120 protein-coding genes and 1 tRNA gene (2 of these 121 cut by a window edge) are annotated in these 108443 nt (G+C 65.5%); 72 read left to right on the top strand and 49 right to left on the bottom strand.

Features of this window, described 5'->3' with window-relative positions; translation table 11 throughout:
• From dusA to AC1KVE_RS16080, 6 genes are all read left to right on the top strand, one after another.
• On the top strand, nucleotides 1–707 hold the 3' portion of the coding sequence (gene dusA / locus AC1KVE_RS16055; protein WP_065033495.1) for a tRNA dihydrouridine(20/20a) synthase DusA. 298 nt of this gene lie to the left of the window's left edge; only the last 707 of its 1005 coding nucleotides appear in the window; the start codon falls outside the window, past its left edge; the stop codon is at nucleotides 705–707.
• A 334-nt stretch (nucleotides 708–1041) separates the two neighbouring features.
• Complete coding sequence (locus AC1KVE_RS16060; protein ID WP_054591227.1) at nucleotides 1042–1344, top strand: hypothetical protein; 303 nt, start codon at nucleotides 1042–1044, stop codon at nucleotides 1342–1344.
• A 71-nt stretch (nucleotides 1345–1415) separates the two neighbouring features.
• Nucleotides 1416–2099 carry a response regulator transcription factor gene (locus AC1KVE_RS16065; protein ID WP_002808458.1) on the top strand — a complete coding sequence of 228 codons (684 nt, stop codon included), beginning with the start codon at nucleotides 1416–1418 and terminating at the stop codon, nucleotides 2097–2099.
• A 74-nt stretch (nucleotides 2100–2173) separates the two neighbouring features.
• Nucleotides 2174–3544, top strand: coding sequence for an ATP-binding protein (locus AC1KVE_RS16070; RefSeq protein WP_024939071.1), 1371 nt, complete (start codon nucleotides 2174–2176; stop codon nucleotides 3542–3544).
• 231 nt (nucleotides 3545–3775) lie between these two features.
• Nucleotides 3776–5257 carry a DUF1800 domain-containing protein gene (locus AC1KVE_RS16075; protein WP_481092597.1) on the top strand — a complete coding sequence of 494 codons (1482 nt, stop codon included), beginning with the start codon at nucleotides 3776–3778 and terminating at the stop codon, nucleotides 5255–5257.
• An 83-nt stretch (nucleotides 5258–5340) separates the two neighbouring features.
• On the top strand, nucleotides 5341–6528 hold the full coding sequence (locus AC1KVE_RS16080) for a DUF1501 domain-containing protein (protein WP_481092598.1): 1188 nt from the start codon (nucleotides 5341–5343) through the stop codon (nucleotides 6526–6528).
• A gap of 156 nt (nucleotides 6529–6684) precedes the next feature.
• Here the strand turns inward: AC1KVE_RS16080 and AC1KVE_RS16085 are convergent, their stop codons facing one another.
• Entirely contained in the window at nucleotides 6685–7440 is a 756-nt protein-coding gene (locus AC1KVE_RS16085) for a M90 family metallopeptidase (RefSeq protein WP_481092599.1), read from the bottom strand.
• An 8-nt stretch (nucleotides 7441–7448) separates the two neighbouring features.
• The gene (locus AC1KVE_RS16090) at nucleotides 7449–7763 is read right to left on the bottom strand and encodes a hypothetical protein (RefSeq protein ID WP_024939067.1); all 315 of its coding nucleotides are present in this window, start codon (nucleotides 7761–7763) and stop codon (nucleotides 7449–7451) included.
• A 40-nt stretch (nucleotides 7764–7803) separates the two neighbouring features.
• Between AC1KVE_RS16090 and birA the strand changes: the two genes are divergently transcribed.
• The 5 genes from birA (at nucleotide 7804) to AC1KVE_RS16115 (ending at nucleotide 11843) form a co-directional block, all read left to right on the top strand.
• Nucleotides 7804–8817: a bifunctional biotin--[acetyl-CoA-carboxylase] ligase/biotin operon repressor BirA gene (gene birA, locus AC1KVE_RS16095; protein ID WP_327195704.1), complete on the top strand. Its 1014-nt coding sequence runs from the start codon at nucleotides 7804–7806 to the stop codon at nucleotides 8815–8817.
• Nucleotides 8814–9542, top strand: a complete 729-nt coding sequence (locus AC1KVE_RS16100; protein WP_039524746.1) for a type III pantothenate kinase — start codon at nucleotides 8814–8816, stop codon at nucleotides 9540–9542. Before birA ends, AC1KVE_RS16100 begins: the two co-directional genes overlap by 4 nt.
• 153 nt (nucleotides 9543–9695) lie before the next feature.
• Complete coding sequence (locus tag AC1KVE_RS16105) at nucleotides 9696–10610, top strand: SPOR domain-containing protein (protein WP_481092600.1); 915 nt, start codon at nucleotides 9696–9698, stop codon at nucleotides 10608–10610.
• Nucleotides 10611–10642: 32 nt separating this feature from the next.
• Nucleotides 10643–10718 (top strand) — tRNA-Thr (locus tag AC1KVE_RS16110).
• A gap of 153 nt (nucleotides 10719–10871) precedes the next feature.
• Complete coding sequence (locus tag AC1KVE_RS16115; RefSeq protein WP_481092601.1) at nucleotides 10872–11843, top strand: tyrosine-type recombinase/integrase; 972 nt, start codon at nucleotides 10872–10874, stop codon at nucleotides 11841–11843.
• 257 nt (nucleotides 11844–12100) lie between these two features.
• Here AC1KVE_RS16115 and AC1KVE_RS16120 read toward each other — a convergent pair whose 3' ends face one another.
• The 7 genes from AC1KVE_RS16120 to AC1KVE_RS16150 all read right to left on the bottom strand — a co-directional run bounded on the left by AC1KVE_RS16120 (nucleotide 12101) and on the right by AC1KVE_RS16150 (nucleotide 14775).
• Nucleotides 12101–12325, bottom strand: a complete 225-nt coding sequence (locus AC1KVE_RS16120; RefSeq protein WP_481092602.1) for a hypothetical protein — start codon at nucleotides 12323–12325, stop codon at nucleotides 12101–12103.
• Entirely contained in the window at nucleotides 12322–12606 is a 285-nt protein-coding gene (locus tag AC1KVE_RS16125) for a hypothetical protein (protein ID WP_166769600.1), read from the bottom strand. The genes AC1KVE_RS16120 and AC1KVE_RS16125 overlap by 4 nt, the downstream gene beginning before the upstream one ends.
• A complete protein-coding gene (locus AC1KVE_RS16130) occupies nucleotides 12603–13004 on the bottom strand; it encodes a hypothetical protein (protein WP_481092603.1) in 402 nt (133 codons plus the stop codon). Before AC1KVE_RS16130 ends, AC1KVE_RS16125 begins: the two co-directional genes overlap by 4 nt.
• Nucleotides 13001–13402: a hypothetical protein gene (locus AC1KVE_RS16135; RefSeq protein WP_481092604.1), complete on the bottom strand. Its 402-nt coding sequence runs from the start codon at nucleotides 13400–13402 to the stop codon at nucleotides 13001–13003. Before AC1KVE_RS16135 ends, AC1KVE_RS16130 begins: the two co-directional genes overlap by 4 nt.
• 10 nt (nucleotides 13403–13412) lie before the next feature.
• The gene (locus AC1KVE_RS16140; protein ID WP_481092605.1) at nucleotides 13413–13673 is read right to left on the bottom strand and encodes a hypothetical protein; all 261 of its coding nucleotides are present in this window, start codon (nucleotides 13671–13673) and stop codon (nucleotides 13413–13415) included.
• A gap of 185 nt (nucleotides 13674–13858) precedes the next feature.
• Complete coding sequence (locus tag AC1KVE_RS16145; RefSeq protein ID WP_481092606.1) at nucleotides 13859–14608, bottom strand: Rha family transcriptional regulator; 750 nt, start codon at nucleotides 14606–14608, stop codon at nucleotides 13859–13861.
• Nucleotides 14605–14775: an Arc family DNA-binding protein gene (locus AC1KVE_RS16150; RefSeq protein ID WP_481092607.1), complete on the bottom strand. Its 171-nt coding sequence runs from the start codon at nucleotides 14773–14775 to the stop codon at nucleotides 14605–14607. The genes AC1KVE_RS16145 and AC1KVE_RS16150 overlap by 4 nt, the downstream gene beginning before the upstream one ends.
• A gap of 95 nt (nucleotides 14776–14870) precedes the next feature.
• On the opposite strand from AC1KVE_RS16150, the gene AC1KVE_RS16155 reads away from it, so the two are divergent.
• Nucleotides 14871–15374 carry an Arc family DNA-binding protein gene (locus tag AC1KVE_RS16155; protein ID WP_481092608.1) on the top strand — a complete coding sequence of 168 codons (504 nt, stop codon included), beginning with the start codon at nucleotides 14871–14873 and terminating at the stop codon, nucleotides 15372–15374.
• Nucleotides 15375–15379: 5 nt separating this feature from the next.
• Here the strand turns inward: AC1KVE_RS16155 and AC1KVE_RS16160 are convergent, their stop codons facing one another.
• On the bottom strand, nucleotides 15380–15613 hold the full coding sequence (locus tag AC1KVE_RS16160; RefSeq protein WP_481092609.1) for a hypothetical protein: 234 nt from the start codon (nucleotides 15611–15613) through the stop codon (nucleotides 15380–15382).
• 3 nt (nucleotides 15614–15616) lie between these two features.
• On the bottom strand, nucleotides 15617–15838 hold the full coding sequence (locus AC1KVE_RS16165; protein WP_481092610.1) for a hypothetical protein: 222 nt from the start codon (nucleotides 15836–15838) through the stop codon (nucleotides 15617–15619).
• Nucleotides 15839–16093: 255 nt separating this feature from the next.
• Here AC1KVE_RS16165 and AC1KVE_RS16170 point away from each other — a divergent pair, with 255 nt between their 5' ends.
• Nucleotides 16094–16591, top strand: a complete 498-nt coding sequence (locus AC1KVE_RS16170) for a hypothetical protein (RefSeq protein WP_481092611.1) — start codon at nucleotides 16094–16096, stop codon at nucleotides 16589–16591.
• 77 nt (nucleotides 16592–16668) lie between these two features.
• Nucleotides 16669–17340: a DUF1828 domain-containing protein gene (locus AC1KVE_RS16175; protein ID WP_481092612.1), complete on the top strand. Its 672-nt coding sequence runs from the start codon at nucleotides 16669–16671 to the stop codon at nucleotides 17338–17340.
• Nucleotides 17341–17372: 32 nt separating this feature from the next.
• Here the strand turns inward: AC1KVE_RS16175 and AC1KVE_RS16180 are convergent, their stop codons facing one another.
• Entirely contained in the window at nucleotides 17373–18065 is a 693-nt protein-coding gene (locus AC1KVE_RS16180) for a S24 family peptidase (protein WP_481092613.1), read from the bottom strand.
• Nucleotides 18066–18163: 98 nt separating this feature from the next.
• On the opposite strand from AC1KVE_RS16180, the gene AC1KVE_RS16185 reads away from it, so the two are divergent.
• From AC1KVE_RS16185 to AC1KVE_RS16335, 31 genes are all read left to right on the top strand, one after another.
• Nucleotides 18164–18442 carry a transcriptional regulator gene (locus AC1KVE_RS16185; protein WP_228600134.1) on the top strand — a complete coding sequence of 93 codons (279 nt, stop codon included), beginning with the start codon at nucleotides 18164–18166 and terminating at the stop codon, nucleotides 18440–18442.
• A 204-nt stretch (nucleotides 18443–18646) separates the two neighbouring features.
• Nucleotides 18647–18910 carry a hypothetical protein gene (locus AC1KVE_RS16190; protein ID WP_481092614.1) on the top strand — a complete coding sequence of 88 codons (264 nt, stop codon included), beginning with the start codon at nucleotides 18647–18649 and terminating at the stop codon, nucleotides 18908–18910.
• Nucleotides 18907–19716 carry a helix-turn-helix domain-containing protein gene (locus tag AC1KVE_RS16195; protein ID WP_481092615.1) on the top strand — a complete coding sequence of 270 codons (810 nt, stop codon included), beginning with the start codon at nucleotides 18907–18909 and terminating at the stop codon, nucleotides 19714–19716. Before AC1KVE_RS16190 ends, AC1KVE_RS16195 begins: the two co-directional genes overlap by 4 nt.
• Nucleotides 19713–21179 (top strand): replicative DNA helicase, encoded by a 1467-nt coding sequence (locus AC1KVE_RS16200; RefSeq protein WP_228600131.1) that lies wholly within the window; start codon nucleotides 19713–19715, stop codon nucleotides 21177–21179. Before AC1KVE_RS16195 ends, AC1KVE_RS16200 begins: the two co-directional genes overlap by 4 nt.
• A gap of 100 nt (nucleotides 21180–21279) precedes the next feature.
• Nucleotides 21280–21978 (top strand): hypothetical protein, encoded by a 699-nt coding sequence (locus AC1KVE_RS16205; protein ID WP_481092616.1) that lies wholly within the window; start codon nucleotides 21280–21282, stop codon nucleotides 21976–21978.
• Nucleotides 21979–22097: 119 nt separating this feature from the next.
• Nucleotides 22098–22589 carry a glycoside hydrolase family 24 protein gene (locus AC1KVE_RS16210; RefSeq protein ID WP_481092617.1) on the top strand — a complete coding sequence of 164 codons (492 nt, stop codon included), beginning with the start codon at nucleotides 22098–22100 and terminating at the stop codon, nucleotides 22587–22589.
• Nucleotides 22589–22915, top strand: a complete 327-nt coding sequence (locus AC1KVE_RS16215; RefSeq protein WP_481093075.1) for a hypothetical protein — start codon at nucleotides 22589–22591, stop codon at nucleotides 22913–22915. The genes AC1KVE_RS16210 and AC1KVE_RS16215 overlap by 1 nt, the downstream gene beginning before the upstream one ends.
• Nucleotides 22912–23127, top strand: a complete 216-nt coding sequence (locus AC1KVE_RS16220; RefSeq protein ID WP_089095871.1) for a hypothetical protein — start codon at nucleotides 22912–22914, stop codon at nucleotides 23125–23127. Before AC1KVE_RS16215 ends, AC1KVE_RS16220 begins: the two co-directional genes overlap by 4 nt.
• Nucleotides 23128–23141: 14 nt before the next feature.
• Complete coding sequence (locus AC1KVE_RS16225) at nucleotides 23142–23501, top strand: Gp49 family protein (RefSeq protein WP_481092619.1); 360 nt, start codon at nucleotides 23142–23144, stop codon at nucleotides 23499–23501.
• Between the two features lie 3 nt (nucleotides 23502–23504).
• Nucleotides 23505–23990 carry a lysis system spanin subunit gene (locus AC1KVE_RS16230; protein ID WP_481092620.1) on the top strand — a complete coding sequence of 162 codons (486 nt, stop codon included), beginning with the start codon at nucleotides 23505–23507 and terminating at the stop codon, nucleotides 23988–23990.
• Complete coding sequence (locus AC1KVE_RS16235) at nucleotides 23987–24235, top strand: hypothetical protein (RefSeq protein WP_481092621.1); 249 nt, start codon at nucleotides 23987–23989, stop codon at nucleotides 24233–24235. The genes AC1KVE_RS16230 and AC1KVE_RS16235 overlap by 4 nt, the downstream gene beginning before the upstream one ends.
• On the top strand, nucleotides 24235–25110 hold the full coding sequence (locus tag AC1KVE_RS16240) for a hypothetical protein (RefSeq protein ID WP_481092622.1): 876 nt from the start codon (nucleotides 24235–24237) through the stop codon (nucleotides 25108–25110). The genes AC1KVE_RS16235 and AC1KVE_RS16240 overlap by 1 nt, the downstream gene beginning before the upstream one ends.
• A 74-nt stretch (nucleotides 25111–25184) precedes the next feature.
• Nucleotides 25185–25766: a putative metallopeptidase gene (locus AC1KVE_RS16245; protein ID WP_481092623.1), complete on the top strand. Its 582-nt coding sequence runs from the start codon at nucleotides 25185–25187 to the stop codon at nucleotides 25764–25766.
• A gap of 31 nt (nucleotides 25767–25797) precedes the next feature.
• Nucleotides 25798–26262: a DUF2280 domain-containing protein gene (locus AC1KVE_RS16250; protein ID WP_481092624.1), complete on the top strand. Its 465-nt coding sequence runs from the start codon at nucleotides 25798–25800 to the stop codon at nucleotides 26260–26262.
• A complete protein-coding gene (locus AC1KVE_RS16255; protein ID WP_481092625.1) occupies nucleotides 26234–27586 on the top strand; it encodes a phage terminase large subunit in 1353 nt (450 codons plus the stop codon). Before AC1KVE_RS16250 ends, AC1KVE_RS16255 begins: the two co-directional genes overlap by 29 nt.
• On the top strand, nucleotides 27586–29649 hold the full coding sequence (locus AC1KVE_RS16260) for a portal protein (RefSeq protein ID WP_481092626.1): 2064 nt from the start codon (nucleotides 27586–27588) through the stop codon (nucleotides 29647–29649). The genes AC1KVE_RS16255 and AC1KVE_RS16260 overlap by 1 nt, the downstream gene beginning before the upstream one ends.
• A gap of 39 nt (nucleotides 29650–29688) precedes the next feature.
• A complete protein-coding gene (locus tag AC1KVE_RS16265; RefSeq protein ID WP_481092627.1) occupies nucleotides 29689–30591 on the top strand; it encodes a hypothetical protein in 903 nt (300 codons plus the stop codon).
• Between the two features lie 21 nt (nucleotides 30592–30612).
• On the top strand, nucleotides 30613–31812 hold the full coding sequence (locus tag AC1KVE_RS16270) for a P22 phage major capsid protein family protein (RefSeq protein ID WP_481092628.1): 1200 nt from the start codon (nucleotides 30613–30615) through the stop codon (nucleotides 31810–31812).
• Between the two features lie 50 nt (nucleotides 31813–31862).
• On the top strand, nucleotides 31863–32285 hold the full coding sequence (locus AC1KVE_RS16275) for a hypothetical protein (protein WP_481092629.1): 423 nt from the start codon (nucleotides 31863–31865) through the stop codon (nucleotides 32283–32285).
• On the top strand, nucleotides 32286–33365 hold the full coding sequence (locus AC1KVE_RS16280; protein ID WP_481092630.1) for a hypothetical protein: 1080 nt from the start codon (nucleotides 32286–32288) through the stop codon (nucleotides 33363–33365).
• Nucleotides 33365–36328, top strand: coding sequence for a packaged DNA stabilization protein (locus tag AC1KVE_RS16285; RefSeq protein WP_481092631.1), 2964 nt, complete (start codon nucleotides 33365–33367; stop codon nucleotides 36326–36328). The genes AC1KVE_RS16280 and AC1KVE_RS16285 overlap by 1 nt, the downstream gene beginning before the upstream one ends.
• Nucleotides 36325–36873: a DUF6445 family protein gene (locus AC1KVE_RS16290; protein WP_481092632.1), complete on the top strand. Its 549-nt coding sequence runs from the start codon at nucleotides 36325–36327 to the stop codon at nucleotides 36871–36873. The genes AC1KVE_RS16285 and AC1KVE_RS16290 overlap by 4 nt, the downstream gene beginning before the upstream one ends.
• A 173-nt stretch (nucleotides 36874–37046) precedes the next feature.
• Nucleotides 37047–37196, top strand: a complete 150-nt coding sequence (locus AC1KVE_RS16295; RefSeq protein WP_481092633.1) for a hypothetical protein — start codon at nucleotides 37047–37049, stop codon at nucleotides 37194–37196.
• A complete protein-coding gene (locus AC1KVE_RS16300; protein ID WP_481092634.1) occupies nucleotides 37196–37636 on the top strand; it encodes a GNAT family N-acetyltransferase in 441 nt (146 codons plus the stop codon). The genes AC1KVE_RS16295 and AC1KVE_RS16300 overlap by 1 nt, the downstream gene beginning before the upstream one ends.
• A 1-nt stretch (nucleotide 37637) precedes the next feature.
• Entirely contained in the window at nucleotides 37638–38321 is a 684-nt protein-coding gene (locus AC1KVE_RS16305) for a hypothetical protein (RefSeq protein WP_481092635.1), read from the top strand.
• On the top strand, nucleotides 38240–39763 hold the full coding sequence (locus tag AC1KVE_RS16310) for a hypothetical protein (RefSeq protein ID WP_481093076.1): 1524 nt from the start codon (nucleotides 38240–38242) through the stop codon (nucleotides 39761–39763). The genes AC1KVE_RS16305 and AC1KVE_RS16310 overlap by 82 nt, the downstream gene beginning before the upstream one ends.
• Before the next feature lie 3 nt (nucleotides 39764–39766).
• Complete coding sequence (locus AC1KVE_RS16315; protein WP_481092637.1) at nucleotides 39767–42142, top strand: hypothetical protein; 2376 nt, start codon at nucleotides 39767–39769, stop codon at nucleotides 42140–42142.
• A 169-nt stretch (nucleotides 42143–42311) separates the two neighbouring features.
• A complete protein-coding gene (locus tag AC1KVE_RS16320; RefSeq protein ID WP_481092638.1) occupies nucleotides 42312–43097 on the top strand; it encodes a gp53-like domain-containing protein in 786 nt (261 codons plus the stop codon).
• Nucleotides 43097–44602 (top strand): hypothetical protein, encoded by a 1506-nt coding sequence (locus AC1KVE_RS16325; protein WP_481092639.1) that lies wholly within the window; start codon nucleotides 43097–43099, stop codon nucleotides 44600–44602. Before AC1KVE_RS16320 ends, AC1KVE_RS16325 begins: the two co-directional genes overlap by 1 nt.
• 3 nt (nucleotides 44603–44605) lie before the next feature.
• Nucleotides 44606–44983 (top strand): hypothetical protein, encoded by a 378-nt coding sequence (locus tag AC1KVE_RS16330; RefSeq protein WP_435013023.1) that lies wholly within the window; start codon nucleotides 44606–44608, stop codon nucleotides 44981–44983.
• A gap of 689 nt (nucleotides 44984–45672) precedes the next feature.
• Nucleotides 45673–46551, top strand: coding sequence for a DUF4760 domain-containing protein (locus AC1KVE_RS16335; protein WP_481092640.1), 879 nt, complete (start codon nucleotides 45673–45675; stop codon nucleotides 46549–46551).
• 114 nt (nucleotides 46552–46665) lie between these two features.
• On the opposite strand, the gene AC1KVE_RS16340 is transcribed toward AC1KVE_RS16335, so the two are convergent.
• A complete protein-coding gene (locus AC1KVE_RS16340) occupies nucleotides 46666–46869 on the bottom strand; it encodes a DUF4224 domain-containing protein (protein WP_481092641.1) in 204 nt (67 codons plus the stop codon).
• Between the two features lie 138 nt (nucleotides 46870–47007).
• Here AC1KVE_RS16340 and AC1KVE_RS16345 point away from each other — a divergent pair, with 138 nt between their 5' ends.
• Nucleotides 47008–47394, top strand: coding sequence for a helix-turn-helix transcriptional regulator (locus AC1KVE_RS16345; protein ID WP_481092642.1), 387 nt, complete (start codon nucleotides 47008–47010; stop codon nucleotides 47392–47394).
• Between the two features lie 312 nt (nucleotides 47395–47706).
• Here AC1KVE_RS16345 and tmk read toward each other — a convergent pair whose 3' ends face one another.
• The 5 genes from tmk to AC1KVE_RS16370 form a co-directional block, all read right to left on the bottom strand.
• Nucleotides 47707–48384 (bottom strand): dTMP kinase, encoded by a 678-nt coding sequence (gene tmk, locus AC1KVE_RS16350; RefSeq protein WP_481092643.1) that lies wholly within the window; start codon nucleotides 48382–48384, stop codon nucleotides 47707–47709.
• A 508-nt stretch (nucleotides 48385–48892) separates the two neighbouring features.
• Nucleotides 48893–49435 (bottom strand): GTP-binding protein, encoded by a 543-nt coding sequence (locus tag AC1KVE_RS16355; protein ID WP_016904520.1) that lies wholly within the window; start codon nucleotides 49433–49435, stop codon nucleotides 48893–48895.
• The gene (locus AC1KVE_RS16360) at nucleotides 49432–50349 is read right to left on the bottom strand and encodes a hypothetical protein (RefSeq protein WP_054591234.1); all 918 of its coding nucleotides are present in this window, start codon (nucleotides 50347–50349) and stop codon (nucleotides 49432–49434) included. Before AC1KVE_RS16360 ends, AC1KVE_RS16355 begins: the two co-directional genes overlap by 4 nt.
• Nucleotides 50350–50443: 94 nt before the next feature.
• Nucleotides 50444–50803, bottom strand: a complete 360-nt coding sequence (locus AC1KVE_RS16365; protein ID WP_016904518.1) for a roadblock/LC7 domain-containing protein — start codon at nucleotides 50801–50803, stop codon at nucleotides 50444–50446.
• Between the two features lie 64 nt (nucleotides 50804–50867).
• Nucleotides 50868–51320, bottom strand: a complete 453-nt coding sequence (locus tag AC1KVE_RS16370) for a roadblock/LC7 domain-containing protein (protein WP_046344911.1) — start codon at nucleotides 51318–51320, stop codon at nucleotides 50868–50870.
• A 478-nt stretch (nucleotides 51321–51798) separates the two neighbouring features.
• On the opposite strand from AC1KVE_RS16370, the gene rocF reads away from it, so the two are divergent.
• The 7 genes from rocF (at nucleotide 51799) to AC1KVE_RS16405 (ending at nucleotide 58630) form a co-directional block, all read left to right on the top strand.
• Nucleotides 51799–52722, top strand: a complete 924-nt coding sequence (rocF, locus tag AC1KVE_RS16375; RefSeq protein ID WP_046346094.1) for an arginase — start codon at nucleotides 51799–51801, stop codon at nucleotides 52720–52722.
• A gap of 109 nt (nucleotides 52723–52831) precedes the next feature.
• Nucleotides 52832–52984 (top strand): entericidin A/B family lipoprotein, encoded by a 153-nt coding sequence (locus AC1KVE_RS16380; RefSeq protein WP_006451340.1) that lies wholly within the window; start codon nucleotides 52832–52834, stop codon nucleotides 52982–52984.
• A 78-nt stretch (nucleotides 52985–53062) separates the two neighbouring features.
• Nucleotides 53063–53197, top strand: a complete 135-nt coding sequence (locus tag AC1KVE_RS16385) for an entericidin A/B family lipoprotein (protein ID WP_016904515.1) — start codon at nucleotides 53063–53065, stop codon at nucleotides 53195–53197.
• 249 nt (nucleotides 53198–53446) lie between these two features.
• On the top strand, nucleotides 53447–53656 hold the full coding sequence (locus AC1KVE_RS16390) for a CsbD family protein (protein WP_016904514.1): 210 nt from the start codon (nucleotides 53447–53449) through the stop codon (nucleotides 53654–53656).
• A 182-nt stretch (nucleotides 53657–53838) separates the two neighbouring features.
• On the top strand, nucleotides 53839–55128 hold the full coding sequence (locus tag AC1KVE_RS16395) for a tryptophan--tRNA ligase (protein WP_481092644.1): 1290 nt from the start codon (nucleotides 53839–53841) through the stop codon (nucleotides 55126–55128).
• 58 nt (nucleotides 55129–55186) lie between these two features.
• Nucleotides 55187–56131 (top strand): MBL fold metallo-hydrolase, encoded by a 945-nt coding sequence (locus tag AC1KVE_RS16400; protein ID WP_184458422.1) that lies wholly within the window; start codon nucleotides 55187–55189, stop codon nucleotides 56129–56131.
• Between the two features lie 846 nt (nucleotides 56132–56977).
• The gene (locus AC1KVE_RS16405) at nucleotides 56978–58630 is read left to right on the top strand and encodes a M28 family metallopeptidase (protein ID WP_456363015.1); all 1653 of its coding nucleotides are present in this window, start codon (nucleotides 56978–56980) and stop codon (nucleotides 58628–58630) included.
• A gap of 124 nt (nucleotides 58631–58754) precedes the next feature.
• On the opposite strand, the gene AC1KVE_RS16410 is transcribed toward AC1KVE_RS16405, so the two are convergent.
• Nucleotides 58755–59171, bottom strand: coding sequence for a Rap1a/Tai family immunity protein (locus tag AC1KVE_RS16410; protein WP_046344903.1), 417 nt, complete (start codon nucleotides 59169–59171; stop codon nucleotides 58755–58757).
• Between the two features lie 86 nt (nucleotides 59172–59257).
• On the opposite strand from AC1KVE_RS16410, the gene yedA reads away from it, so the two are divergent.
• A complete protein-coding gene (yedA, locus tag AC1KVE_RS16415; protein ID WP_102251088.1) occupies nucleotides 59258–60154 on the top strand; it encodes a drug/metabolite exporter YedA in 897 nt (298 codons plus the stop codon).
• The gene (gene rarD, locus AC1KVE_RS16420; RefSeq protein WP_102251087.1) at nucleotides 60151–61062 is read left to right on the top strand and encodes an EamA family transporter RarD; all 912 of its coding nucleotides are present in this window, start codon (nucleotides 60151–60153) and stop codon (nucleotides 61060–61062) included. Before yedA ends, rarD begins: the two co-directional genes overlap by 4 nt.
• A 276-nt stretch (nucleotides 61063–61338) precedes the next feature.
• Here rarD and AC1KVE_RS16425 read toward each other — a convergent pair whose 3' ends face one another.
• From AC1KVE_RS16425 to AC1KVE_RS16445, 5 genes are all read right to left on the bottom strand, one after another.
• A complete protein-coding gene (locus tag AC1KVE_RS16425) occupies nucleotides 61339–62454 on the bottom strand; it encodes an alpha/beta fold hydrolase (protein WP_184458424.1) in 1116 nt (371 codons plus the stop codon).
• Nucleotides 62455–62647: 193 nt separating this feature from the next.
• On the bottom strand, nucleotides 62648–63967 hold the full coding sequence (locus AC1KVE_RS16430) for an ABC transporter permease (protein WP_039512617.1): 1320 nt from the start codon (nucleotides 63965–63967) through the stop codon (nucleotides 62648–62650).
• Between the two features lie 13 nt (nucleotides 63968–63980).
• Nucleotides 63981–65141 (bottom strand): ABC transporter permease, encoded by a 1161-nt coding sequence (locus AC1KVE_RS16435; protein ID WP_481092645.1) that lies wholly within the window; start codon nucleotides 65139–65141, stop codon nucleotides 63981–63983.
• 12 nt (nucleotides 65142–65153) lie between these two features.
• On the bottom strand, nucleotides 65154–65843 hold the full coding sequence (locus AC1KVE_RS16440; protein ID WP_024939051.1) for an ABC transporter ATP-binding protein: 690 nt from the start codon (nucleotides 65841–65843) through the stop codon (nucleotides 65154–65156).
• A 384-nt stretch (nucleotides 65844–66227) separates the two neighbouring features.
• Nucleotides 66228–67472, bottom strand: a complete 1245-nt coding sequence (locus AC1KVE_RS16445; RefSeq protein WP_481093077.1) for an efflux RND transporter periplasmic adaptor subunit — start codon at nucleotides 67470–67472, stop codon at nucleotides 66228–66230.
• 290 nt (nucleotides 67473–67762) lie between these two features.
• Here AC1KVE_RS16445 and AC1KVE_RS16450 point away from each other — a divergent pair, with 290 nt between their 5' ends.
• The 3 genes from AC1KVE_RS16450 to AC1KVE_RS16460 all read left to right on the top strand — a co-directional run bounded on the left by AC1KVE_RS16450 (nucleotide 67763) and on the right by AC1KVE_RS16460 (nucleotide 70602).
• Nucleotides 67763–68950, top strand: a complete 1188-nt coding sequence (locus AC1KVE_RS16450) for a sensor histidine kinase (protein ID WP_065033469.1) — start codon at nucleotides 67763–67765, stop codon at nucleotides 68948–68950.
• 91 nt (nucleotides 68951–69041) lie between these two features.
• Nucleotides 69042–69644 carry a response regulator transcription factor gene (locus tag AC1KVE_RS16455; RefSeq protein WP_184458427.1) on the top strand — a complete coding sequence of 201 codons (603 nt, stop codon included), beginning with the start codon at nucleotides 69042–69044 and terminating at the stop codon, nucleotides 69642–69644.
• 169 nt (nucleotides 69645–69813) lie between these two features.
• Entirely contained in the window at nucleotides 69814–70602 is a 789-nt protein-coding gene (locus AC1KVE_RS16460; protein WP_184381515.1) for a ThuA domain-containing protein, read from the top strand.
• Nucleotides 70603–70749: 147 nt separating this feature from the next.
• On the opposite strand, the gene AC1KVE_RS16465 is transcribed toward AC1KVE_RS16460, so the two are convergent.
• Both AC1KVE_RS16465 and AC1KVE_RS16470 read right to left on the bottom strand, forming a co-directional pair.
• Complete coding sequence (locus AC1KVE_RS16465) at nucleotides 70750–71292, bottom strand: cytochrome b (protein WP_016902642.1); 543 nt, start codon at nucleotides 71290–71292, stop codon at nucleotides 70750–70752.
• The gene (locus tag AC1KVE_RS16470) at nucleotides 71289–72386 is read right to left on the bottom strand and encodes a catalase family peroxidase (RefSeq protein ID WP_184458429.1); all 1098 of its coding nucleotides are present in this window, start codon (nucleotides 72384–72386) and stop codon (nucleotides 71289–71291) included. Before AC1KVE_RS16470 ends, AC1KVE_RS16465 begins: the two co-directional genes overlap by 4 nt.
• Before the next feature lie 162 nt (nucleotides 72387–72548).
• On the opposite strand from AC1KVE_RS16470, the gene AC1KVE_RS16475 reads away from it, so the two are divergent.
• Together AC1KVE_RS16475 and AC1KVE_RS16480 are read left to right on the top strand one after the other, a co-directional pair.
• Nucleotides 72549–73064, top strand: a complete 516-nt coding sequence (locus AC1KVE_RS16475) for an RNA polymerase sigma factor (protein ID WP_184458431.1) — start codon at nucleotides 72549–72551, stop codon at nucleotides 73062–73064.
• A complete protein-coding gene (locus AC1KVE_RS16480) occupies nucleotides 73061–73816 on the top strand; it encodes an anti-sigma factor family protein (protein ID WP_102251080.1) in 756 nt (251 codons plus the stop codon). The genes AC1KVE_RS16475 and AC1KVE_RS16480 overlap by 4 nt, the downstream gene beginning before the upstream one ends.
• A gap of 56 nt (nucleotides 73817–73872) precedes the next feature.
• On the opposite strand, the gene AC1KVE_RS16485 is transcribed toward AC1KVE_RS16480, so the two are convergent.
• The 7 genes from AC1KVE_RS16485 to AC1KVE_RS16515 form a co-directional block, all read right to left on the bottom strand.
• Nucleotides 73873–75243 (bottom strand): leucyl aminopeptidase family protein, encoded by a 1371-nt coding sequence (locus AC1KVE_RS16485; RefSeq protein ID WP_046344885.1) that lies wholly within the window; start codon nucleotides 75241–75243, stop codon nucleotides 73873–73875.
• Nucleotides 75244–75286: 43 nt separating this feature from the next.
• Nucleotides 75287–76024, bottom strand: a complete 738-nt coding sequence (locus tag AC1KVE_RS16490; protein WP_184458433.1) for an HAD family hydrolase — start codon at nucleotides 76022–76024, stop codon at nucleotides 75287–75289.
• A gap of 110 nt (nucleotides 76025–76134) precedes the next feature.
• Nucleotides 76135–77241, bottom strand: coding sequence for an AI-2E family transporter (locus tag AC1KVE_RS16495; RefSeq protein ID WP_024939693.1), 1107 nt, complete (start codon nucleotides 77239–77241; stop codon nucleotides 76135–76137).
• Between the two features lie 184 nt (nucleotides 77242–77425).
• Entirely contained in the window at nucleotides 77426–77809 is a 384-nt protein-coding gene (locus AC1KVE_RS16500) for a hypothetical protein (RefSeq protein WP_054591247.1), read from the bottom strand.
• A complete protein-coding gene (locus AC1KVE_RS16505) occupies nucleotides 77806–78294 on the bottom strand; it encodes a hypothetical protein (protein ID WP_054591248.1) in 489 nt (162 codons plus the stop codon). Before AC1KVE_RS16505 ends, AC1KVE_RS16500 begins: the two co-directional genes overlap by 4 nt.
• Nucleotides 78295–78297: 3 nt before the next feature.
• Nucleotides 78298–78660 (bottom strand): hypothetical protein, encoded by a 363-nt coding sequence (locus AC1KVE_RS16510; RefSeq protein ID WP_102251076.1) that lies wholly within the window; start codon nucleotides 78658–78660, stop codon nucleotides 78298–78300.
• A gap of 115 nt (nucleotides 78661–78775) precedes the next feature.
• A complete protein-coding gene (locus AC1KVE_RS16515) occupies nucleotides 78776–80215 on the bottom strand; it encodes a Do family serine endopeptidase (RefSeq protein ID WP_046344874.1) in 1440 nt (479 codons plus the stop codon).
• Between the two features lie 242 nt (nucleotides 80216–80457).
• Here AC1KVE_RS16515 and AC1KVE_RS16520 point away from each other — a divergent pair, with 242 nt between their 5' ends.
• Nucleotides 80458–81276, top strand: coding sequence for a histidine biosynthesis protein HisIE (locus AC1KVE_RS16520; RefSeq protein ID WP_184458435.1), 819 nt, complete (start codon nucleotides 80458–80460; stop codon nucleotides 81274–81276).
• A 518-nt stretch (nucleotides 81277–81794) separates the two neighbouring features.
• Here AC1KVE_RS16520 and AC1KVE_RS16525 read toward each other — a convergent pair.
• The 8 genes from AC1KVE_RS16525 to AC1KVE_RS16560 all read right to left on the bottom strand — a co-directional run bounded on the left by AC1KVE_RS16525 (nucleotide 81795) and on the right by AC1KVE_RS16560 (nucleotide 87278).
• Complete coding sequence (locus AC1KVE_RS16525) at nucleotides 81795–82457, bottom strand: DUF3313 domain-containing protein (protein ID WP_104577283.1); 663 nt, start codon at nucleotides 82455–82457, stop codon at nucleotides 81795–81797.
• A 59-nt stretch (nucleotides 82458–82516) separates the two neighbouring features.
• Complete coding sequence (locus AC1KVE_RS16530) at nucleotides 82517–82807, bottom strand: hypothetical protein (RefSeq protein ID WP_102257208.1); 291 nt, start codon at nucleotides 82805–82807, stop codon at nucleotides 82517–82519.
• 100 nt (nucleotides 82808–82907) lie between these two features.
• On the bottom strand, nucleotides 82908–84092 hold the full coding sequence (locus AC1KVE_RS16535) for an ATP-binding protein (protein WP_481092647.1): 1185 nt from the start codon (nucleotides 84090–84092) through the stop codon (nucleotides 82908–82910).
• The gene (locus AC1KVE_RS16540; RefSeq protein WP_016902656.1) at nucleotides 84089–84754 is read right to left on the bottom strand and encodes a response regulator transcription factor; all 666 of its coding nucleotides are present in this window, start codon (nucleotides 84752–84754) and stop codon (nucleotides 84089–84091) included. Before AC1KVE_RS16540 ends, AC1KVE_RS16535 begins: the two co-directional genes overlap by 4 nt.
• Before the next feature lie 146 nt (nucleotides 84755–84900).
• Nucleotides 84901–85788, bottom strand: a complete 888-nt coding sequence (locus AC1KVE_RS16545; RefSeq protein ID WP_481092648.1) for a TIGR01777 family oxidoreductase — start codon at nucleotides 85786–85788, stop codon at nucleotides 84901–84903.
• Between the two features lie 211 nt (nucleotides 85789–85999).
• Complete coding sequence (locus AC1KVE_RS16550) at nucleotides 86000–86593, bottom strand: DUF4142 domain-containing protein (protein WP_024939702.1); 594 nt, start codon at nucleotides 86591–86593, stop codon at nucleotides 86000–86002.
• Between the two features lie 94 nt (nucleotides 86594–86687).
• On the bottom strand, nucleotides 86688–86954 hold the full coding sequence (locus tag AC1KVE_RS16555; RefSeq protein ID WP_065033478.1) for a hypothetical protein: 267 nt from the start codon (nucleotides 86952–86954) through the stop codon (nucleotides 86688–86690).
• A gap of 42 nt (nucleotides 86955–86996) precedes the next feature.
• A complete protein-coding gene (locus tag AC1KVE_RS16560) occupies nucleotides 86997–87278 on the bottom strand; it encodes a hypothetical protein (protein ID WP_003486531.1) in 282 nt (93 codons plus the stop codon).
• Between the two features lie 398 nt (nucleotides 87279–87676).
• Here AC1KVE_RS16560 and AC1KVE_RS16565 point away from each other — a divergent pair, with 398 nt between their 5' ends.
• The 3 genes from AC1KVE_RS16565 to AC1KVE_RS16575 all read left to right on the top strand — a co-directional run bounded on the left by AC1KVE_RS16565 (nucleotide 87677) and on the right by AC1KVE_RS16575 (nucleotide 89928).
• Complete coding sequence (locus tag AC1KVE_RS16565) at nucleotides 87677–87853, top strand: hypothetical protein (RefSeq protein WP_158506677.1); 177 nt, start codon at nucleotides 87677–87679, stop codon at nucleotides 87851–87853.
• A 108-nt stretch (nucleotides 87854–87961) separates the two neighbouring features.
• A complete protein-coding gene (locus tag AC1KVE_RS16570) occupies nucleotides 87962–89062 on the top strand; it encodes a DUF3182 family protein (protein WP_481092649.1) in 1101 nt (366 codons plus the stop codon).
• Nucleotides 89062–89928, top strand: coding sequence for an alpha/beta hydrolase family protein (locus AC1KVE_RS16575; protein WP_046344865.1), 867 nt, complete (start codon nucleotides 89062–89064; stop codon nucleotides 89926–89928). Before AC1KVE_RS16570 ends, AC1KVE_RS16575 begins: the two co-directional genes overlap by 1 nt.
• 118 nt (nucleotides 89929–90046) lie before the next feature.
• Here the strand turns inward: AC1KVE_RS16575 and AC1KVE_RS16580 are convergent, their stop codons facing one another.
• Together AC1KVE_RS16580 and fabR are read right to left on the bottom strand one after the other, a co-directional pair.
• Entirely contained in the window at nucleotides 90047–90859 is an 813-nt protein-coding gene (locus tag AC1KVE_RS16580) for a hypothetical protein (RefSeq protein ID WP_102251070.1), read from the bottom strand.
• Between the two features lie 624 nt (nucleotides 90860–91483).
• Nucleotides 91484–92131, bottom strand: a complete 648-nt coding sequence (gene fabR / locus AC1KVE_RS16585) for an HTH-type transcriptional repressor FabR (RefSeq protein ID WP_016902665.1) — start codon at nucleotides 92129–92131, stop codon at nucleotides 91484–91486.
• A gap of 93 nt (nucleotides 92132–92224) precedes the next feature.
• Between fabR and AC1KVE_RS16590 the strand changes: the two genes are divergently transcribed.
• Together AC1KVE_RS16590 and AC1KVE_RS16595 are read left to right on the top strand one after the other, a co-directional pair.
• Nucleotides 92225–93301, top strand: coding sequence for a ferredoxin reductase (locus tag AC1KVE_RS16590; protein WP_054591258.1), 1077 nt, complete (start codon nucleotides 92225–92227; stop codon nucleotides 93299–93301).
• A gap of 9 nt (nucleotides 93302–93310) precedes the next feature.
• A complete protein-coding gene (locus AC1KVE_RS16595; protein WP_215825015.1) occupies nucleotides 93311–94435 on the top strand; it encodes a fatty acid desaturase family protein in 1125 nt (374 codons plus the stop codon).
• A 313-nt stretch (nucleotides 94436–94748) separates the two neighbouring features.
• Here the strand turns inward: AC1KVE_RS16595 and AC1KVE_RS16600 are convergent, their stop codons facing one another.
• Nucleotides 94749–96308, bottom strand: coding sequence for an EAL domain-containing protein (locus tag AC1KVE_RS16600; protein WP_481092650.1), 1560 nt, complete (start codon nucleotides 96306–96308; stop codon nucleotides 94749–94751).
• A gap of 383 nt (nucleotides 96309–96691) precedes the next feature.
• On the opposite strand from AC1KVE_RS16600, the gene AC1KVE_RS16605 reads away from it, so the two are divergent.
• Nucleotides 96692–96868, top strand: coding sequence for a hypothetical protein (locus AC1KVE_RS16605; protein WP_046344854.1), 177 nt, complete (start codon nucleotides 96692–96694; stop codon nucleotides 96866–96868).
• A gap of 623 nt (nucleotides 96869–97491) precedes the next feature.
• Here the strand turns inward: AC1KVE_RS16605 and AC1KVE_RS16610 are convergent.
• The 3 genes from AC1KVE_RS16610 to ubiK all read right to left on the bottom strand — a co-directional run bounded on the left by AC1KVE_RS16610 (nucleotide 97492) and on the right by ubiK (nucleotide 100097).
• The gene (locus AC1KVE_RS16610; protein WP_046344852.1) at nucleotides 97492–98001 is read right to left on the bottom strand and encodes a lipocalin family protein; all 510 of its coding nucleotides are present in this window, start codon (nucleotides 97999–98001) and stop codon (nucleotides 97492–97494) included.
• Nucleotides 98002–98282: 281 nt separating this feature from the next.
• Nucleotides 98283–99803, bottom strand: a complete 1521-nt coding sequence (locus AC1KVE_RS16615; protein WP_481092651.1) for a YifB family Mg chelatase-like AAA ATPase — start codon at nucleotides 99801–99803, stop codon at nucleotides 98283–98285.
• A gap of 15 nt (nucleotides 99804–99818) precedes the next feature.
• Complete coding sequence (gene ubiK / locus AC1KVE_RS16620; RefSeq protein ID WP_481092652.1) at nucleotides 99819–100097, bottom strand: ubiquinone biosynthesis accessory factor UbiK; 279 nt, start codon at nucleotides 100095–100097, stop codon at nucleotides 99819–99821.
• Nucleotides 100098–100288: 191 nt separating this feature from the next.
• Between ubiK and AC1KVE_RS16625 the strand changes: the two genes are divergently transcribed.
• Entirely contained in the window at nucleotides 100289–100627 is a 339-nt protein-coding gene (locus AC1KVE_RS16625; protein WP_016904463.1) for a P-II family nitrogen regulator, read from the top strand.
• A 449-nt stretch (nucleotides 100628–101076) separates the two neighbouring features.
• Nucleotides 101077–103059 (top strand): glycoside hydrolase family 84 protein, encoded by a 1983-nt coding sequence (locus AC1KVE_RS16630; RefSeq protein ID WP_481092653.1) that lies wholly within the window; start codon nucleotides 101077–101079, stop codon nucleotides 103057–103059.
• Between the two features lie 352 nt (nucleotides 103060–103411).
• Here AC1KVE_RS16630 and AC1KVE_RS16635 read toward each other — a convergent pair whose 3' ends face one another.
• Nucleotides 103412–104086 (bottom strand): RIO1 family regulatory kinase/ATPase domain-containing protein, encoded by a 675-nt coding sequence (locus tag AC1KVE_RS16635; protein ID WP_065048527.1) that lies wholly within the window; start codon nucleotides 104084–104086, stop codon nucleotides 103412–103414.
• Nucleotides 104087–104649: 563 nt separating this feature from the next.
• Here AC1KVE_RS16635 and AC1KVE_RS16640 point away from each other — a divergent pair.
• A complete protein-coding gene (locus AC1KVE_RS16640) occupies nucleotides 104650–105459 on the top strand; it encodes an outer membrane beta-barrel protein (RefSeq protein ID WP_481092654.1) in 810 nt (269 codons plus the stop codon).
• A 196-nt stretch (nucleotides 105460–105655) separates the two neighbouring features.
• Nucleotides 105656–106267: a PH domain-containing protein gene (locus AC1KVE_RS16645; protein WP_046344822.1), complete on the top strand. Its 612-nt coding sequence runs from the start codon at nucleotides 105656–105658 to the stop codon at nucleotides 106265–106267.
• 88 nt (nucleotides 106268–106355) lie between these two features.
• Here AC1KVE_RS16645 and speE read toward each other — a convergent pair whose 3' ends face one another.
• Entirely contained in the window at nucleotides 106356–107213 is an 858-nt protein-coding gene (gene speE / locus AC1KVE_RS16650) for a polyamine aminopropyltransferase (protein WP_024939717.1), read from the bottom strand.
• A gap of 234 nt (nucleotides 107214–107447) precedes the next feature.
• Between speE and speA the strand changes: the two genes are divergently transcribed.
• On the top strand, nucleotides 107448–108443 hold the 5' portion of the coding sequence (speA, locus tag AC1KVE_RS16655) for an arginine decarboxylase (RefSeq protein ID WP_046344820.1). Its footprint extends 891 nt past the window's final position; the window shows 996 of its 1887 coding nt (coding positions 1–996); the start codon lies at nucleotides 107448–107450; the stop codon falls past the right edge of the window.

Raw genomic sequence — 108443 nt, forward strand, 5'->3', positions numbered from 1 at the left:
GCTGCCCGTCCGATCGCGTGCAGGCCGGGCGCTTCGGTGCCTGCCTGATGCGCGAGCCGGGCCTGGTGGCCGACTGTGTTGCCGCCATGTGTGCGGCGACCACGCTGCCGATCACGGTCAAGTGCCGCCTCGGCGTGGACGACGATGACGACTACGCCGTGTTCGCCAGCTTCGTCGATCAGGTGGTCGCAGCCGGTGCCGCCATGGTGGTGGTGCATGCCCGCAACGCGTGGCTCAAGGGCCTGTCGCCCAAGGAAAACCGCGAAGTGCCGCCGCTGCGTTACGACTGGGCGTATCGCCTCAAGCAGGAGCGCCCCGCGCTGCCAGTGGTGCTCAATGGCGGCATCGCGGCGGTGGAGACCGCGATGGAGCATCTGCACCAGACCGACGGCGTCATGCTCGGCCGCGCCGCCTACCACGACCCCTACGTACTGCATCGCCTGGATGCAGCCCTGACGCATCGTGCGGAACAGCCGCGCGACCAATTGCTGCGCGCCTTGCGGCCCTACGTCGAGTCCCAACTGGAGCAAGGCCTGGCCTTGAAACACATGACCCGACACGTGTTGGGGTTGTTCCATGGCCAGCCGGGCGGACGCGCGTTCCGGCAGGTCCTGAGCGAGGGCGCACACCGGCCAGGTGCCGGCTGGGAGCTGGTCGAGCAGGCCTTGCAGCGGACCGACACCCAGGGCTGGCGCGTGGTGGCCTGAACTGGCCTGCCGCTTGCATTACCTGAACAGGCATTTCCGCTGTCTGCATCTGACCGGGATGCCAACTGCCGGGCACGGGCAAGAGTTCCAGAAAAGTGCCGTTCCAGGCGTCCAGATATTCATTTCACTGAACAGCGTTAACACAAAGCTAAAAAGTTCAGATGGGATTCACCGCGAAAAATCAAGAATTTGGACCATTCTCGGGCTCGACCATGCTGTCACCGGTGGCCGGTTTCACGAATTTTGAATGTTCCTGAACAACCCGCTAGGATTCATTGTGACCCAGCCCTCCCGCCGCGCTTGCTATGTCGTCCTGGTTGCCCTCGGGCTAGCCATGGCAGCGCCATTGGCGTGGGGGCAGGCATATCCGATGTCGCACGCGGGACGCGATCCATTGCCGCCTTCCGCGCGCGGTAACGGGCGCACGCTCTCGGACACCATCCGACAGGTGCAGCGGTCCACCGGTGGACAGATCCTGAGCGCCGAACGCGTGCCGTTCGACGGGGGCAATCTCAACCGCGTCAAGTACATGAAGGACGGCCGCGTGCATACCGTGTACGAGTCGGAGCAGATGCAGGCCGCGCCGCCGCGCAGCCAGGCGCCGCCGGATGCGCCACCACGCGACGATAACCACTAGACGTAGATAGTTCTGCGTTCAGTCTCATAAATTCCCCGGCCATTGGCCGACAACGTAACTAGGGAGAGTGCATGCGTATCCTTTTGGTCGAAGACGAAGCTCCGCTGCGCGAGACCCTTGCCGCGCGCCTGAAGCGTGAGGGCTTTGCTGTCGACGCTGCACAAGACGGCGAAGAAGGCCTGTACATGGGCCGCGAAGTCCCGTTCGATGTCGGCATCATCGACCTCGGCCTGCCCAAGATGTCGGGCATGGAGCTGATCAAGGCGCTGCGCGACGAAGGCAAGAAATTCCCGGTGCTGATCCTGACCGCGCGTTCGAGCTGGCAGGACAAGGTCGAGGGCCTCAAGCAGGGTGCCGACGATTACCTGGTCAAGCCGTTCCATGTTGAGGAGCTGCTGGCGCGCGTCAATGCGCTGCTGCGGCGCGCGGCGGGCTGGAGCAAGCCGACGCTGGAATGCGGCCCGGTCGCGCTGGATCTGGCCGCGCAGACGGTCAGCGTCAATGGCGCCAACGTGGACCTGACCAGTTACGAGTACAAGGTGCTCGAATACCTGATGATGCATGCCGGCGAACTGGTCTCCAAGGCCGATCTGACCGAGCACATCTACCAGCAGGATTTCGATCGCGATTCGAACGTGCTGGAAGTGTTCATCGGCCGCCTGCGCAAGAAGCTCGATCCCGATGGTGAGCTCAAGCCGATCGAGACCGTACGCGGTCGCGGCTATCGTTTCGCCATTCCGCGTACCGAAGGCTGAGTCCGCGCATCGGCAAGCAGGAAGATCAGGTGCCGGGCCGCTCCAAGTGGTATAGACGCTGGCGGCCGCGCTCGCTGCAGGCCCGCCAGCTGCTGGCCGCCAGCCTCAGTCTGGTGGCCTTCCTGGCGCTGGCGGGTTACGCGCTGGATGTGGCGTTCGCCGACACCGCCGAAAAGAATCTGCGCGAGCGGCTGAAGAACTACGCCTCTGCGTATGCCGCCAATATCGATTTCGTCCGCGACGGCTCGCTGTACATCGGCGGCCAGCCGCCGGATCCACGTTTCGATGTGCCCGGCGGCGGGCTGTACGTAGAAGTCGTGCGCCCGGACGAAAGCTGGACCTCGATGTCGGCCGAAGGCCCGAACATTCCGCACGGGCGCATGCTCGAGCCGCGCCAGGAAGAATTCATCGGCCCGCTGGAGATGACCCAGATCGACGGCAGCGTGGGCCAGTTGTACCGCTACGGCCTGGGCGTGAGTTACGTCGAGCGCGAACACGGCGGCGAGATTCCATACACCATCTACGTGATGGAAGATGCGCGCTCGATGGGCGCGCAGCTGCGCGTGTTCCGTGGCGCGGTGTGGTTCTACCTCGGCAGTGCCGGTGTGGTGCTGCTGGTGCTGCAGGCCTTCATCCTGCAGTGGAGCCTGCGTCCGCTGCGGCGGGTCATCAACGAGTTGACCAAGGTGCAGCGCGGCGAGATCCAGCGCATGAGCGAGCAGCATCCGCGCGAACTGGAGCCGCTGACCGAAAGCATCAACGCTTTCATTGAGAGCGAGCGCGACAATCTGGACCGCCAGCGCAATACGTTGGCCGATCTCGCGCACAGCCTCAAGACGCCGATCGCGGTGTTGCGCACCCAGCTCGATAGCGGCCAGTCCGAGCGCGACCTGCACGAGGAAATGGATGTGCAGTTGCGCCGCATGAACGATCTGGTGTCCTACCAGCTCGCTCGCGCGGCCTCCAGCGGGCATAAGCTGTTCGCCGCACCGCTGCCGATCGAGTCGACCGCCGAGGAGATCGTGCGCGGGCTGGAGAAGGTCTATTCGGTCAAGGGCGTGTTGTGCGAATTCGATATTTCGCCCGACGCGCGCTTTCATGGCGAGCCGGGCGATCTGCAGGAACTGCTGGGCAACCTGCTGGAAAACGGCTTCAAGTGGGCGCGTAGCCGCGTGCTGCTGACCGCACAGCCTGGTCCCACCACTGGTAGCCGTCGCGCCGGATTGATCTTGTCGGTGGAAGACGACGGCCCCGGCATCGCGCCGGAAGACGTGGCCAAGATCCTGCAGCGTGGCGTGCGTGGCGATGAGCGCGTGCAAGGCCATGGTATCGGCATGTCAATCGTGCAGGATCTGATCAAGGCCTACCGCGGCGAGCTGCAGGTGGTGCGCTCGCAGGAACTGGGCGGCGCCCGCTTCGACGTGACCCTGCCGCCGGGACTGTGACCGGTGTGGGGCGCGGAATGAACCCGTGGTCAACGCTGCAGCGCACTCCGACAACCGTTTAACGCCCCGCGCGTTGGCTTGACCATACTGGGCCCGTTTCAGGCCGTTGCGATGGAGAGCTGCATGTTCGAGCGCAATGCACAGACACGCTGGCTGAGCGCACGTCCAGCAGGCGCGCCCCGCCATCACCGATGGCAGCTGGCATGGCTGTTGGCGGGCTGCGCTTTGGCGATGTCGTGCAGTGCTGCCAATTCAGCACTGACGCCGGCGCAGACGCGCTGGCTGCAGCGTGCGACCTACGGCGTGGATGCCGACAGCGCCGCGCAACTGCAGCGGCTCGGCCCCAAGCGCTATGGCAGGTCGCTGTTGCAGGCCAGCGACGATGCGGCGTTGCCAGCGCCGATCCGTGCACAGCTGCAGCACTTCGATGCGCTGCACACGCCTTTGCTGACATTGCTCACGCAGTACGAGGCCGACAAGATCCGCCTGCAAGACATGCCCGATGGTGAGGAAAAGACCGCGTTGCGCAAGGCATGGCAGGCGCGTGGCGGGCAGATGCTGACCCAGGCGCGCCAGGCGCAGCTGTTGCGTGCGGTGTATGCGCCGGAGCAGACGCGCGAGCAGCTGGTGTGGTTCTGGCTCAATCATTTCAGCGTGTACGCCGACAAGGGGCGGGTGAAATGGATGGTGGCCGATTACATGGAAAACGCGATCCGCCCGCATGCCACCGGCAAGTTCGCCGACCTGGTGATGGCGACGCTGGAAAGTCCGGCGATGCTGGAATATCTGGACAACGCCAAGAACGCCAAGGGCAAGGTCAACGAAAATTACGCGCGCGAACTGATGGAACTGCACACGCTGGGCGTGCATGGCGGTTACAGCCAGCAGGATGTGCAGCAACTGGCGCTGATACTGACCGGCGCCGGCCTGGTGCCGGTCAAGGCCGAGGGCGCTCCGCCCTTGCCGACTGCCGTGCCGGGGCAACCGCAGGTGGTGCGCAAGGGGCTGTTCGAATTCAATCCTGCGCGCCATCAACCCGGCGACAAGACCTTGCTGGGCCAGCGCATCGCCGCGGGTGGTCTGGATGAGATCGAGCGGGCGGTGCAGCTGTTGGTGCGGCAGCCGGCATGCGCGCATTTCATTTCGCAGCGCTTGGCCGAGTACTTTGTCAGCGACAAGCCGCCGGCCGCGCTGGTCGAGCGCATGGCGAACACGTTTCAACGCAGCGATGGCGACATCGCCAAGGTGATGCAGGCCATGCTGGACGCACCGGAATTTGCGCAGGCGCAACCACGCAAGTTCAAGGATCCGAATCGGTTCGTGGTTTCGGCCATGCGGCTGACGTACGAAGGCCAGCCGGTGGTCAATGCCGCGCCGATGGCGAGCTGGCTGCAGCAACTCGGCGAGCCGCTGTTCGGGCGCATCACCCCCGATGGCTGGTCGCTGCAATCGCAGGCATGGACCAGCTCCGGGCAACTGGCGCGACGCTTCGAGGTGGCACGTTCGCTGGGTAGCGGACCCAAGCAACTGTTCCGCTTCGATGGCGATAACGACACGCCACTGCCGGCGCTGACGCAGATCGACATGCGCCCATCGTATCGCTGGGTGGCGCCGTCGCTCTCCAGCGGCACGCGCGATGCCTTGGCGCAGGCGCGTTCGCCTGCGGAATGGAACGGATTCCTGCTGTCATCGCCTGACTTCAACTTTCGCTGATTCGAGAGTTGCCGATTCGACGGTTGCCGATTCAAACCCGCTGTTCAATGTTCGACCAGCGATCACTGCCACGGGAGCGCGCCATGCAACGACGTCAATTTCTGCTTGCCTCTGCAGCGGCCGGAAGTCTGCCCTGGAGCGGTCGCCTGTTCGCTGCGCCACGCGACAGTGCGCGCATGCTGGTGGTGTTCCTGCGCGGCGGCTACGACAGCAATAATCTGCTGGTACCGCATGCCAGCGATTTTTATTATCAGGTGCGTCCGACCCTGGCGATCGCGCGGCCGGATGCGGCCAACCCGAACAGTGCCGTTGCGCTGGATACGCAATGGGGTCTCAACCCGGTGATGCGCGATGCGCTGCTGCCGCTGTGGCAACGCCGGCAACTGGCGTTCGTGCCGTTTGCCGGTACCGACGATCTGTCGCGCAGTCACTTCGAAACCCAGGACGATATCGAATCCGGTCAGGCCGGCCGGCAGCGCCGCGATTATCGTTCCGGCTTCATGGCGCGCCTGTCGGGTGTGCTCAGCGGAGTGCCGGCGATTGCCTTCACCGATTCCTTGCCGCTGACCTTCCAGGGCGGCGGGGATTTGCCCAACGTGTCGTTGCGGGGCATCGGCAAGGGCGGTCTGGATGTGCGTCAGGCACAGATCCTGTCGCAGATGTACGACGCAACCCCGCTGGCGGTCGCTGCGCGCGAGGGACTGGCACTGCGTCAGCAGGTCACCGCGCAGCTGCGCGAAGAGATGGAGCAGGCCGGTCGCGGCGCCGCCAGTGCGCGCACCTTCGCCGACGAAACCCGGCGCATGGCAAGCCTGATGCGCGAGCGTTATCGCCTGGGCTTTGTCGATGTCGGCGGTTGGGACACGCACGCCAATCAGGGCAGTGTCGAAGGCGGCCTGGCGAACAATCTGCGCAATCTGGGCGAAGGGCTGGCGGCGTACGCCGACGCCCTCGGGCCGGCATGGAAGGACACCGTGGTGGTGGTGCTGTCCGAGTTTGGCCGCACCTTCCGCGAGAACGGCAGCAGGGGCACCGATCACGGGCACGGCACCACCTATTGGGTGCTGGGTGGCAGCGTGCGTGGCGGCCGGATCGCCGGCGAGCAGGTAGAAGTTGCGCAGGCGCAGCTGCTGCAGAACCGCGATTATCCGGTGCTCACCAATTACCGCAGCCTGTTCGGCGGTGTACTGAACCGGTTGTGGGGATTGTCGCCTGCGCAGCTGGAACGGGTGTTTCCCGGTGCCAGGCCGCGCGATCTTGGGTTGGTGTGAGTGCCTGGCAATGCGCGAGCGATGTCGATCCGTCCGCGTGTAGCCGCGTGCGACATCGCGCATTGGTGTGCTCAGTCGCTTGAAACGCGTGCGATTGATGCGCGCGACAGCATTGCACGACGACAGCCCAACGCATGCAGGCATGCCACCGCACCATCAGCGCTGCGCTGACGCCGCAAACGGCGACGGCCCATAAAAACGCGTCAGCTGTGCAGCGACATCCGGCATGAGGCGCGCCAGCAGCTGTGGCGCGGAGAAGTGGTATTCGCTTACGACCGCGAAGAATTCTTCCGGTGCCTCGGCGGCATACGGGTCGATCTCGGTGTCTTCGCCCGCATCGACGCGTTGGCAAAACGTATCGAAGGCGCGCTGGAAATCGCGTGCCCAGGCACGCTGTGCAGCGCGCGGCAGCGGCGGGGTGCCGTCGAGCGCGCCATCGAGTGCATCGAGCTTGTGCGCCATCTCATGCACGATCACGTTGAAGCCGGCCTGCGGGTCGTCCAGGTCGGCCTGTACGTCGGCCCAGCTGACGATCAGCGGCCCTTGCTCCCAGGCCTCGCCAATCAGGGTGTCGTCCCAGGCATGCATCACTCCGGCCGCATCCACATGCGTGCGTTGCACGCGAAATGCGTCCGGGTAAACGATCAGCTGCGACCAGCCACGCCAGCCGGCCGCGCCGATGTTCAGCAATGGCAGGCAGCAGGTGGCTGCCAGCAGAACGTGATCGTGCGGTTGCAGCTGCAGCCCGTCGAGCGGGGAAATGGTTTTTTGCCGCAGGAACTGCGCGGTCAGTACACGCAGACGGTGCTGGCGGGGCGGATCGAGCGCAGCGACCCAGGCGCAGCGGCGGCTGACCGGCAGCCATAAGGCATCGGGAATATCGGCCGGCGGCCGGCGCAGCCGGCGCAACAACCACTGGATCAGCGGAACATGCCCGGCAGGAAGCTATGCCAGCGCGGCATCGTGCGCATACGGGGGAACAGTCCGTCGCCGTCGCCACCACCACCGCCGGTGGCCGGCGCGGGCTTGTGCGCGGGAGCACGTGCCGGGGTTGCCGGCTCGCCGTTGGGAGTTCTGCCGCGTGCCGCCGAGTTGCTGCTGACGCAGCTCTCATGATCGCCATCGGCCAGCTGGTCCGATGCCAGTGCGGCAAGCGGAGCCAACAACAGGAGCAGGCAAACCGTGATTCGGCGCATCGTCCACATCCAGGGCAAGCGGCGTGAGTCGCCGATCATAACGTGCTTTTCACTCCCTCACGCAAGCCAGGCTGGGCGGGTGCGGACGCTTGGCGCATACTTTCGCGGATCGATTTGGGGACTTGCCGTGGATGACCGCGCCTTGCTGGCCAAACTTGCGAGCGGCCGGCTATCCGGCGATGCGTTGGCGCGCGATGCCGGGTTGACCCGTGCGGCGGTGTGGAAGCGGATTCAGAACCTGCGCGCGGCCGGGGTCGAGATCGAAGGGCGGGCCGGGGACGGCTACCGACTGGCGGCGCCGCTGGACCTGCTGGACGACGCGCGCATTCGTGCGGCGATGGCGGCCGATGCGCTGGCAGGCCTGGCGGCGCTGGAGATCGCCTGGACGCTGGAATCCACCAATACCAGCTTGCTGGCGCGCCCGGCGCCGGCGCAGGGCGTGGCGGTGCTGCTGGCCGAGCGGCAGACCGGCGGGCGCGGCCGGCGTGGGCGTCAATGGACCTCGCCACTGGGTGCGCACATCTATCTGTCGGCCTCGCGCCGTTTCAGCGGCGGATTGGGCCAGCTGGCCGGGCTCAGCCTGGCCGTGGGCGTGGCGGTGGCCGAGGCCCTGCGCGGTTGTGGCTTTGCCGATGTCGGGTTGAAGTGGCCCAACGATCTGCTGGCGCGCGAGCGCAAGCTGGGCGGCCTGCTGATCGAAGGCGGCGGCGAAATGGCCGGCAACGCGCGCGCGGTGATCGGGTTGGGTTTGAACGTGCATATGCCCGCGGCAGCGGCCGCTGCGATCGACCAACCGTGGGTGGATCTGGATACGCTGGCCGGCCACGCGGTGTCGCGCGATACCGTGGTGGCCGCAGTGTTGTCGGCGCTGCTGCCGGCGCTGGAGCTGTTCGAGGCGCAGGGGCTGGCCCCGTTCCTGGGCCGCTATGCGGACCTGGACGTCCTGAGCGGCCGCGCGGTGCAGGTCGAGGAGGCCGGCACCCGGCATCACGGCATTGCGCTTGGCCTGGCAGCCGACGGCGCGTTGCGGGTGCAACTGGGCGAGACGGTACGGCTGTTCCACTCCGGAGAAGTGAGCGTGAGACCTGCATGAGCGAGTGGTTGTTCGACCTGGGAAATTCGCGGTTCAAGTACGCACCGCTGCAGGGCGACCGCGCCGGCGACGTGCAGGCCTGGCCGCACGGTGCCGAGGCGATGGATGCGGCCGCGTTGTCGGCCTTGCCCACCGGACGCATCGCGCATGTGGCCAGCGTGGCTGCGCCGGCGTTGACGCAGCGCATGCTCGGCTGCCTGCGCGAGCGTTTCGAACAGGTGCGCATCGTGCGGACCGCGGCCGAGTGCGCCGGCATCCGCATCGCCTACGCAGACCCGGGCCGCTTCGGGGTCGATCGCTTCCTGGCGCTGCTGGGCGCACGCGGCGACGCACCGGTGCTGGTGGCCGGCGTGGGCACCGCGCTGACCATCGATGTGCTCGGCGCCGACGGGCAGCACCACGGCGGCCGTATCGCCGCCTCGCCGACCACCATGCGCGAGGCGCTGCATGCGCGCGCGGTGCAGTTGCCGGCCAGTGGCGGGACCTATGTCGAGCTGGCCGACGACACCGACGATGCGCTGACCTCCGGCTGCGATGGCGCGGCGGTGGCGCTGATCGAGCGCAGCCTGCAGCACGCGCAACGTAGTCTGGGCGTACCGGTGCGGCTGCTGGTGCACGGGGGCGGCGCGCCGCCACTGCTGCCGTTATTGCCCGATGCCAGCTTCCGCGCCGCGCTGGTGCTGGACGGGCTGGCGACCTGGGCGAGGTCTGCGTCGGCGCCTTGAACGGCGGGCCATGCGATCGTGCGGCCACGCGGCGGGCGCGGCCGGGAGACGGGATCGGTCGGCCGCGCTCGTACACTGCGCCTACCGCCTGGCGTGGGCAGCAAGCCGACCAGCGCTCGCCGGTTGTGACTGCCCGCGCTTAGAATCCATCGCATGTATGTCCGCGCACTCATCGTCGTCCTGATCGTCCTCAATGCCGGTGTGGCCTTGTGGTGGGCATTGCAGCCGGCACCGGCAGCGGTGGCGGCACCGCCGCAGCCGGCCGGTGTGGCGCGCCTGGAAGTGCTGCCGAGCACTGCGGCAGCATCGCTAGCAGCGCCAGGCGAGGCGAGCGAGGCAGGCATGGTCCCGGCAGCTGCGGGCACCGCACCATCGGATGCACCTGCACCTGCACCTGCACCTGCACCTGCATCGACACCGACACCGACACCGACACCGACACCGACGGCAGCAGCGGCAGCGTCTTCTTCGATAGATGCGGCCGCCGCGAAGGTGGCTGCAATGTCGCAGACGTCGGCACAGGTTCCACCACCGACCAAGGTCGCTCCAACACCGAACGAGGTTGCGGCAGCGGCGATCAAACCATCGCCAGCGGTACCTACTCCCGCCGCTGCGCCGGAGCGTTGCGCCAGCCTGGGGCCGTATGCGGCGCGCGCCGATGCCGATGCCGCGCTGGCACGCCTGCGTGGCCAGGCCCTGCGCACCCGCGTGCGCGAGGACAAGGACGCCGGGGTCAGTACGTTCCGGGTGATGCTGCCCAATGTCGGCGATCGTGCAGCGGCGCAAGCCTTGGTCAAGCGCATCGCCGCCGCCGGCATGGGCGACTATTACGTGATTGCCCAGGGCGAGAACAACACCATCGCGCTGGGGCAGTACCAGAGTCGCGAGCGTGCCGAGCGCCGTCAGGCCAGCCTGGTCGGTGCAGGGTTTCCGGCACAGTTGCTGCCCAGCGGCACCGGGCAATCGCGCTGGTGGATCGATGTGCGCAGCACGGCTGCGATCGGCACATTGCAGGGCACCGCAGGTGCAACGCGTCAGCGGTCGCTAGATTGCGCCGCGCTGCGCTAGAATGCGCACCGGCGCGCAATGCGCCTGCCTTTGCCGGCATAGCTCAGTTGGTAGAGCAACCGCCTTGTAAGCGGTAGGTCCCCAGTTCGAATCCGGGTGCCGGCACCACGAAGGTCTCTCCGCAACGTCCCCACAGAGCACGAATCGCCCGGAAACGCCCGGGTAGCAAGGGTTTCAGCGGGTCGGTGTAAAACGTGGGCGCCCGGTATTGCAACGGTTCGGCCCTACCCACTCCCCAGAAATTCCCCATACGATGCGGCCATGGCCAGCATCCAGCGAAACGGAAATAAGTACCGAGTGCAGGTGTACGTCGATGGCGTACGCGACTCGACCACGAAGGCGACGCGTCAGGAAGCCGCTCAGTGGGCGTTGGAGCGCGAGGCCGAGCTGCGCGGCACAAAGCTGCCGGACAAGACTTTTGACGACGCCCTGAAACGCTATGAGGCTGAGGTTGCACCGGCGCGCGCTGGATCGCGTTGGGAGCTGATCAGGGTCAAGTCGCTGCGACGCGAGCCGATCGCCAAGCGCCGACTTGCAGCGCTCGGGCCGGACGACTTTGCGACCTGGCGCGACGAGCGGCTGGCGAAGGTCAAGCCAGGAACTGTCGCCCGCGAAATGAACCTTCTGCGGGCCGTGCTCGAGATTGCGCGCCGCGATTGGCGCTGGATCCGCGACAACCCGATGCGTGATGTGCGCTGGCCCAAAACGCCAAAGGGCAGGGCGCGGCGTATCTCCAGCGGGGAAGTGGAGACGCTGGCGCGTGCGTTCGGGGTGTGGGACAAGCTGCAGGCGGAGACGGCAACGCAGCGCATCGGGCTGGCGTTCTTGCTGGCTCTGGAGACGGCGATGCGGTCTGGGGAAATCCTTGACCTGACTTGGCCGAACATCCACCTCGACGCGCAGTATGTCCACCTCCCCAAGACGAAGAATGGCGACTCCCGGGACGTCCCCCTATCGCGGCGCGCGTGCGAGATCCTGCGCGCGCTGCCGCTGGGATTTGGGCCGGTCTTCCAGCTTGATGACGCGACCCGAGACGTACTGTGGCGCCGTGTGCGCGACACCACGGCGCACAAGGACATCCACTTTCACGACAGCCGGGCTGAGGCGATATGGCGCCTGTCCAAGAAGCTGGACGTGCTCCAGCTGGCCCGGGTGATCGGTCACCGCGACCTCAAGTCGCTGATGATTTACTACAACGAGCCGGCGTCTTCGCTGGCCCGGCAGCTCGGTTGATTCGGCGTTCGTCCTCTGCCCAGCGATCAACCTCCGACCTCTTCCACTTTTTCTCGTTGCCGATCACCAGCGCAGTAGGGAAGCTCTGCCGGCATGCGACCCGCTCGAGGAATCCACGCCGATTCGGCTGGCCGGCGTTCGGCTTTCCGTCTGGCACGATCAGGCCTAGAAAGACCGCACAGGCGTCCGCGTTGAGCCAGCGGTCTCCCTCGATCAGTGCCGCCAGCGCGGCCAGGGTGCTGTCCTTGCTCGCAGCATCAATCGCCATCGATCATCTCCCATTCCGCACGCGTCAGCTTCTGGTGCATTGCTGCGACGGTTTCTGTGCCCAGGCCTGGCGCACAGGCCACCAGCACATCTGTATCGTTGCGACGCACCTGCACGTCGATCAACCGATAGCCAATCTCTGCGCACGAGAACCGATAGGCGCCGGGCACAGACGGCATCCACGCACGCGCGTTGTTGATGAAATGGACACTCATGCGATCGGCTCCGGCCTGGTGTTGAGGATTGCGTCATCGAGGTACGCCCAATGCGCAACCTCGCCCGCCGTTTCTTTTGCCCAGTCAGTCGTCCCGTCTGCTTTGCGCCAAAAGGTGGCAAGCTCCAGCGACTGCCAGCCCTCTGGTTGACCGCAGATCACGGCATACGAAGATCCTGCGGCTTGCACAACCTGAGCGAGTACGCGTTTGCCGGACTGCTCGGGCAGCTTTTCAGCTGGCGTGAACCACTCGCGCCGCTCTTCGGCCAAATGAATGCTCATGACACTCTCCCGACCTGTGCGTGCGCTTCGGTCTCCGGAGCCGACGACGGCACGCGGCCTGTCACAACGCCGAACCACTCGTATTCGCAGAGCTTAAAACCATGAAGATTTTCCTGATCAGCATCTAGTACCGCGATCGTCCATCGGCCACGGGGGAGCGCAGATGCAGCACCGACATGGCACAACCTGCCGAATGGTTTGCGACCCGCTCGGCACATGATGACGACCTGGCCAGGCTGCGGGCAGGCTGTGAGATCGACGATTAGCAGCTCACCTGCAGCGAACGTCGTTTCAGGAGTGCCGTAGCTATATGCCCAATCGTTCGGCACCACCATGCAGTTGTCACTAGTGAGCAAGCTCTTGGGGACGCGGTGGGATACTGCTTGGGTCGAGTTCATGCGACCCTCCTGGCTTGCGCGTGCGCTTCGATCGACGCCAGCACGACCAACTGCTCCCGGCTCACAAAAAACCCCGAGTCCGGCATGCTCATGCAGAACACGTAGTAAGCCATGCGATTGGATGCCTTCGCATCAGGCTTGAAGTGAATCCAACGAACCAGCTGCCTGTCGCCGATCTGGACGACATATATCCCGTCCCACTTCGCACTGGTCACATCCAGGTTGGCGAGCAGCACATCGCCGATCATGAAATTCGGTGCGTTCAGGTTGTCGCGCACCAGCACGTGCGCATAGTTGCCTTTCGGCAACGGGAACAATACGGAAGCGTGGGTAGAGAGTCCGGCCGGTGGCGCGGACTCGCTAGCGTTACTGAGGGGGGCTACACTGTTGGTCGCCATTGCTGTTCTCCTAAATCTTTGTCGATGCTGGGGGCTGACTGGCAGACGGCTCGAGCGCGCCAACGCTCGGGCCGTCGTTGTTTTCGGCTGGGCAAAAATTGCGCTCGCGATCCACATCCATGCTGTTGGGTGCATAGACGTGAAGCAGTGCGCGGCCTCGATATGCCTGGTGGATCTCCACCGACACGTCGTTCCCGATGAAGATCGTCGTGCCTGCTGCTGCATGCATGACGATCGGCCTGCGTGTGTGGGTAGGCTTTTCCCTACTCATAAATCCGGTTTCCTTCGTTTATGTTCGTGGGTGAAAATGCGAGCGTGGGGAAAGATTTATCCGTCAGCGGACGCAGGCAAAAGAGGGCGCCGCGCTGTGCGCAGCTGCGATTTCCCAGGCACGTAGCGGAATGACAATTACGCCGATCGCTCCCAGCACGATCCACGCGGCGCGCATACGGCGGGTCATGCGAGCACCGGCCCGGTGAACATGTCCGGCGTGGCTGCGGGAAAGACCCGCTGCAGCTTGGTCAGGCCCTTGCCGGTCACCATGGTGGTCACCGAGCGCATTTCTCCCTTCTCCGGATGCGTCCACGGCCTGCTGTACTTGAGGTCGAGCAAACCGGCCTCGATCTTGTCCTGGTACGGTTCGCCGCGCCGGTTGATCCATCGGTGCTCCCGCATCCAGCGCGCCAGTCGCGTGCGGCCGGTGCCGATCAGCTTCGCGGCCTCTCCCAGATCGTGGTTGTGGTTGCTCTGCACCACCTGGTCGTGGAATGCGGCCTTGGGTGCCTGCTGCTGGACGGTATGCTGCAGCTCGATGACCTTCTCGGTGTAGGTCAGCAGCAGGCCGCGCATCGCTGCAGGGTCGGCCAGGACGGCCATCGTGTCGCTGACTTTGGTCAACCGCTGCGCCATTTCGAAGAAGGCCCGTACAAGGCGCTTTTTGAAAAAGCGGACGATGTCCGTATTACGCATGTAGGTCAGGAGCAGGGTGGTCTGCTGCTCGTTGAGCTCGGCGTACTCGCGTTGCTGATTTCCACCGGCGGTGGCGAAGGTCTGGATTTCAAATCCGACCCTCCCGAATTCCTCCAAGTCGGCCAGATAGGTGCGCACCAGTTTGATGACGCTGGCGTGGTCGTTGTCGGTGCCCCCGGCAATGGTGAGGGTGTTGGTGACGGCGGTGCCGCCGCTCAGGGTTACGAGGTCTGTCACGGGGAGGATTCCTGTCGTTGAGCAGCAGCCAGCCGCTCCTGGCGCTCACGAAGCGCTCGGACGACTTCGCTGTTCTGGCTGCTGGCATTTCGCTGCGCTTCCGCGGCGACCCAATCCTTGAGGTCTTGCGGGAGACGGAGTGCGATCTGTGGGTCGAAACGTGCCATTACTTTTTTCCTATCAAGTACGGTGCTTTACGCACAGGGAAATAAAAGCACGGTGCTTTGTGGAGTGTCAAGCACCGTGATTGCTAAACTGGGGTATGGCCAGAACCGATCCTCAAGTGAACTTCCGAATTCCTGCAGCTCTCAATGAGCAGCTGAAGGAATCTGCGGCCGCGAACAACCGCACGGTCACGGCCGAGTTGGTTCACCGGCTGGAAGCGTCTTTCGCCGTGGGTCCGGGTCCGGATCCATTGGAAGATGGTTTTGAAAATCAGTTGACCGGAGCCTGGATTGCCTGCAAGGAGCATCTGGACTTTCTCAGGGGTGAGGTCGCCGAGATGGAAGCGCTGGCTGCACAAACCAAAGCCGCCGATTTGAATAAGGATGGTCAAGCGCCTGGCTGGACACCTCCGGATCCACTGCCGGAGTGGGCGTCGCTCAATGAATCCCTTGCGTTTTACCGCTCGTGGCGTGACAGAACGCAAGAGAATCTGCGCGAATTGACCGCCAAGGTTTTTTTTGTACATGGAATCGTGCCGCCTAATAGCAGCCAACCCAAGCATGGAAAGCCCAAAGCGGCCTCGCCAAAGCGCAAGCGCTGACCCGCTCACGCGGCACCACCAGCGCGCCGCAACAGCGCCTGCACAGGAGTGACGGTGTCTACGATTCCGAACCGCAGTGCGAGCAGTCGCTGGCGATCATTGGCGCTCATCCGGTTGCCGTAGTAGCTGCCACGAATGGCAGCCTGGGCACGGACGGCGGTGTCGCGATCAATGCGGCCGTCTGCCAGGTGTTCGGCGATGAGGGCAGCCGCCTGCGCCACAGTCAGAGAATTGGCCATCGCTCAGTCCTCCAGGATCTGGAAGGCCGGCGCGAAGCTCACCGGGCAGGAGGTGCGGATGTTGAAAGCCAGCGACAGCATGCGAGCGCGGTCTGCGTCCGTTACGGCGATGCCGTAATAGTCATCCTGGGCTGCAACAGTGCTGGCTCGCTGCGCGGTGTCTGCGTCGATCAGCCCTGCCTCGAGGTGGCGGGTGATCAGGGCAAGGGCGGTTTCAAGGTCCATCGTTCTCCCCAGCTGCCAGCTAATCCGGCGCGATGGGGGTACGTTAGCCTTCAGCTAATAATTAGTCAAGGGCTAAATTTAGTTAGCCTGCAATGGCTTCCGGATTGTGCAAAGCTGAACGCCGTTGCGGAGTACGCCGCGCCCAGATAACGCGGCAGCTGCGCGTGGAGTCACAGCGCGAGCCGATCAGGGTGATTGGTCGCGCCCATTTGATAGGTGCCTGGACAGATTGAGGGGAAAGCTATGGCACGCAGGATGCCGCCAGATCCGGAGCTCGTGCGCGAATTGCGAGAAATGCAGGCAGCGCCAAAGATATGGGTCGCAGCTGGCGAGATCGCCTGGGTGGATGCTGGCGGCAGGCCGAAGGGATACAAGTTCAGGGCGGCGCTCTCACTAGAAGGCCATACGCCGGACACCCTCTACGTCGAGGCCTACTATAAGGAATCCACCATCGAAGGCGTGCCGGACAAGCTGTCTCTAAGCCTCTTTTACCGAAATCATCGGATCTTGGGCCTCGACGAGAACGGCGCCACACGCCACAGAAACGAAGTTGGCGTGGGGCGTCAACACTATCTAGAACTGGTGGGTCATCCGCACCTGCACACTATTAGCGACGATGCCGTTTGCGGATATGCTGAGCCACTGGAGTCAGCCGAATTTTCGGCGCACTGGGCTACCTTCCTAAGTCACGCCGGTATCGAGAACGCTCCCGTCTTCAGCCTTCCGCCAGGTCAGCGCGAACTTCCACTATGAACCACGACTCACTAGCACATGCCATCTGTGGGCACTACACCGCGATCAGTGCTGTATCGGGGTACATCGAGTCGCCCTTGGCGTTCCCGCTGGACGGGACTTTGATCGGCGCCTACGTCCTAGAATCTGGGCCAGGGCGATTTGTCGTCACCGATGACGGCGATGTGGCGTTTCACGTTGCCGCTGCGGGCGCCGACATCACTGCGGCGCGCATGAAGGCCTACCGGTCGATCGCCGAAGAACATGGTCTTTCGCTGAACGACGATGGCGTAATCAGCGTCACGTGCGACGATGGCGAGCTGACCGGAGTTCTGAGCCAGTATTTGCAAGCTGTGTCTGCCATCGCCGCAAAGGGGCTGAAACATCGCCCTCGTGATGAAGAACGCTTTGCCCGAATCGTAGGCGCGGCGTTGGCGAAAAGGTACGGCGATCGCCTACTGAAACGCGCGGAGGTGACTGGACTCAGCGGCCACCAAATTCGGTTCCCGTATGCACTGGACATCGGGCGCGAGCGACGCGCCTATGTCCAGCCGATCGCCGCCGACTCAGGAGTGATCCAGTGGAAGGCGGTCTATGAGGCTGGCGGCAAGTTCAAAGACCTGCGCGCAGCTCGGCAAGATGCGCCCGTAATTGCAGTGCTGGAGGCGTCGCGCGACGCAGACCGCGCAAGCGGATTCTTCGCTGATACAGCATCGGTTCTGATCTACCAGGGCGGCGCCATCAATCTAGATTTTGCCATCGCCGCCTGACACTCACCCCCGCTCCGGCTGGGTTTTTGCTTTTAATTAAGGCGGTCAATCCTGTTGCGGAGATGGACCTTCCCCCCCACGACTGCGCCGCGTGGGAGCGGGAACGCGGGATAGAGCACTGTATTGGCACTGACCACATAGATCGCGTCGCCGCGATCCTGCAGGCCCTTGATCTGCTGGCCATTGCCGGTGTTGATCAGGTAGATGCCATCGCCATCAAACGTCGAGATGCCGGTGTCCACGATCAGCGACTCGCCTGGCTGGATGATAGGGATCATCGAGTCGCCGCGGCCGGTCACCAGTACCAAGCGTCCAGGCTGCGGCACGAACCCGACGATCGATCGGATGTAGGCCGGCGTGAAGTCGATCGAATGGATCACCTCGGGGTAGTCAGCGTTGACTCGGCCGTCGCCCATGTCGGCCTCCGCATCCAGCTGCTGCACTCGGACATAGGCGGACTTCGCTGTAGCGTCTGACACTTGGTGCTCGATGGATCCAGTCCACTGTGGGCGGTCCATCCAACCGCGTTGGAGGCCAAGCGCCTCGCAGATCTTGCTGGCAACTTCGTCGCCTATGTACTTGCCGGCTAGCAGCTGGGAGACATACGACGCGGACAGAAATCCGCCCAGCTTCTCGCCCTGGTCGCGCCTTTTCGTGATCCCGTCAGCCTCAAGCTGACTGATCAGGTGCCGGAAGTTCCTTTGCCGAATTTCACCAATGTCCATTGCCAATATCACCTATTTGGTTAGCCAAAGACTAACACATTGGTTGATTAGCGGCTTGCGCAATATGTTAGCTGTGGGCTAACATAATCGCCATGGACATGAAAGCGCTCGACCTCGCCATTGAGATTGCCCAGGGGCCCGCAGCATTGGCGCGGGCTCTTGGCATCAAACCTCCTTCTATCTTCGGCTGGTACGCGCGCAAGCGAATCCCTGCTGAGCGCTGCGCGGCGATCGAAGCGGCCACCGGCGTGCCGAGGCATGCGCTCAGGCCAGACATCTTTCCTGTTCCGAGCCTGCGGGGCGGCGTTGCGGGTGGGTCTGCCATTGAGGCCCCGCCGGTTCAGCCAAGCGATCCCGTGACCAGCAAACCGATCTGATCGATATCGAATAACTCGCCCCAAGGACTGGGGTGCGATGGGTGCAAGGACGGCTGCCACCCGGTGCACGGTAGTGGGGTGCATTGGTGTCTGGCGCGAAGAGGCGGGCCGTTTCGACGGCTCGACAAACCATTCGTCCAGATACGACGAAGCCCCCGCTGTCGGGCAGACATGTGCGGAGGCTTCGTTGAGACCGAGGCCACTATGCCATCCAACGAAACCCCGAGCAAGAATTCAACCGACTGCACGCCGTCGCTGGTGCGCATTGAGCGCATCGATGACGTGGTGTTTGCGATTTTCACCGATCCGGCGCGCCCCGGCTTCGAGTACGACCCGAGCATCCGGAGCGTGCAGCAGGCGCTGGAAATTGCGCGCCACGTTGCAGAGAAGCGGTGGATCACCGCGGCGCATCTGCAGCAGTACAGGGCGTTGATGCTCGCCGAGTTCGGCGAGGCGGTGACGGCGTGAGCTTTCAGGCTATGACGTGGGCCGTAAGCCAGCAATGCAACTCGCCGGGCGAGAAACTGGTGCTGCTGATGCTCGCCAACTGCTGCAACGCACACAGTGGCCGCTGCAACCCATCGCACAAGAGGCTTTCCGCCGAGTGCTCGATGGGTGTGTCCACGCTGAAACGCCACCTTGCCGCGCTCGCCGAGCGAGGACTGCTGAGGATCATCGCGAGCAGTCTGGATGGGGTGTCACTGCCCAACCAATACGACCTCAATTTAGAGGGGGGGGGCCCAAATCGGGCTGGGGGGTCAGCCCAGATTGGACCGGGGGTGGGCCCAAATCGGGCTACAAACCAGGAATCTAACCAGGAAGATAAACCTAAGAACAAATCCGCTGACGCGGATTCGTCCACAGCGCTCGGCGCTGCCGCTGCTGAGGACCATGCCGGCGACGGAGAAGACCAGCACGATCGTGCTAGCAGCGACCTGCTGGGCGGCCAGCAGCAGGTGAAGCCGACGCGTAGGGCTACGCCTCCTTGCCCACACGGCGAAATCATCGCGCTTTACCACGAGTTGTTGCCAACGCTGCGCGGCGTGCGGATCTGGCAGGGCCGGCGCGAGAAAAACCTGCAGGCTAGGTGGCGAGAAGATCCCGATCGGCAAAGCCTAGATTGGTGGTGGCGGTTCTTCAACTACGTCGCGCAGAGCGATTTCCTGATGGGCAAGAAGACTGATTTTGTTGCTGATCTGGCGTGGCTGATCTGCCCGGAGAACTTCGCTAAGACGATCGAGGGCACCTACGAAAATCGCCGGAGGGTCGCATGATCTACGACCGCGACATGGAGCTCTACGACGACGCGGCGCGCTGTCAGCTGCTTGAACCTCCTCACAGCCGCGAGGCTGAGGAGAGCGCCCTGGCTGCACTAATGCTGGACAACAGCCGCTTGGTGGACGTGCAGGACTGGCTGCGCGCCGAGCATTTCTTCCTGCCAGTGCATCGTGCGGCCTATGCGGCGATTCTTGCGCTTGCCGAGAAGGACAGGCCGTTTGATGGCGTCACCGTGTGCGAGTGGCTGGACGCTCAGGGCAACCCGCAGTCCGCCCAGGCCGGCGTCGTGGCACTCAACATTGCGTCGAATGCCTACACCACGGCCAACGTCATCGCCCATGCCGAGATCATCGTGCAGCGCGCCAACCTGCGTCAGCTGGTGGAGATTGGGCAGCAGCTCATGGAGGCCGGGATGAACCCCAAGGGCCAAAGTGCGGAGGCAATCGCATCGAAGGTGGGCGCCGACCTTTCGCTGATCGCGCCGCTTCGCGCGGTGGGCCTCAAGCCCTACAAGGTCGCGCTCAAAAAGCTGGCCACCGACTTCGAAATGCGCAAGTCAGGAGAGCGGCAGATCGGCCTGCCTACGCCGTGGAAAGGCGTCAACAAGGCGATCGGCGCGCTGCTGCCGGGGCAGGTCTACGTACTGGCCGCCAGGTCCAACCAAGGCAAGTCTACGCTCGGTTTCCAACTGGCGCGGTTCAGTGGCCTACGCGGCACACGCACCGGCCTGTTCTCGATGGAGATGAACGACTCCGACGTGGCGGCGCGCGACGTGTCTGCCATCGGCAATGTGCCCTTCGACTGGGTGATGGGCTTGGCCGACAAGAGCGACGACGAGGATATCCACTGGGGCAACTTCACCGCCGGCATCAAGACGCTGATCGGCGCGAACATCGTCATTGACGATGACCCGCAGCTGTCGGCCGCGGCGATCGTGGCGCGGTCGAAGCGCGCGCATCGGCAAGATCCGCTTGGGCTGCTGGTGATCGATCACTTGCACGAAATGGCGTTGCCCGGAAAGCAGGGAGAGGTGATCGAGCGCGGGCAGGCGCTGCGCGACCTCAAGGCGCTGGCCAAGAATCTCGGTATCCCGGTGGTGGTCCTGGCCCAATTGAACCGCGGTGCTGCCGAGGGCCGGCGCCCCACCGTGGCGGACATCCGCGGATCGGGCGGCATCGAGGAGGTCGCGGACGTGATCCTCTTCATCCACCGGCCAGACGTCTACAACCCCACGGATCGGCCCGGCCTGGTCGAGGTGATCGTAGGCAAGGGCCGCAACGTCAAGACCGGCACCGTGGTCAGCCTGCGCAACCGATTCGAATACCAGCGCGCCGAAGACTGGGAGGGCGCGGACCCGGTGGCCGAATTGGACGAGCCGCCTGTCCAGCAGGGATTCGGAGGCGCGCCCTCGAAATGGAGGCCATCGAATTCAGGGCATCGCGTACCAGAGCGTGGTTAAGCGCTATGCATGGGACCCGATGTGCCACGAGCAAGCGGGATCAATAGTTGAATTAGGCCTCGCGATTTTGCAGGGCTGCCAGAGCTGAAGGATTGCGATAATGACAGACGTACGTGAATTACTGGCACGACTCAACCCGGCGAACGTGAAGTTCGACACTGGCCGGGGTGGGCTGCCGGAGCTTACCAACCAGGACATTGCCGGCGCGCTGGCCTTCATTCCCGCAGGGCTGGGCCGCGAGGTGTTCATCGCGTGCCACTGGCCGGACGGCGCCAAGCTGAGCCGCCGGCGGATTACCGGCATGTTCCAGCAGCTGGCCTTGACCGAGTGGCGCAAGCGCATCAACCGCATGACCGACGCGAAGGTCGATCACGGCATCGCGGTATCGATACGGCGCTGGCAGGGGGCAGAGACGGCCGAGCAGCGCGCCGAAGTGCGGCGGACGCAGGTGCGCATCGACAGCGCCCGGGCCGAGCTGTGGCCGGACAGCGTGCCGGAAATGCTGCCGGCGCTGCTGCATGCCATCGTGGATGAGCTGGCATGCCCGAAGAATTGCGCAACCTGCCAGGGTCGCGGTGCGGTCATCGCCAGTGAGCTGCTGGTCGCCTGCACGGACTGCGAGGGAACCGGACACAGCAAGAATTCCGACCTGTGGCGGGCCAAGCGCATCGGCAAGGACTCAGCCAACTTCCGGCGCGACTGGCGGGCCTGCTATCAGTGGCTGTTCGATCGGATGCGAGACGCAGAGGCCGAGGCAGCGGCGCGGATGGCGGCGGCCGTGCGCAAGGAGGCGGCATGAGGTCGTGACATGACCTCGTTTTCCTCGTCACTATACGCGCGTCGGTAGAAGCCACTCGCCGAAACACAAATCCCAAGCCCCGCCATCTGGCGGGGCTTTTTCATTTCCGAGGTTGAACAATGGCGACCATCACGCCAGAGCAAGCCGGTGGTCGCAATGTCGTGGCGTTCCTCGACATGCTGGCCTGGTCAGAAGGCACCGATAACGGCCGGCAGGCCACGAAAGACCGCGGCTATGACGTGCTGGTCGGTGGCGGGCTGTTCCAGGGCTACGCCGACCACCCGCGCAAGCTGGTGCCACTGCCGAAGCTGCGCATCTCGTCCACAGCGGCGGGCCGCTACCAGCTGCTGCAGCGCTACTACGACGCGTATCGGAAAACGCTGGGGCTGTCGGACTTCTCGCCGCTGAGCCAGGACAAGATCGCGCTGCAGCAGATCCGCGAGCGTCGTGCGCTGCCGCTGATCCAGGCCGGCAAGATCCGCGAGGCCATCGCCAAGGTGTCCAACATCTGGGCGAGCCTGCCAGGCGCCGGCTACGGCCAGCACGAGCACAAGCTGGACAACCTTCTGGCGGCATACGAGCGCGCCGGCGGACAATTGGCGCAAAGCTGATGCCCGCCAAGAAGTCGCGAGACAGTGCTGTAGCCAAGCTGCAGATGGCGCTAAGCACCATGAGCACGCCAGGCATGACGCCATCGAGCGCACTGAATCTGGTGCGCGGCATGGTGCAGGACGCGCTGGACCTGATCCAGGAATCCGACCCGCTCAAGAAGCGCGTGGCCTTCATCGTGCTGGCGCTGCAGGAGTCCACCGAGGTTGGCGTGGTCGCCCTGCGCGGCAAGGAACACGAACGCATCCTGATCCGGGACCGGCCGCTGTACGAGTGGGCCATGAAGCAGGTGCACAAACTGGCTCAACCTGAGCGAGAGGCCGCATGACGTTCGCGACCCGCAATGCTGGCGCCGGCCGGATCGGCATCGCCATCCTGATCCTGTTCCTCTACGGCATGGCTATGGCCGCGCTGGTGGGTGTCTCGATCCCGCAGACCAACCGCGACGCGTTCGCCCTGCTGCTGGGCGGACTGAACACCGCTCTCGGTGGGGTGGTGGGCTACTTCTTCAACATTTCCCGCCGCCAGGCTGGCGGCTGACTTAGGAGCACGACATGACCGACCAGACCATCGAACAGGAAATCCAGGCCAAGGGCCTGACCGCGCCGCGCGTGACGCCGAGCGATATCGAGGCGGAGATCAGCGGCGAGTACTTCTTCACCGCCGAGGAGGGCGTGCAGGTCGCCGCGCACTGCAATCCGGACGCTGTCGTAGCCGGAGTGCATGGTGAGCTGCGGCTGCTTACCTTCTGCGTCCTGCGGCTGCGCAACGGCTTCACCGTCACCGGTGAGTCGGCCTGCGCCAGCCCGGAGAACTTCGACTCCGAGCTTGGCCGCAAGATCGCGCGACAGAATGCAGTCGCCAAAATCTGGCCGCTGCTGGGCTTCCGCCTGCGCGACAAGCTGGTCGGTTGAGCCATGAACCGCATCCTGATCGCGATTGCTGCTGTGCTGCTGTGGTCGGCCGCCATGATCGGCGCCGGCTGGGCCTGGCGCGGTGATCGGGCCGAGGCGGCAGTGGCCACCGGCGAGGCCGCAACTGGTAAGCAGGCCTTACAGGTTGAGCAGGCCGCGCGCGCCACCGAACACAAACAGGCCGAGGTGCTGGCCGACATTGGAGCCAAGCATGAAGAAGACCGGCAGGCGGCCCAGGCTGTCCCTGATGCTGTTGTGGCTGACCTGCGCGCTGGTTCTCTCAAGCTGCGCGACGGGTGGGCCAGCTGTGAAACCCAGCGTCTCACCGAAGCCGCAGCCGGCACCCGCGAACGTGATGCGGCCACCCAGCGCCGAGAAGAGTTTGCGGGCCGAATTGTTCGAATCGGGCGTGACGCCGACGACCAGCTCCGCGCCTGCCAAGCCGTGGTGAGTGCTGACCGCGCCGAGTCCGGGCAGGTTCTGCCGTGAGCACCAACCTGCACGTCCTGCCGAGCAGCCAGCTGCAGGACATCCCGGAGATGCTGCGCCGGCTGGCGGACGCGATGGAGGGCGGCAAGTACGGCGGCGTGCCCGAGGCCGTGGTGGTGCTGGGGACCGAGCAGGCCGACCGCATCGAGGTGTTCGGCTTCGGTCGAGCCGATAGCACGGTGACGCATTACCTGCTGGGCTGCGGTATGGCCAAGCTGCAGCGGCCACGGCTGGGAGAGCGCTGATGGGCTGGGTTCCGCTTCACCTCTCAGGGCGGGCTTACGAGTTCAGCAGTGCCAGCGAGACGCCGGCGGTCATTGTCGATTCCGTGGTTTACCCGGATGGCTCAGCCGCACGCAGTGCGCCCTGGGAAATCTTCGTGTATGGCCCGGCTACCAAGCTCGGAATAACGGTTTTCGCTTCGGATCCATCTCCACTCGAAGTGCCAAGTAGCTTTTTTGCTGGCGGCTGGTATGCGTACCAAACTCCGATCCAAGGCTATCGCCCAGAGCGCGACGCGTCTGAAGCTGGGAATTGGCAGTCGGTAACGGACCTGCAAGAAAACGATGCCGCCTCCGTCATAACAGACGGTTCAACGGTTTGGACTGAGCCCATGTATTTGCAGTACGTGGCGCCGCGAAGTGGTGAGGATCCTAGCTTTCAACCAAACCACTACAACGTGCAGCTGTGGGTCTGGGACGGCGACGGCCCCACGCCCACCGATGGCGCATGCGACGAGATTGGCCGGGTGTCCCGCGCATTCGTCTCGGCGCACAACCGCACCCGCGTGCACGGTGTGCATGTTGGCGCGGGTGAGCGTCGCTGCGTGGTCGCCGACTACAACGGCGCGCTGCCGGTGGGTCGCTCGATCGCCCGGGCGGAGTGGCGGCTGGCCGGCGACGGCGTGGCGCGCATGTCTGAGGCGGCAATCCCCACCCCCAGGCAGACGCAGGTGCAGCTGCACGCCCAGCACGCCGGCCGGGTGATGCTCCGCTGCCTGGCCACGCTGGATAACGGCGAGGTGTACGTGCAGAGCTTCATGGTGCTGGTGTCTCCGGACCCGTTCGCCGACCAGGCGGGCGCTGGTGGCTCGCTGGTGCTCACCGCGGTGGCTGGCTGATGGAGTTCACTGGCGGAGGGGATCAGCACGGCAACCGCCCACTGCCACCGAGCCACCTGCAGGACATCGCCGGCATGATCGAGGACGCAGCGATGCAGTTCGCACCGGCGCCGGAGGTGTGGTCCTGGGTGGAGGGCGTATTCCTGTCCGAGGACGGCCACCTGCACAACCCCGACCATCTGCACCTGCAGGATGCCGACGTGGGCGTGCTCTGGGCAGGCAGCGGGTTCACCAAGCAGGGGCGCGGAGTCGTGGGCCAGGCCGAGCTGGTCGCGTTCCGCGCCGGCGGCTGGCAGCGGGCACGTCTGGAGCGGCAGATGGTGGATTGGTTCGGCCATGTGCCCGAGGTGTTGATCACCCTGGCGGCCGACTACTGCGCCGAGTGCAGCGATGCCGACTTCTGCGCCCTGGTGGAGCACGAGCTTTATCACCTGGCCCAGGAGAAGGACGCATACGGAGCCCCGAGGTTCCGGAAAGACGGTAAGGCGGTCCTGACCATGCGCGGCCATGACGTGGAGGAGTTCGTCGGAGTGGTGCGCCGCTACGGTCCGAGCGCTGAGGTGCAGGAGCTGATCGCCGCCGCCGCAACCGACCCGCAGGTCAGCCGGCTGGACGTGGCCCGCGCCTGTGGAACATGCCTACTGAGGGCCGCGTGAAACTGACACCACTTGACGAGACGAACGCGCAATGGCCGCACTGAGTACTGACGTAAAAGCGTTCATCGTCCAGCAGCTGGCCTGCTTCGATACCCCATCGCAGGTGGTGGCAGCGGTCAAGACGGAATTCGGCATCGGCGTCAGCCGCCAAGCAGTGGAGGCGCACGACCCGACAAAGAAGGCCGGGGCCCGGTTGGCGCCACGTTGGGCCGAGCTGTTCACGCAGACGCGCGAGCGGTTCCGCAACGACACCGCAGAGATTCCGATCGCCAACAAGGCGTTCCGGCTGCGTGCGCTCAACCGCATGGCCATGAAGGCCGAGGACACCCGAAACATCGTCTTGGCCGCGCAGTTGATCGAGCAGGCGGCCAAGGAAGCCGGCGGTGCGTACACCAACCGCCACCAGCACGAAGTGAGCGGGCCGAATGGCGGCCCGGTCGAAACCATCACCCGAATCGAGCGCCGCATTGTCCGCCCTGGATCTTCCGACAGCTGAGGTGTTCGTTCCGCTGCTGGAGCCGTCCCGTTACAAGGGCGCCCACGGCGGGCGAGGCTCGGGCAAATCGCACTTCTTCGCGGAGATGCTGATCGAGGACTCGCTGCGAGAGCCTGGTGAGTCTGGTGGCGCCGGCCTGCTGTCGGTCTGCATCCGCCAGGTGCAGAAGTCGCTCAAGCAGTCGAGCAAGCGCCTGATCGAGGCGAAGCTGCGTCAGATGGCCCTGGGTGAGCGGCACGGGTTCAAGGTCTTCAACGAGGTTATCCAGACGCCGAAAAGCGGGGTCATCACGTTCCAGGGCATGCAGGACCACACGGCCGACTCGATCAAGTCGCTGGAAGGTTTCAAGCGAGCATGGTGGGAGGAAGCACAGGGCGCCACGGCGTTCTCGCTGGGCCTGCTGCGGCCGACCATCCGCACGCCAGGCTCAGAGCTGTGGTTCTCGTGGAACCCGCGCCGCAAGCTGGACCCGGTGGACGTGATGCTGCGCGGCCCTCAATTGCCGACCGGCGCCACGGTGGTCCGGGCGAACTGGCAAGACAACCCGTGGTTCACGTCGGAGCTGGAGCAGGAACGGCTGGACTGTCTGCGCATGGAGCCGGACCAGTACGACCACATCTGGGGCGGTGGCTACGTGACTGCCGTCGCTGGCGCCTACTACGCCAAGTCGCTGGCACAGGCGCAGGAGCAGGGGCGGATTGGCCGCATGGCCGCCGACCCGCTGATGACGCTGCGGGCCTACTGGGACATCGGCGGCACCGGCGCGAAGGCTGATGCGTGCGCCATCTGGATCGTGCAGTTCATCGGCCGCGAGGTTCGGGTGCTGCGGTACTACGAGGCGGTTGGCCAGCCGCTGGCCTCGCACGTGGATTGGCTGCGTCGCAACGGCTTCGCCAGCGCGTACTGCGTGCTGCCGCACGACGGTGCCGCGCACGACAAGGTTTACGCCGTCAGCTACGAGGGCGAGCTACGCAAGGCCGGATTCGAGGTGAAGGTGGTGCCGAACATGGGCGCAGGCGCTGCGATGACGCGCGTCGAGGCTGGCCGCCGGCTGTTCCCCAGCGTCTGGTTCAACAGCGCCCTGGTGCGCGATGCACGCGAAGGCCCGGAAGGCATCGAAGCCGACGCCACCGAGGCCGGCCGCGATGCGCTGGGCTGGTATCACGAGAAGCGGGACGACAGCCGCAACATCGGCTTCGGTCCCGCGCATGACTGGGCGTCGCACGGCGCCGACGCATTCGGCCTCATGGCCGTGGATTACCTGAGCACCGACCACAGCGAACCGGATACATCGGCGCTGGACGACTACACGACGGGATACTGATGGCAGACCGCACCGACACCACGCTGGACGAGATGCGCCGGCGCTACACGACCGCGTCGGACGCCTGCGCCACGCTGTACGACATGGCCGCCGAGGATGAGCGCTTCGTGACCGTGCCGGGCGAGCAGTGGGATAGCCGGCTCAAGGCGCGCCGCGCTGGCCGGCCCATGTTCGAGTTCCCGAAGCTCGCAGCCCACGTGCGCCAGGTCGAGAACGAGATGCGACAGGGGCGGCCACAGGGCAAGGTTCGCGGCACCAAGGATTCCGACCGCGGCCTGGCCGAGCTGATGCAGGGCATCTGCCGCAACATCGAGGCGGTAAGCAACGCCGAGCAGGCCTACGACATCGCCTACCAGAAGGCGGTCAAGGGCGGCATGGGCGTGTGGCGCATCGTCACCGACTACGCCAGCGACGACGACTTCGAGCTGGATATCTTCATCAAGCCGGTGCGCAATCCGCGCTCGGTGAAGTTCGATCCGGCTGCGCGTGAGATTGATCGGCGCGATGGTCACTTCACGTTCGTGGAAGAGCTGATCCCGCGCGACCAGTACCAGCGCGAGCACCCCGACGCAGACCTGACGGACTTCGATGCCGATGGAAGTCAGGACATGTCCCGCTGGCGCGAAGCCGGCCTGATTCGTCGCGCCGAGTACTGGTACAAAGACCCGGTGAAGGAGCGTCTGCTGGCGCTGAGCGACGGCCGCGTGCTGCGCGCCAACGAGCTGGCCAAGCAGCTACGCATCAAGCTGGAAGAAATCGACCCGTTCCTGCAGCAGCAAGGCATTGTCATCGTTCGGGAGCGTCCGATCGACACGCACGTGGTGCGCATGCGGCTGACCAACGGCCACCAGTGGTTGTCCGAGCCCTACGACTTCCCCAGCAAGTTCATTCCGGTGGTGCCCGTGTTCGGCAACATCGAGGACATCGACGGCGAGGACTATTGGCAGGGCATGGTGCGGTCAAACAAGGACCAGCAGCGCCTGCACAATGTCCACCGCACGGCGATCGTGGAGGCAGTGGCCAAGGCCCCCAAGGCGCCCTTTATCCTGAAAAGGAGCTGGATCAAGGGCAACGAAAATCAGTGGAAGCACGCCAACAGCGAGGACTACCCGTACCTCGTGGTGTCCGACGAAGCGACCGAGATGCCGAAGCGTGCCGCCCAGGCCGATCTGCCGGTTGCGCTGCTGCAGCTGGCTGGGCTGGACAACGAGGACATCAAGGCCAACACCGGGCTGCATAACGCCAGCCTGGGCGCGCAGTCGAATGAAACCAGCGGCCGCGGCATCCTGGCGCGTCAGCAGCAGGGCGCGACGGCGACCTACAACTACAGCGACAACCTGTCCTACGCGATCCGCTACAGCTACGAGATTCTCGTGGACATGATCCCGCGTGTGATGGACACGCCGCGCGTGGTGCGCATCCTGGGACCGGATGGCGGCGAGAAGTTCAAGCAGCTGTATCAGGAGGTCACCGACCCGGCGACCGGGCAGACCGTTGTGTTGAACGACGTGCGCAAGGGTAAGTACAGCATCGAGACGACCATCGGGCCCAGCTTTGCCACCCAGCGCATGGAAGCCGTCGAAGCCTTTACCCAGATGCTCGGCCAGATGGGCAGCGGCTTGCCGCCGCAGATCGGCGCGCTGATGGCGTACATGGCGGTCAAGAACATGGATCTGCCGGGCGTCGAGGAGCTGGACGCGGCATTCCGCAAGATCCTGGTCGCGCAGGGCGTCGTGCAACCCAAGGATGGCGAGGAGCCGCCGGCGCCCGCGCAGCCCGACCCGAAGCTGATGGCCGACGCGCAGAAGATCATCGCGCAGGCGCAGCTGTACGGCGCGCAGGCCGAGGGCCAGCAGCTGGAGAACATGACGGTGGCGCAGCAGCTCCAGCTGCAGCAGCTTCTGCCGCAGATCCTGGCCCAGCTGCAGGGCGGAATGCCGCCGGATGCTGCGCAACCACCACCAATGGATGCGACGGGCATGCAGTTGCCCGCCCCAGACCCGACACAGCCGCCGCAAGGCGGTTTTTCTTTGCCCGTTCCCACTGGCGGCATTCCCGCCTGACCGCATCGGCCCGGACTGGCCGAAACCCGAGAGGATGAGATGACCGATAGCACCCAAGCCCAGACCCAGGGCGGCCAGACCGCGGCCGAAGGGAACACCGCCACCACCACCCAGCAGCAGCCGGCCCCGCGCAGCGACGCGGAAGCGGATCTGCAGCAGGGCGCCAACCAGCCGCAGGCCGATGCCGATAAGGCTGCAGCGGACAAGGCTGCGGCCGAGAAGGCGCAGCAGGAATCGGAGCGGAAGAAGAACCGCACCAAGGCCTACATCGACCGCATCAACGCAGAAAACGCGGAACTGCGGCGCAAGGCGGCCGAGTACGAAGCGCGCCAGCCCAAGCCGGTTGCTCCGAAGGAACCGACTCTGCAGGACCACGGCTACGACCAGGAAGCCTACGAGAAGGCCTCCCGCGAATATGCCCTGCAGCAGGCGCGCACCCAGTGGGAGAACGAACAGAAGACCCAGGCAGAAGCACAGAAACAGCAGCAGGCCGTCAACGCCTACCAGGAGCGCGCAAGCGCATTCGCCGCCGTCCACGATGATTATCTTGAGGTCGTCGGCTCGATCGATCCGGTATTGCTGCCGCCCGAGCTTCAAGCCGCGATCATGGGGCACGAGAAAGGCCCCGAGATTGCCTATCAGCTCGCCCAGAACGAAGACGAGCTGTTCAACCTGGCGCAGACGCGCCCCGAGCTGATGGAGCGGGCGCTGGCCCGCTTTGCCTCGCGCATGAGCGATGCGCAGTCGGACGCCGGCGCAACTGCCCAACAGGCAAACGCGCTGGCAGCCCCGGCAATCGCCGCCCAATCAACCAAACCCATTTCCCAAGCGCCCGCGCCTGCACCGCGCGTCGGCGGCCGCTCTCCTACGGAAACCCCGCCGGAGAAGCTGACCGACGACGAGTGGTACGAGCGCGAAGTCGAACGCCGACGCAAGCGCTAATCCCATAAGGACACCTGCAACATGGCAAACACCATCCTCACCCACCAGATGATCGCCCGCGAGGCGGCGAAGATGCTGGTGGAAGAAGATACCGTCGTAAAGAACGTGAACACCGGCCGCAAGGGCGAGTTCACCGAGACGGTTAACGGCTACAAGAAGGGCGACACGGTGCAGATCGGCATCCCGCCGGTGCCGGTCACCTTTGACGGCCCCGTCTTCGCCGGCGGCGGCAACGCGCCCGACCTGGTGGAGAAGAAGGTCAATCTGACCCTGGACACGCAGAAGCACGTCCCGCTCACCTTCACCGCCAAGGAAAAGCTGCTGAGCCTGAGCGACTTCAAGGAGCGCTTTCTGGCTCCGGCGATGCAGTCCCTGCGCTCGGTGATGAACGCCGATCTGCTGGTGCGCATGGCGCGCTCCACACCCAACGTGGTTGGCACGCCGGGCACCGTGCCGAACACCCGCCGCACCTACGGTCAGGCACGCGCCTCGCTGGAGCGCTTCCTGGCCCCGGACGGCAACCGCAGCGTGCTTTTCAGCTCCGACGCCAATCTGGAGCTGAGCGAAGCGAACAGCACGCTGTTCAACGCGCAGCGCGACATCTCCGACATCTACCGCATGGGCGCGGTCGGCGACTTCTCGGGGTTCACTTTCTTCGAGAACCAGTCGATGCCGGTGCTGACGCTGGGCGCGGGTAGCGGCTACGTCGTCAACGGCGCGAACCAGACCGGCACCGGCCTGGTGGTGGGCACTGGCACCGGCGCGCTGACCCGCGGCACGGTCTTCACCCTGGCCGGCGTCTTCGCAGTGCACCCGATCACCGGGCAGAGCACCGGCAAGCTGCGCCAGTTCCTGGTGGCGGCGGACTACGCGGGCGGCGCCGGCACGGTATCGATCTATCCGGAAATCGCACCGACCACCAGCATCTTGATCGGCACCGTGACCGCCTCGCCGGCCAACGGCGCTGCACTGACGCTGGTCGGCGCGCCGTCCACCGGTTACCGCCAGAACCTGGCGTTCCACAAGGACGCGTTCGCGGTGGCCTATGCGCCGCTGCCGGTGCTGGCTGGCCTGGAGGGCTACACCGCCACCGCCAAGAACGTCTCGGTGCGCGTGATGCAGTTCGCCGACGGCAAGAACGACATCGAAAGCACCCGTATCGACGTGCTGTACGGCATGGCGACGGTGCGTCCGGACCACTCCGTCCGCGTCACCGAGTAACCCACCCAACGGGGCCGGCATTCGTCGGCCCCTTCTCCTATGGAGCTTCCATGAACAACCAGAACGAATTTCCCAAGGCCCTGTACCTCAAGGGTGACCCGAGCGCGCCGGCAGTGTTTGTCGAAGATGCGGCCACCGAGAAGGATGTGCTGGAACGCGGCTACAAGATGATCAAGGACGCATCGTTGCCCGAGGCCGCCAGCGGCAACGGCATCACGCCCGATCCCAACGCCACCCCGATCAAGAAAGAGGACATCGAGGGCCAGAACGGCGTCGAAAGCCTGCATACCGCGTCCGAGCAGGGCGAAATCTTCCTGGGCCGGGCGATCGATGAAATCCGCAAGGATCTGCCGCTGCTGACCGACGAAGAGCTGCAGCAGTACCGCTCGCAGGAAGTGACCGGCAAGAACCGCAGCACGCTGCTGGCTGCGTTCGATGCCGAGGCCGCCGACCGCGCTTCCAAGGTCGCATAAATGACCACGGCCGCCGTCATCGTCTCGCGGGCGCTTCGCCTGATCCAGGTTGTGGATGCGAACGAAGCACCCGAAGCAGAGGACTTCCGGGATGCCTGCATTGCCCTCAACGCCTTGGGCGTGCGCTGGGCGACGAGTGGGCTCATCTCGGCGTGGCAGACAGTCGAGGGTCCGGAAACCCTCATCTCCACGCCTGCCGCTGCTGACGAGGCGCTGACCTACTCGCTTGCCGTGCGTATGGCCAGCGAGTACGGCCGCCCCATTTCGCCCGAGGTTGCAGCTTTGGCGGAATCGGCGGCGGCGGTCCTCTGGCGCGACCGACTCACCGCACCCGGCGCCGGCACAGTCGCCGCCATCATCTACCGCGCACTGCGTGCCTTGAGCGGGCAGGGCGTGGCGAAGTACCCGGACGGGTTCAACCTGTCCGGAGCGCTGTATGCGCTGGACAGCCTGGGCAGTCGCTGGCGGCGGTCCGGCCTGATTACGGCGTGGACGACGCCGGCCGCGATCGATGCGCCATATTCCAACGGTGCAGAGGCTATCGATGCCTTCGTGCACAACCTCGCGCTGCGTCTGGCTGCCGAGTACGGCGTGCCGATCCGTCAGGAGCTGCCGGTCCTCGCACAGGAGGGCGTCGCAGCGCTCTGGCGCGACCGTCTGGAGGCGACCGGCAGCGGCACCGTGGGGAGCGTCATCCGGCGCGCTTTGCGCCTTGTGCGCACCCCTGGCGGCCTGCCCGACACCGCCACCATGTCCGGCGCCATCGAGGCGCTGAACGCGATGGTGCGGCTTTGGGAGGTGGACGGGCTCTCGATCGGCTGGAGCGATGTCAGCACGATCACCGAGCAGCTGCCGGCACCGCCGGAAGCGGAGGACGTGCTGGCGCACAACCTTGCGCTGGCGCTGGCGCCCGAGTACGGCGCAGATGTGCGGCCCGATGTGGTCGCGCGCGCCGCGTCCGGCTTGTCCACGCTGTCGGCGCAGGTGCAGGCCAACAGCTACGACCGCCTGAGTTACGGCGACCTGCCTTGCGGCGTTGGCCGGCGCGGCGGGTCTTATATCGATGGGATCAACGGCTGATGGCAACGCAAGAAATCGACCTGCTCGGTGGCTTCTATCAGGAGGACGGGCGCGAGTGGGCCGGGCAGGACACCGTGAACTTCCTGCTGGAATTTGCGGAAGTGGCCGGCACGCGCACGCGCATGAAGCTCAGCTCGGCGCCGGGCCTGCGCCGGTATCTGGACATCGATCCGGCGGCGGTGCGCGGGCTGAAAACGGTGGGCGGCTCGCTGTTCGCCGTTGCAGGCACGCGGCTGTATCAGATCAACACCAAGGGCGTGGCCACGGCGCGCGGCACGATTCCCGGTGTGGGCCGGGTCAAGATGGCATACAACCAGGTGACAGGCGGCAATCAGCTGCTGATCACCACCGGGCAGAGCAACGCCTATGTGTTCAACACCGCCGACAACACATTCACCCGGATCAATGACGAGGCGTATCCCGGTGCGCGCTCGGCGGCATACAAGGATGGGTACATCCTGCAGGTCGAGCCGTTCGGCCGGTTCTTCTTCCACTCGGAGCTCGCTGACGCTCTCGATTACAGTTCGCTTGATCGCTACGAATCGGAGGCATCGCCCGACAAGCTGGTGACGGTGGAGGTGCTGGACGACGTGGTGGCCTTCAACGAGACCACCATCGAGTTCTTCTACAACGCCGGCACCACCACCGGCACGTTCCAGAACAAGGGCGCGGTAGTGGCGCGCGGCTGCGCCAGTGGTGCGTCCGTGGTGACGCTGGACAACAGCGTGATGTGGCTGGGCGACGACGGGGTGGTGTATCGGCTGGACGGCTACGCCGCAGTGCCCATCTCCACCGGGCCGGTGCAGGAGGCGATCCGCAGCAACAACTGGGCGCAGTCCTTCGCGTTCAAGTGGGAGGGCGATCGGCACAAGGTCTACTACCTAACCTTCCCGGACGGCAAAACGTGGGGCTACGACGTGGTGACGCGGATGTGGCACCGCCGGCAGTCGTACGGCATGGACCGCTGGCGCTTGAACGACCTGGTGTACTGGAATGGCATGTGGATCGGGGGCGACTTCCAGACCGGCACGTTGTGGGTGCTGGACCCGGAATACATGCTGGAGGGTGATGACCCGATCGTGCGCGAGCGCATCACCCAGCCGATGGCCGCCTCGCAGAATGAGTTCTTCGTGAGCAGTCTGGAGCTGCTGGTGCGTACCGGCGCCGGCAGCCTGACCGCGGCGCAGCCCTCCCTGGATATCAGCGGGGTGACGCTTATCCCCAGCACCGGCAATTTCGCGTACTCGACCGTGCCGCATCTACGCGTGGTCGACGGCGAGCAGCCGGTGCTGGAGAACCGCCACGCCGGCACCAGCAGCACCGACGTCATGGTGGCGCTCGACCAGCTGTTCGCCACCTTCCCGACGTGCGAGACGGTGAGCCTGGTGGTGTCGTGGTTCGGCGACGACCTGCGTGCAGGGCAGTGCCAGATCCGGCCGCGCCTTGCGGTGGCGCCCAGCATCGCCGATCGCGTGTCCTGGACGCCAAGCAATTGGGCGGTGGAGCAGGTGACGCCGACCACGGCCACGCTGGTGACCTACGTCAACAACAGTGCCGGCGGCTACAGCGTGTACGGCTCCACGCCGTCCGATGATTCGATTGTGCAGGTGATTCAGTACCTCAAGAGCAAGGGCAAGCGGGTGGTCTTCTACCCGTTCCTGCTGATGGACGTTCCCACCGGCAACACGCTGCCCAATCCCTGGGGCGGCGCCAGTCAGCCGGTGAACCCGTGGCGCGGGCGCGTGACCTGCTACCCGGCGCCCGGTGTGTCCGGCTCGCCGGATGCCACTGCGGCTGCCGGCACGCAGATCGATACGTTCTTCACTCGGGAATGGGGCTTTCTGCGTTTCGTGCGGCACTACATCGCCCTGTGCGCGCCGCTGTTCCATGCAGGCGATGTGTTCATCGTCGGAACGGAAATGGTCGGCATCACGCAGGTGCGATCGAGCCGCACCGCATACCCGGCGGTCGCGCACCTGCGCCAGCTCGCGGCCAATGCGAAGGCGGCAATGCCGCAGGTGCTGGTGTCCTACGCGGCCGACTGGACGGAGTACCACAGCCGCCAGTACAGCAACGGCGATCTGAACTTCCATCTCGATCCACTGTGGGCTGATGCCAATGTGGACTTCGTGGGCATCGACAACTATTTCCCCATCGCCGACGTGCGCACCGACGACAACCCCGAGCTGGTGCACAGCGTGCCGTATCTCAAGTCCAACATCGAAGGCGGCGAGCTGTACGACTGGTACTACGTGGATCGCGCGGCCGGCACGCGCGCGCCGATCAGTGACGGCGGCTACAACAAGCCGTGGGTGTATCGGCAGAAAGACATGCGCGGGTGGTGGAGCAATGCGCACGTGACGCGCCAGGCCTACGTCGAGACAACGCAAACGGCATGGGTGCCTGGATCAAAGCCGATCTGGTTCACCGAATACGGATGCGCGGCGATCAACCGCGGGCCGAATCAGCCCAACGTCTTCTTCGACCCCAATTCGTCGGAATCGACCCTGCCGTATTTCTCCAACGGCGTGCGGGACGACGCGGCGCAGCGCGCCTACTACGAGGCGACCATCTCCTACTGGCGCGAGCACGGCGGGTCGATGATCAGCACCGCCAACATGATCGCCTGGACGTGGGACGCGCGCCCCTATCCGCAGTTCCCATCGCTCACGGAGGAGTGGGGCGACTACGGCAACTACCCGCGCGGCCACTGGCTGCAGGGCCGGTTCCGCGCACAGGCAGAAATGCCCGATCGCGCCATCGAGGTCTGCTATTCCGACGACGGCGGGAACAACTGGACGAACTGGCGCCGCAAGGAGCTGGGCGGGGTGGGCGAGTACTCCAAGCGCATCCGCATGACGCGCCTGGGGTCCAGCTACAGCCGAGTCTGGCGCATCCGCTGCAGCTCGCCGCTGCCGGTGGAGCTGCACGGCGCCGTCGCGCAGATCGAGGTCAAAGCATGATCGTGATAGACGACTTCCTGGCCGATCCGCAGGCGGTGCGCCAGGCAGCGTTGTCTGCTCGCTACGAGGATTGGCCGGGCCACGATGGCGAGGTGTATCGGCGCATTGCGCTGGTCGATGTGCCGGGCTTGCGCGAGGGCATTGAGCGGGCGATGGGGCCGGTGAACATGCTGGGCATGGCTTACCGCCTCAACTACGGCGGCGAGCTGCCGAACGCGGCGATTCATTCCGATCTTGGGTGGGGCACGCACGCGGCGGTGCTGTACCTGAGCGACGGCCCGGGCGGCACTGCCTTCTGGCGGCACCGCGCCACCGGTGCGCACCGGATCGATGCCGGCGACGTGCAGCTGTTCGAGCTGGTCCGCGGCGACTGGGACGACGCCAGCCGCTGGGAGCAAGTCGGCATCGCCGAGATGAAGCTGGGCCGCTGCGTCATCTACGAATCTGCGCTGTTCCACAGCCGTTGGCCGTTCGCGGCATTCGGCACCGATGCACACACCGGGCGACTCACAGCAGTCGCCTTTTTTACGCCCGAAGGAAAGTAATCATGCACAGCATCTGGACAGCACTTTGCACCGCTGCAGCAGGAATGTCGGCCGCCCGGCATCGCAGCAAGGCGCGCGAAGCGCGCGGCGTGCCGCATGTGGCACCCAAGCCCGCTGCGAACACGCACGCCGCGCCCGTGTATCGGCCAGCGCGGGACAGCGGTCCCGACGTAATGTCCACCGCCTCGATGGCGTTGGCCTGCCCCAGCTACGACAGCACCAGCAGCGCGGACGCGATTGCCAGCTACGACCCTTCGCCGGTGTCGGACTGGGGTGGTGGTGGCGGGGCGAGTGACGGCGCTGGCGCATCGGGGGACTGGTGATGATCCGCAGAGCAACCGAAGACGACCTGCCCGCCATCCTGGAGATGTCGCGCAAGTTCTATGCGACGACCAGCTATGCCGCGCTGACGCCGATGGATGACCACACCGTCGCAAACCTGGTCTTCCAGCTGATGGACAGCGTGATGCTGGTCGCCGAGCTGGAGGGGCGCGTGGTCGGCATGGTCGGCCTGATCGTGGCGCCCTTTATGTTCGATCGCAGCATCAACGTGGCCTACGAGGTCGTGTGGTGGGTCGAGCCGGAAGCGCAGGGCGCAGGAGTCGGCAAGGCCCTGCTGGCCGCCGTGGAGCCTGCGTGCGCTGAGTGCGGCGCATCGGCCGTGGTGATGGTCCACCTGGCCACCAGCCCGCCGCAGGCCGCCGCCCTGTACGAACGCGCCGGGTTCCGGCACTCCGAAAGCAGTTTCACCAAGAGGATCTAACATGGCCGCAATCACAGGCGCTGCGCTGGTCGCTGGCGCGACCGTCTATTCCGCGAACCAGGCAAAAAAGGGGGCGCAGGGCGCCGCCAATGCCACCGCCGCCGCGCAGGGCGAAGCCCGCTATGCCAACCAGCAGAATTTCCAGCCCTATCTCAACCAGGGCGAGGCAGCGATCAACAAGCTGACGCAGCTCAACAACGGCGACTACAGCAGCTTCATGGAGGCGCCCGACTACCAATTCACGCTTGACCAGAGCATCAAGGGACTCGATCGGAGCGCAGCGGCGCGCGGCGCCCTGTACTCGGGCGGCCAGCAGGCCGATTTGACCCGCCTTGCCTCTGGCCTGGCCTCACAGCAGCTGGGCAATTACCGCAACAACCTGGTGCAGCTGGCCGGCATGGGCCAGAGCGCGGCAGGAGCGATTGCCGGCGTCAACACCGGGTACGCCAACGCCGTCGGCGCGGCAAATTCCGATGCGGCCAACACCAACGCCGCGGCGAACGCGCAGATGCTCACCGGCTTGGCCGGCCTGGGCAACAACGCGCTGCAGAGCTACGCCGCCGGTCGCACCAGCGCTTATCAACCGCAGGCCAGTGCCAGCCTGTGGCAAGGCCAGGCGACGACCGGGCAGGGCAGCGCGTACAACTTCGGCAACAACCTGGTCAACTTCGCGGGGCGCGTCTGATGGCAAATCTCCTGGCCCAAATCAGCCCATTGGAGGCCGCAAGCTACGTCCAGCAGCAGGGCGACGCCGGTCGTGCGCGCGGCCAGCAGAACATGCTGACGCAGCTGGCCAGCCAGGCCTACACCGCGGCACCGGAGCAGCAGAGCGGCATCCTTGGCCAGATGGCGGCGATCGACCCGAAGGTAGCGCAGGCGCAGCAGACCCAGTTCGAGAGCGCGGAAGATCGCCGCAACAAGACGTTGGCCAACATGGCCGGCCTGCTGGTGAAAGCGCCGGAGCAGGCGCGCGCGGGCATCTACCAGCGCATGCTGCCGGACCTGCAGCGTTTCGGCGTGGAGGCGCCGGCAGCGTACGACAGCACGACGGCGCCGATGATCAATCAGACCGCGACGGCCCTCTACCAGGCATACAGCAGCGCCGGGCAGACGCCCACCGATGTGCGCAGCTTCCAGATGATGACGGCGGGGCTGTCTGCGGAGGACCGCGAGAAGGCGCGACGGGTGCAGCTTGGCCTGGATGGACGCGCGTCAACGTCTGGCTTCACCCAGGTGAAATTCACCGGTCCGGATGGTCGCGAGCGTATCGGTGTGATGAACGGCCGTACTGGTCAGATCGATCTGCCGGACGGCACCAGCTTCAACCCACAGACCGGCGCAATGGCTGCAACGCAAGGGGGTGGCGGGATGGTGCTGCCGCAGGGTGGCGGGCAGCAGGTCGTGGAGCAGGATGCGGCTCTGGCCAACCAGATGATCGCCGCCGGCATCCCCTCGGATCAGGTCGATCGCTTCCTGCAGTCGCGTGCCGCTCAATTCAGCGGCGGTGTGCAATCGGGTGGCGGTGCGCAGAACACCTTCGTCGGTCGTGCGCCCGAAGAGCAGGCCGCGGCAACTGCAGCTGCGCAGCGAGCAGTGGAGTTGGGCACGCTGGCCCCGGAGCTGCAGATGCGCACCCAGGATGCCGTGCAGCGCGCCGGCGCGACGACGGCGATCGAGGCCAACGCCAAGCGTCAGGCCGAGCAGCAAGGGCAGCGGGAAGAGCGCACGCGGGACGCCAACGACACGCTGTCGCTTCTCGATCAGGCCGAGAAGCTTCTGCCCAACGCCACCGGCGGACGGGCCGGGCAGCTTGGTGATGCTGCGGCCGCTGCGTTCGGCGTGTCCACTGCGGGCGCGCAGGCCACCGCGCAGTTGCAGACGATCGCGGGGCAGCTCACTTCCAAGATGCCGCGCATGCAGGGCCCGCAGTCCGATCGGGACGTGCAGCTCTATCAGCAGATGGCCGGCGACCTCGCGAACCCGAATGTCCCAGTGGCCACGCGGCAGGCCGCATTGCAGACGATCCGCGCTCTGCAGAAGAAGTACACGGGCGATCAGCGCGGCACGGGCGGCGGCGGACAGAAGCCGGCCCCGACCGGCGGCACCTACAGCAATCTCTGGAACTGACGCATGGCGAAGAAATGGGTGGAAGTGGCCGCATCGCCGGCCTACCAAGCGCTAGCACCTGAGCAGCAGGAAGAGGCGCGCAACCAGTACTGGAGCGAGGTAGTTGCTCCGAACGTTCCGCAGCAGGAGCAGGCCACGGTGCGCCAGGCGTTCGATGCGGACACTCAGCGGACTGTTAACTGGCCGGACGCTGGCACGATGGAAATCCCGATCACTGGCGGCACGCCGGGGCCGGCAAGCGTGGGCCAGAGCGGCGTCACGCGCGAACAGCGCCAGCAGCGCATCGCCGCCGCAGACGAAGCGCTGGATTTGGATGCACGGCGGTCGTCGCTGGACACGCAGGAAAGCATCGGCCGCAATCTGGCGCTCGGTGGCCGCGCGATGCTGCGCGGCGTGGTCGGCCTGCCGGATATGGTGGTGGCGCCGCTGGTGGCCGGCGTGAACCGCCTGCTGCCTGAGCGCTACCAGCAGACCGGCCTGACGGGCATGGTGGACTCGCTGGCCGACAAGGTTGGCGCGCCGCGTCCAGCCAACGCCGCCGAGCGAGTGAGCAGCGACGTCACCAGTGCGATCACCGGCGGCGCCACTGGCATCGGTGTCGGCAACATGCTGGCCAACCTGGGGGCGCGCGGTGTGCAGTCTGGCGGCGGCAACATGCTCACCAGCATCGGTAACACGCTGCAGGCAAACCCCGCGCTGCAGCTGGTAAGCGCCGGCACCGGCGCGGCTGCCGCAGGCACGACCCGCGAATCGGGCGGTGGCACCGGCGCGCAGTTGCTCGCCGGCCTCGCAGGCGGCTTGGCGCCTGGCGCTGCAGGCGGTGCTGCCGCACTGGCTGGTCGCACGCTACTGCCCAACCGGCTGGCCCAACTTGTCCCGGAGCCTGTCGGTGCTGTCCCGACCGCATTGGCTGGAGCGGTGCGGCGCAGTGTTCGCGGCGAGGACACGCAGAGCATGCGCGACGCGATTGCGGCGTTCGATGCCGCTGGAACTACGCCGAGCGTGGGACAAGCGTCAGGCAGTCGGACGGCGAGCGCACTGGAGACGTTCGCCGGCAATTTCCCAGGTGGTGCCGGCCGCATCGAGCGACTTGGCAGCCAGCAGCAGGAGCAGGTGCGCGGGCAGATCGACGACCTTTCAAATTCCATCGCGCCAAATGGTGCAAGCCTTACCCCGCAGCAGGTGGGCGCAACGGTACAGGAGGGAATCAACGGTCCGAGCGGCTTCGTCAACACGTTCCGAGGCACGGCCAGCAAGCTGTACAACGCCGTCGACAAGTATCTGCCGGGCAACACCAAAGTCGCCGCGCAAAACACCGACAACTTCCTCACCGATCTGACGACGCCGACACCAGGCGCAACCAACACGTCGCAGGTGCTGGCCAATCCCTTCATGGAGCGGCTGGCGGAAGGTGTTGCCGCGGACCTGAAGGCGAACAACGGGACCATTCCATACAGTGCACTCAAGAGCATTCGATCGCAGGTAGGCGAAAAGATCGCAGATGCCGGGCTAAACCCTGATATCAACGTGAAACAGCTGCGTGCGCTCTACGCAAACCTAACCGAGGACATGACTGCGGCAGTGCAGGCGACCGGCAACCCTCGCGCAGTACAGCTGATGGATCGAGCCAACAACTATTACAAGCTGGGTGCGACGCGCATTGATCAGATCGAAAAGGCCATTGGCAAGGTGAGCCAGGCGTCTCCCGAGCAGGCCTATATGTCGCTGTTCAACGGGGTGAAGAACGGGGCGACCCCATTGAAGAGGGTGATGGGTGCTCTACCGCCAGAAGCGCGCTCGGAGGTCACTGCATCTTTCCTGCAACGCATGGGACGGGCAGCGAAAGGGCAGCAGGACGTCAGCGGCGATGCCTTCTCTATGCGCACGTTCCTTACCAACTGGGCAGACCTGAGCCCGGAGGCAAAGAAAGAGCTGTTCCAGACCGCTCGCTATGGCAAGTCATTCCGCGACAACATCGACAAGATCGCGCGAGTCACGGATGCGATCACCAAGGGCAACAAGGTTTTCTACAACTCGTCCGGCACCACGCGCCAGACCGCTCTAGGCGGCGTCATTACGGCCGTACCTTCTGCGGCCGGATTGGCGTTCACCGGCCACGTTGCGCAAGCTGCAGCGGTGTTGGCCTCTACGGCTTCAACGGTGGGAGCGGCGAATCTAAGCGCGCGGATGATGACGAACCCGCGTGTGGTTTCCTGGCTCGCCAGCAACACGAGACGTGATGCTGGCGACCTAGTAGCGCAGATACAACTCTTGCGCCAGGCAGGCGAGAAGGCTGGCGACGACGATGCGGTTGAGGTAGCTGACGCTCTCAGTCAACGTGCCAGCCAGGCACCTAGCGCCGCTCCAGCAGCTCAATGATCCGTTGAAGCAATGAGCCAATCCGGATAACTCCGGCTGCAATGCCACCAAGCAAGATCGCGCAAAGCACAAGCAGATATTCCATGGCCAACCCCCGATAAGTTCGGCCGAATCCTACCATCCACCCCAGCCCCGCCATGTGCGGGGCTTTTTTTTGCCCGGAGCATCCATGTCTCAACGCTTCTACAACCCCGCGCCGGTGTTCGCCGATCTGCTCGGCCTTAAGCCACTGGCTGACGGCAGCCTGCAGTTTTACGACCAGGGCACGACCACCCCCAAGGGCACCTGGTCGGACTCGGATCTGACCGTCGCCAACCAGAACCCGGTGCCGCTGGATTCGTCCGGCCGGGCGAACACGAACATCTGGCTGGATGGCGCCTATACGGTGGTGCTGCGAGCGGCTGACGGCACGTCGGTGTGGACGCGGGATGTGGACGACGGTGCCGGCGGCGGCGCGACCATCCCCACGCTGCAGAACGGCCAATTCCTGACCAACGACGGCAGCAACCTGCTGTGGGGTCCGGTGCTGCAGGTGCCTGACCCCTCGGGCTCGTCCGGCAAGGTGCTCGGCACCGATGGCGCCAACCTGATCTGGCAAGCGAAGCCGGAAGCGCCGGTGCTGCCGGTGGAGAACTTCAACGGCGGGGTGAAGATCGGCACGATGATGATTCAGTTTGGCACGTCCAGCTTGGCGGCAAGCGGACAAACCGTGGCTGCAGGGAGCGTCAACTTCGGGCGCGCATTCTCGGCCCCGCCAGTGGTGAACGCTAACTCCAACACCAGCGCCGCTACCGCCGAAGGTCAGATCCCAGTTTTTGAAACTGAGGCAACGACCACAGGGTTTACCGTGAAGGTCCACACTAATGACTTCGGCCGTAACGGCGCACGCATCACCAGCGCCGTGCCCTTCTCCTGGATTGCGGTGGGTCCGGTTGCAGCGGCTGCAGCCGGCTGATGGCCACCATCCCACGCCCGCAAGCGCCTGTCGTCAACGATGCAGGATTGATAACACGCGAGTGGCACAACTTCCTGTTGGACTTGGCGAACAACGCCGGCTTGACGCCAGCCCAGCGCAAGCAGCTAGAAGACCTGCTCGGGCGCGTGGAGGCGCTGGAGAGCGGCGGCGGTGCCGGCGGCAACGTGTCCGTGCAAGGACTCGGGTCGATCGTCACAAGCGGCATCGACATCGTGCTGGTGATGCTGGACGGTGACAACGACGCGCCCGGCGCCAGCTGGTACTACGGCACCGGCCCGGACGGGACGAAGGGCTGGTATGCGATTGCAAATGCGCTGGCAGCGACCACCGACCTGACCAAGGCAGTGGACGGCACCACGGGTGTTACCACCTACGGCCTGGCCGACCTACCGAACAGCGGCACCGGCACCGCGATCTACAAGACCGCGCGTGACTCAAAAGGGCGAATCTCCGGCCAGGTCGCAGCGAATACTGATGATCTGCCAGAGAGCAGCACACCTACCAATCAGTGGTTCACCGCGACGCGTGCACGCGCCGTCGTGTTGACTGGCCTGTCCACCGCGACCAACGCCGCCATCGCCGCTACCGATTCGTTCTTGGCTGCTATGGGAAAGCTGCAAGCGCAAATCACCGGGCTGGGCACGTCCAAAGCGGACAAGACGACGACTATTTCCACGACTGCACCGCTTGGAGGTGGTGGCGACCTGTCCGCAAATCGGACGTTGACCATTTCTGCGGCGACGACTGCCGCGGCAGGCAGTATGTCAGCAGCGGACAAGGTCCTGCTGGACGGCATTGTGGCGTGGTCACCATCTGCCCTCGCCGGTCTTGTGCTGGTTTACGTGAGCGGGACGAGTCTCACCGTAAGCACGGGCGCCTGCTACATCCAAAGCCTGGGACGGGTGTTGGTTTTTCCTGGCGCTATCACCCTTTCCGGCCTTTCGTTGAGCGCCAGCACGTTCTACCACGTCTACGCATACCTCAACTCATCTACCGCTGCCGTGGAGCTTGTGACGACAGTGCCTGCCGCCGCATATTTCGGCGATGCCCGTAGCAAGACTGGGGACGCGAGCCGTCGCTATATCGGCAGCATTTTGACCGACGCGTCTGGCGCGATCATCCGGTTTGTGATGACCTCCCAGGGACTGGTCAGTTATACAAATCCGGGAACCGGCGCAACTCCGTTCCGCGTCCTCGCGAACAAGCAGTCTGCGGCTGAGGTCAGTGTAAGCCTATCTTCTGTCGTGCCGGTGACGGCAAATTCTGTCACTGTCCGCCAGTTCTTCAACCGCACCGTGGCCGACAATGCAGCGAGCCTGGGACCTGCATCCGGCCAATACTGGAACAACGTGTCGTCGCCCGGCGTTGGGTTTCTGACTTTCCCGCTACTGAGCCAATCCATTTACGCAAAACTTAACAATGACGTTACCGATGGCAATGGCGGGCTCTACGTCGATGTTGAGGGATACACGATCGCGAGGTGATGCATGTATGCAGTTAAGGGTCGAGGTTGGCGCGCCGTCGCTCCCGGCGACGCGCTGGAGGATGGTGAGCAGCTGTGCGCTGAGATTCCGGCCGAAGCGTTTGAGCCGGATCCGGTGACAGAGACCAAGATGCAAATCAGCCTTTGGCTTGATCGTGTAGCGCAGTCCCGCGGCTACGACAGCATCGTCTCGTGCGCCTCCTACGCATCCAGCACCAACGACCAGTTCCGCGCTGAGGCTCAGGCCGCCATTGCCTGGCGCGACGCGGTGTACGCCAAAGGGTACGACATCCTGGCCAGCACTCCCGAAGGTGTCGAAACGCCCGACGACGTGATGGCCCTTCTTCCGCAGCCGGGCGCGTTCGGCTGGCCGTCGGCCTAGGAATCCCCCGACACACCGCTGCGGGACGCCCCGATGCCGCTGGCCCCGCGGCGGTGGCATCGTGAGGTTGCCGGACGCGGGGCCGTAGACAGCTCAACCCGCGAGGCGCCTGAGCAGCGCCAAGCCGGCACCCAATCGCAACCCTGGAGGCCTGAGCAGTGCTCTCCGGATACAGCGTGAGCCGCTCCAATTTTGCGCATCTATGCTGCACTGCCATGACGCCGTGCTCAGGATGTAAGACCAGATTGTCTAACATCTCATCCGTTAATGATACTGAACATCTTTTCAAAACAGCAACTTGCATGCTGCTGTAGGAGTCGGGACTGCCGCAAACGTTCACGTTGCCTACTGCAGTTTTTTTTTTGAACCTTGAACCGTTGCAACCGTTGCACCACAACCCCTAAGATCCGCAGCAACGGGGCACATCTCGTTACTGACCCGGTCGGCTAAGGCTAAAGAAAGCTCGATGTAGGCCGATAGCGATAGTGATGGAGAACTTTTTTCGGGCAGTCTGGTCTTATATGTAGGCCATCCAGGCCTTCTAAGCGAGGAGATGAGTATGAACATGGTCGGCGTAGAAGAGTAAGGGATAACTTTTTTCGATCAAACAAAGGGGGCTCAGGCCCCCTTTGCTATTGAGCCAAGCAGGCTCTTCATAGAACAGATTTGGGCTGGGGGGAATGGAGGGGATGGATAGGATTTTCCTGGACTTGGTGACCAAGTGTTGGTGGTCATGGGTTGCACTTTTATTTTCTGTAGTGATCGCTGCAATCGCTTTGTCAAACCCAGCTCTCAGCCGTCCGGAAACGGGGATGCTGTGGATTGCTTCATACGCCTCATTGTGTGTATTTTTTTCAAGACAACTTATTGCTGCAGCTTGTAATGGGCATAAGCATTTACTGACCGTGTGCTTTTGGTCATTTGTGCTGGTGCTATTACTGGTTATTCTTTCCTACTATTCGTTTTATGCGTTTATTCCGACAGACGATGCTGGACATTACGAGAAGTTTCTGAACATCGTTCCCGTTTTTGTAGCAATTTGGGCCGCCGCTTTGGGTTGGTTTGTTCATTTTCGACTGTCCACGAAGGCTCATAGAACTAATAATGCTTTCCAAATTTGCATGGAGATTCGGAAGAGCGGGGAATATTTAAAACGCTCTGAGCTAGTGTCTCTCCACTTCCCTTCTGGCACAGTGGATATTCCTAAGGAATATCACGAGCATTTTCCGATAAGCTCACTCAGCAAGGCGAAGGCGTTGCAGCCCCCTGATGCGGGCCAAGTCGAAATGGCTGAAGCGCTACAGGCACTGCGTTATCAGTTGAATTATTTTGAATTTATGGCTGTGGGCATCAAGGCAGGTGATCTTGATGAGGATCTTCTTTATAACAGTATCTCCGTGCAAGTTGTAAAGTTGTTTGAACGTTCCCACCAATTAATTGCATATCTTAATAGTGATGCGCCTGCTGGCGCAGGACAGACGCTTGCTTTCTGTGAGTTGCGGGCACTTGTAGGTCGTTGGAATCCAAGACTCAAGGCAGACATTGCCGCCTATACCGCGGCGCCTTAATTAGGTCTGAGGGTTGAGTGGTTAAAGCTGGTTCGAATAGCAGGTTCTACAACGCTTTAGCGCCTGCTACGCCGCTCGCTCAAGCTTTAGAGAGGTTAGGAAATGTTTGCAGCCCTAGCCCTTACTTGGCTTCCAAACCGGCATCGCCGGCGGGTGAGTCTCAGATGGCTCAACCGCTGAGCGCAGCACCACTGGCCATCCATAGGCGTCGAGATAATGCCGAATTCCGTTTTGGCGCAAAAAGAGCGCCTGCCGCGCCCGCTGAGGACTCCGGCAAAGCTCCTTTATCTCATCGCGAGATAGACACAGCTCCGACACAAGTTGCCGCTTCTGTTCAGTTGAGGCTGATTACAGCACAGAACATACTCTGTATCTGCTCCGCCGCCAAGTGAGGTGAAATCGCGGGATCGTCTCGTAATCGCATCCCATGCGACAGCGTTCTTTAGTCTCGGGGGCATGAGCGACCAGCACCGAAAGAGTGCCCCCCCACCCGATCTGCCGTATGAGCAATTCGCCGAGTTGATCGGTCTGTTTGCTGAAGCCGTGGCTGAAAGAGTTGCAGCCAAGCTTGAGGTGAAGGCGTCGCGCGCGCTCCCACCCACTGAGCGCCCTGGACATGTGCAAGCGCCATCTGACGGCCGGCCTCGCCTGCTGCGCATTGCGCGGGTCAAGGACCGGGTAGGCATGTCCCAGACCACCATCTACGACCGAATCAAGAAGGGCACATTCCCCAAGCCGGTGCCGTTGGGCACGTTGGTCGCCTGGTTGGAGTCTGAGATTGACGAGTGGATTGCCGCGCGCGTAGCCGATCGCTCTGACGCGCAGCCAGGCTGGGATCGCTGACGGCGACAGCCAGGGGCGGCTGACTTATGGATGGCCGTATCGCCCGGGTCACAGGCGGCGACTTAGCAGGAATTCCCCAGGCTGCCCGGAAACCCTTGCAGGACAAGAGGGCTTGAATCCGGGTGCCGGCACCACGAAGGTTCTCTCGTCCTATCCCGAAATGTCCATGTAGCTCGGGGCTGACTGCGCTGTTGGGTCAGCGTCTCCGGGCCGCGCCTTGTCCGGTGTGATCGGCCGAAACAGCTATCTGCCCGCGGCCCGCCAATCACAACGCGCCAGTTGCTGTTGCCTGCGCGCAGGACGCGCAGCGACTCAGGCCGGGCGACCGGCCGACAGCAGTTCCAACGTGGCCTGGTCGGCATCGGTGGCGTCGACGCGCAGGCGTTCGGCCAGTGCGGCAACAACGATGGCGTGGGCCTGGCGGAGCACGCTGTCCGCGTCGGCGCTGGCATCCACGACGTGCTTTCCCGGCAACTGCAGCTGGGCAAAGATGCTGCGGCAGCGCTCCAGGTTGTCCTGGGTTTCGAAGTGATTGGGTGCATCGCCGCGGGCGCGGATACGCGCCAGGCCGGTGGGTGGAGGCAAGTCGAGCAGCAGCAACACGTCCGGGCGCGGCGCGAAGGCGTTGCGGTCCAGCAGGTCGTCCAGCGGCAGGCCGGCGGCGCCTTGGTAGGCGACCATCGAGGGGAAATAGCGGTCCAGGATCACGATGTCGCCCCGCTCCAGCGCCGGTGCGATCAGGGTGTCCACGTGTTCGTGGCGGTCGCGGATCAGCAGCTCGGCTTCTTCGTCGGCGCTGAGGCGGCCGGTGGCGGCGGACTGGCGCAGCTGGGTGCCCCAGGGGCCATTGGTCGGTTCCTTGCTGAGCACCACGCGCGCGCCGGCCGCTTCCAGCGTGGTGGCCAGGCTGCGGGCGAGGGTGGTCTTGCCGGCGCCGTCGATGCCTTCGATCGCGATCAGCAGACCGCCGGGCTTCAGTTCGATTGTCATCGCGCTACTTTATCCGATCATGGTGCTGGATCAGCACCTGGCATTGGTGGACGTCGCCCTGCAGCGGCCGATCCCGGCGCATCGGGTCTGCGCTGCGCGTCACCGATGGCACCGCCGCTGCCGCGCGTCGATGCCTGTGCGAGATGGCTTGACGACCGTCATGTCCAACGCAGCGCCGGGCGCGCACAACAACCGCATCACGACCGCCGCTTGCAGGCGCTGCCGGCTGCTGGCGCTATTGCATATGCCGTATGACCGGTATGTCCTGCGCGATGTCGGGAACGTCCCGATGCCCTGATTTCTGGCTGCGCGGCATACTGAACAAGTCAGGCAAAGCACCCGAATGTATGACGTCCGCGTTGCGTGCCTGGCAACAAGGAAGATGGACGCGTCGCCGTCACCCTAGAGGCGGCATCCCCCGCGTGACGCCCTGTCAGGCACCGTCGTGACCGGATTCCTTGTTTTTCTCGCGCGCCGACCACGTCGGCAATGCCACGTACGCGCCCGCTCAGCTGGTCGCCGAGGTGTAACGATAGGACAGCAGCGACTTCACCAGGAACGTGATCTGGGTGGCCGAGCGTGCGTCCACGCGCATGACCGGGATGCGGAAGCCTTCGGCCACCAGCGCATCGCGGAACGGCGGCAGCAAAAAGTCCTGCATTTCGTCGGTCATGGTGATGCCCACCGCCAGGCTTGCCGCAGGTGCGATCTGCGAAAACTCGCGCAGCAAGGCCACGGTGGCATCGCGCATCTGCGGATCGCGCGCGCTGACCAGCACGATCACGCCCAACGCGCCGTCGCACACCAGCGGCCACATGAAATCCAGGTACTTCTGCCCGGGCACGCCGTAGACGTGCAGCAACTCGCCGTCTTCCAGTTCGATCGAGCTGTAGTCCAGTGCGACCGTGGTGTAGGTCTTGTCGCCGTAGGCATCCTGGCTGAGCGGCATCTCGGTGCTGACCGGCTCCACGTCGGAGATGGCGCGCACGGCGGTGGTCTTGCCGGCGCCCATGCCGCCAACGAACACCAGTTTGTTGGCCGGAAGACTCATGACTGCGCCTGAAAGAGAGAGAGGCCAAAGCGACGTGCGACCCAGGAGAAGAACCGGGAGTTGCTGCTGTCCGGACGGGGCTGCGTTGCAGGCACGGGAATCTCCGCAGTCTGGGCAAGGCCGCTGGCGAGTGCAGCGGCGAACAGGCATTCCACCGTTTGCAGCGGCAGCTTGCAAGCATTGGCCAGCGCCTGCGGGCGCCACGGGCGCGCATGCAGGTGGGCAATGGCAAGCAGCTGCGCCGGCGAACTGGTCTCGGCACTCAGCTCCGGCCATTGCCGCAACCGCAGCGCATGGCTGGGTTCGACCGCCGGCAGCGCGGGGCGCAGGTGCTCGGGCAGGGCGAAGTACAGCGCTTCGAAGGAAATACGTTGGCTCAGTGCGCTGTCGGCGGTGTCCGGCGCAACCTGCCAGCCGGGGCGATCCAGGGCCGCCAGCAGCTCGGTCAAGGCGATGCCGGCGGGGAGCTGCACGCAGCTGTCGGCCGGGTCCACGCGCACCTGCAAATGTCCGTTGCGCAGCAGCACCGCAGCGGTGCCGAATTCGCCGCGGCAATGGCGGACCAGCAAGGCCGGCTCGGCGACCTGCGCATGATCGGAGGACGACAGCAACAGGCGCATCTGCTCGTTGAGTTCGCGCACGGTGGCGCCGTGCTTGAGCCATGCGCCGCCGACCGGTGTCCGCGACACCACCAGCACACGCACGGGTTGCCCTTGCAAGGCCTGCCAGGCGGCCAGGCCGTCGGGGCTTTCCAGCCCCAGCACCACCACCTCGGCGGCGTGTTGCGGCCATTGCCCCAACTGCACGTCGATGCGCTCGGCCAGCAGCAACGAGCACGCCAGTTTCAGGCGCGTGGTGTGCAGCAGGTCCAGGCCGGCCGTGGCGACCCGCATGGTGTGAATGGGTGAGGTCATGACAGGGCGCCGCGTCGGCGCGTAGCAAGTACGGTGGCTGCCGGTACGGACCGGCAGGCCGGGCAGGCGACGCGTGCGCGCCGCCTGGTTGGCATCAACCGAAGTCCAGGGTCTTCTCGAAGGCCTTGAGCTCATGACGGGCCATGGCCAGATTGGCCTTGGCGCGATCCAGCACGACGTACAGGAACAAGGTGCCGTTGCTCTCCAGCGGGCGCAGCAGGTGGTATTGACGCGCCAGGGTGATCAGGATGTCTTCGATGGTGTCGTTGAGGCCGAGCTGCTCGGCGATACGGCGCTTGGCACGCACCACCTCGGTGTTGCCGGCTGCGGCAAGTTCCAGGTTGAGATCGGTGCCGCCGGTCATGCCCAGCGCCATGCCGCTGTCGCTATCGACCAGGGCAGCGCCGACGAAGCCGGCGATCGAATGCAGGTGTTCCAGATTGAGTTTTGACACGGGTCGTCCTTACGAGCGGTGAGAAATTCAGTGCACTGGCACAAGCACGAACAGTGCCAAACGCTCAGTTGGCCGGCTGCGCCAGCGCTGTCGCCAGGCGGCCGGCGCAGTCGCGTGCGTTGAACAGCAGCGCTGCGGCATTGAGATCGCTGCTGCCCACCGCGGTGAGCGTCAGCGGTTTGTCGGCGCGAATGCGGATCAGCACCAGCTGCCCGCCGCGCGTACTGATGGTGGCGTAGTCGGCTTCGCTCAGACTGGATTCGCGTGCCAGGGTCTCGCCCAGGGTCAGGAACGAATTGGCCATCGCTGCCAGCCGGCGACCGTCCACATCCAGGCTGGATTGTTCGGCGATGGCACGCCCGTCGGCAGTGGACAGCATCAGCAGACGGATGCCCGGCTCACGCTCGATGGTCTGCGCGAACTCGCGCCCGATGCGCTGCAGATCGTATTGGTGCGACGCCCGCGCGACCTCGCCCACGGCAGCCTTGACGACCTGGTTGACGGCGTTATGCGGCATGAAATCCTCCCCTGTACAAAACCCGCTGCGCGATGAAAGACCTTGTCGATGACACCGGGTCCCGCGCTGGCGGGCGAACAGTAGCATCGGCACCTTCCGTCATCGTCATAGCACCCTCAATCTCTTAACTGTGCGGTCAGACAAGCACAATCCGCAAAGCGCAGATACGCCACAAACTGCCCAACCACGTCACTTCAGGCGGCCAGCACGCGTTGGTCGCCGCCGCCAAGCGGGCGCGGCCGATGCACTGCCAGTGCTCCGGCCTAACTGCAGCGCGCCTGTACCGCGGTGTTGCGCCTGCCATCCGTACCGGTCCGACCATTGCCCGCTACGCACTATCGGCCGCACTTTCGATTGCTGCAGGGGCAAATGCGATTGCGTGATCGGTGACGCAGGCCGGACGCCGTGCTGCGCTGCCGCGCGTCAGCGCACGAGCCGGCGACTAGACTGCAGCGCTTTCTCGATGCTGGAGCAATGCATGGCGACGCAGTACCTGCCGGTTTCCCTGATTGGCGTTCCCACCGACATCGGTGCCGGCCACCGTGGTGCGCGGATGGGGCCGGAGGCGTTGCGCATCGCCGGGCTGCAGGAGGCTTTGATCGGCCGCGGCGTGGAGGTGCACGACCTGGGCAACCTGGATGGCCCGCGCAATCCCTGGCAGGCCCCGCAGGCCGGCTACCGGCATCTGGACGAGGTGGTGGCCTGGAACCAGGCGCTGATGGAGGCCAGCTATGCGCAGCTGCGCGCCGGCCGCATGCCGGTCATGCTCGGTGGCGACCACTGCCTGGGCATCGGTTCGATCACCGCGGTGGCCAAGTACTGCCGCGAGCAGCAACGCCCGCTGCGGGTGCTGTGGCTGGATGCGCACTCGGACTTCAATACCAGTGAGGTGACACCGTCGGGCAACGTGCACGGTATGCCGGTAGCCTGCCTGTGCGGGCTGGGCCCGCAGGCGTTGACGCATCTGGGCGGCAGCGCACCGGCGTTGCTGCCCGAGCAGGTGCGGCAGATCGGCATCCGCTCGGTGGACCCGGAGGAAAAGCGCCTGATCAAACAGCACCGCATCGATGTCTACGACATGCGCTACATCGACGAGGCCGGCATGAAGCGCACCATGGAGACCGCCCTTCAGGGGATGAGTGATGACACCCATCTGCATGTGAGCTTCGACGTGGATTTCCTGGACCCGAGCATCGCACCGGGCGTGGGCACCACCGTGCCGGGTGGGCCCAACTACCGCGAGGCGCAGCTGGTGATGGAGATGATCGCCGACACCGGGCGCATGGGGTCGCTGGACATCGTCGAGCTCAATCCGGTCCTGGACAACCGCAACGCCACCGCCGAGCTGGCGGTGGATCTGGTCGAGAGCCTGTTCGGCAAGTCAACACTGATGCGAGATTGATCAATCGCTGAACGCAGCACGCCGCGTTCACATCAAATCCACGGCCGCGCAGTCAGATTTGTCGCCAGACACGGTGCGTCTGCACCGAACGCAGAACTGAGGAAGACCGATGAAGCGACTGCTGACACTGATGGTACTGGGCCTGTTTTCGGCCGGCGTGATGACTGGCTGCAACACCATGGCCGGCGCGGGCAAGGACATGCAGGGTGCAGGTGAGAAGGTCGAAAAGAAGGCCGACAATTGCAGCGACGGTAAGTGCTGATCCTTGCGTTTTGAATCCTAGTTGTTTGATTTGATTGATCTGCGGCAAGCCGCCGCTTTACCCACGAAGGAGTCTGTTATGAAGCGTGCAATTGTGCTGCTGGTGCTGTCGGTGTTGTCGGTCGGTATGCTGTCGGGTTGCAACACCGTCGCAGGTGCCGGCAAGGACGTGCAGGGCGCTGGCGAGAAGGTGGAAGACGCTGCGCGCAAGTAATCTAGCGCTGCATGCAGAAAAAACGGGCCGCAAGGCCCGTTTTTTTTGCCTGATGCCTTGCGCAGGCAGGGCAGCGCGGCGACGCATCTGGGCATGCGACGGCGCGGCCATACATAGAACTGCGCCGCAAGCGTCGGCAACCGTTCAGTGCGGTGAGTGCGGGTTTGACGGCTTTTGATCTGCGGCGAACGGTGCGGTGGTCAACCTGCGCAGACGGTCAATCGCGGCCGCATCAGCGGAGTCGACGCAATGAACACTGACATCATTTCCGGCAAGTGGACCCAGCTCAAGGGCAAGGCGCAGGCCAAGTGGGGCGACCTCACCGACGACGATTTCAAGGTTGCCGAGGGCAACGCCGAATATCTGCAGGGCAAGCTCCAGGAGCGCTACGGCTGGGACCGCGACCGCGCCCAGACCGAGGTGCGCGCCTTCGAAAAGTCGTTGCGCGACGACACCTGACGGTGCCGCGCAACCGCGCCCACCCGCCGTGGTGAGCGCCAACTGCACAGGACGGGCCGCTCGATGCGGCTCGTTTTGCGTCTGCCGCCGAAGCCGGTAGCGGCAGGCACAAGGCACGGTTGCGGTCATGCCAGGGGCACGGAACCGCTAAACTTGCGTGCTGACTCCCTGGCCTTACGCAGATGACCACTCGCGTCCTTACCGGCATCACCACTTCCGGCACCCCGCATCTGGGCAATTACGTCGGCGCGATCCGCCCGGCCATCCAGGCCAGTACGGCTGCCGATGCGGAAAGCTTCTACTTCCTGGCCGACCTGCACAGCCTGATCAAGGCGCAGGACCCGGCGCGGACGCAGCGCTCCACATTGGAGATCGCCGCCAGCTGGCTGGCCTGCGGCCTGGACCCGGAAACGGTGTGGTTCTATCGCCAGTCCGATGTGCCGGAGACCACCGAGTTGCTGTGGCTGCTGACCTGCGTGGCAGGCAAGGGCATCCTCAACCGCGCGCATGCCTACAAGGCGGCGGTGGACAAGAATCGCGCCGACGGCGAAGACGATGATGCGGGCGTGACCGCCGGCTTGTTCATGTATCCGGTGCTGATGGCTGCAGACATCCTGATTTTCAACGCGCACAAGGTGCCAGTGGGGCGCGACCAGATCCAGCATATCGAGATGGCGCGCGATTTCGCCCAGCGCTTCAACCACGTGTATGGCCGCGAGTTTTTCACCCTGCCCGAGGTGGTGATCGACGAGCAGGTCTCGACCTTGCCGGGTCTGGACGGCCGCAAGATGAGCAAGAGTTACGGCAACACGATTCCGCTGTTCTCACCGCGCGAGGAACTGCGCAAGCTGGTGTTCTCCATCCTCACCGATTCGCGCGCGCCGGGCGAAGCCAAGGACACCCAGGGGTCGGCACTGTTCCAGCTGTACCAGGCCTTCGCCACGCCGCAGGAAACGGCGGCCTTTGCGCAGGCTTTTGCCAATGGCATCGGCTGGGGCGACGCCAAGCAGCAGCTGTTCGAGCGTATCGACCAGGAGATCGCACCGCTGCGCACGCGCTACGAGGCGCTGATGGCCGAGCCGGCCAAGATCGAGGCGATCCTGCGCGCCGGTGGCGCACGTCTGCGCGCACGCTACGCCACGCCGTTTTTGGCCGAGCTGCGTGCTGCGGTGGGGCTGCGCGATCTGTCCAGCCAGGGCGATGCGGCTGCGACGCCGGTGGGCGAGAAGAGCGCGCCGCCGGTGTTCAAGCAATACCGCGAGAGCGACGGGCAGTTCTATTTCAAGTTGACCGATGGCGCCGGTGCGTTGTTGCTGCAGAGCGATGGCTTCGCCTCGCCACGCGATGCGGGCCAACTGATTGCGCGGCTGAAGCAGGCCGGGCAAGGCAGCGACCTGCAATTGCCGGGCGTGCATGCGCAGGTGGAGGCGGAGGTGATCCTGGCGGCGCTGCGCGTGTTGCGCGAGGCGTAACGACACTCGTGGAGCCGGTGGCTAGACTGTGGCCTCTCGCATAGCCGTGGGGGGAGCAATGACAGCGACTGCCGATTCCAGCATCCACACCATCGACACCGGCTTTGGCGGTGTGCAGTTCGATGCGGCGTACCTGATCGTCGAGGCGCAACGTGGCGCCTTCGTCGATTGCGGCACTTCGCTGTCGGTGCCGCAGATGCTGGCCGCATTGCAGTCGGCCGGGCTGACGCCGGCGCAGGTGGACTGGCTGATCCTGACCCACGTGCATCTGGATCACGCCGGAGGAGCGGGTGCCTTGCTGCAGCATCTGCCCAATGCGCGGGTGCTGGTGCATCCGCGCGGCGCACCGCACATGATCGATCCCACCCGGCTGATTGCCGGGGCCACGGCGGTGTACGGCGCGGCGGAAATGGCGCGCAGTTACGGCGCGATCGTGCCGGTGCCGGCCGAGCGCGTGGTGGAAGCGGCCGACGGACAGACCGTGATGCTGGGCGAGCGCGCGCTGCGCACCATCGAGACGCCGGGCCACGCACGGCATCATCTGTGCGTGTGGGATGCGCGCAGCCGCAGCTGGTTCACTGGCGACACCTTCGGCCTGTCGTATCGCCAGCTCGATAGCGCGCAAGGCGCCTTCATCCTGCCGACCTCCTCGCCGGTGCAATTCGAAGCCGAGGCGATGCTGCACTCGATCGCGCGGCTGATGGAGGCCGCGCCGCAGGCGATGTATCTCACCCACTACGGCCGGGTCGAATCGCCGGCACCGCTGGCGCAGGCACTGGTCGAGCAGATCCATGCGATGACCGCCATCGCGCTGGACTGCGCGCAGCATGCTGACCGCCATCGCTGCATGGTGGCGGCGCTGACCGACCTGTATCTGCAACGCGCCCGCCTGCACGGCTGCCGGCTGGATGATGCACGCGTGGCGCAGCTACTGGGCACCGATATCGAACTCAACGCGCAGGGCCTGGCGTGCTGGCTGGATCGCGCGACGCGTACCAATTAGCACCACTGGAGTGGGTAACACCCCACTAGAACGCTGCAGCGAGTCGTCGCGTCGTTCGGCAACAGTCAAAAGCCGCGTCGGTCGAGCGCGCGGTGCCCTCACCGCTTGCGGGACACGCCTTGAATCCGTGCGTGGAGGCGCGGTGGCGGCATCCACGCCGCCACACGGTCCCCGCAATCGGCGAGGACACCGCACCAGAGAGTTGGTCGGCTGCTTTTGAAAGCTTGTTGCTCGGCTAGTGGTAGTAGCTGAGACGTTTTAAGTTGCGTGTTGACGCCTGTCCGCCGCTCGGCTTGTGATCGAAAGATGGTGAGGCCTGGTCGAACGCACAAGTGACCGGCCAGTGCGCTTCATGCTCTGCTTGCAACCATGCACACCGACCATCCCGACGGGTCCTTGTCCGCTCACCGTCGCGGGACCTTACGCGGCATGGATGCCGCGTAAGAGCCTACATGGACGTACTTGCGGCGTGTCCCGCGATGGTGGGCGGGCAAGGGCCTTGCAGCCAAGCTGCAAATCATCAGCTCTGCAGCTGATCTATCCGCACTGTCCAGGCTCTCGAAGCACAACGCCAAAGCAATCGAGACTTCGAACCCTAGTCATGTTTAGGCGCGATCAGAGGCGTGAACCAAGAGCTCTGTGAGCGGAGCGCGCGGTGTCTTTGCCGCTTGCAGGACACACGGTAAATCCGCCATCGAGCTCCGTGACAGCATCCATGCAGCCCAAGGGGCCTGCTAGAGAAAGAAGACATCGCGCCTGCCAACGCGGCCCAAAGCGCTCCCGTGGCGGCCGCGCGCTTGTAAACTGTGTGTCATCTATCTGTTGCAAGGCCATGCCGTGAATCCGATGCGCATCCTGTTGTTGTCCGCCTGCCTGTTCGTGGGGGGCGTGGCGCAGGCCGCCAACGATCTGCCCGGTGGCGGCATCGATGCCGAAGCGTTGTCGCGGCATGTGCGCCTGCTGGCCTCGGACGAGTTCGAGGGCCGTGCGCCGGCCAGTGCCGGCGAGCAGCGCACGGTCGATTACCTGGTCGAGCAGTTCAAGGCTGGCGGCCTGCAGCCGGGTGGCGAGCAGGGCGGTTGGACCCAGGCGGTGCCGTTGGTGCGCGCCCAGGTCGATGGCCCGGTGCGCGCCAGCCTGCGTGTCGGCGGCAAGAGCCAGACACTGGTCAATGGCACCGATGTGACCCTGCAGAGCCTGCGTCCGCAGGACGCGGTGCGCTTGAAGCATGCACCGCTGGTGTTCGTGGGCTACGGCATCAGTGCGCCGGAGCGGCAGTGGGACGACTACAAGGGCGTGGACCTGCGCGGCAAGATCGCGGTGATGCTGATCAACGATGCCGACTTCGAATCCAGCCAGCCTGGCGCCTTCGATGGCAAGGCGGTGACCTACTACGGCCGCTGGACCTACAAGTACGAAGAGGCCGCGCGTCGTGGTGCCGCCGGTGTGTTGATCGTGCACGAGACCGCGCCGGCCGCGTACGGCTGGGCGACGGTGCAGAGTTCGGGCCTGTCGCCGTTGTTCGATATCGAACGCAGCGATGCCGATGCGAAGGCGCAGCATGTGCCGGTGCGTGGCTGGATGCAGCAGACGTTGGCGGTGTCGCTGTTTCAGCGCGCCGGGCTGGATTTTGCGCAGGCCAAGCTGCGCGCGCAGCAGCGCGACTTCGCCCCGGTGGCGTTGGGCGATGCGACGCTGTCGGTGGACTTCAAGCTCAAGCGCGAGCGCGTGGTCACGCACAACGTGGTGGCCAAGCTCACCGGCAGCCAGCATCCGGACGAGACGGTGATCTTCTCCGCGCACTGGGATGCCTTCGGCGTGGGCAAGGCCGATGCCGGCGGCGACACGGTGCGGCGTGGCGCGGTGGACAACGCCACCGGCGTGGCCAGCGTGCTGGAACTGGCGCGCGTGTTCGCGGCCGGCCCCAAGCCGCAGCGCACGCTGTATTTCATCGCGTTGACGGCAGAAGAGAAGGGCCTGCTCGGCGCCAACTATTACGCCGCGCATCCGCTGGCGCCGCTGGACAAGACCGTGGCGGTGCTCAACATGGAGATGTTCAGCCCCGATGGCCCCACCCGCGATATCGCCTCGTGGGGACGTGGACGGGTGTCGCTGGAAGGCGATCTGGAAACCGCGGCCAAGGCGCGCGGCCGCAGCTATTCGCCGGACCCGAATCTGGAAGCGGGCTTCTTCTACCGCGCCGACCATTTCGCCTTTGCGCGCATGGGCGTGCCGGCGATCACCGCCGGTCCCGGGCTGGACATGCTCGACGGCGGCGTGGCGGCCGGCAAGGCGCTGCGCGACAAGTATTTTGCCGAGTGCTATCACCAGCCCTGCGATCGCTGGACCCCGCAATGGGATGCCAGCGGCCACGCGGCCGACACCACCCTGGTCTACGATGTCGGCGTGGCGCTGGCCAACGGCCGGCAGTGGCCGAGCTGGCAGGACGGTTCGGAGTTCAAGGCGATCCGCGCCAGCAGCGACGCCGCGCGCAAGTAGGGCCGGTGGTATGCAAACGCCTGCTGCTTTCGAGCCCGGGCGTCGGGCGATCGGCGAGGCGAACGTCAGTGCATCCGGCCCTTGCGTGGCGGTTGGTCGAGCCGGCTTGCGGCGACCGCGCCGCCTATTTGCGGCACGGGTAGCGCTTGGCCAGCGCCTGTACGATCAATGCGGGTGCGGCCTCGTCCAGGCGTGCATCGGGTAGCGCGCCGATATCGCTGATGATCGCCTGCATGTCCGGCGGGCCGCTCTTGCCGGCCGGCATGCACCATTGCGTGCGGTAACTGCTGCTGGCGACGCCGAGCAGGTAAGCGCCGGCGCGGTTCGCCGAGAGCATGACCTTGAGCTCGGTTTGTTCGGGCGCGATCTCCGGCGCCAACGAACCGTCCAGCCCGGCCTCGAGGAGCTTGCGCCCGCTGGGCTCCCAGGGTTCGGGTACGCGTGCCAATGCGCTGGCCGATAGCACGGTCAGGGCGGCCAACATCAACCAGGGGACGCGACGCTGCATATGCACTCCGGGCCGGGGATCAATGCGCACCATACCGCGGCAGGCGCCCGAGAGGCGTACGACGTTGGCGTGGGCAGGTGATCTAGAATTGAAGCTTCCGCTGTATTTGGCAATCTTCGATGTCCTCTTCACACGATGCTGTGGCGCCTGCGCGCAGCGGCCTGGTCGTTGTCGCGTTGTTGCTGGTCTATGTGGTCTGGGGCTCGACCTATCTGGCGATCCGCTTTGCGTTGGAAGGCGGCGCGTTGCCGCTGACCATGGTGTCCGGGGCGCGCTTCGTCGTGGCCGGCACGGTGCTGTATGCGGTACTGCGCTGGCGCGGGGTGGCTGCGCCGACGCGCGCGCAATGGAAGAACGTGGCGATGATGGGCGCGGCCCTGTTGCTGCTGGGCAACGGCATGGTGGTGCTGGCCGAGCGCAGCGTGTCGTCGGGCCTGGCCGCCACCTCGGTGGCATCGGTGCCCCTGTGGATGGCCTTGTTCGGCGCCTTGCGCGGGCAGCACGCCAGCCGTGGCGAATGGCTGGGTATCGTGATCGGCTTTCTGGGCGTGGTCTGGCTCAACGCCGGCAGCAGCCTGACCGCCACGCCGGGCGGGCTGGTGTTGTTGCTGATCGCGCCGATCGGCTGGGCCTTCGGCTCGGTGTGGTCGCGCGGACGCGACCTGCCGTCGCCGTTCATGACTGCCGCCGGGCAGATGCTGTGCGGCGGCGTGTTGCTGGTCAGCACCGGCCTGCTGATCGGCGAGCGCCCACAGAGCCTGCCGACCTCGCAGGGGCTGCTGGCCGTGGCCTATCTGTGCGTGTTCGGCTCGATCGTGGCATTTACCGCCTACGTGTGGCTGCTGCATCACGTGCGCCCGGCGTTGGCCGGCAGCTACGCCTACGTCAACCCGGTGATTGCGGTGGCGTTGGGTGCGTGGCTGGGGCATGAGCGTTTCAGCGCGCACGACATCGGCGCGATGGCGGTGATCCTGTCCGGCGTGCTGGTGGTGACCCTGGCCAAGGCGCGGCGATGACGGCGGTCTCGCCGACCGAGGCGCGTCGCGGGCTGTTGATCACCGCATCGACCTTCGTGATCTGGGGCCTGGTGCCGCTGTACTGGCACCTGCTCAAGGCGGTGCCGTCGCTGCAGATCATCGCGCACCGCATCGTCTGGAGCGCGCTGCTGGTGGTGGCGTGGTTGCTGGCCAGCTCGGGCCTGCGCTGGTGGCGCGCCATCGCCGCGCAGCCGCGCGCGCTATGGATGCTGGCCGGCAGCAGCGTGGCGATTGCGTTCAACTGGGGCCTGTATATCTGGGCGATCAACGCCGGGCACGTGATCGAGGCCAGCCTGGGGTATTTCATCAATCCGCTGCTGAGCGTGTTGCTGGGCGTGCTGGTGCTGAAGGAACGCCTGCAGCGCATCCAGTGGGTGGCGGTGGTGTGTGCGGCGGTGGGCGTGCTGTGGCTGACCCTGGATGCCGGTGCGCCGCCGTGGATCGCGCTGGGGCTGGCGTTCTCGTTCGGTGCCTATGGCCTGCTGCGCAAGCTGGTGGCGGTGGATCCGGTGGCCGGGCTGGGCGTGGAAAGCGTGTACCTGTTCGTGCCGGCGCTGCTGCTGGCGGGCTGGGGCGAGCAGGGCCATGGCGGCGCCTTCCTGAGCGGCTGGGATCTGCGTACCGATCTGCTGCTGATCTTGGGCGGCGTGCTGACCGCGGTGCCGCTGATCGGGTTTGCGTATGGCGTGCGGCGGATTCCGCTGTCGCTGGTGGGCATCCTGCAATACATCGCGCCGAGCCTGCAGTTGCTGCTGGGCGTGTGGTTCTTCCACGAGCCGTTCGATCAGGGGCGCGCGATCGGATTTGCCGCGATCTGGGTGGGGCTGCTGCTGTTCGTCGGCGATAGCCTGTGGCGGCAGCGGCGGCCGGTGGTGGTGACGCCTTAAGCATCGGCCGCTGCGCGATCCGGGCAATCGCGCAGCGGCTGCGTTGCGCGGTGGGCAGCAGCGCGGTGCGCGCTTCGACAGCCTGCCGTTGCGCAGCTCCTGCCTGGATTCAGGGCGAGCAACATGCGCAGCTCCTGCCTGGATTCAGAGCGAGCAACAGACGACTGCGTTCACCGCGGTGCGGGTGCAGTCATCGGCATGTCATTCAGACCCAGCGTTTCGGAACGCGCGGTCCGCTCCCGCCTGACGACCGTTGGCGACGTCTGACAGCCGCTCTCAGCCGCGCGGCGCCAACGCCGGTGTCGCCACCGCCAGCGTGGAGGTCGGCAGTGCCTGCGGCGCGGGGCAGTGGCCTGGATCCTGTTGCGTCTGCGCCAGCCATTGGTCGATCGGTCCACCCAGCAGATCCAGCCGCAGCGGCAGGCTCAGATGGGTTTCCCCAGGCAGCTCGACGTAGTGCGCGCGCGGGCTGGCCAGCGCCAGCGCACGCCCATGCGCGACCGGGATGTGCTGATCGGCATCGCCGTGCACCAGCAGCACGCAGCTGCGCGTGTCGGCCAAGGCCTGCGTGACATCGACGTGGTCCAGGTCCAGCTGCAGCTGGCGGTCGGCGGCGGCGATCACCGCATCGATATCCTGGTCGGCATAGCGCCAGCGCGCATACGCGGCCACCGCCTGCCCACGCCAGCCATTCGGTTGGCTGGCGAGCAGGTGCGGGACCATGTCGCGAATGCCGCGCCCGGCGTTGGCGAAGGATTCCATCGCTACCACGCCGGTCACACGCGGCCCGAGCTTGTCGGCGGTGAACAGCGCGGTGGCGGCGCCGTAGGAAATGCCGAACAGGTACAGCGGGCCACGGATCTCGCCACGCGGTTGCAGCGCATTGAGCACGTCGATGACATCGTCGGATTCGCGCGTGCCGTAACCGGACGGGCCACCGCCGGAATGGCCGTGGTTGCGCAGGTCGATGGTGATCACCCGGTAGCCGGCCTGTGCCAGCTCCAGCGACCATGGCAGCAGCGAATCGCCATCCATCATCCAGCCATGCAGCAGCACCACGGTGCCGCGCGGCGTCGGTGGGGCCGCGGTGGGCACCTTGAAACTGAAATCGACATCCAGCGCATGCGCCGGATCGTGGCGCTGGCCGAGATAGCGGTAGTGCATGGCGTACTGGCCGGGGTCGATCGCGCGCCAGAAGATCGGCACCTGATCGCGCGTGACCACATGCCCGCTGCGGTTGGGCACCGTGGCGATGGTGGCGGCAATGCGCTCCTCATCCAGCAATGGCGAGGTGCCGCCGGGTGCAACCAGGCGCTCGCTGAGCGAGGTGGAGGACGAGGAACAGCCGGCCAGCCACAGGCAGGCGCAGGCCAGCAGAATCAGGCGCGTCATGGGCGAAGATCGATGGATGCAACGGCCGGGCAGCCTACGGCCTGCCCGACCCGCGCATCTACCGCAGTGCAGTGACAGAACGATGACAGCCCGCACTGCGTTCAGCCGCAGCAGCGCACTTGCTCCGCTTTGGCTGTCACCAATCCCCACTCCCGATTCCCGATTCCCGATTCCCGGCGGGCCAAGGCCCGCGCTACACCTCACGCAAGGCAGTGGTGATCGGCAACCGCGCCGCCCGCAAGGCCGGGAACAGCCCGCCGACCAGGCCAATGCCCAGCGCCCATTTGAGCCCGCTCCACAACAGCTCCGGCGAGACCTTGAACTGGAACACGATCTGGCTGAAGTTGCTGCCCAGCGTGGACACGCTGTAACCATTGAAGATGGCCCAGGCGATCAGGCCACCGAGCAAGCCGCCCAGCAGCGCCAGCAGCATGGTCTCCAGCATCAGCGCCATGATCACCGGCGTGCCGCGGAAACCGATCGCGCGCATCGTGGCGATCTCGCGCGCGCGCGTGGCCACCGCCGCATACATGGTGTTGAGCGCGCCGAACACCGCGCCCACCGCCATGATCGCGCCGATTACCGTGCCCAGGATGCTGATCAACCTGTTCAAGCCACCGCCCTGTTTGCCGTAGTAGGCACGGGTGGTTTCCACATCCAGTTTGAGCCGCGGATCGGCGGCCATGGCGGTCTTGAACTGGCTGAAACCGGCCTTGCCGGCGGTGCGCACGCTGATCGACTGGTAGGCGCTGCGGTTGTAGGTGGTGGCCAGCGTCTGCGCATCGGTCCACAGCTCCGAATCGTGCGCATCGCCGGAGGCGAACACGCCGACCACGGTCCATTGCTGGCTGCCGAGGGTGAGCGTCTTGCCCAGCTGCAGGCCGCGGAACTGAGTCAACGCGCCCTTGCCGACCACGATCTCGCGCAGGCCGGGGGTGAAGCGCCGTCCCTGCACCAGCCTGACCTTGTCGTGCACCGCCCAGGCCTGTTCGCCCACGCCACGCAGTTGTGCGTTGACGTCGGTGCCATCGGATCTGGAGGCGATGTTGACCACCTGCGAGAGCTCCGGCGACAGCAGCGGGCGGCCCCTGGCATCGGCGGCGATGCCGGGCAGGCTGCCGATCAGCGGCACCAGGTCGCGGGTGATCACCGAGTTGGTCTCGGCCTGCGAGCCGCCGCGCAGAACAATCGCGGTGGTGTCGTCGCCGGTGCTGTTGAGCGTGGCCTGAAACCCCTGGCCCATCGCCAGCATCGCCACCAGCACGCCGACCACACCGGCGATGCCGACCACGATCACCGAGCTGGCACCCCAGCGTTGCGGCAGCGTGGCGATGCCGATACGTGCAGCGGCCAACGACAGCCGGCCGCTGCGGGTGACAACCAGCCACACCGCCAGCAAGGCGGCGAGGACCAGCACGCCGATCCACGGCAGCGCGATCCACACGGCCAACCCGACGGCCAGTGACACGACCGACAGCAGATTGACCAGACGGTTCTTCCATTGGGTTTGCATTTGCCTGCTCCTGTCAGCGGCCGGCGAGGGCATCGACGATCTTCAAGCGCTGCGCGCGTCGCGCCGGCAGCACACCCACCACGATGCCGATGCCGGCCATCAGGCCCAGCCCGACCAACCAGGTCTGCATTGGCACGCCCTGCACCGGCATCACCCCGCCGCTGCGTGCGGCCACCAGCGGGATCACCAGCGATGCCAGACCCATGCCGATCAACCCGCCCAGGCCGATCAACAGCACCGACTCCACCATCACCAGACTCAACACGGTGCGGTCCTGAAAGCCCAGCGTCTTGAGCGTGGCCAGCTCCGGTATGCGCTCGCGCACCGCCTGCGCCATGGTGTTGCCGGTCAGCAGCAGCAAGGTGAAGAACACCGCGGCCATGATCGAGGTGACGATCAGGCCGATATCGGCGAACTGTTTGATGAAGGCCTGCTGGAACGCCGATTCGGTCTGCGACTTGGTTTCATGATCGGAGTTGGCCGACAACGCGTCTATCGCCTGCGCCACACGCGAGGCCTGGTCGGCGTTGCGCAACGTCACCGTGTACCAGCTGACCCTGCTCTTGATGTAGTCGTTGGACTCGTCGAAGTATTTCCAGTTCATCATCAACTGGCGTTCCTGGTTGGCTGCCACCGCGCGGTCCTTCATGCGGAAGATGCCCACCAGTTGCAGCGGCCAGTCGTTGCTGCCGCCACGCGGGAAGATGGTGGCCTGCAGCGGAATGGTGTCGCCGATCTTCCAGCCATTGGCCTTGGCCAGGGTCTCGCCGACGATGGCGCCGGTGCGCGTGGTCTGGAACGCCTTGAGCTGTTCCTTGGGCAGCTCGTACTCGCTGTAGACGTCGAAAAAATTGGGCGCTACCGAAAAGTTCGGGAAGAAATTCTTCGGGTCGCGGTAGATGCCGCCGAACCACATCGCCGAGGTCACATCGCGCACGCCCGGCACGCTGCGGATCTGCGGCTCCAGGCTGATCGGCAGCGATTGGGTGATCGACAGGCGCGAGGCCACCACCAGGCGGTTCACGCCGCTGACGCTGCCGCCGGAAGTGAAGGCCACGCGCACCGAATCGAGCATGCCGAACAGCAGGAACGCCGCCACCACCGACAGCAAGGTCAACAAGGTGCGGGTCTTGCTGCGGAACAACTGCGCCCACACCAGCCAGAGATACTTCATGGCAGCACTCCCTTAGAGCACGAGCGGCGCATCGGCCAGCTCGCCCTTGTCCAGATGGATGGTATGGGTAGCGTACTCGGCGGCCTTGGGGTCGTGGGTCACCATCACGATGGTCTTGCCGTGTTCGCGATTGAGTTCCTGCAGCAGGCGCAGGATCTCCTCGGCGTTATGGCGGTCCAGATCGCCGGTGGGTTCGTCGCAGATCAGGAAGGTGGGGTCGGACACGATCGCGCGTGCAATCGCCACGCGCTGCTGCTGGCCGCCGGACAGTTCGCTGGGCTTGTGGTTGCGGCGTTCCTGCAGGCCGACCAGGGTCAGGGCGATTTCCGCATTGCGCTTGCGTTGCGCGGCGTTGAGCGCGGTGAGCAGCAACGGCAGCTCCACGTTCTTTTGCGCGGTGAGCATCGGCATCAGGTTGTAGAACTGGAACACGAAGCCGACGTGGTGACTGCGCCAGGTCGCGAGCTGGCCGCCGCTCATGCGGTCGATGCGCTCGCCCTGGATCTCGATCTCGCCACCGCTGGGGTTGTCCAGCCCGCCGATCAGATTGAGCAAGGTGGTCTTGCCCGAGCCGGACGGACCCATCAACGCGACGAAGTCGCCACTGGCGATTTCCAGGTCGATGCCGTGCAGCACCTGCACCTGCTCGGGGCCGCGTTGGTAGGTCTTGGTGATGTTGCGCAAGCTGACGAGAGCGGTCATGGCGACTCCTGGCGGTGCAATGGAAAGAGGCAAGCGCGATGCGGCATGGCGACCGCGATTGCATGAGGCGGCAACACGGCGATGCGGTGACGGTGAGGCGGCAAGACGGTGCGAGGCTGGATGACGACAGACGCAACTGCTGGGTGACGTGCGCGACGACGCATGGCGGCGACAAGCCAGGCGGCTAGGTCTGCACTGACCGATGACAGCCGCTGGCTGTGGATCACCAACGCCGCTGTGATCGTTGCTATGTGGTTGCATCGCCTTGCGCGATCGCAGCGCCATCCAGGTGCCACGACCGCATCAGCCATTGCCGCCACCGTGGGCGCCGCGCTCCCCGGAGCGGCGTCGCTGCCCAGCTGGTGACTGCAGTGACCGGCGCAGTTACTCGGCAGCGGCCGCGTCGGCTTCGGCCACCGTGTCGCCGTCTTTCAGGCCTTGCGGCGGATCCAGCACCACAGTGTCGCCCGCACTCAAACCCGACACCACCTGGCGGTCCTCGCCCATCACCATCCCGGGAGTGACCGTCTTCATGCTGACGGTGTTGCGCTCGCCGACCACGAACGCGACCGTGCGCGTGTCGCGTTCGACCAGTGCCGCAGCCGGCACGCGCACGCCTTGCGGCTTGCTGGCCTCCTGCGTATTGGCCCGCTCCAGAAAGCTCACCCGCACGCCCATCTCCGGCACGATGCGCGGGTCCTTGAGCTTGAGCGCCACGCGCACCTTCACCGTGGCCTTGCCGCGGTCGGCCGTGGGAATGATGGCGATCACCTCGCCGGGAATCTTCCATTCCGGATACGCGTTGAGCACCGCTTCCACCGGCATCTTCGGCTGCACGCGGCCGATGTAGGACTCGCCCACTTCCACTTCGATCTCCAGCGATTCCATGTCCACGATGGTGCCGATACCGGTGCGGGTGAAGCCGCCGCCGGCCGACAGCGGCGAGACGATTTCGCCGGGCTGCGCGGCCTTGGCGGTGACCACGCCGGCAAACGGCGCACGCACCACGTTGAAGTCCGAGCGGATTGCCGAGATCGCCAGCTGGTCCGATGCCACGCGCACATTGCGTTGCGCATTCTGCAGCTGTGCGCGCAAGGCATCGCGCTGTGCGGTGGCCTGCTCGTACTGCGAGCGCGACACCAGTTGCGCACCGACCAACGATTGCAGCCGCGCCGCATCGGCATTGGCCACTGCCAGTTGCGCCTGCATGTTGTCGACCTGGCTGCGTGCGGCCGACAGCTGCGATGCCGACAGCGTGCGCTGCGCATCGGCATCCAGCGGGTCCAGCGTGGCCATCACCTGGCCTTGTTCGACGCTCATGCCTTCTTCGATCATCACCTCGCGCACCTTGCCGGTGACCTGCGCCGACACCGTGGCCATGCGCCGCGCCACCACGTAGCCCGATGCGTCCAGCACCGAGGCACTGCTGCTGCCGGCGCTGATCGCCACCACCGCTGCGGTCTGTACCTTCGCCACCGGGCGGCGGGTGAACCACCACGCCGCGGCCGCCAGCAGCACGATGACGATCATGGCGGCGATGACCCAGCCGCCGCGCCGTGCAGGTTCGGGGGCGGCAGGACGCTGGCGGTCGATGCGGAGTTGCTTGAGCAGATCGGCGGAAGTATTCATCGATGACCAGGACGGGATGCTGCGCGAAATGTGACCGGCCGCAGGCGGCGCCGCAAGCTGCCGGAAGTCACCAATGCGATCGCGGCGACGAACGGTAGCGCGACCAACGCTGCTGCCAGGTGCTGCGCAGCATGCGACCGCGATGGCGGCATCCACCAGTGACAGCTGTCACCTGCCGTGCATGACAGTGGCAACTGGCCGCGCCCCTCAGGATGGGCGAGGCTGCAGCATCGGGCGCCCGGTCGGGCCCGGCAGTGGCAGAATCCGATCACCCACATGGACCCACCCCGATGCGCGTGTCGTTACCCGCCTGGCTTCGCCCCGCCGCCAATTCGCAGGTTGCCGCGCGGCTGGCGCAGGGCCAGTCGCCGTGGATGGATGGTGTGCATCTGCTGTGGTCGAGCTGGGTGTTCGTGGTGCCGGTGTTTTCCTCGCGGGGGTACGACAGCACCTGGCTGCTGTGCACCTTGCTGTCGTATCCGGTCTTCCTGCTGCTGTATGCGCGCATGTTGCTGGCGCCGCGCGGCACCCTGTATCGCTATGCCTGGGCGATGGGTGTGCTCAGCGCCGCGTTGCTGCCGGTGTATCCCTCGGGGATCAGCTATTTCGTCTTCGCCTGCCTGAGCCTGCCCCCGTCCACACGGCAGGCCCTGTGGCGGCACTTCGCGATGCTGGTGGTGATGAACGTGCTCTACCTGGGCTGGGCGCACTGGCTGGGAATGCGCCTGCAATCGCTGGTGTGGCTGCCGGTGTCGGTGCTGGGCATGGCCGGTGTCGGTGCGGTGTACAGCATCAACGAACGCAAGGACGCGTTGCTGCGCCTGTCGCAGGACGAAGTGCGCCGGCTGGCCGCCACCGCCGAGCGCGAACGCATCGGCCGCGACCTGCACGATCTGCTCGGCCACACCTTGTCGCTGGTGGCACTCAAGTCCGATCTGGCCGCGCGCCTGATCGCGCGCGATCCGCAGGCCGCGCGCGGCGAGATCGATGCGGTGGCGCAGATTTCGCGCGATGCCCTGGCGCAGGTGCGGCGTGCGGTTACCGGCATTCGCGCCGCCGGGCTGGTGGCCGAGCTGGCGTCGGCGCGGGTACTGCTGGAGATGGACGGCATCGTGCTGGAACACGCACTGGAAACGCTGGCCTTGCCGCCCGAACACGAAACCGCACTGGCACTGGTGGTGCGCGAAGCGGCCACCAATGTGCAACGGCATGCGCAGGCCAGGCGGATGCGCGTGAGCCTGCGCGCGCAGGGCGAGCAGGCGGTGCTGGACATCAGCGACGATGGGCGTGGCGGGGTGATCGTGCCCGGCAATGGCCTGGACGGCATGCGCACACGCCTGCACGGCCTGGGCGGCGCGCTGGAAGTGGAAGCGCTGCCGCGCGGCATGCGCCTGCGCGCCAGCGTGCCGTTGCCGCAGCCCACGCTGGCGACGGCGCAGCCGCCCTTGCCGGTGCCGCTGCTGCCACCGTCGCGCTGATCGCGCACACGTCCACCGCATTGCACGCAATGCACGGCGGGCCCAAGCGCTGCTATCGTGCGCCACCGTTGTCTGCATATGAGCGCGCGCGATGATCCGGGTGTTGTTGGCCGAAGACCAGGCGCTGCTGCGTGGCGCGTTGGTCGCCTTGCTTGGGCTGGAAGACGATATCGAGGTGGTCGGCAGCGCAGGCGATGGCGAAACTGCCTGGCGCGAGCTGCAACGACTGCAGCCGGACGTGCTGATCACCGATATCGAAATGCCTGGCCTGACCGGCCTGGAGCTGGCCCAGCGCATCCAGCGCCAGGCGCTGCCGCTGCGGGTGATGATCGTCACCACCTTCGCCCGCCCGGGATTTCTACGCCGCGCGCTGGATGCCGGTGTGGCGGCGTATCTGCTCAAGGACGCGCCGGCCGAACAACTGGTCGGCGCCCTGCGTCAGGTGCAGCGTGGCGGGCGGGTGATCGACCCACAACTGGCGCTGGACGCCTGGGTCGAAGCCGATCCCTTGAGCGAACGCGAGCGCACGGTGTTGCGGCTGGCCGGCGAAGGCCGCACGGCCAGCGAGATCGCGCAGCAATTGCAGTTGTCGCATGGCACGGTGCGCAATTACCTGTCCGAATGCATCGGCAAGCTGGGCGTGGCCAATCGCATCGAAGCGTATCGGCTGGCGCGGCAGAAAGGCTGGCTGTGACGCGGTGACGCAGACGCGTTGCGCTATCAGCGAGCGCAGCAATGGATGGCATGCTGCGCCGCGTATCCGTTGTGCATTGCTGCCTGCCGCTATTCCAAATAACGCGAAAAGCATGCCGCGCAGGCGCGGGTACACTGCCGGGCCAGAACGATCCCTGCGAGCGAACGGCATGAAATCCCTGTGGCTGTTGGGCCTGCTGATGGTGTGCGCATTCAACGCGTCTGCCGAGCAGTTCAAGATCCTGGTGGCGGCGATTCCCAACCAGTATCACCACGACTATATCCCGGTCGCCAAGCCGCAATTCGAAGCGATGGCGCGCAAGCATTATGTCGAGTTGGTGTGGGCGTGGAATGCCAAGGCCTTCGATGGCGATCTATCGCAATACGCGGCAATCGTGCTGCTCAATACGCCGGCCACCGATCTGGATCCCACGCAGCGTGCGAACTTTCAGGCCTACGTGCGCAACGGCGGCGGCGTGGTGGCGGTGCACAAGGCGTTTGCGATCAAGCGCGGCGAGTGGGAGTGGTACGACCATCTGATCGGCCGCTCGTTCCGCACCCATCCGTACATGCAGACCGCGATGGTCGACGTGGTGGACGCCAACTTCCCGGCCACTGCCGGCCTGCCCGCGCGCTGGGTGTGGACCGACGAATGGTACGAATACGATCCGCCGTACAGCGACGACCTGGTCACGCTGATGACGGTGGACGAAACCAGCTACGACCCCACGCTGATCTGGCCGGGCCAGGTCGCCAAGGGCATGGGCAAGCAGCACCCGGTGGCCTGGTACCACCATTTCGAAGGCGGCCGCGTGTTCGCCACCGCGCTCGGCCACCTGGCCGAGGCCTACAACGACCCACGTTATCTTGAGCATCTGTACGGCGGGATTTACTGGGCCGCCACCGGCAAGGGCATCCAAGCATCCGCGCCAGCGGCCAAGACAAAACGCCAGCGTTAAATCCTAGCCCCTCTCCCGCCGGGAGAGGGGTGAGGGTGCGCGGCAACGCCACTCCAGATGGCGGTCAACCCGATGCTTCGCCCGCACCCGCATCCGTCCTTGCGGGGCACCTTCTCCCGGCGGGAGAAGGGAGCCAGCAGCCATCCATCAACGCGCAGACCGCTCGCCACGCGCCATGCTGGAAAACACGCCATCGCGGCGCACCCAGGCATGGAACAGCGCCGCGCTCAGATGCCCCAGCACGGTGGCGAACAACAGGTACGCCAACCAGCCGTGCGCGCTCCGCAACCAGGCGTACAGCGCAGGATCGTGCGGCGCGATCGCCGGCAGGTTCGCGCCCGGCCATAGCACGATCGGATAAGCGCCGGCCGACAGCATCGCCCAGCCGATCAACGGCATGCCCAGCATCAGCGCATACAACAACCAGTGCGAAGCGGTCGCCGCGGCCTTCTGCCAGGCCGGCAGGTCGGCCGGCAGCGGTGGCGGGCGGTTGCGCAGGCGATTGATCAGGCGCAGCACCGCAAGGATCAGGATCGCAATGCCCAAGGGGCGATGCAGATCGATCAACCACGGCCGCTGCGTCACCGAAGCCACCATGCCCACGCCGACGAACAGCATGGTCAGGATCATCGCGGCCATCAACCAGTGCAGCACGCGTGCGGGCAGATTGAAGTGGGTATGGCTGCTCATTGGCGTGCTCCCTGGCCGGTGGCGGCGCTGCCTGTGCCATTGGCGATCTCATGCTCGCGCCGGTTGAACGATTGCGAATACACCGACGAGCGCGCCGCCAGGATCGGGTCGTTGGATCCGGCAATGCCCTTGGGCAGGATCAGCGGGTCGTAATTCAGGTCGCGGCACGGGCCGGTGGCCTGCGGCTCGGCATGATCGATCGATACCGTGCCGGCGACGATCTGCTTGCGGCTTTCCGGCCATGGCTGCGAGGGATCGTCCACCGCATCGCCCGGCTCGGCCATGGTCAGCACCAGGTCCCAACGCAGCGGCCCCTGCGCCAGGCGCGTGTCCAGATCGGTGGCGAGAAAATCGCCATCGGCCTGCGCGCGCTGTTCGGCGCTGAGCTCCTGGAACGGGGTATGCGGACGCATCGACCAGCGGATGTAGCGCTCGCGTCCATCGGCGGCAATCGCGCGGAACGCATTGACCCCGTTGTATTGCGTATTGGCCCAGCTGTTGGACCACGGTGCGGTCTTGGCCCACTGCTGGAACTTGGCCGCTTCCGGATACTGCTTGCCGAACGCGGCCAGCTTGGCCGGATCTGGCTTGCCGGTAGCCGGGTCCGGCCGCGATGCCACGTTCAATGCCTGGAAACCGGCCGGCGTGGCCACCACGAAGAACGGAAAACTGTTCATCGCGGTGCGCCATTCCTGCCCGTCGTCGCTGCGCAACAGCAATGCCATGCTGCGTACGCGTGCCGCACCATCGGCGCCATGCGGGTCGCCGCCGCCGATCGACAGGCGCCCGAGTACCGGCGTACTGGCCTGGCTGAAGATGCGTGCCGACGACAGCCAGGTGGCCTTGCCGCTGGACTTGAAGTCCCCGCTCACACACACGCCCTTGGTATGTGCGCGGCGAAAGCCCGGATGCGGCGGCCCGCTGGCCTCGATGGTGTCGGTCATGCGCGCGGCGGTCAGCCGGTCGCCACCGATCCAGCCGGCGGTCCAGGCGAACGCAACCGCCAGGCCGCCGGCAATCGCGGCGATCCCCAGCAAGGGCGCCACGCGAACGCGTCCATGCTGTGGCGGTGGGGAAGGAGGTGGCAAGGTCATGGCTGGCTCCAGGGGTCGGTGCGGTGAGTGGTCGATGCAGTGAGACGACGTGCAGGCCGACTTATTCCCGTGATCGCCCAGGCGTTGTGGCACGCGCATCGAACTTGGGAATAGTCCACGCTCCAGCGCGTCTACTTTGTGATGCCACCACCAAACCTGCCGATGGATGCTCTGGACGATGACCAACTGCGTGCTGTGCTGCCGGCGCTGCGTCGCTTCGCGCGCTCGCTGAGCGGCGAGCCCGCCAGCGCCGACGACCTGGTGCAGGCCACGCTGGAACGTGCGCTGCGGCGTTGGCGCACCCGCCATACCGCCGAGGCCCTGCAGCCGTGGCTGTTCGCCATCCTGTACCGGCAGTTTCTGGACGGGCAGCGCCGCGCCGCGCGCTGGCAGCGCGTGGTGGGCTTGTTCGCACCGCAGCAGCCCAGCCAGTCCGCATCGGCCGAGCAGGTGCACGACGGCCGCGCCATGCTGGCCAGCCTGGCGTTGCTGCCGCCGGAACAGCGCGCCTTGCTGCTCCTGGTCAGCGTGGAGGGTTTCAGTTACCGCGAGGTGGCCGACACTCTCGGCATCCCGATCGGCACGGTGATGTCGCGGCTGTCGCGTGCGCGCGAACGCCTGCGTGCATTGAACGAGGGGCATGTGAACCACGCACCTGCATTGAGGATCCTGAAATGACCAGCACGCCGCCGCCTGACGAACACGCACTGCACGCCTATGTCGATGGCCGGCTGGAGCCGGCGCAACGGGCAGCGGTGGCCGCCTGGTTGCAGGCGCACCCGGCGCAGGCCGCGCGCGTGGCCGGCTGGAAACGCGATGCCGAAGCGCTGCGCGCCGCGCACGCCGGCCTGGAGCCGGAGATGGCCACGCTGGCGCTGACGCCTGCAGCGATTCGCCGTGGCCTGCAGCAACGCCGCCGGACCCTGGTGGCCATGGCCGCCAGTTGCGTGCTGGCGCTGGGCCTGGGCACCGGGCTGGGCTGGCAGTTGCGCGAGAGCCGGCTCGCCATTCAGCGCGTGCCGATGGCTGATGCAGTGGCCGCCTACCGCCTGTTTGCCGATGTCGACGCGCATCCGGGCGTTGCGTTGGAGGTGCAGCGCCGTACGGAATTGGAGCCGTGGTTGCGCACGCATTTCGGCAATGCCGGTGTGGTGCCGGATCTGCGTGCGCAGGGCTATGTGCTGCGCGGCGGGCAGTTGCTTTCCACACCCGAAGGCGCGGCAGCGATGCTGGTCTACAGCGATGCCGACGGCGCGCGTATCGGCCTGTATCTGCGTCCACGCAGCGGGCCGATGCCCACCGGCGAACGGCGCGATGGCCGTCTACTGGCGCAGTACTGGGCCGAAGGCGAGACCGCGTTTGCGCTGGTCGGCCCGGCGACGCAGACACGCATGCGCACGATCGCGCCGTTGCTGCGCAGCCAGGGATGACCGGCGCGACTTGAGGCGCATGCTGATGGCCCGCATGCGTTGCGTGCGCGGCGAGCTCAGCCGCCGTAGCGTTGCTGGAGCATCGCAAAGGCCGAGCGCAGCGCCAGCGCCTCGCCGCCTGCCGGGCGGCCGGGGCGGTCGCTGTCGTTCCAGGCATACACGTCCAGATGCGCCCACAGCTGGCCCGGCGCGACAAAGCGCTCCAGGTACAGCGCGGCGGTGACCGCACCGGCCATGCGCGAGCCGGCGTTGGCCATGTCGGCGACGTGGCTGTTGAGGTAACGCAGATACGGGCGCCACAGCGGCATGCGCCAGACCGGGTCGCGGGTCTGCTCGCCGGCACGCAGCCAGGCCTGCGCCAGCGCATCGTCGTTGGCGAACAGCGCGGGCAGGTCCGGCCCCAAGGCGATGCGTGCGGCACCGGTCAGCGTTGCGAAATCCAGGATCAGATCGGGGCGCTGCTCGGTGGCGTAGCTCAGTGCATCGCACAGCACCAGGCGGCCTTCGGCATCGGTGTTGTCCACTTCCACCGTGACGCCGGCGCGGGTGGTGATGACTTCGCCCGGGCGGAACGCATCCGGGCCGACAGCGTTTTCCACCGCGGCAATCAACAGGGTCAGTCGTACCGGCAGCTGCTGCGCCATCACCAGGCCGGCCAGCGCCAAGGCATGTGCCGCGCCGCCCATATCCTTTTTCATGTTGCGCATGCCATCGGCCGGCTTCAGATCCAGCCCGCCGGTGTCAAAGCACACGCCCTTACCAACCAGCACCAGATGCGGATGCGCCGCATCGCCCCATTGCAACTGGATCAGCCGCGGCGCCCGGTGCGAGGCGCGCCCGACCGCGTGGATGGTGGGGAAGTTCTGCGCCAGCAATTGCTCGCCAACGATGGCGTCGACCTGGGCGCCGTGCGTTTGCGCCAGTGCGCGCGTGGCCTCTTCCAGATGCTGCGGGCCCATGTCCTCGGTCGGCGTATTGACCCAGTCGCGCACGCGGATGCAGGCCTCGATCAAGGCGCGTGTCTGCGGTGTCGGCGTGGCGGCCAGTTCGGCCGGTGCGCGCGGTACCTTGCGGTAGCGCGAGAAGCGGTACGCACCCAGGCCCCAGCCCAGGTGCAGCAGCGCCTGCTCGCTCTCGCTCAGCGTGTTGGCCAGCATCCAGCGGCTGGCCGGCGGCAGCGCCATCGGTGCATGCGCGTAGGCGTAGGCATCGGCGCGGTCGCCGATGCCCAGCACCGCGCCGGCCAGCCCCTGTTCGCCCGGCAGCAACAGCACGCTGCCCGGCGCGGCATCGAACCGTTGCGCCTGTGCCCACGACAGCACGTGCGTGGGCTGCTCGGCGCACCAACGTGCAAAGCCTTCGCGGTCGAGCACATGCAGCGGCAAGGCTGCGGCGTTGGGATCGATGAAACCGGTGAGCTGCGACATGGAAATCCTCGGAGGCGGCGCCATGCGCCGAGCAAAAAGTGGCTCAGGCGGGAAGGCGGATGCCGGCGTGTGCGGGGTCAGGGTGCGGCTGCTGCGCGTCCAGCCAGTCGGCCAGCCCGGTCATGGAGTCGAACTCCAGATCCGGTTGCTGGGTCGGGTGCGACCACTGCACTCCATCACGGTTGATCCAGCAGGCGCGCAGCCCGGCATCCAGCGCGCCCAGCACGTCCATGCGCACGTGGTCGCCCACATGCAGCACCTGCGCCGGCGGCACCTCCAGCCGCGCGCATGCGGCCAGGAAGATGCTCGGATCCGGCTTGGCGCTGCCGTGCTCGCGCGAGCCCAGCTGAAACGCGAAGTGATGCATCAGCCCGATGCGTTGCAGATCGGCATTGCCATTGCTGAGCGCCGCCACCGGCACATGCGCGGCGATACGCGCCAGCGCGTCCAGCGCATCCGGGTAGCACTCCACCTGGTTGCGCGCGGCGTAGAAGACGTCGTACGCAGGCTCCAGCAAGGCCAGGTCGCCGCCGCTCTCGCGCAGCGCCATTTCCAGCGTCAACCGCCGCAGCGCGCTGAGGTCATGATGCAGGTGCGGGTTGTCGGCAAAGCTGCGCTCGCGCAGTTCGCGCATTGCCTCTACCGGAAACCGCTCGGCGGTGACCGGGCTGTGCTCGCGCATCCAGTCGTACAACACCTGGTCGATCCGCGCCCCGATCGGCGCAAAGGGCCACAACGTATCGTCGAGGTCGAGGGTGATGGCGCTGATTTGGAAGCTCATCGCCAGATTTTACGGTCTTGCGTTGGGATTGGGGAATCGGGATTGGGGATTGGCAACGGCAACTGCGCGGTTGCGTTTACCAATCCCCAATGCCGAATCCCCAATCCCGGCTACTCCAACAGCCTGGCCCAACGCTGCATTCCCTCCACCCGGCTCAGCACCATCTTGATGCAGACCAGCAGCGGTACCGCCAGCAGCAAACCGACCATGCCCCATAGCCAGCCGAACAGCATCAGCGCCAGGATCAGCATCAGCGGGGAGATCGCCATACGGCGGCCGAGCACGATCGGGGTGACCACCTGGCCTTCGATGGTGTGCAGTGCCAGGTACAGGATCGCCGGCAGCATCGCCGACAAGGTAGTGCGGAATTCCACAAAGCCCATCAGCAGCATCAGCATCACACCGATCAACGGGCCCACATACGGCGCGAAGTTGAGCAGCGCCACCACCGTGCCCCACAGCAGCGCTTCGGGAAGCGGAATCTTGAGCACATACAGAATGCCGGCGAAGACCAGCCCGACCAGCGTATTGATCACGCTGATGGTGAGCACGTAGCGCGAGACCTCGCGCTCGATGTCCAGCATGATTTCGGTGGTGAAGCGTTGCTGCTGTCGGTTGGGCAGCAAGGCGATCGCATGCCGTTGCAGGCTTTCGCCGTAGACCATGAAGAAGAACGTCAGCAGCACCACCGCAAGCACCGAGGCGGCCAGCTTCGGCGTGCGCACCAGCGCCTTGTAGGGGTCGTCCATCTGCGTGCGCACGATCTGCACGCTGCGCTGGCCATCGCCGCCGGCCGCGCGTGCAAAGTTTTCTGCGGCCTGGTTGGCCTGCATCACCGGCTTGGTGAAATCGCGCACGTCGCGCGCGATTTGGCGCATCTGCCGGGGCGCCTGCTGCACCCACTCGGCGGCCGGCCCGGCCAGCTGCGCGGCCAGTGTCACGGTACCGGCCAGGCCCAGGCACAACACCATCAAGGCGCCGAGAAAGCGCGGGATGTACAGCTTGCGCAGACCGCGCAGGATGGGGTTGCCGATCAAGGCAAAGAAGGCGGCCAGCATCACCGGCAGGATGATGGTCTGTGCAGCCCACAGCGTATAACCCACTGCAAGCGTGGCCAGCACCACCAACGAGACCGGTGCGCGTGGGCGTGGTGCCGGTGGCGGCGGGAGTGAATCTGCCGCAGCGGCAGCATCCATAGAATCGACGGGAAGAGTCATGCGCGCCCTGGCAGCAGACTGGCGTGCTGCCAGCGGTGGGCCATTATCAGCCGAACACGTCAACGCAGCGCACAGAGGGTGTGCGCGTAACGTCAGTCCTTAACAGCACCGGTAGCGGGCTCTGCCGCGCATCGGGCGGCAGACATCCGCAGCGTGATCCCGAGCGACGCTCGGGAAAGCTTCATTACGCGGCGCGGTCGATCGGGGCCTGCACCACGGTCACCGGCGGATCGGCGGCGACTTCTTCGGCACTGTCTGCGGCACGTTCGGCCTGCTCGGAGGCTTCCTGCGCACGGTGTGCGGTGAACAGTGCAGAGATCGTGCTGATCATCTGCAGAATCTTCGGGATACCGCCGAGCTTGCTGGCGATGCTGCCCAGTGCCGCCTGCGGTTCGTTGCGGCCGGTGACAAAGCCCAGGCCGAAACCAACCACCATGATTCGCAGCGGAGACCACCCAGCACGCCAGGTGTCACGCAATTGTCCCCAATGCAGGCGCGTTTCCTGAGCGCGCCCCTCCACCAGGAATTCGGCGCGTTCGACGCGCTGACGCAAGGTGCCAAACTTCATGTGCGTGCTCCATTGGCAGCCGATGCGTGGGCATCGTCGTCGTCGTTGCTGTCATCGAAGATGCCCAGCTTGACCAGCTGACGACGTGTTGCATTCAGGCCGGTATGGTCGAAGTAGAAGAACACCCGCCACGCCGCAATACCGGTGACCAACAAGCTGGCCAATGCGGTGAAAAACATCGCCTGGAACCACGACAGGCCGGCGCGTTGCAGCAGCGCGATGATTGCACCTGCCAGCAACAGCCACGACGACGCGCCGAAGACCACGGCAACGCATGCCCAGGCCAGTCCACGCCCGAAGGCACTGCGTGCAAGTTGCAAGTCGGCCGACACCAGTCGGCGCAACGCGCGGCTGGTGTCCTTGGCCGAGCCCAGCGTGGCGCGGCCGGCTGCGCCGACCGCACGTACGCTTTCGTCCAGTCCTGGCGTTTCCGGCCGCGCGTTGGGCGCGTCGGAGGCGGCAGCTGTAGAGGCCTGGTCGCTCACGGCTTAGTTGTCGTTGCTGCGTGCCAGCTTGGCAATGATCCAGCCGGTCGCAAACGCAACACCGAACGCAGCCAGCGGGCGCTCACGAATCAGATCGGTTGCGCTTTCCAACAGGTCGTTGCCCTTGCTGACCAGCACGTCGAGTTGCTCCTTGGCAGCGGCGCCGCCGAACTCGGCAGCAGCCATGCCGGCCAGTGCAGTGTCGGAAAGCTCAGCCTTGACGTTGGCGCGACCGAGCTTGAGCTCATCGCCTGCAGCGCTGGTGGCGCCCTTGACGGCTTCGCCTGCGGCGCTGGCGGCAGACTTCAGGTGGGTGCCGGCTTCGCTCAGGTTTTCTTTCAGCTGGTCGGTATTGGTGGGGCTCATGTGATATCTCCTTCGGTCATTGATGGCAGCCGCGACAGCATGCGGGCGTGGTGCAGCAATAGCATCGCTGCGGTGTAGGAGGTGTTAGTGCACGCCGATGGCAGTGCACGCCACGTCAACGCATCAACGCGTCGTATTGCGCGTTGCCACGCAGGATGCGCACGACCAGTTGCTGCGGCTTGCGCTGGAAATTGGCGCGCCAGCTGGCCAGATCGGCAAACTCGCCCACGCTGCTGGCCACGATCACATCGCCGCTGACCAGACCATTGGCTGCGGCACGACCGCCGCGTTTGACCTCGCTGACCATGACGCCGGTAATGCCGGACTGCCGCAGCGATTCGGGCAGGTCAACGAAGGTGGCGCCGCCCAGGCGTGGGTCGAGCATGTCGCCGGTGACTGCGCGGTCCTGCTCTTTCAGTTTGGCGGTGAGGGTGAGCGGTTTGCCATCGCGGCGAATCTCCAGCCTGACCGGGCTACCAACCGCCTGCAGGCCTTCATAGTTGTGCAGCGCTTCTGCACTGTCCACGCGCTGGTCGTTTGCCGCCACCACCACATCGCCCGGCTGCACACCTGCGGCGGCCGCAGCGGACCCTGGCAACACACGCGTCACCAGCGCACCCCGCAACGAATCCACACCCAGGCCCTGCAGCATCTGCTGGGTGAGGTTCTGGGTTTCCAGCCCGAGCGTGCCACGCACCACCACGCCCTTGGTCACCAATTGCTCCACCACATTGCGCGCCAGGTTGGAGGGGATCGCCAGACCCAGGCCGATATTGCCGGCCATGCTGCCCTGGGGATTGAAGCTGGCGGTATTGATGCCTACCAACTGGCCCTGCAGGTTGACCAGCGCACCGCCGGAGTTACCCGGATTGATCGAGGCATCGGTCTGGATGAAATTCTGGTAGCCCAGCCCGCGAATACCGCTGCGGCCCACTGCCGAGACGATGCCGGAGGTCACCGTCTGGGTGAAGCCGAACGGGTTGCCGATCGCCACCACGAAGTCACCCACGCGCAGCGCATTGCTGTCGGCCAGCTTGATGTCGGTAAGGTTGTCGGCCTTGATGCGGATCAGCGCGATATCGGTATCGGCATCGGAGCCGATGAAATCGGCCTTGACCGTGCGCCCGTCGCCAAGCGTCACCTGCACATCGTCAGCATTTTCGATGACGTGGTGATTGGTCAGCACATAGCCTTTTTGCGCATCGATGATCACGCCAGAACCCAGCGACTCGTTGATGCGGTCCTGCGGCACCTGCGGAAACAGCCGGCGCAGGATCGGGTCGTTGAAGAACGGGTTGCGCACGCGCACCACTTGCTTGGTATTGACGCTCACCACCGCCGGCATCGCCTGTTGCAGCATCGGCGCCAGCGACGGCACCGGTTGCCCGGCGACGGCGGCCGGCAACGCGGCGGCCGCGGGCAAGCTAAAGGTAGTGGAGGCACCGGCCGGTGCGGCCTCGGCGCGGTTGTCCATCCAGGCGTTGATGCCGGTGGCGGCAAATCCGCCGAAGGCAGCGGCCAGGGAAAGGGTCAGCAAGGTGGGCAGCGGGCGCATGCAACGAGTCCGGGTTACGCGGTGGAAGAGGAATAGGGCGTCTGACTGCGTAAATCAAGCTGAACGAGAGTGCCAGCGGGCAATTTAACGCCTGGTGAAAGCGCCGCCGAGCCCTTGCCGGCGCTGCGTTGACAGTCGCTTGAGCCCGGCGTAGCGTCCGCTTGATCCGATGCCTGTTCAGCATACGCATGCCGCTGCGCATCGCCCGCGTTTTCAGCACTGATGCCCTTAAGGAGGGTCCTATGAGCAACGGCAATGGTGTGACGGCAACCCTGTCCGAGGCTGTCGATAGCGTCAAGAGCACTGCCACCGAACTGGGCGAGACCATCGCCAGCACCACCAGCGACGCGGTGGCCAGCGTGCAGGACGCGGCCGGCACGGCGGTGGCAGAGGCCAAGACCCGCGTCGCCAAGGCCCGCAAGGCCGTGGTCAAGGTCGAACAGCGCGTCGTCGAAAGGGCTGGCGATGCAGCCACCGCGGTCAAGCGCAGCGTGGCCAAGACCAAGCGCTCGCTGGTGTCGGGCAAGGAGGCCGCCAAGGACAAGTTGACCGCCACCAAGGACGCTGCCAAGCAGAAGCTTGCATCTACCAAGGATGCCGCCAAGCAGAAGCTGAGCAGCACCACCGATGCTGCCAAGAAGAAACTGGCCAACACCAAGGCCAGCGCCAAGCAGAAGCTGGAAACCGCCAAGGCCAATGCCAAGGCCGAAGCCGCAGCACTGAGTGCCAAGACCGCGGCCAAGAGCGCAGCGCGCAAGAGCGCAGTGGCCACGGTGGGCGCGCGTGCGGCAGCGAAGAAGGCTGCGGCCAAGGCGGCCCCGGTCAAGAAGCCGGTCGCCAAGACCATCGTCAAGCCCGCCGCCAAGAAGGCACCGGTGGCCAAGCAGACCGCCACCAAACAGGCAGCAGTGAAAAAGGCCCCGCTCAAGAAGGCGGTGACCAAGACCACCCTGAAGAAGGCTGCCAAGGTCACCAAGACCCCGGCTACGCGCGCCGTGGCCAAGACCACCGCCGCCCGCAAGGCGGTTGGCAAGAAAGTGGCCAAGCGCGTGACGCGTTGATGCTGCAACGCCGAGATGGCATTGCACGCTGACGACGCGTTGGCCGTGCAGACTGACAAAGGCCGGCGCTGTCTGTACAGCGCCGGCCTTTTCTGTGGTGTGACCGTTAACGAGGCGGTCCCTTGCTTGCTGCGCTCATGTGATCGGGCAAGTGACTGGATCTGACATTTGAACCGGATGGGCATCTGTCCGCACCGCTCGCCAGATGCGGGACATCAAGCCACGCTCCTCACGGAGCGAGAAGGTACGGCTTGCACGCCATGGGCGCGCGTCCTTGAGCGCCTGCGCTGCAAGAATGGGTTGGGTGTGCAGCGGCGGTAGCGTGAAACCGACGAAGCCGCATGTCGTCGCGAGGCTTCGCCCGTACCCTCATCCGCCCCTGCGGAGCACCTCCTCCCGATGGGAGAAGGAAACTGGAAGCCATCGCTTCCGCTAATCCGATTCCCGATTCCCGATTCCCGAATCCCGAATCCCGAATCCCGAATCCCGAATCCCGAATCCCGAATCCCGAATCCCAGCTACTCCATTCCCTTGACCAACTGCTCGGCGCCCTTGCGAATACCTGCCTTGGCGGCGTCGTAGGCGCCCAGGCTGGCCTTGATGTTCATTGCGCTCGGATACTGTTTTTCGACATAGGCGGCGAGCAGGCGGTTGCTCTGCGCGTCGAAGATTTCCACCGCGTAGCTGACCGAGCCGGAAAACGCGCCTTCCTTGCCGCGTGCGGCCTGCACCGCGTTATAGGAACCGCCACCCAGATCCACCTTCATGAAGGTGCCCAGCACCCGCTTGCTGGGCTTGGCACCGGTCAGGCTGATGCGCACGCGCAAGGTGTCGCGACCGGCCACCGTCGCGCGCTGCCAACGCTGCCCGATCGCATTGCCGAACTCCTGTTGCATGTAATCGGCGAGCATGCGTTTGTCCTGCTCGGGCACGTCTTCGAATTGCGCGTCAGGACCGCGATAGATGCTGACCGGCTCGATCAGTGCGGCGCGGTAGCGCGTCCAATCCACCTCGCCCTGGTAGGCGTATGGCATGCGGTCACCACGGCTGCCATCGTGCGGACGCAGATAGCTTGAAGACGGCAGCTGGCTGTACGGCATCGGGCGCGTACTGGCACAACCGATCAGCGTCACGCCGACAACCAGCAGCGCGCAGCAACGGACAAGGGAATGCAACGACATGGGCAAATACCTGGAGAGGAAGCAGATAGGGGCAAGCACGCGCGAACGGGGCCGCGCGCTCAATGCATCAGATAGCTGGCCACCGCCAGCGCAAACACCACGGCGGCGGCAGTGAACAACACCCCGCTCTTGGCCCACTGCTGCAGCCGGCGCGCCTGACGCGCGCTGCGGATATCCGGCAGTTCGCTCCAGATGTCGCGATTGCGCGTGCCGGTGCGGCCACAGCGAAAGTCCAGCAGTAGGACATCGGCGACCGGGGCAGGGGCAACGCTGTCGTTGGCAGCCGTATGCGGTGCCAGCAGCGCGATGGCGGCGGGAGAGAGCGGGGTGGAACGGATCGAGTGAAACATCACCATGCATCCTGGATGCGTGCGGTGAGTGCACTGTAGGCAGCGGGTGTTGGAAACTTATTGGGTTGGGCGCTGGGCGATCGCCACGCGCCACCTGCGTTCAGCCGGTGCGGCGCACGCCCTCGCTGGCGAACACCACGCGCACGCACAGGCCGCGGCCCTCGTGGCCTTCGCAGGTTTCGATGCTGGCTTCGTGCAGGCGCGCGATGCCGGCCACCAGCGACAGCCCGATCCCGCTGCCCTGCACCTGGCTGCCGGCAACCCGGTAGAAGCGTTCGAAGATGGACGCGTGGGCACTCTCCGGCACGCCCGGGCCGTCATCGCTGACCTGCACGAACGGATGCAGCGCATCGGCGCGCAGGCAGTAGCCGCAACTCACTTCCACCATGCCATGAGGCCGGCCATAGCGGATGGCGTTGTCGACCAGGTTGCGGATCAGGATGCCCACCGCATCCACGTCGCAACGCAGCAGGCACGGCGATGCTTCCACCTGCAGATTGACGTGGCGGGCCTCGGCCTGCACGCTGAATTCGTCCAGCACATGCGAGATCAGCTCGCCCATGTCCACCTGCTGGTACGCCGCCGAACTGATGCCTGCATCCAGCCGTGCCAGATCCAGCAATTGCTCGGCCAGCCGATTGCTGCGGCGCGCGGTTTCCAGCAGCTGCTGCAGCGCCGCGTCCTTGGCCTCCAGCGTGGGTGCGCGCAGCGCGACCTCGGCGTAGGCATGCAGCGCAGACAGCGGGGTGCGCAGTTCGTGCGCGGCGTCTGCCACGAAATCGCGCTCGGCCTGCACGGTCTTTTCCACGCGGGCCAGCAGCGAATTGAAGGAGCCGATCAGCGGGCGAATCTCGTCCGGCACCTGCGCCAGCGGCACCGGTTCGGTTTCCAGCCCGGTGCGTTGCGCGATGGCGCCGGAGATGGCGCGCAGCGGTGCGAGCGAGGTGCGGACCGCCCACCACACCAGCACGCCCAATACCCCCAGTTGCAAGGTGTTGAGCACCATCGCAATCAAGGTCTGCTTGAAGCTCATGCGCGAGGACACATTGCCGATCGGGGTGTGCGTATCGACCGCGGCCGGCGGCTCCGCTTGCGTATCGAAGCGGTGCTCCAGCGCATCGGGCAGGGCGCTGATCAACTGGTCGCCGAACATGTTGAGCTCCTGCTCGAACACGCTGTGATGGCCCTGGGTGACCAGGGCGACCAGGATCCACAACGAGGTGGACCAGCTCAACAACACGATTGCGGCCAGCGCCGCCAGCATGCGTGCCTGCAGCGATTTCATTCCGGTGCCTTGCCGACCATGTAGCCCTGGCCATACACCGTGGAGATCAGCTCGTCGCCGAGCTTGCGGCGCAGCTGGTGCACGTATACCGCAATCATGTTGCTGCCGCCTTCGGACGGACCGCCGTAGACGCCTTCTTCCAGTTGATCCTTGGTGACCACGCGCCCGGCGCGTTCCATCAGCGCCAGCAGCAGGCGGTATTCGTGCGCGCTCAGCGCCACCCACTTGCCGTCGCGGGTGACCTTGCGGCTGCTCGGGTCCACGCAGACATCGCCCTGCGTGAGCAGCGGCACCACGCGTCCCTGGCTGCGCCGGGTGATCGCACGCAGCCGAGCCATCAGCTCGTCGAACTGGAACGGTTTGACCAGATAGTCGTCGGCACCGGCATCCAGGCCGCGGATGCGGTCGGTGAGCTGGCCGCGCGCGGTCAGTGCGATCACCGGCGTGGCGTCGTAATGGCCGCGCATGAAGCGGATCACCGTCAGCCCGGACTCGCCCGGCAGGCCGATATCCAGCAGCACCGCGGTGTAGCGGTGGTCCACCAGCACGGTCTTGGCGGCATTGGCGCTGCCGACGTGGTCGATGGTCCAGGACTGCTGGCGGACGCCATCGCAGATCGCGTTGGCCAGCATGGTGTCGTCTTCGACAAGCAGCAGGTGCATAGGTGTTCCGCCGGGCCCAGGGCCAGTCCGAGATCGGCAGCACTGTCGGAGATGGTCGTTAGGCAAATATTAGTGCATGGCCCTCCGTGCCGTTACAGGCGGCCGGCAGCCCTGCCATTGCGCAGGGCCCCAGGGCCACGCAGGCGCTAGCGCTGCAGGATGGCGCGCAACGCCGCTTCCAGATGGACATACTGGAAGCGGAAGCCGGCATCCAGCGCGCGTTGCGGCAGCACGCGCTGGCTGATCAGCAGCAGCTCGGCCATCTCGCCGAAGCCCAGCCGCAGCAGGCCGGCCGGCAGCGCCAGCAGTGCCGGGCGATGCAGCACGTGGGCCAGGGTGCGCGCGAACTCGGCATTGGTGACCGGGGTCGGTGCGGTGGCGTTGTAGGCGCCGGGCTGGCCGTGTTCCAGCAACCACAGCAGCAAGGCCACCATGTCGGCGCGGTGGATCCAGCTCATCCAGTGGCGGCCATCGCCGAACGGGCCGCCGCCGCCGAAGCGGAACGCCGGCAGCATGCGGGCCAGGGCGCCGCCGTCGCGGTCGAGCACGATGCCGGTGCGGACCCAGCTCACGCGCGGGCCGAGTGCGCCGATCTTTGCCGCTTCGGCTTCCCAGTCGCGGCACAGCTGCGCAGAGAAATCGTTGCCGGCGTGGTCCGCCTCGGTCAGGACGCTGTCGCCCCGCTCGCCGTAATAGCCTACCGCCGAGCCGGAAATCAGCACCGCCGGGCGCCGTTCGGCCGGCTGCTGCGCGATCCAGGCATGCAGCTGGCCGGTGATGCCCAGGCGCGATGCGCGGAAGCGCTGCTTGCGCGCATCGGTCCAGCGGCCGGCCGCCAGCGGCTCGCCCGCCAGATTGATGACCGCATCGGCCTGCACCCCGTCCAGCGTGTCCACCACGGTCATGCCGGGCAGGCGACGCGCTGCGCGCCGCAGGTCGCGGGTCAACACGCTGACCTGGTGCCCGGCCTGCACCAGTGCCGGACACAAGGCCTGGCCGATGAACCCGGTGCCGCCGGTGATGAGCAACTGCATGGGACATTCCTGCGCCGAATCGATGCGGCACGATAGGCCAGCGCTGCCTGCTGCAAAGTGAAGTCGCTGCTGCACCCGCTGCGATGGCCGTGTGCGACACCAGGACGGCGGCCGGGCGCAGCGCGCGTCCACCAGTAAAGACCAGCAAGGCCCAAACGCCAACGCGCCGGACAGGCCGGCGCGTTGGGTGCTTGCAGACGCTGCAACAGGCTCAGCGCGAGGATGACACCGCGTGGGCACGCTCGAAGTGCGCCGACACCACGCGCCGGCTTTCTTCCAGATGCTGCTTGACCGGCGCGCTTTCGGCGGCGGGCAGCAGTTCGGCGTCGATGATCTTGATGGTGTCGCCGTGGTCGCTGACCATCGTGCGCAGGAAGGCATTGCGGTAGGCGTCCTTGCCATCGGGCAGGGTCGCTGTCTTTGCCAGTGCGTCCACCGCTGCCTTGCCCTTGGCGCGCATTGCATCGGCGCGCGGGCTGTCGGTGGCACCCAGTGCCTTGCTCTTTTCCAGGTTGGCTTCGTGGTCGTGCAGCAACTGCTTGGCGAAGGTGTCGGTCGCACCGCCCAGATCCTGGGAGATGGCCTGCTTGGCCAGCGCGATCTCGTTTTCATCCAGCGCCGCCAGCACGCCGAGCACGGCGGGATCGCCCTTGGCCAGTTCGGCAGCGCCGGTGCCGCTGACCGGTGCGGCAGTCGGTTCGGGCGATACTGCCGGCGCAGTCCGCGAGGCATCGCCGCCGGGGCGATCGCAGGCGGTCAGGGAGAGCACGGCAAGGAGTGATGTCGCGACAAGAAGGGATTTCATGGAGGTCCTAAAAGAATGCGGCCAATACTGCCGACGGTGAAATGCAAAGGAGCCGCTACGCGGCTCCGGTGATGCGTGGATCGGCGCCTGCCGGTCAGGCCAGCTGCGCCTGGGCGGCTGCGCCAAGGCCCAACGGTCTGGCTGGCGGACGCACGCTGTCCTGTGCGGTGCGGCACACGCGCGCCATGCGTGCGGTGCGCTCGCGAATCAAAGCGTGTTCGCTAGCCGGGGCACTGCCCAACAAGCTGGCGACATGGAAGCCTAGGATGTCCTCCGCGCGGTCGCCCTGGTCGCTGACGATGTGCGGAACCAACCGCTCCAATCGTTCCAGCTCCTGCTGCACTTGATACGGGGTTTTCATGATGCTCTCCAATGAGTAACGGTCTTGCTCAATACATACTGCTCAACTATTGCGTGCACCCAGCCGCTGCCAGCAGTCGGTGGCCAATTGCTCGTAATTGGACTGGGTGCTGGATGAAATGAAGTGATGTTCCAGGCGGTCGCGAAACAGGCGCAGACGTTCCTGATCGCTCGAACGCGGTGCCTGCAGGTAGATATCGCAGGCCATTTTCACCACCGGGGACAATTCGCTGAACTTGCCTGCACCCAGGTTGCCCTGCGCGTGCCGCGCCTGCCAATGCGCGATTTCGGCTTGTACATCGATGACGGATGGGTCTCTGCTCATGACTTCGCGTGGTCCGGGTTAAACAAACTTGACATGCAGGGTAACTGCGGCTGTGTCAACGAATGATCATCGAACCCGACTATTCAACGCACTGCAGTGGTGCGTGCTTAACTGGTCAGCTTGCATTTGCGCCTCTACACGCTACGTATGCAGGCAATGTCTCGCGAGAACTGCAGTTGTGATCGAAGCCGTAGCGTCGTGCTGAGCAATAGCCAGCAATCGATTGCATTGGCTGCAATGTCGGCAATCGAGGTGTGAGACTTGCCATCGCGTATCGGCTGGTGGCTGCATTGATGAGCGAGAAAACGCCTGCGCAATGCCGCAATTTACGGAAGATTCTGAATCGTTCCACACTTGTGTAACGTCTGATGCTTAGGATGTGGGATGACTTTAGGGAGATGAGAGTACTCAGGATGCAGGACAGCGAAAGCAGCCGTAAGCCGCAAGCCGCCAGCGGTACCTCCGAAGCACGCGTGTGGTGGCATGCCTTGGTGGAGCTACGAGGGGGACGTGTCGCCATCAGCTTGATCGTCGTCCTTGCGATCGTGTTTGCGTTCTATCTGACGCTGAAATAAGCCGGTTCTCCCGGGCATCGCATAGCGCTGCATCAATGCCCGCGTGCGTCTCAACTGTTTGAACAAGCCAGCAACGGCACGCGGCTCGACGCTGCGAGGGGAGACGTGATGGCGCACAGGCAGTACTGCCGGGTCGTGGGGCATGTCACGCGTCCGGTGCCCGAGGACGGTCATGAGCGTGCCACGCACGCCTGGGTCTGCGGCGAAATCGCACGCTTGCTGGGCGTGCGCGGCGCAGGGCACGCCGGTGACTTCAAGCATGCTGTCCCTGAGACCGTGTTTCATGTGCCCGATGAGACCTTGACCTCGGAACAGGCGCATGGACTCGGTATCGATGACGCGGCGGATTTGCTGGGCGGCATCGTGCCGCATGCCTTCCTGGCGACCAAGGTGATCGGCCACCCGCTCATTGCCGACCATGCAGCCAGCATCGCCGGATGGAACCAGACGCTGGCCACTGCACTGATTCCGGCCACATTGGCGGGCTATACGGTATTTTCGCGCATCGATGCCCTGCGTACATTGGAGCTCCTGCTTCCGGATGGCGGTGTGCGACTGAAGCTGCCGACTGGCGTGGGTGGCAACGGCCAATGGCGTATCGCCGGTGCAGCGCACCTCGCGCAGGTGCTGGACAGCCTGCCGGAGCATTATTTGCGCACGCATGGCGCGGTGCTGGAGCGCAACATCCTGCAGCCCGTGACGCATAGCGTGGGCGAGCTCTGCCTTGCGGGTGTCCAGATTGCCTATTACGGCACGCAATGCAGCGTGCGCAACATGCAGGATGAAGAGGTCTACGGCGGCTCGTCGCTGCATGTGTATCGCGGATCGCTCGAGGCACTGGCCGCGACCGCGCTTCCGTCGCTGCAACAGCGCGTGGTCGAGCAGGCCTGCAGATACGATCGATTCATCACCGCCGCCTATCCTGGGTTGCACATCTCGCGGCGCAACTACGACGTGGTCAGTGGCGACGACGGGCAGGCCGGTCCGGTCTGCGGTGTGCTGGAGCAATCCTGGCGGGTCGGCGGCGCGACACCGGCCGAGCTTGCCGCGATCTCCAGCTTCCAGGATGACGCCAGCTTGCAGTGGGTGCACGCATCCACGCATGAGATCTATCAGGGCGAACCGCCCGCGGATGCGCAGATCTACTACCGCGCAGAGCGCGCCGGGCCGGGTCCGCGCTTCAAATACAGGAGGGTATCCACCCCATAATGGAAGCCAAACTTTCCAGCATCCAGATCCCGGTCGACCAGGACGAACTCAGCGGCACCTTGCTGACGCCCACCGGCATTCCCGCGGTGTTGTTCGTCCATGGTTGGGGCGGCAGCCAGCATCACAGCCTGGTGCGTGCGCGCGAAGCGGTCGGCCTTGGCTGCATCTGCATGACCTTCGACCTGCGCGGTCACGAAGGCTATGCATCGATGCGCCAGAGCGTGACACGCGCGCAGAACCTGGACGATATCAAGGCCGCCTACGATCAGCTCGCTGGCCTGCCGTACGTCGATCCGCAGTCGATTGCGGTGGTCGGGCTCAGTTACGGCGGCTACCTGTCGGCATTGCTGACGCGCGAACGCCCGGTGGAATGGCTGGCGTTACGCTCGCCCGCGCTCTACAAGGACGAGCACTGGGATCACCCCAAGGTGAGCCTCAACGCCGATCCGGAGTTGATGGACTACCGGCAACGCGTGCTGACCCCCGACGACAATATCGCCCTGGCCGCCTGTGCCGATTACAAAGGCGATGTGCTGTTGGTGGAGGCGCAACACGATGTGATCGTGCCGCATCCGGTATTGCGCAACTACGCCAATGCCTTCGTCAATGCGCGCTCGCTGAGCGCGCGCGTGATTGCCGGTGCCGATCACGCATTGAGCGTCAAGGAACACCAGCAGGAATATACGCGCACGCTGATCGACTGGCTGACCGAGATGGTGGTCGGCCGGCGCATCGCCCTGGCCAAGGAAGTGGTGGCCGCGCGCAAGCACAGGCTCAAGCAGCAGAGCGATGCGCTCTCCTCGCCGGGGCAGGGCACGAATGAATTCCGTGGCGATATCCGTGCGGTGGAGAACAGTTCCAGCTGATTCGCGCGTTGGCTAGAACGCCTCGTGCATGGCAGTGCTTTCCACAAAGAAGAACGGGCCCGTGGAGCCCGTTCTTCTTCCAAGACTTCAACCTGGCTCGGCGCCAGGCCGTATGAGCTTAGACGCGCGGGTCGGTCGGGTTGCGACGTGCCGCATCACCGTGATGCTCGGAATCGAAGGCTTCGCGCACTGCGTGCTTGGCCTTTTCCCAGCTCAGGCGCGAGTTGGACTTGAACCGGTCCCAGCCGTCGCCCAGGTCGCGTTCCAGATGGTCGTCCCACTGGCGGCCGGCGTGTTGCTGACGCGCCTGCATGCCATAACGATAGGCCGGACGATAATCGTCATAGGAATACTCGGCATCGCGATAGCTCGCGCTGTCGAAGCGGCCTTCGTAATGCGTGTCGCCCTCGCGATAGACGCTATGGGTGCGATCGGCGCGCTCCCAGGCATCGCGCGCAGCAAGGCGCGCTTCTTCCCATTCCAGCCGCGATTCGCCGCGATTGCGCGGCCACTCGCCGGCCAGGGTCGCTTCGGTTTCTTCCCAGGTGCTGGTTGGGCGCGTTTCGCGCGCCTGCAGGCCGAAGCCGTACACGGTGGCGTAATCGCGGTCGTAATCGGTGCCTTCCTTGTAGTAAGGACGGTTCTGATATTCCTGGCGCCAGTATTCGGTTTCCACTGTCGGGTCCAGGCGCTCGGCCACGCCCTTGCCGGCTGCAGCGCCGGCCACCACGCCCACCGCAGCGCCGATCAGGGTGCCCAGCGGGCCGAACACCGTACCGGCCAGCGCGCCTGCGGCAGCGCCGCCTGCAACGCCGCCCACACCCACGCCTACCGGATGCGAACCGGGTGCGCCGGAGATCGGATCACGATTCAAATCCTGTGCTTCGGCCTTGCGTTCCTGCTTGTCGAGAGGGGTATCGTGGTTGCTCATGTCGTCTCCGGGGTGGCTGTAGGTGCGTCTGTCGAGCAGATCGCGAACGTGGCGCCACCTTGGCCAGCGAGGAGTGAAACGCGTGTGCTTGGACGTGAGTGCCGTCGCGACAAGACTGAACTGTGCATCTGTCGGTATGGATGAGGTCGCTGGCGCCAGCCTGCAATATCGCGCTCAAGCAAGCTTGCACTGCAGGTGTATTGATTTATCGAATGGCCTTACGTGGTTGGTGTGTACGGATAATCTGTACCAAGAGGTCAGCCGATAACGCCAAGCGTATTTCTACAAAGCGGTGGCCTTCAGAAGATGCGGCCGTATTGCCCCGCAGGTCATCGAAATGCCTTCGAAAGCAGGCACTACAGATGTTTCAGCGATCGCTATTTCTGGCTGGCTGTGCGAAACGCAGTACCTGCGGCCATGTCGATGCACGGGCGCTTGAACGATGCTCGACGCGGCAACGCAGGTGGACGATGCCAGCATGACCACAAGGTCATTGACGCGATGACAGTGCAGACGTGCGATGCAATCCATCCGCAGCCAGCCGGGCTGCAGCCCTCAACACTCAACGCTCGAGCATCATCGATGAAAGCGAGGCAGGCACGCCGCTTCCAACGTCAACCACGCTCACCCGCCGTGTGTGCCCAAGGTACGTGCGCCGGTCAAGATCATGCGCAGCATCTGCGAGATCTGTTCGATCAGCTCGGGATCTTTTTCCGGCGGCGAGTCCATCGCCACCGCGCCCATCGCAAATACCAGCCGGGTGATCGCCTTGGACACCAGCGCCGGTGCATGCAGCTTGGCATTGTCGGCGGCGGCCAGGCGAATCAGGTCCACCCGCAGCTCGTCTTCGAAATAGCTGAGCTCGCGCTCCACGGCCTGCTTGAATGCATCCGAGCCCACCGCGCCTTCGCGCAGCAGCACATGCAGCAACTTGTCGTCGGCGCGCAGCTGCTCCATGAAGGCTTCGACCGACACGCGGATGACGCTGCGGTCGGTGGAGGTGGCGCGCTGGCGGGCCTGGCCGATGATGGTGCGCAACGAACGCCCGGCCAGATCGATCAAGGCCACCGCCAGCTCGTCCATGTCGCGGAACTGGCGGTAGAAGCTGTTCGGCGCGATGCCGGCTTCGCGTGCCACCTCGCGCAGGCTCAGCGTGGACAGGCTGCGATGCGGTCCGATCAGCGACAGCGCCGCGGCGATCAGGTCCTCGCGTGAAATCGCCGGCTTGCGTGACGGCGGCGCGTCTTGGGAAGGCAGGGCGATGGAGGTCATGAGGCAGCAGCTAGGCGTGGGCCTGAATCATAGCTCCTCTGATCGATATACAACTGTATACACGGCTGTGCATGCATGCGTATAGTGCAATCCATGAACCTGGCATCTCCTCCCAAGTCCAAGTCCCCATTGCCGACGCGTCTGGCGCGCCGGCTGGTGTCGCCGCAGCTGTTCGACTTCTGGGCGACCCGGCTCAACCCGCTGTGGACGCTGGAACGGCCGATGGCCCGCCTGGTCGCGCGCACGGCCGCCAGCCGCGACGCGGTGACCCTGGTGCTGCGGCCCAATGGCCACTGGCAGGGCCTGCAGGCCGGCCAGCACGTGAGCCTGGGCGTGGAGATCGACGGCCGCCGCCTGCTGCGCAGCTATAGCCCGACCGTGCTGGCCGATGGCCGCCTGGCGATCACCGTCAAGGCGATCGAGGGCGGTCTGGTCAGCCGCTACCTGGCCGGCGCTGCGCCGATCGGGACGGTGGTGTCGCTGGATCCGGCCTTCGGCGACATGCTGCTGCCGACCACCCCGACGCCGCTGTTGCTGCTTGCTGCCGGCTCGGGCATCACCCCGATGCGCGCGCTGCTGCAGGCCGCCGCGCAGGCCGGCATGCCGATGGACGTGGACCTGCTGTACTGGGTGCGCCAGCGCGACGAAGCCTGCTTCGTCGACGAATTCGAGGCGATGGCCGCCGCCCATCCGCGCTTGCGCGTACGGCTGCTGACCACCCGCGAAGGCGCCACGCCGGCGGCGCGCATCGATACCTATCCGTTGCAGCAGATCGCCGATCTCTCCAGCCGTCACGTCATGGTCTGCGGGCCGGGCGGTTTCGTGCAGGCGGCGCGTGCACGCCTGCAGGGCCGCGTGGCCGCGTTCCAGGCCGAAGCCTTCAGCGTGCCGACGCTGGAAGACGGCGAAACCGGTGACGTGCAGGTCCAGCTGTCACGCAGTGGCCGTACGCTCAGCCTGCCGCGCGGCCAGTCGCTGCTGGAAGGGCTGGAAGCGCAAGGCCTGCGCCCGAAGTACGGCTGCCGCATGGGCATCTGCAACAGCTGCGCCTGCGCGCGCCAGTCCGGCACCACGCGCCACCTGTTGACCGGTGAGCGCAGCAACGAACCCACCGCACAGGTCCGCCTGTGCATCAGTGCCCCGAGCACTGACCTGATCCTGGATCTGTAAGGAATCTTCATGAGCCGAGTCCATAACCGCGCCCTGTCCGCTGCCGAACTGCAGTCCTTCGGCGACGAGCTCGATGCCATCCGCGCCCGCGTGCAGAGCCAGGTCGGCGCCGCCGATGCGCGTTACATCCGCCGCATCGTGGCGGCGGTGCGCTGGACCGGCGTGGCCGGTCGCGCGCTGCTGTTCCTGGGCGCGTTCGTGCACAGCGTGCTGATCCCGGCCTGGATCGCCGGCGTGGTGCTGCTGACCCTGTCCAAGATCCTGGAGAACATGGAGCTGGGCCACAACGTCATGCACGGCCAGTACGACTGGATGGGCGACCCGCAGCTCAACGGCAACACCTACGAGTGGGACATCGTTGCCACCGGCGACAACTGGCGCAAGACGCACAACTTCAAGCACCACACCTATACCAACGTGCGCGGCATGGACGACGACATCGGCTACGGCCTGCTGCGCATCTTCCCCGAACAGCGCTGGCGCCCGTTCTACCTGCTGCAGCCGTTCGTGGCGGTGTTCTTTGCGCTGCTGTTCGAATGGGGCGTGGCCATCCAGGACCTGCGCCTGGGCCGCTGGTTCGCCGGCAAGATGAAGGCGGCCGAATTGCGCGCCTCGTTCCTGCCGGTCGGCCGCAAGATGGGCCGCCAGATGCTCAAGGACTACATCGTGTTCCCGCTGCTGGCCGGCCCGTTCTTCCTGACCGTGCTGCTGGGCAACCTGGCCGCCAACGTGCTGCGCAGCATCTGGACCTTCGTGATCATCTTCTGCGGCCACTTCACCGCCGATGCGGAAGTGTTCCCGAAGGAGTCGATCCGCAACGAGTCGCGCGGCCATTGGTATCTGCGTCAGCTGCGGGGTTCCTCGAACCTCACCGGTGGCAAGCTGATGAACGTGCTGTCGGGCAATCTGAGCCACCAGATCGAGCATCACTTCTATCCGGACCTGCCGGCCAATCGCTACGCGCAGATTGCGGTCGAGGTGAAGCAGGTCTGTGCGCGCTACGGCCAGCACTACAACACCGGCTCGCTGCCGCGTCAGTTCGGCCAGGTGATGTGGCGGATCGTGCGGCATGCGTTCCCGAGCCGGCCCAAGCCGGTACGCCGCCAACGCGAAGGCGCCTTGCAAGGCGCCTGATCGAAAGGGCCGCCATTGGCGGCCTTTTTTTTGGGTGCAGTCAGTCCCTGCAGGATCGCCACACGAGATTGCACCTTGCCGGGTGCTCGGCATCGGTGCTTGCGGCAGGGGTGAACGCAAAGCGGTAGCGCCAGCTCGGGCAACACGCGTTCGGGCAATTTGAGCTTGCGTGCGGGCGAGATCAGTACCTGCGCTGCGATTCGAGCATGCCGTGCGCGCACAACGTTTATCGCGGTGCCTGGATCGCCGTGGCCGTTGGTCGACTACGCGTCCTGACGGTCCAGGTCAGTGCAGGGCGCCGTCCCGGCGCCGGTCAGTGCGCAGCGCCGCGCATCAGTGCGTGGTAGGCGATGAAGCCGGTAGCCGGCAGCGCGCGCGAGAACAGCCAGCCCTGCGCCAGATCCACGCCGTGCGCGCGCAGGTAGTCCAACTGCTCCTGCCGTTCCACGCCTTCGGCAATGGTGCGTAACTGCAGCGTCTTGGCCATGTCGATGATGTGCGAGGTCACCGCGCTGGTGGCCGAATGGGTGCCGATGGTATCCACGAACGACTTGTCGATCTTCAGCGCATCCAGCGGCAATCCCTGCAGGTACTGCAGGCTCGAGTACCCGGTGCCGAAGTCGTCGATCGACACCGTGTGGCCGGCACCGCGCAAATGGGTGATGGTGGTGCGTGCCGCTTCGATGTCCATCAGGCTGCGTTCGGTCGCCTCCACCCACAACTGCCCGCTGTCCACACTAGTGCCGTGCAGCGCCTGCGCAAGCACGGTCTGCACACGGCCGCTCTTGATGTCCTCGGCAGAGACATTGATGGCCACGTGCAGGGAGGGGTCAGCCGCCAGGGTGGGGCCGAGGTCGCGGATGACTTCGGCCACCACCAGGTCGGTGATCGGCAGGATCAAGCCGCTTTCTTCGGCCAGCGGGATGAAGGCATCGGGCGGGATCAGCACGCCATCGGGTTGCTGCCAGCGCACCAGCGCCTCGGCACCGACGCAGGCACCGGTGTCCAGCGCGATGATCGGCTGGTAATGCACGACGAACTCGTTGCGCTGGACGGCGATTTCCAGCCGTGCCAGCGGCGACAACCGCCGCCGCGACACCCAGATCACCAGGCTGACCAACAGCAGCGCCAGCGCAATGCCGACCGGCACCACCTGCAGCCGTGCGGCTGCCAGCGGCCCCCGTAGATAGGCCGCCGGCTCGGTGACGACCGCGGCCCAGTCGCCGCGGCGGTCGCGGCCGGACAACACCTGGGCATCTGCGCGGGTGCCGGAGGCGTCGGTCGGCGCTGCGATCAACAGCCGCTCGGCGGCAGTGCCGGTACTGCTCAGTATCTGTCCGTCCGGCGTGCCGATCGCCAACTGCAGGCCGGGCGGCAGATTGATGTCGGTCAGCGTGGTCGGATTGATCAGGACGTTGTAGTCGCGCAGTTGCAGGGCCATCAGCGGGTGTTGCGGATTGGCCAGCGGACGCAGCCGCGTGGTGACCGCAATGCCACGCTTGACCACGAAGTCGGCAGCGGTGTGCGCAACCGCCTGCGGCGATGGCCCCCATGAGGTACAGCGCAACCGGCCCTGCTGCATGTAGCCGAGTTCGACGATGTAGTGACTGGCCAGTACCAGTGCGCGCATCTGCGCCAGATGCGACTGCGAGCAGGGCGGCAGCTGCGATGCGCCCATACTCAGGAGCGCGCCATGGGCCTCGTCGAAGGCAGTGTCGGTGCGCCGGATCGACAGCGCCGCGAGTTGCGCGAGTTTGCTCTCCTCGCGGTCCAGCGCCAGCCGCCATGCCAGATAGTAGGACAGGCTGATCGGAAGCATTGCGCCCAGCAATACCAGCAGCACGGTCAGACTGATGATGCGTTGACGCTTCACCTCACCACCCACATCTGCGTGGAGGGGTGCTCACGCACGACAGCCCGTGCAGAGCGACGCTGACGCGTATCGCCCCGCCACTGGCGCAGCCTGCCGGTGCCGCACGCGGACGTGCCGCGCGAGGACGCTGGAGACAGTGACGGTGGACTGATGAGGCTGCACGTCGCGAATGTACGACAGACGCGCGGGTTGCGCGCGTCCGCGGAGCGAAGCAGACGTGATTTTCTGCAAACGACGATGCCGGCAGGTGTGGCAATCGGCCTCGTCGACGGATTCACGCGCCTGCACCAGGCGGCGCGCTAGGGTCGAAGTGTCTGTGCTCCCAAGCGGGAGCCACGGCGCCACCCGGCCCCGTGCAAGGCACTCTCCCTGGAGGAATCACCATGACAACGCAGAAAGAACGCGTCGGCGGCACCGATGCAGTGCCGATCTTCAAGATGCAGGAAACCACCCGCGATGGCGAGCTGACCAAGTACGTGGTCGGCGACACCGGCGTCGCCTTCGACAGCCTGGAAGGCGCGCAGGCTGCGGCCAAGGATCTGGGTGCGCTCGACGGTTGAGTCGGGCTGCAGTCCGGCCGCCAGTCGTCCAATATCAGATAGGCGAGGGGGGTAGGTCGAGGGTGCGGCGCCCTCACCGCTTGCGGGACACGCCGTGAATCCGTCCGTATAGGCTCCCTGGCGGCATTGATGCCGCCAAGGGTCCCGCAACCGGCGGGGGTCCCGCACTAGCGAGTTGGTCGGCCGCTTTCTCCAAAGCGTGTTCCTGAGCTTGTGGCGGGCAGACGAGACGTTTGTCGATTGCGCGTTGAACACCTGTGTGCTGCGCGGCTTGGGATGGGAAGCCGGGGGCACATGCAGTGATCCGACCAACCATGTCTTGCCCTGCTTGCCCCATGCACACCGACCATCTCGACTGGTCCTTGCCTGCCTAACGTCGCGGGACCTTACGCGGCACGGATGCCGCGTAAGAGCCTACAGGCATGTACTTGCAGCGTGTCCCGCGATGGTGGGCGGGCAAGGGCCCTGCAGCCAGGCCACAGATCAGCCGCTCTAGAGTTGGTCTGGCTCTACGGTCGAGCTATCCGCAACCCCGATCCCCAAAGACACAAGCCATTCGCTGGCCGAGGAAGCGTGCCCAAGCGAGAAACGTTGAAAGCTGCTTTGTCGGCTTGGCGTCGCTGTCAGGGAAGTGGCTGCTCGGTCAGTCGCCCGGTGTGCGGGGTGTGGATCAGCGGGGCCAGATCGAAGCCCTGCTCGCGCGCATGCGCCAGATAGGCCTGGGTGGTGTTTTCGTCCAGTTGCGGCAGCCTTGCCAGCAGCCACAGGTACTTGCGGTCGGGTCCGCCGACCAGCGCGGCGGTGTAGTCCGCATCGATGCGCATCACCCAGTAATCGCCTTTGGTGAACGGAATCCAGCGCAGGCCTTCGGGCAGGAAGGTGACCTCCAGTCGTGCATTGCTGTCGTCGATGGCGCGCGCTTCGCCGATCGCTTCTTCCAGCTCGCCCTCGGCGGTCAGGCAGCGGTTCTGCACCCGCACCGTGCCATCGTCCTGCAACGAATAGTGCGCCGACACATCGGTGCAATCGGCATCCTCGAAGCGAATCGGCAGCCGTGCGATTTCGTACCAGGTGCCCAGATAACGATTCAGATCCAGGGACGGGACGGTGACTAGGTCGGGAAGTCGGCTCATGACGGCCTCTGCGCAATGGGAAGGCGGACGTTGTACGTGCATCGCCATGAAATGGATGTTGCGACGCTGGAGAGAGCGTGTGGATGTATCGGCGAATGCTGTGCCGCCGGATGGAAGCACGCGTACGCGCCCTGCCGACGAACCGGCAGCAGATAACCCTTCGATGGAGACAGCGATCGATCGCATTGCCGTCTGGAATTCCTTAGCGTCCTAACGAAACTGCGCGGCATCGTCGTACGGTGGACCACTGCCACCACGTTGAGGCGTTTGGATCGGCGCTGCTACGCCGCGCTCGCCGTGCCGATGGCGCGATCCAGTTTGCGGTAACCAATGGCCTCGGTCAGATGCCGGGTGGCAATGGCCGCACTGCCGTCGAGATCGGCAATGGTGCGGGCCACGCGCAGGATGCGATGCATCGAGCGTGCGGAGAGCTGCAGGTGTTCGATGGCGCGTTCCAGCAGCACCTGATCGTCGCCTTCCAGGCGGCAGTGGTCATCGGTCTGTGCCTGATCCAGGTGAGCGTTGGGTGCGCCGGCACGCGCGAGTTGCCGTTGGCGTGCGGCGACCACGCGGGCACGCATGCTGGCGCTGTCTTCGCCGGGATCGCCGCTACGCAAGGCCTGCGGAGGCAGTCGCGGCACTTCGACATGCAGGTCGATCCGGTCCAGCAACGGGCCGGAGATGCGGCTGCGATAGCGGCGAATGCTGTCGCTGCTGCAGCGGCAACGCCCGCTACCATCGCCGGCCCATCCGCACGGGCATGGGTTCATGGCAGCAACCAGCTGGAAGCGTGCGGGGAAATCCACGCTGCGCGCGGCGCGCGAGATCGTCACCAGGCCGGATTCCAGGGGCTCGCGCAACACTTCCAGCGTCTGCCGTTGCCATTCGGGCAATTCGTCCAGAAACAGCACGCCGTTGTGGGCCAGCGAGATCTCGCCCGGGCGCGGATGCGTGCCGCCCCCGACCAATGCGACCGCGCTGGCAGTATGGTGCGGAGCCCGGTAGGGCCGCTGCCGCCAGCGCGCAAGATCCAGCCCGCGGCCGCTGACCGAGGTAATGGCTGCGGTTTCCAGTGCCTCGGCCTCGCTGGATTCCGGCAACAGGCCGGGCAGGCGCGAGGCGAGCAGGGTCTTGCCGCAGCCAGGGCTGCCGACCAGCAATAAATGGTGACCACCGGCAGCGGCGATCTCCAGCGCGCGACGCGCGTGCGGCTGGCCGCGCACATCGGCCATGTCGGGCAGCGCGCGCGCGCCGAGCGCCGGAACCGCCACTTCGGCAGCTGGCGCCGGTTGGCTGCCGTTGAGCGCGGCGCAGACTTCCAGCAGCGTACGCGCGGTGAAGGCCTCGACGTGCCCGGCGACAGCCGCTTCGGCACCATTGACTAGCGGCACGATCAGCCGTCGCCCGGCCTGCGCGGCAGCCAGGGCGGCCGGCAGCACGCCATCGACGCCGCGCAATTCGCCGGTCAGCGCCAGCTCGCCGAGAAACTCGTAGTCGGCAAGGGTTTGACGATCGATCTGCCCGCTGGCGGCCAGGATGCCGAGGGCGATCGGCAGGTCGAAGCGGCCGCCTTCCTTCGGTAAGTCGGCCGGGGCCAGGTTGATGGTGATGCGCCGGGCGGGAAATTCGAATTGTGCGCACAGCAGCGCCGCACGCACGCGTTCGCGCGATTCGCGTACCGCAGCCTCGGGCAGGCCCACGATCTGGGTGGAGGGAAGCCCGCCGGAGAGATGCACCTCCACCCGGACCTCAGGTGCATGCACCCCCACGCGGGCACGGCTGTGCACCAGCGCCAGACTCATGGTGGAGGGCCCTGGTCAGGGAGCGGCAGGTGGCGCTGCGGGCGGCGTCGCGGGCGCGCGGGCTTCCAGCGCGGCCAGGGCCTGCTCCAGCGCGTCGAGTTTCTCGCGCGTGCGCAGCAGCACCGCGCGCTGCACGTCGAACTCTTCGCGGGTGACCAGGTCCAGCTTGCCCAGGCCGGCCTGCAGCGCGCCCTTGAAGGTGCTCTGCAGTTCTTCGCGCGATTGGCGCAGGCCCGGCGGCACCAGGTCGCTGAGGCGGCGGGCGAGGTCGTCGAGCTGGTTGAAATCGATCATGGGTGTTCTCCGCAGGTCCGTAGGAAGCCTAGTGCAGGCCGGGACACGCGGGACATCGGCAAGGCAGTCGGCAGGCGGTAAGGATAGTCCCATTCGACTGTCGGCCGTGGTGACGGCCGCGCGCCACGGGGTGAGTGTTACGGCCGTCCACGGTATGCTGCGCGCCCTGTCATGCCGCTGGATCTGCACCGATGAAAATGATCATGGCCATCGTCAAACCGTTCAAGCTCGACGATGTGCGCGAAGCGCTCGCCGGCTGCGGGGTGGCAGGCATCACGGTCACCGAGGTCAAGGGCTTCGGGCGCCAGAAGGGGCACACCGAGCTGTATCGCGGTGCCGAATACGTGGTCGATTTCCTGCCCAAGGTGAAGATCGAAGTGGCGGTGACCGACGACCAGGCCGAGCGCGTGGTCGAAGCCATCGTGACCGCGGCCGGGACCGGCAAGATCGGCGACGGCAAGGTGTTCGTCTACGACCTGGGCAGCGTGGTGCGCATCCGCACCGGCGAGCTGGACAGCGACGCGCTGTAAGGCGTCAGCGGGCAGCGCCTTTGGCCGCTGCTGCGCCGTTGGTACTCAGGCGATTGGCCGATTGCTGAGATACCGCACCCGTCATCGCCCGATTGCCGCGACACAGCGCCACGGTGTCCACCACTGCGTCGTGGGTCACCGTTCGCCGTGGGTAGGCGGCATCTGGCATCGACGGCCGACGCGTCTGCGAGACGGTGCCCCGTGCGCAACCTCATCCGGGGCAGTTGGCCCGCGACATGACCCGAGCGGTACCACGCCCACGCGTGTGCTCATACCATTTCAATACCGCAGATCAAATCCGGCGCCTGAGGCCAGCAGCGGCCTCAGCGTTGTGCCGTCACGCAGCCTGCCGTTCTGCTCTGAAATGTCGTGAGGCCGGGCCCGCTTGTCGCCACGCGACGACTTGCCTACTCTAGGGCCTAATACCATTTCAATACCGGAGTTCGGGGATGAAGCGACGCGATAGGAAGTCGGGCTTGCGCCCGCTCTCGCTCTGGCTGGCAGCGGGCCTGGCAGCGGCAACCGTCCCCGCGCTGGCACTGCCAGTCACCCAGCCGGCGATCTTCCCCACGCCGGTTTCGATCACGCTGCAGGGCGGCACCGTCACGCTGGGTCAGTCAGTGGTGCTGGTGGCGGCGCCGGGTGCGGATCCGGAATCGGTCGCGCTGGTACGCCGCATCCTCGCTACGGCCGGCGTCACCAAGATCGCCACCGCGGCGCGTCTGCCAGCCACGCTCGACCGCCCGCACATCGTGCTCGGCACCGGTGAGGCGGCAGTGGTGCGCGATGCGCTGACACGCAGCAAGGCGATGCAGGACACCCACAAGGAGGGCTATACGCTCGCCAGCGTGGCGCTCGGCACCGGCAGCCTGATCACGCTGGCCGGCCATGACAACGACGGGCTGTTCCATGCGGCGCAGACGCTGCGCCAGCTGGTCGAGCGCCCGGCCATTCCGACCCTGGCGATCCAGGATCATCCGGCGATGCCGATCCGCGGCACCATCGAAGGCTTCTACGGCGCGCCATGGTCGATGGCCGACCGTAGCAAGCACATCGAGTTTCTCGCCCGCAGCAAGGCCAATACCTTCATCTATAGCCCCAAGGACGACCCGTACGCGCGCGACCGCTGGCGCGAGGCATATCCGGCCGCCACGCTGAAGGCGCTGGGCAAACTGGCGGCCACCGCCAGGCGCAACCATGTCGACTTCGTCTATGCGATCTCGCCGGGGCCGACGGTGTGCTTCTCCGATCCGGCCGATGCCAAGGCGCTGCTGCGCAAGTTCGATGCCTTCCGTGCGCTGGGCGTCCGCAGCTTCTACGTGGCGCTGGACGATATCGAATACACCAAATGGAACTGCGAGCGCGACAAGGCCACCTTCGGCGCGTCCGGCGCGCAGGCGGCCGGTATCGCGCAGTCGCATCTGCTCAACCTGGTGCAGGCCGATCTGGTCGCCCGCCACGATGCAGCGTCGGAACTAATCATGGTGCCGACCGAGTATTACGACGCCAAGGAAAGCCCGTACAAGGAAGCGCTGCGCAAGCATCTGGACCCGAAGATCGTAGTGCAGTGGACCGGCACCGACGTGGTGCCGCCGGCCATTTCCATTCCCGATGCACGCGCGGCGACCAAGGCGTTCGGCCGCAAGACGCTGCTGTGGGACAACTACCCGGTCAACGATTTCGAAACCTCGGCCGGGCGCCTGCTGATGGCGCCGTATGCGCGCCGCGAGGCCGGCCTGTCGGCGGAGTTGTCCGGCATCGTCTCCAACCCGATGAATCAGGAAGTGCCCAGCCGGGTGGCGGTGATGGGGCTGACCGCCTTCGCCTGGAACGACACCGGCTACGACGCCCAGCGCACCTGGCATGCGGCCGCACGCGACCTGGCCGCTGGCGACGCGCAGGTGACCGCCGCGCTGCTGACCTTCTTCGATACCCAGCATCTGGCGCCGACCTTCGGCAGCCAGCCGTGGCAGGAACAGGCGCCGCGGCTGAAGGCGGTGCTCGACCAGGTGCGCGAGACGATTGCCTTGGGCGATGCGGCAGCGCGCAGCCAGGCCATCGCCGAGCTGGCGCGTACGGCCGACGCGTTCGCGGCTGCGCCGCAGACCATTCGTGCAGGCGTGGCCGACAAGGGCTTTGCGGAACAATCGCGCCCCTGGCTGGAGGCGATGGAAGGCTGGGGCCGCGCGCTGCAGCAGACCGCAGCCGGGCTGGATGCCGCCAATCGCGGTGACGCGCAGGCAGCAGTTGCGTTTGCCGATGCCAAGCGGATCGCCGCCGACGCCGCGGCGATCCCCTCGATCCCCGACGCCACGCGCTTCGGTGGTCCGGTCAAGATCGCCGATGGCGTGCTGGACCGCTTCGTCGCCGACGCGCCGCAATTGATCGCCTACCGCGCGCCGTCGACAGCCAAAGCGGCCGGCGCGCAGTGAGGAGCCGGGGCGGCGACCGGACGACCGGCTAGTCGCCTGGAGGGCGCCGCCGGTGCACGGCATCGGCGCGTGACCCTGTCCACTGTGGTTTCCCCGCGCCGTTGCGCACCGCCTGGCGATTGCTCGCCAGGAAGATCGGCGCACGGTGGCATCGGGATGGCCAGGCTTGCAGCCCGGTGGGAGTGGCCCGCGTCGCCGGATCAGCACGCGGGACGCAGATCGATATGCGTTGTTGCGCAGGTGCCAACGCCGGTGCTGAATGCAGGGCGCTGTTGCACGTCACCGGCCAGGCATCGCGCCCGGCGCGCGCTGCATTGGCGGCGGGTGGCCGTGGCCTGCCGGTCAGCGGGTTTCAGTCGGCACTGGTTGGCTGCGCATCGCGCTTCAGGTGCCGATACAGCCGCTTCCAGCTGCTGCGGATGGTGCGTACCCAGCGCGGCTCGGCGCTGCGTGCGGCCTCGTCGGCGGTCGGCGCGATCCCGGCCAGGCGCTGGCGCATCTTCTGGAAATTGGCCAGGTCGCTGCGCTGCAGTTGCCGCGCCAGCGTGCCGCGCCGCAACCAGCGCGGGAAGCGCCAGGCCGAGGTGAAATCGATCAGCACCGGCACGCCGGCACTGATCACCACATTGGTGCCGTGCAGATCATTGTGGGTGATGCCGACGGCGTGCAGGCGGCGCAGCGCCTGCTGCAATTGTTGGAACACTTCCTGGCCGACCACCGCACTGGCGCTGAGGGTGTCGCCGGGGATGAACTCCATGCCCAACGCCAGCCCGCCCAGCGTGCCGAGCAGGGCCGGCGCGTGCCGCCAGCCGTGCAGGCGGGCCAGCATCTTGGCCTCGTGCCGCACCATCAGCCGCGCGATCGGCGCCAGCAGCGTACGGCGGTAGCGGCTGTAGTCCTTGACCACCGCCAGCTGCCCATCCAGATGCGTGCGATAGACGTTGGGCTCGAGCAGCCGGGTGCCCTGCTTGAGCAGCACGGGCGTGACGATTTGCAGGCTGGAGGTGTCCAGCGGCTGGTAATGCATGGCAAGTCTCCGGACCTTGGCGGCGCGGAGGAATCACGCGTCTGGCAGGTTCACGATGATCGCGGGGGATCGGTGCGGTGAATTTTAGAACTTGCGAGTACTGAAATTACATTTGTTTAACAAATGTAATGTTCCGGGAGTGGAACGGTTCGAAGAATCAATAGGTTGCCGCGTCAGCTGCGGTCAATCTTGTCGATACGTCCTTACGACGCGCTGCCTTCAGCAGGCGTGCGTGGAGCGCAGCGCACGCCGCACCCGTCGGCAGGAGCGCTTGTCGGGGCGGCTGGCCGCGCACTGTGCGCACCGATGGTCAGCGATCACAGCCCTTCTTGACAGCTTCTGAGACTCGATTCACTGTGCCGGCTGCGGTCAGGGGGCTGCATCACACGTCAGTACCGGCACGTCCACGCGGACGATGCCTGAAGCCGAGTACGCGCACGATCCGGTGATGCTGGGAAAGCCCCCGAATGGGACAGCAACTGCGCCACTTCCGGACGCCGCCAGGTCATGCCTGCGTGCGCATGGATGCGGGGACGATGGAGGACGACTCATTGGGGAATGCAATGAAAAGGACCGCAACATGGCTGTTGGCCTGCACGGCGCTGGGCTGCGTTTCCGACGCGGCCGCACAGTCGTTGTCGCGTGGCTGGGACACCTATCGGCAACAGCAAAAGCAGCAGGCTGGCACCCAAGGGGCCACCGCACCGGCAGCGCCACCGTCCGGCCCGTCGCAGGACGGTACCGCCGCAGGACAGACGGCAGTGCAAGCCAGTGCAGCCGGCGAAACCGGCGGATTCACCACGGTGACGGCACAGACGCCTGCAGTGGCGGCACCGCCCGCACCGGCGCCTGCCTACGTTGCGCCTGCACCACGCCAACAAGAGCCGCGCCTCAAGAGCGGCATGTTCTTGGGCGCGCAGGCCGGCGACGCCAAGGTGTTCGAGGGCAACAAGCAGGACATGGCAGGTTTCAACGTCGGTTACCGCTGGCGTGCTGGTCCGGTCACGCTGGTGGGCATTGAAGTGGCCACCGGAAAGGTCGACGGTTCGAAGGATGCGGATGGCTTTGTCGTCATTCCGACAGTGGACTTCGGCAGCATCGGCGCAACGGCGCGCTTCAACTTCGGCAATACCCCCGTGTTCGCCTTGGTACGCGCGGGCTATTGGGGCGGCGAGGCAAAAGGCGAGGATTACACCGAGCGTGTCTACGGCGCATATCTGGGTGCGGGCCTCGGTGTGGATATCGGCAAGCATTTCAGTCTGAGCGCCCTCTATACCAACTACCTGTACGCCGACGAGTACTACGACGACTACGAAGACATCACCATCAATCGTGCCGAAGTGCTGAGCGTCGGCGCCGAAGTCCGCTTCTGAGTCGGCGATAAAAACAGCGTTGTGCACGCAGCAAGGCGGATGGCGACATCCGCCTTGTTGCCGTTGGGGCTGTATGAAGCGCTCAGTGATCCGGTACTGCGCACGCTTGGTCGGAACGCTGATCGGGACCACGAAGGCACGGATGTGGTGTCATACAAGACAACGCTGCGGCGCAGGCGATCACGACGAGGAAGGTATGGAGGTCTTTACGCAATTCCTGACCGATGAGCAGGATCCGGTGGCCGTGGGCAAGATCCTGCCCAAGGTGAACGAGCTGCTGACGCGGGACGAGCAGGTCGAGTACATCGCAGTGCAGAAGAAAATGGTAGTGAACCTGTCGCCGGCCGCGGTGGTGCTGACCACTCGCAGATTCATCGTGGTGCACCCCACGCTGTTCGGGATGACGTTTCGCGATGTCCCCTGGCGCGAGGTGCTCGACGTGCACATGAGCGAGCAGATGCTAGGAGCGACGATCATGTGCCGCACCACGCAAGGCGGCTACCTGTCCATCGACAGCCTGCCCAAGAAGCAGGCCCGGCGGGTCTACGCCTATGCGCAGCAGGTGGAGGAATCGGCCTACGAAAAGCGCCAGCAGCTGGAGTTCGACAAGTTGCGCGCATCGGCAGGTGGCGTGGTGGTGCACGCACCCACCGCGCAGGGCAGCGCGTCCTCGTCACCGCAGAGCACGGCAGCGGCCGCGGACGATCCGATCCAGGTGCTGAGCAAGCTCAAGCAACTGCTGGATGCGGGACTGGTGACCCAGGAAGAGTTCGACGCCAAGAAAGCCGAGGTGCTGGCGCGGTTGTAGCGCGCTCTGCACAGTTGCCTGGCCTGGCCGCGATTACTGGCGCGCCGCCCGCATCCGCTGGCGGCGCGCTACGATGCGTAAGCCGCGCTTACTCGCCCAGCGCCTTGGCCACGAACGGCGGTGCGACCAGCACGCCGGTATGCAGGTGCGCGGTGTAGTACAGCGTCTCGAAGCCCTTGGCCTGCGCAGCGTCCTGGCGGAAGGCGAAATCGGCGTTGGCCTGCTTGCTGGCCATGGTCACGCTCCACCAGCCGGTCGGGTAGCACGGCTGCGGGAACGGCAGGGTCTTGAACGACTGGAAGCCGGCCTTGCCCATTTCGGTCCGCATTTCCTTGATCAGCTCCAGCAGCGCCAGCGGCGATTCGGACTGCTGCACCAGGATGCCGTCGTCCTTCAATGCCTTGAAGCAGCTCTCGTAGAAGGCCTTGTTGAACAGGCCCTCGGCCGGGCCGACCGGGTCGGTGGAATCGACGATCACGATGTCCACGCTGCCGGCCGGGCAGTTGGCCATGTAGGCCACGCCGTCGTCGAACAGCAGCTCGGCGCGCGCATCGTGGTTGGAATCGCACAGCTCGGGGAAATACTTCTCCGACATGCGGGTGACCTGCTCGTCGATGTCGCACTGGGTGGCGCTTTCCACGCCCGGGTGCTTGAGCACCTCGCGTAGGGTGCCGCAGTCGCCGCCGCCGATGATCACCACGCGCTTGGGCGCGGCGTGGGTGAACAGCGCCGGATGGCTGATCATCTCGTGATAGAAGAAATTGTCGCGGCTGGTCAGCATCACCGCGCCGTCGATCAGCATCAGCTTGCCCCAGTCGGTGGTCTGGTAGATCTCGATCTTCTGGAACGGGGACTGCACCTCGTCCAGCTTGCCGCTGATGCGGAAGCCGATCGCCGAGCCGGTCGGCTGGAAATGTTCGATGTACCAGTTGTCGTTGGCGCTCATGCAAGGTCCTGAAAGATGGGGCTGTTCCTTCTCCCACTTGGGAGAAGGTGGCGCGAAGCGCCGGATGAGGGTCGGGCGCAGCCGCGCACAGGCAAGCTGCTGGCGGCCATCCCGAACCCCCGCCAACCCCGCTCCAATCAGGAGCAGGGCGTGAAGTCGGCGCGGATTGTAACGGACCCTGCGCGTGCCAGGCGTTACACTTCACGCCCTTTTTGCCCCAGCCGAGTCAGCGAAATGAGCGATTGGTCCCTCGACCAAGCCCGCAAGACCTATTCGATCCCGCATTGGGCCGACGGGTATTTCGATGTGAACGACGCCGGACATGTGGTGGTCACGCCGACCAGCGACGGTCCGTCGGTGTCGTTGCCCGAGGTGGTGGACGCCGCACGCGCAGCTGGCGCCAAGCTGCCGCTGCTGGTGCGTTTCCCGGACATCCTGGGCCAGCGCCTGGGCAAGCTGCAGGCGGCGTTCGCGCAGGCGCAATCCGAATGGGACTACGCCGGCGGCTACACGGCCGTCTACCCGATCAAGGTCAACCAGCATCGCGGCGTGGCCGGCACGCTGGCCAGCCACCACGGCGACGGCTTCGGCCTGGAGGCGGGCAGCAAGCCGGAGCTGATGGCGGTGCTGGCACTGTCGCGTCCGGGCGGGCTGATCGTCTGCAACGGCTACAAGGACCGCGAATACATCCGCCTGGCGTTGATCGGCCGCAAGCTCGGCCTGCAGACCTTCATCGTCATCGAAAAGCCCTCCGAGCTGAAGCTGGTGCTGGAGGAGGCGCGCGCGCTGGACGTCAAGCCGGGTCTGGGCGTGCGCATGCGCCTGGCCTCGCTTGGCGCGGGCAAGTGGCAGAACAGCGGTGGCGACAAGGCCAAGTTCGGGCTGTCGCCACGGCAGGTGCTGGACCTGTGGAAGACCCTGCGCGACACCGAGTACGCCGACAGCCTGCAGCTGCTGCATTTCCACATGGGCTCGCAGATCTCCAATGTGCGCGACATCGCCAACGGCATGCGCGAGGCCACGCGCTACTTCGTGGAGCTGTCGCGGCTGGGCGCCAGGATCAGCCATGTGGACGTTGGCGGCGGCCTGGGCATCGATTACGAAGGCACGCGCTCGCGCAGCTATTGCTCGATCAACTACGGCCTGCATTCCTACGCCAGCAACATCGTGCAGCCGCTGGCCAGCGCCTGCGAAGAGCACGGCCTGACCCCGCCGCGCATCGTCACCGAA

The organism is Xanthomonas sp. NCPPB 2864, from assembly GCF_056675615.1.

Excerpts from the sequence above, each read along its gene's own strand:
- AC1KVE_RS16060 (WP_054591227.1), top strand. The coding sequence starts at position 1,042 with ATGGCAGCGCCATTGGCGTGGGGGCAGGCATATCCGATGTCGCACGCG.
- AC1KVE_RS16065 (WP_002808458.1), top strand. The coding sequence starts at position 1,416 with ATGCGTATCCTTTTGGTCGAAGACGAAGCTCCGCTGCGCGAGACCCTT.
- AC1KVE_RS16075 (WP_481092597.1), top strand. The coding sequence starts at position 3,776 with ATGTCGTGCAGTGCTGCCAATTCAGCACTGACGCCGGCGCAGACGCGC.
- AC1KVE_RS16080 (WP_481092598.1), top strand. The coding sequence starts at position 5,341 with ATGCAACGACGTCAATTTCTGCTTGCCTCTGCAGCGGCCGGAAGTCTG.
- AC1KVE_RS16090 (WP_024939067.1), bottom strand. The coding sequence starts at position 7,763 with ATGATCGGCGACTCACGCCGCTTGCCCTGGATGTGGACGATGCGCCGA.
- AC1KVE_RS16100 (WP_039524746.1), top strand. The coding sequence starts at position 8,814 with ATGAGCGAGTGGTTGTTCGACCTGGGAAATTCGCGGTTCAAGTACGCA.
- AC1KVE_RS16105 (WP_481092600.1), top strand. The coding sequence starts at position 9,696 with ATGTATGTCCGCGCACTCATCGTCGTCCTGATCGTCCTCAATGCCGGT.
- AC1KVE_RS16115 (WP_481092601.1), top strand. The coding sequence starts at position 10,872 with ATGGCCAGCATCCAGCGAAACGGAAATAAGTACCGAGTGCAGGTGTAC.
- AC1KVE_RS16120 (WP_481092602.1), bottom strand. The coding sequence starts at position 12,325 with ATGAGTGTCCATTTCATCAACAACGCGCGTGCGTGGATGCCGTCTGTG.
- AC1KVE_RS16125 (WP_166769600.1), bottom strand. The coding sequence starts at position 12,606 with ATGAGCATTCATTTGGCCGAAGAGCGGCGCGAGTGGTTCACGCCAGCT.
- AC1KVE_RS16130 (WP_481092603.1), bottom strand. The coding sequence starts at position 13,004 with ATGAACTCGACCCAAGCAGTATCCCACCGCGTCCCCAAGAGCTTGCTC.
- AC1KVE_RS16135 (WP_481092604.1), bottom strand. The coding sequence starts at position 13,402 with ATGGCGACCAACAGTGTAGCCCCCCTCAGTAACGCTAGCGAGTCCGCG.
- AC1KVE_RS16140 (WP_481092605.1), bottom strand. The coding sequence starts at position 13,673 with ATGAGTAGGGAAAAGCCTACCCACACACGCAGGCCGATCGTCATGCAT.
- AC1KVE_RS16150 (WP_481092607.1), bottom strand. The coding sequence starts at position 14,775 with ATGGCACGTTTCGACCCACAGATCGCACTCCGTCTCCCGCAAGACCTC.
- AC1KVE_RS16155 (WP_481092608.1), top strand. The coding sequence starts at position 14,871 with ATGGCCAGAACCGATCCTCAAGTGAACTTCCGAATTCCTGCAGCTCTC.
- AC1KVE_RS16160 (WP_481092609.1), bottom strand. The coding sequence starts at position 15,613 with ATGGCCAATTCTCTGACTGTGGCGCAGGCGGCTGCCCTCATCGCCGAA.
- AC1KVE_RS16165 (WP_481092610.1), bottom strand. The coding sequence starts at position 15,838 with ATGGACCTTGAAACCGCCCTTGCCCTGATCACCCGCCACCTCGAGGCA.
- AC1KVE_RS16170 (WP_481092611.1), top strand. The coding sequence starts at position 16,094 with ATGCCGCCAGATCCGGAGCTCGTGCGCGAATTGCGAGAAATGCAGGCA.
- AC1KVE_RS16180 (WP_481092613.1), bottom strand. The coding sequence starts at position 18,065 with ATGGACATTGGTGAAATTCGGCAAAGGAACTTCCGGCACCTGATCAGT.
- AC1KVE_RS16185 (WP_228600134.1), top strand. The coding sequence starts at position 18,164 with ATGAAAGCGCTCGACCTCGCCATTGAGATTGCCCAGGGGCCCGCAGCA.
- AC1KVE_RS16190 (WP_481092614.1), top strand. The coding sequence starts at position 18,647 with ATGCCATCCAACGAAACCCCGAGCAAGAATTCAACCGACTGCACGCCG.
- AC1KVE_RS16200 (WP_228600131.1), top strand. The coding sequence starts at position 19,713 with ATGATCTACGACCGCGACATGGAGCTCTACGACGACGCGGCGCGCTGT.
- AC1KVE_RS16205 (WP_481092616.1), top strand. The coding sequence starts at position 21,280 with ATGACAGACGTACGTGAATTACTGGCACGACTCAACCCGGCGAACGTG.
- AC1KVE_RS16210 (WP_481092617.1), top strand. The coding sequence starts at position 22,098 with ATGGCGACCATCACGCCAGAGCAAGCCGGTGGTCGCAATGTCGTGGCG.
- AC1KVE_RS16215 (WP_481093075.1), top strand. The coding sequence starts at position 22,589 with ATGCCCGCCAAGAAGTCGCGAGACAGTGCTGTAGCCAAGCTGCAGATG.
- AC1KVE_RS16220 (WP_089095871.1), top strand. The coding sequence starts at position 22,912 with ATGACGTTCGCGACCCGCAATGCTGGCGCCGGCCGGATCGGCATCGCC.
- AC1KVE_RS16225 (WP_481092619.1), top strand. The coding sequence starts at position 23,142 with ATGACCGACCAGACCATCGAACAGGAAATCCAGGCCAAGGGCCTGACC.
- AC1KVE_RS16230 (WP_481092620.1), top strand. The coding sequence starts at position 23,505 with ATGAACCGCATCCTGATCGCGATTGCTGCTGTGCTGCTGTGGTCGGCC.
- AC1KVE_RS16240 (WP_481092622.1), top strand. The coding sequence starts at position 24,235 with ATGGGCTGGGTTCCGCTTCACCTCTCAGGGCGGGCTTACGAGTTCAGC.
- AC1KVE_RS16245 (WP_481092623.1), top strand. The coding sequence starts at position 25,185 with ATGATCGAGGACGCAGCGATGCAGTTCGCACCGGCGCCGGAGGTGTGG.
- AC1KVE_RS16250 (WP_481092624.1), top strand. The coding sequence starts at position 25,798 with ATGGCCGCACTGAGTACTGACGTAAAAGCGTTCATCGTCCAGCAGCTG.
- AC1KVE_RS16260 (WP_481092626.1), top strand. The coding sequence starts at position 27,586 with ATGGCAGACCGCACCGACACCACGCTGGACGAGATGCGCCGGCGCTAC.
- AC1KVE_RS16265 (WP_481092627.1), top strand. The coding sequence starts at position 29,689 with ATGACCGATAGCACCCAAGCCCAGACCCAGGGCGGCCAGACCGCGGCC.
- AC1KVE_RS16270 (WP_481092628.1), top strand. The coding sequence starts at position 30,613 with ATGGCAAACACCATCCTCACCCACCAGATGATCGCCCGCGAGGCGGCG.
- AC1KVE_RS16275 (WP_481092629.1), top strand. The coding sequence starts at position 31,863 with ATGAACAACCAGAACGAATTTCCCAAGGCCCTGTACCTCAAGGGTGAC.
- AC1KVE_RS16280 (WP_481092630.1), top strand. The coding sequence starts at position 32,286 with ATGACCACGGCCGCCGTCATCGTCTCGCGGGCGCTTCGCCTGATCCAG.
- AC1KVE_RS16285 (WP_481092631.1), top strand. The coding sequence starts at position 33,365 with ATGGCAACGCAAGAAATCGACCTGCTCGGTGGCTTCTATCAGGAGGAC.
- AC1KVE_RS16290 (WP_481092632.1), top strand. The coding sequence starts at position 36,325 with ATGATCGTGATAGACGACTTCCTGGCCGATCCGCAGGCGGTGCGCCAG.
- AC1KVE_RS16295 (WP_481092633.1), top strand. The coding sequence starts at position 37,047 with ATGTCCACCGCCTCGATGGCGTTGGCCTGCCCCAGCTACGACAGCACC.
- AC1KVE_RS16300 (WP_481092634.1), top strand. The coding sequence starts at position 37,196 with ATGATCCGCAGAGCAACCGAAGACGACCTGCCCGCCATCCTGGAGATG.
- AC1KVE_RS16305 (WP_481092635.1), top strand. The coding sequence starts at position 37,638 with ATGGCCGCAATCACAGGCGCTGCGCTGGTCGCTGGCGCGACCGTCTAT.
- AC1KVE_RS16315 (WP_481092637.1), top strand. The coding sequence starts at position 39,767 with ATGGCGAAGAAATGGGTGGAAGTGGCCGCATCGCCGGCCTACCAAGCG.
- AC1KVE_RS16320 (WP_481092638.1), top strand. The coding sequence starts at position 42,312 with ATGTCTCAACGCTTCTACAACCCCGCGCCGGTGTTCGCCGATCTGCTC.
- AC1KVE_RS16325 (WP_481092639.1), top strand. The coding sequence starts at position 43,097 with ATGGCCACCATCCCACGCCCGCAAGCGCCTGTCGTCAACGATGCAGGA.
- AC1KVE_RS16330 (WP_435013023.1), top strand. The coding sequence starts at position 44,606 with ATGTATGCAGTTAAGGGTCGAGGTTGGCGCGCCGTCGCTCCCGGCGAC.
- AC1KVE_RS16335 (WP_481092640.1), top strand. The coding sequence starts at position 45,673 with ATGGATAGGATTTTCCTGGACTTGGTGACCAAGTGTTGGTGGTCATGG.
- AC1KVE_RS16345 (WP_481092642.1), top strand. The coding sequence starts at position 47,008 with ATGAGCGACCAGCACCGAAAGAGTGCCCCCCCACCCGATCTGCCGTAT.
- tmk (WP_481092643.1), bottom strand. The coding sequence starts at position 48,384 with ATGACAATCGAACTGAAGCCCGGCGGTCTGCTGATCGCGATCGAAGGC.
- AC1KVE_RS16355 (WP_016904520.1), bottom strand. The coding sequence starts at position 49,435 with ATGAGTCTTCCGGCCAACAAACTGGTGTTCGTTGGCGGCATGGGCGCC.
- AC1KVE_RS16360 (WP_054591234.1), bottom strand. The coding sequence starts at position 50,349 with ATGACCTCACCCATTCACACCATGCGGGTCGCCACGGCCGGCCTGGAC.
- AC1KVE_RS16370 (WP_046344911.1), bottom strand. The coding sequence starts at position 51,320 with ATGCCGCATAACGCCGTCAACCAGGTCGTCAAGGCTGCCGTGGGCGAG.
- rocF (WP_046346094.1), top strand. The coding sequence starts at position 51,799 with ATGGCGACGCAGTACCTGCCGGTTTCCCTGATTGGCGTTCCCACCGAC.
- AC1KVE_RS16380 (WP_006451340.1), top strand. The coding sequence starts at position 52,832 with ATGAAGCGACTGCTGACACTGATGGTACTGGGCCTGTTTTCGGCCGGC.
- AC1KVE_RS16385 (WP_016904515.1), top strand. The coding sequence starts at position 53,063 with ATGAAGCGTGCAATTGTGCTGCTGGTGCTGTCGGTGTTGTCGGTCGGT.
- AC1KVE_RS16390 (WP_016904514.1), top strand. The coding sequence starts at position 53,447 with ATGAACACTGACATCATTTCCGGCAAGTGGACCCAGCTCAAGGGCAAG.
- AC1KVE_RS16395 (WP_481092644.1), top strand. The coding sequence starts at position 53,839 with ATGACCACTCGCGTCCTTACCGGCATCACCACTTCCGGCACCCCGCAT.
- AC1KVE_RS16400 (WP_184458422.1), top strand. The coding sequence starts at position 55,187 with ATGACAGCGACTGCCGATTCCAGCATCCACACCATCGACACCGGCTTT.
- AC1KVE_RS16405 (WP_456363015.1), top strand. The coding sequence starts at position 56,978 with ATGCGCATCCTGTTGTTGTCCGCCTGCCTGTTCGTGGGGGGCGTGGCG.
- AC1KVE_RS16410 (WP_046344903.1), bottom strand. The coding sequence starts at position 59,171 with ATGGTGCGCATTGATCCCCGGCCCGGAGTGCATATGCAGCGTCGCGTC.
- yedA (WP_102251088.1), top strand. The coding sequence starts at position 59,258 with ATGTCCTCTTCACACGATGCTGTGGCGCCTGCGCGCAGCGGCCTGGTC.
- rarD (WP_102251087.1), top strand. The coding sequence starts at position 60,151 with ATGACGGCGGTCTCGCCGACCGAGGCGCGTCGCGGGCTGTTGATCACC.
- AC1KVE_RS16425 (WP_184458424.1), bottom strand. The coding sequence starts at position 62,454 with ATGACGCGCCTGATTCTGCTGGCCTGCGCCTGCCTGTGGCTGGCCGGC.
- AC1KVE_RS16430 (WP_039512617.1), bottom strand. The coding sequence starts at position 63,967 with ATGCAAACCCAATGGAAGAACCGTCTGGTCAATCTGCTGTCGGTCGTG.
- AC1KVE_RS16435 (WP_481092645.1), bottom strand. The coding sequence starts at position 65,141 with ATGAAGTATCTCTGGCTGGTGTGGGCGCAGTTGTTCCGCAGCAAGACC.
- AC1KVE_RS16440 (WP_024939051.1), bottom strand. The coding sequence starts at position 65,843 with ATGACCGCTCTCGTCAGCTTGCGCAACATCACCAAGACCTACCAACGC.
- AC1KVE_RS16445 (WP_481093077.1), bottom strand. The coding sequence starts at position 67,472 with ATGAATACTTCCGCCGATCTGCTCAAGCAACTCCGCATCGACCGCCAG.
- AC1KVE_RS16450 (WP_065033469.1), top strand. The coding sequence starts at position 67,763 with ATGCGCGTGTCGTTACCCGCCTGGCTTCGCCCCGCCGCCAATTCGCAG.
- AC1KVE_RS16455 (WP_184458427.1), top strand. The coding sequence starts at position 69,042 with ATGATCCGGGTGTTGTTGGCCGAAGACCAGGCGCTGCTGCGTGGCGCG.
- AC1KVE_RS16460 (WP_184381515.1), top strand. The coding sequence starts at position 69,814 with ATGAAATCCCTGTGGCTGTTGGGCCTGCTGATGGTGTGCGCATTCAAC.
- AC1KVE_RS16465 (WP_016902642.1), bottom strand. The coding sequence starts at position 71,292 with ATGAGCAGCCATACCCACTTCAATCTGCCCGCACGCGTGCTGCACTGG.
- AC1KVE_RS16470 (WP_184458429.1), bottom strand. The coding sequence starts at position 72,386 with ATGACCTTGCCACCTCCTTCCCCACCGCCACAGCATGGACGCGTTCGC.
- AC1KVE_RS16475 (WP_184458431.1), top strand. The coding sequence starts at position 72,549 with ATGGATGCTCTGGACGATGACCAACTGCGTGCTGTGCTGCCGGCGCTG.
- AC1KVE_RS16480 (WP_102251080.1), top strand. The coding sequence starts at position 73,061 with ATGACCAGCACGCCGCCGCCTGACGAACACGCACTGCACGCCTATGTC.
- AC1KVE_RS16485 (WP_046344885.1), bottom strand. The coding sequence starts at position 75,243 with ATGTCGCAGCTCACCGGTTTCATCGATCCCAACGCCGCAGCCTTGCCG.
- AC1KVE_RS16490 (WP_184458433.1), bottom strand. The coding sequence starts at position 76,024 with ATGAGCTTCCAAATCAGCGCCATCACCCTCGACCTCGACGATACGTTG.
- AC1KVE_RS16495 (WP_024939693.1), bottom strand. The coding sequence starts at position 77,241 with ATGACTCTTCCCGTCGATTCTATGGATGCTGCCGCTGCGGCAGATTCA.
- AC1KVE_RS16500 (WP_054591247.1), bottom strand. The coding sequence starts at position 77,809 with ATGAAGTTTGGCACCTTGCGTCAGCGCGTCGAACGCGCCGAATTCCTG.
- AC1KVE_RS16510 (WP_102251076.1), bottom strand. The coding sequence starts at position 78,660 with ATGAGCCCCACCAATACCGACCAGCTGAAAGAAAACCTGAGCGAAGCC.
- AC1KVE_RS16515 (WP_046344874.1), bottom strand. The coding sequence starts at position 80,215 with ATGCGCCCGCTGCCCACCTTGCTGACCCTTTCCCTGGCCGCTGCCTTC.
- AC1KVE_RS16520 (WP_184458435.1), top strand. The coding sequence starts at position 80,458 with ATGAGCAACGGCAATGGTGTGACGGCAACCCTGTCCGAGGCTGTCGAT.
- AC1KVE_RS16525 (WP_104577283.1), bottom strand. The coding sequence starts at position 82,457 with ATGTCGTTGCATTCCCTTGTCCGTTGCTGCGCGCTGCTGGTTGTCGGC.
- AC1KVE_RS16530 (WP_102257208.1), bottom strand. The coding sequence starts at position 82,807 with ATGTTTCACTCGATCCGTTCCACCCCGCTCTCTCCCGCCGCCATCGCG.
- AC1KVE_RS16535 (WP_481092647.1), bottom strand. The coding sequence starts at position 84,092 with ATGAAATCGCTGCAGGCACGCATGCTGGCGGCGCTGGCCGCAATCGTG.
- AC1KVE_RS16540 (WP_016902656.1), bottom strand. The coding sequence starts at position 84,754 with ATGCACCTGCTGCTTGTCGAAGACGACACCATGCTGGCCAACGCGATC.
- AC1KVE_RS16545 (WP_481092648.1), bottom strand. The coding sequence starts at position 85,788 with ATGCAGTTGCTCATCACCGGCGGCACCGGGTTCATCGGCCAGGCCTTG.
- AC1KVE_RS16550 (WP_024939702.1), bottom strand. The coding sequence starts at position 86,593 with ATGAAATCCCTTCTTGTCGCGACATCACTCCTTGCCGTGCTCTCCCTG.
- AC1KVE_RS16555 (WP_065033478.1), bottom strand. The coding sequence starts at position 86,954 with ATGAAAACCCCGTATCAAGTGCAGCAGGAGCTGGAACGATTGGAGCGG.
- AC1KVE_RS16560 (WP_003486531.1), bottom strand. The coding sequence starts at position 87,278 with ATGAGCAGAGACCCATCCGTCATCGATGTACAAGCCGAAATCGCGCAT.
- AC1KVE_RS16565 (WP_158506677.1), top strand. The coding sequence starts at position 87,677 with ATGAGAGTACTCAGGATGCAGGACAGCGAAAGCAGCCGTAAGCCGCAA.
- AC1KVE_RS16570 (WP_481092649.1), top strand. The coding sequence starts at position 87,962 with ATGGCGCACAGGCAGTACTGCCGGGTCGTGGGGCATGTCACGCGTCCG.
- AC1KVE_RS16575 (WP_046344865.1), top strand. The coding sequence starts at position 89,062 with ATGGAAGCCAAACTTTCCAGCATCCAGATCCCGGTCGACCAGGACGAA.
- AC1KVE_RS16580 (WP_102251070.1), bottom strand. The coding sequence starts at position 90,859 with ATGAGCAACCACGATACCCCTCTCGACAAGCAGGAACGCAAGGCCGAA.
- fabR (WP_016902665.1), bottom strand. The coding sequence starts at position 92,131 with ATGACCTCCATCGCCCTGCCTTCCCAAGACGCGCCGCCGTCACGCAAG.
- AC1KVE_RS16590 (WP_054591258.1), top strand. The coding sequence starts at position 92,225 with ATGAACCTGGCATCTCCTCCCAAGTCCAAGTCCCCATTGCCGACGCGT.
- AC1KVE_RS16595 (WP_215825015.1), top strand. The coding sequence starts at position 93,311 with ATGAGCCGAGTCCATAACCGCGCCCTGTCCGCTGCCGAACTGCAGTCC.
- AC1KVE_RS16605 (WP_046344854.1), top strand. The coding sequence starts at position 96,692 with ATGACAACGCAGAAAGAACGCGTCGGCGGCACCGATGCAGTGCCGATC.
- AC1KVE_RS16610 (WP_046344852.1), bottom strand. The coding sequence starts at position 98,001 with ATGAGCCGACTTCCCGACCTAGTCACCGTCCCGTCCCTGGATCTGAAT.
- AC1KVE_RS16615 (WP_481092651.1), bottom strand. The coding sequence starts at position 99,803 with ATGAGTCTGGCGCTGGTGCACAGCCGTGCCCGCGTGGGGGTGCATGCA.
- ubiK (WP_481092652.1), bottom strand. The coding sequence starts at position 100,097 with ATGATCGATTTCAACCAGCTCGACGACCTCGCCCGCCGCCTCAGCGAC.
- AC1KVE_RS16625 (WP_016904463.1), top strand. The coding sequence starts at position 100,289 with ATGAAAATGATCATGGCCATCGTCAAACCGTTCAAGCTCGACGATGTG.
- AC1KVE_RS16630 (WP_481092653.1), top strand. The coding sequence starts at position 101,077 with ATGAAGCGACGCGATAGGAAGTCGGGCTTGCGCCCGCTCTCGCTCTGG.
- AC1KVE_RS16635 (WP_065048527.1), bottom strand. The coding sequence starts at position 104,086 with ATGCATTACCAGCCGCTGGACACCTCCAGCCTGCAAATCGTCACGCCC.
- AC1KVE_RS16640 (WP_481092654.1), top strand. The coding sequence starts at position 104,650 with ATGAAAAGGACCGCAACATGGCTGTTGGCCTGCACGGCGCTGGGCTGC.
- AC1KVE_RS16645 (WP_046344822.1), top strand. The coding sequence starts at position 105,656 with ATGGAGGTCTTTACGCAATTCCTGACCGATGAGCAGGATCCGGTGGCC.
- speE (WP_024939717.1), bottom strand. The coding sequence starts at position 107,213 with ATGAGCGCCAACGACAACTGGTACATCGAACATTTCCAGCCGACCGGC.